This window comes from Bradyrhizobium sp. IC4060 (genome assembly GCF_020193715.1).
Lineage (GTDB): Bacteria > Pseudomonadota > Alphaproteobacteria > Rhizobiales > Xanthobacteraceae > Bradyrhizobium > Bradyrhizobium yuanmingense.
Map to the genome: position 1 here is coordinate 624,662 of NZ_JADYVJ010000003.1, position 111,858 is coordinate 736,519.

Annotated in this window: 106 protein-coding genes (1 of these 106 running past the window's edge); 38 read left to right on the top strand and 68 right to left on the bottom strand. The window is 64.7% G+C overall.

Annotation, left to right across the window (positions count from 1 at the left end):
- Positions 1-1,632 carry the 5' portion of an outer membrane beta-barrel protein gene (locus I6F16_RS14760; protein ID WP_225111632.1) on the bottom strand. It extends 111 nt beyond the left edge of the window, so the window shows 1,632 of its 1,743 coding nt (coding positions 1-1,632); it begins with the start codon at positions 1,630-1,632; its stop codon lies off the left edge, out of view.
- A 190-nt stretch (positions 1,633-1,822) separates the two neighbouring features.
- On the opposite strand from I6F16_RS14760, the gene I6F16_RS14765 reads away from it, so the two are divergent.
- Positions 1,823-2,830: a KpsF/GutQ family sugar-phosphate isomerase gene (locus tag I6F16_RS14765; RefSeq protein ID WP_036021423.1), complete on the top strand. Its 1,008-nt coding sequence runs from the start codon at positions 1,823-1,825 to the stop codon at positions 2,828-2,830.
- Between the two features lie 158 nt (positions 2,831-2,988).
- Here I6F16_RS14765 and I6F16_RS14770 read toward each other — a convergent pair whose 3' ends face one another.
- Entirely contained in the window at positions 2,989-3,546 is a 558-nt protein-coding gene (locus tag I6F16_RS14770) for a carboxymuconolactone decarboxylase family protein (protein WP_225111631.1), read from the bottom strand.
- 71 nt (positions 3,547-3,617) lie between these two features.
- Here I6F16_RS14770 and I6F16_RS14775 point away from each other — a divergent pair, with 71 nt between their 5' ends.
- Positions 3,618-3,944 carry a helix-turn-helix domain-containing protein gene (locus tag I6F16_RS14775; protein WP_035997791.1) on the top strand — a complete coding sequence of 109 codons (327 nt, stop codon included), beginning with the start codon at positions 3,618-3,620 and terminating at the stop codon, positions 3,942-3,944.
- A gap of 181 nt (positions 3,945-4,125) precedes the next feature.
- Here I6F16_RS14775 and I6F16_RS14780 read toward each other — a convergent pair whose 3' ends face one another.
- The 4 genes from I6F16_RS14780 to hemH all read right to left on the bottom strand — a co-directional run bounded on the left by I6F16_RS14780 (position 4,126) and on the right by hemH (position 7,953).
- Positions 4,126-4,569 (bottom strand): NfeD family protein, encoded by a 444-nt coding sequence (locus I6F16_RS14780; RefSeq protein WP_225111630.1) that lies wholly within the window; start codon positions 4,567-4,569, stop codon positions 4,126-4,128.
- Between the two features lie 25 nt (positions 4,570-4,594).
- On the bottom strand, positions 4,595-5,584 hold the full coding sequence (locus I6F16_RS14785) for an SPFH domain-containing protein (protein WP_036021375.1): 990 nt from the start codon (positions 5,582-5,584) through the stop codon (positions 4,595-4,597).
- Positions 5,585-5,927: 343 nt separating this feature from the next.
- Complete coding sequence (locus I6F16_RS14790; RefSeq protein ID WP_225173831.1) at positions 5,928-6,905, bottom strand: ABC transporter substrate-binding protein; 978 nt, start codon at positions 6,903-6,905, stop codon at positions 5,928-5,930.
- Between the two features lie 10 nt (positions 6,906-6,915).
- The gene (hemH, locus tag I6F16_RS14795) at positions 6,916-7,953 is read right to left on the bottom strand and encodes a ferrochelatase (RefSeq protein WP_109142384.1); all 1,038 of its coding nucleotides are present in this window, start codon (positions 7,951-7,953) and stop codon (positions 6,916-6,918) included.
- A gap of 83 nt (positions 7,954-8,036) precedes the next feature.
- Here hemH and I6F16_RS14800 point away from each other — a divergent pair, with 83 nt between their 5' ends.
- Positions 8,037-8,435 (top strand): MAPEG family protein, encoded by a 399-nt coding sequence (locus I6F16_RS14800; RefSeq protein WP_035997738.1) that lies wholly within the window; start codon positions 8,037-8,039, stop codon positions 8,433-8,435.
- 6 nt (positions 8,436-8,441) lie between these two features.
- On the opposite strand, the gene I6F16_RS14805 is transcribed toward I6F16_RS14800, so the two are convergent.
- Genes I6F16_RS14805 through I6F16_RS14820 form a run of 4 tightly spaced genes read right to left on the bottom strand, consistent with a single transcriptional unit; the run spans position 8,442 to position 12,719 of the window.
- Positions 8,442-8,879, bottom strand: a complete 438-nt coding sequence (locus I6F16_RS14805; RefSeq protein WP_225111628.1) for a thioesterase family protein — start codon at positions 8,877-8,879, stop codon at positions 8,442-8,444.
- A gap of 8 nt (positions 8,880-8,887) precedes the next feature.
- Complete coding sequence (locus I6F16_RS14810) at positions 8,888-10,003, bottom strand: nickel/cobalt transporter (protein WP_225111627.1); 1,116 nt, start codon at positions 10,001-10,003, stop codon at positions 8,888-8,890.
- Positions 10,000-10,638 carry a DUF1007 family protein gene (locus I6F16_RS14815; RefSeq protein ID WP_225111626.1) on the bottom strand — a complete coding sequence of 213 codons (639 nt, stop codon included), beginning with the start codon at positions 10,636-10,638 and terminating at the stop codon, positions 10,000-10,002. The genes I6F16_RS14810 and I6F16_RS14815 overlap by 4 nt, the downstream gene beginning before the upstream one ends.
- Positions 10,638-12,719 (bottom strand): M3 family metallopeptidase, encoded by a 2,082-nt coding sequence (locus I6F16_RS14820; protein ID WP_225111625.1) that lies wholly within the window; start codon positions 12,717-12,719, stop codon positions 10,638-10,640. Before I6F16_RS14820 ends, I6F16_RS14815 begins: the two co-directional genes overlap by 1 nt.
- A gap of 136 nt (positions 12,720-12,855) precedes the next feature.
- On the opposite strand from I6F16_RS14820, the gene I6F16_RS14825 reads away from it, so the two are divergent.
- The 5 genes from I6F16_RS14825 (at position 12,856) to I6F16_RS14845 (ending at position 17,687) form a co-directional block, all read left to right on the top strand.
- Positions 12,856-13,110 (top strand): hypothetical protein, encoded by a 255-nt coding sequence (locus tag I6F16_RS14825; RefSeq protein ID WP_225173832.1) that lies wholly within the window; start codon positions 12,856-12,858, stop codon positions 13,108-13,110.
- 673 nt (positions 13,111-13,783) lie between these two features.
- Complete coding sequence (locus I6F16_RS14830; protein ID WP_035997723.1) at positions 13,784-14,926, top strand: type III PLP-dependent enzyme; 1,143 nt, start codon at positions 13,784-13,786, stop codon at positions 14,924-14,926.
- Positions 14,927-15,060: 134 nt separating this feature from the next.
- Positions 15,061-15,648 carry an N-acetyltransferase gene (locus tag I6F16_RS14835; RefSeq protein ID WP_035997718.1) on the top strand — a complete coding sequence of 196 codons (588 nt, stop codon included), beginning with the start codon at positions 15,061-15,063 and terminating at the stop codon, positions 15,646-15,648.
- A 147-nt stretch (positions 15,649-15,795) separates the two neighbouring features.
- Positions 15,796-16,185 carry a RidA family protein gene (locus I6F16_RS14840; RefSeq protein ID WP_036036634.1) on the top strand — a complete coding sequence of 130 codons (390 nt, stop codon included), beginning with the start codon at positions 15,796-15,798 and terminating at the stop codon, positions 16,183-16,185.
- A gap of 59 nt (positions 16,186-16,244) precedes the next feature.
- Positions 16,245-17,687 (top strand): homospermidine synthase, encoded by a 1,443-nt coding sequence (locus tag I6F16_RS14845; RefSeq protein ID WP_035997714.1) that lies wholly within the window; start codon positions 16,245-16,247, stop codon positions 17,685-17,687.
- Positions 17,688-17,838: 151 nt separating this feature from the next.
- On the opposite strand, the gene I6F16_RS14850 is transcribed toward I6F16_RS14845, so the two are convergent.
- From I6F16_RS14850 to I6F16_RS14900, 11 genes are all read right to left on the bottom strand, one after another.
- Positions 17,839-18,177, bottom strand: coding sequence for a hypothetical protein (locus tag I6F16_RS14850; RefSeq protein ID WP_192893073.1), 339 nt, complete (start codon positions 18,175-18,177; stop codon positions 17,839-17,841).
- Positions 18,178-18,278: 101 nt separating this feature from the next.
- Positions 18,279-18,995 (bottom strand): MgtC/SapB family protein, encoded by a 717-nt coding sequence (locus I6F16_RS14855; RefSeq protein ID WP_036021362.1) that lies wholly within the window; start codon positions 18,993-18,995, stop codon positions 18,279-18,281.
- A gap of 30 nt (positions 18,996-19,025) precedes the next feature.
- Entirely contained in the window at positions 19,026-20,045 is a 1,020-nt protein-coding gene (locus tag I6F16_RS14860; protein ID WP_036021360.1) for a WD-repeat family protein, read from the bottom strand.
- On the bottom strand, positions 20,045-21,094 hold the full coding sequence (locus I6F16_RS14865) for a GTP-binding protein (RefSeq protein ID WP_036021358.1): 1,050 nt from the start codon (positions 21,092-21,094) through the stop codon (positions 20,045-20,047). The genes I6F16_RS14860 and I6F16_RS14865 overlap by 1 nt, the downstream gene beginning before the upstream one ends.
- Positions 21,095-21,150: 56 nt before the next feature.
- Positions 21,151-22,014 carry a metal ABC transporter substrate-binding protein gene (locus I6F16_RS14870; RefSeq protein WP_225111708.1) on the bottom strand — a complete coding sequence of 288 codons (864 nt, stop codon included), beginning with the start codon at positions 22,012-22,014 and terminating at the stop codon, positions 21,151-21,153.
- A 2-nt stretch (positions 22,015-22,016) separates the two neighbouring features.
- Positions 22,017-22,886, bottom strand: coding sequence for a metal ABC transporter permease (locus I6F16_RS14875; RefSeq protein ID WP_035997704.1), 870 nt, complete (start codon positions 22,884-22,886; stop codon positions 22,017-22,019).
- 6 nt (positions 22,887-22,892) lie between these two features.
- Positions 22,893-23,648, bottom strand: a complete 756-nt coding sequence (locus I6F16_RS14880; protein ID WP_225111624.1) for an ABC transporter ATP-binding protein — start codon at positions 23,646-23,648, stop codon at positions 22,893-22,895.
- 2 nt (positions 23,649-23,650) lie between these two features.
- Positions 23,651-23,893 carry a hypothetical protein gene (locus tag I6F16_RS14885; protein ID WP_225111623.1) on the bottom strand — a complete coding sequence of 81 codons (243 nt, stop codon included), beginning with the start codon at positions 23,891-23,893 and terminating at the stop codon, positions 23,651-23,653.
- Between the two features lie 56 nt (positions 23,894-23,949).
- Positions 23,950-24,450, bottom strand: coding sequence for a hypothetical protein (locus I6F16_RS14890; RefSeq protein ID WP_036036588.1), 501 nt, complete (start codon positions 24,448-24,450; stop codon positions 23,950-23,952).
- The gene (locus I6F16_RS14895) at positions 24,447-25,058 is read right to left on the bottom strand and encodes a permease (RefSeq protein ID WP_225111622.1); all 612 of its coding nucleotides are present in this window, start codon (positions 25,056-25,058) and stop codon (positions 24,447-24,449) included. The genes I6F16_RS14890 and I6F16_RS14895 overlap by 4 nt, the downstream gene beginning before the upstream one ends.
- Positions 25,059-25,315: 257 nt before the next feature.
- Positions 25,316-25,912, bottom strand: coding sequence for a superoxide dismutase (locus I6F16_RS14900; protein WP_027573470.1), 597 nt, complete (start codon positions 25,910-25,912; stop codon positions 25,316-25,318).
- Between the two features lie 245 nt (positions 25,913-26,157).
- Between I6F16_RS14900 and I6F16_RS14905 the strand changes: the two genes are divergently transcribed.
- The 3 genes from I6F16_RS14905 (at position 26,158) to I6F16_RS14915 (ending at position 28,697) form a co-directional block, all read left to right on the top strand.
- Positions 26,158-26,685, top strand: a complete 528-nt coding sequence (locus I6F16_RS14905; RefSeq protein WP_225111621.1) for a GNAT family N-acetyltransferase — start codon at positions 26,158-26,160, stop codon at positions 26,683-26,685.
- 82 nt (positions 26,686-26,767) lie between these two features.
- A complete protein-coding gene (locus I6F16_RS14910; protein ID WP_035997689.1) occupies positions 26,768-28,153 on the top strand; it encodes an MATE family efflux transporter in 1,386 nt (461 codons plus the stop codon).
- A gap of 109 nt (positions 28,154-28,262) precedes the next feature.
- The gene (locus I6F16_RS14915) at positions 28,263-28,697 is read left to right on the top strand and encodes a DUF2147 domain-containing protein (RefSeq protein WP_225111620.1); all 435 of its coding nucleotides are present in this window, start codon (positions 28,263-28,265) and stop codon (positions 28,695-28,697) included.
- Here the strand turns inward: I6F16_RS14915 and I6F16_RS14920 are convergent.
- Entirely contained in the window at positions 28,694-29,845 is a 1,152-nt protein-coding gene (locus tag I6F16_RS14920; protein WP_225173833.1) for a DUF3095 domain-containing protein, read from the bottom strand. The genes I6F16_RS14915 and I6F16_RS14920 overlap by 4 nt on opposite strands.
- A 221-nt stretch (positions 29,846-30,066) precedes the next feature.
- Between I6F16_RS14920 and I6F16_RS14925 the strand changes: the two genes are divergently transcribed.
- Positions 30,067-30,444, top strand: a complete 378-nt coding sequence (locus I6F16_RS14925; protein ID WP_051056810.1) for a hypothetical protein — start codon at positions 30,067-30,069, stop codon at positions 30,442-30,444.
- 4 nt (positions 30,445-30,448) lie between these two features.
- Here the strand turns inward: I6F16_RS14925 and I6F16_RS14930 are convergent, their stop codons facing one another.
- The 10 genes from I6F16_RS14930 to I6F16_RS14975 all read right to left on the bottom strand — a co-directional run bounded on the left by I6F16_RS14930 (position 30,449) and on the right by I6F16_RS14975 (position 39,954).
- Complete coding sequence (locus I6F16_RS14930) at positions 30,449-30,658, bottom strand: hypothetical protein (RefSeq protein ID WP_225111618.1); 210 nt, start codon at positions 30,656-30,658, stop codon at positions 30,449-30,451.
- A gap of 126 nt (positions 30,659-30,784) precedes the next feature.
- The gene (locus tag I6F16_RS14935) at positions 30,785-31,507 is read right to left on the bottom strand and encodes an SDR family NAD(P)-dependent oxidoreductase (RefSeq protein WP_225111617.1); all 723 of its coding nucleotides are present in this window, start codon (positions 31,505-31,507) and stop codon (positions 30,785-30,787) included.
- The gene (locus I6F16_RS14940; RefSeq protein WP_225111616.1) at positions 31,500-32,882 is read right to left on the bottom strand and encodes a fatty acid--CoA ligase family protein; all 1,383 of its coding nucleotides are present in this window, start codon (positions 32,880-32,882) and stop codon (positions 31,500-31,502) included. Before I6F16_RS14940 ends, I6F16_RS14935 begins: the two co-directional genes overlap by 8 nt.
- Positions 32,869-33,114: an acyl carrier protein gene (locus tag I6F16_RS14945; RefSeq protein ID WP_015688794.1), complete on the bottom strand. Its 246-nt coding sequence runs from the start codon at positions 33,112-33,114 to the stop codon at positions 32,869-32,871. The genes I6F16_RS14940 and I6F16_RS14945 overlap by 14 nt, the downstream gene beginning before the upstream one ends.
- A 143-nt stretch (positions 33,115-33,257) precedes the next feature.
- Positions 33,258-35,063 carry a long-chain-acyl-CoA synthetase gene (locus I6F16_RS14950; RefSeq protein ID WP_225111615.1) on the bottom strand — a complete coding sequence of 602 codons (1,806 nt, stop codon included), beginning with the start codon at positions 35,061-35,063 and terminating at the stop codon, positions 33,258-33,260.
- 211 nt (positions 35,064-35,274) lie between these two features.
- Positions 35,275-35,553 (bottom strand): DUF3551 domain-containing protein, encoded by a 279-nt coding sequence (locus I6F16_RS14955; RefSeq protein WP_035997672.1) that lies wholly within the window; start codon positions 35,551-35,553, stop codon positions 35,275-35,277.
- A 168-nt stretch (positions 35,554-35,721) separates the two neighbouring features.
- Positions 35,722-37,599: a molecular chaperone HtpG gene (gene htpG / locus I6F16_RS14960; RefSeq protein WP_225152918.1), complete on the bottom strand. Its 1,878-nt coding sequence runs from the start codon at positions 37,597-37,599 to the stop codon at positions 35,722-35,724.
- Between the two features lie 108 nt (positions 37,600-37,707).
- On the bottom strand, positions 37,708-38,130 hold the full coding sequence (locus tag I6F16_RS14965) for a hypothetical protein (RefSeq protein ID WP_109142370.1): 423 nt from the start codon (positions 38,128-38,130) through the stop codon (positions 37,708-37,710).
- A 248-nt stretch (positions 38,131-38,378) separates the two neighbouring features.
- Complete coding sequence (locus tag I6F16_RS14970; RefSeq protein ID WP_225173834.1) at positions 38,379-38,993, bottom strand: nuclear transport factor 2 family protein; 615 nt, start codon at positions 38,991-38,993, stop codon at positions 38,379-38,381.
- Between the two features lie 154 nt (positions 38,994-39,147).
- The gene (locus I6F16_RS14975) at positions 39,148-39,954 is read right to left on the bottom strand and encodes a response regulator (RefSeq protein ID WP_035997648.1); all 807 of its coding nucleotides are present in this window, start codon (positions 39,952-39,954) and stop codon (positions 39,148-39,150) included.
- Positions 39,955-40,185: 231 nt separating this feature from the next.
- Here I6F16_RS14975 and I6F16_RS14980 point away from each other — a divergent pair, with 231 nt between their 5' ends.
- Both I6F16_RS14980 and I6F16_RS14985 read left to right on the top strand, forming a co-directional pair.
- Positions 40,186-40,419: a NepR family anti-sigma factor gene (locus tag I6F16_RS14980; protein ID WP_025032292.1), complete on the top strand. Its 234-nt coding sequence runs from the start codon at positions 40,186-40,188 to the stop codon at positions 40,417-40,419.
- The gene (locus I6F16_RS14985; RefSeq protein WP_018316216.1) at positions 40,419-40,967 is read left to right on the top strand and encodes a sigma-70 family RNA polymerase sigma factor; all 549 of its coding nucleotides are present in this window, start codon (positions 40,419-40,421) and stop codon (positions 40,965-40,967) included. Before I6F16_RS14980 ends, I6F16_RS14985 begins: the two co-directional genes overlap by 1 nt.
- Before the next feature lie 87 nt (positions 40,968-41,054).
- On the opposite strand, the gene I6F16_RS14990 is transcribed toward I6F16_RS14985, so the two are convergent.
- From I6F16_RS14990 to I6F16_RS15000, 3 genes are all read right to left on the bottom strand, one after another.
- Positions 41,055-41,753 carry a nitroreductase gene (locus tag I6F16_RS14990; protein WP_035997645.1) on the bottom strand — a complete coding sequence of 233 codons (699 nt, stop codon included), beginning with the start codon at positions 41,751-41,753 and terminating at the stop codon, positions 41,055-41,057.
- Positions 41,754-41,889: 136 nt separating this feature from the next.
- On the bottom strand, positions 41,890-44,121 hold the full coding sequence (locus tag I6F16_RS14995) for an adenylate/guanylate cyclase domain-containing protein (RefSeq protein ID WP_225135473.1): 2,232 nt from the start codon (positions 44,119-44,121) through the stop codon (positions 41,890-41,892).
- Positions 44,122-44,263: 142 nt separating this feature from the next.
- On the bottom strand, positions 44,264-49,564 hold the full coding sequence (locus I6F16_RS15000) for a VCBS domain-containing protein (protein ID WP_225173835.1): 5,301 nt from the start codon (positions 49,562-49,564) through the stop codon (positions 44,264-44,266).
- 727 nt (positions 49,565-50,291) lie between these two features.
- Between I6F16_RS15000 and I6F16_RS15005 the strand changes: the two genes are divergently transcribed.
- Positions 50,292-51,023, top strand: a complete 732-nt coding sequence (locus tag I6F16_RS15005) for a transglutaminase-like cysteine peptidase (protein ID WP_225173836.1) — start codon at positions 50,292-50,294, stop codon at positions 51,021-51,023.
- Positions 51,024-51,200: 177 nt separating this feature from the next.
- Positions 51,201-52,316 carry a lysozyme inhibitor LprI family protein gene (locus I6F16_RS15010; RefSeq protein WP_225111610.1) on the top strand — a complete coding sequence of 372 codons (1,116 nt, stop codon included), beginning with the start codon at positions 51,201-51,203 and terminating at the stop codon, positions 52,314-52,316.
- 187 nt (positions 52,317-52,503) lie between these two features.
- Here the strand turns inward: I6F16_RS15010 and I6F16_RS15015 are convergent, their stop codons facing one another.
- From I6F16_RS15015 to I6F16_RS15040, 6 genes are all read right to left on the bottom strand, one after another.
- A complete protein-coding gene (locus I6F16_RS15015) occupies positions 52,504-53,703 on the bottom strand; it encodes an ABC transporter substrate-binding protein (RefSeq protein WP_035997612.1) in 1,200 nt (399 codons plus the stop codon).
- Between the two features lie 81 nt (positions 53,704-53,784).
- On the bottom strand, positions 53,785-55,623 hold the full coding sequence (locus I6F16_RS15020; RefSeq protein WP_109142366.1) for an AMP-dependent synthetase/ligase: 1,839 nt from the start codon (positions 55,621-55,623) through the stop codon (positions 53,785-53,787).
- 95 nt (positions 55,624-55,718) lie between these two features.
- Positions 55,719-56,507 (bottom strand): ABC transporter ATP-binding protein, encoded by a 789-nt coding sequence (locus I6F16_RS15025; protein WP_035997607.1) that lies wholly within the window; start codon positions 56,505-56,507, stop codon positions 55,719-55,721.
- A 3-nt stretch (positions 56,508-56,510) separates the two neighbouring features.
- The gene (locus I6F16_RS15030; protein WP_035997604.1) at positions 56,511-57,269 is read right to left on the bottom strand and encodes an ABC transporter ATP-binding protein; all 759 of its coding nucleotides are present in this window, start codon (positions 57,267-57,269) and stop codon (positions 56,511-56,513) included.
- Complete coding sequence (locus I6F16_RS15035; protein WP_035997601.1) at positions 57,266-58,417, bottom strand: branched-chain amino acid ABC transporter permease; 1,152 nt, start codon at positions 58,415-58,417, stop codon at positions 57,266-57,268. Before I6F16_RS15035 ends, I6F16_RS15030 begins: the two co-directional genes overlap by 4 nt.
- Before the next feature lie 5 nt (positions 58,418-58,422).
- A complete protein-coding gene (locus I6F16_RS15040) occupies positions 58,423-59,298 on the bottom strand; it encodes a branched-chain amino acid ABC transporter permease (protein WP_035997599.1) in 876 nt (291 codons plus the stop codon).
- A 274-nt stretch (positions 59,299-59,572) separates the two neighbouring features.
- Here I6F16_RS15040 and I6F16_RS15045 point away from each other — a divergent pair, with 274 nt between their 5' ends.
- From I6F16_RS15045 to I6F16_RS15070, 6 genes are all read left to right on the top strand, one after another.
- Positions 59,573-60,322: an ABC transporter ATP-binding protein gene (locus tag I6F16_RS15045; protein ID WP_109145618.1), complete on the top strand. Its 750-nt coding sequence runs from the start codon at positions 59,573-59,575 to the stop codon at positions 60,320-60,322.
- Positions 60,319-61,848, top strand: coding sequence for a permease (locus I6F16_RS15050; RefSeq protein WP_225111609.1), 1,530 nt, complete (start codon positions 60,319-60,321; stop codon positions 61,846-61,848). Before I6F16_RS15045 ends, I6F16_RS15050 begins: the two co-directional genes overlap by 4 nt.
- Before the next feature lie 91 nt (positions 61,849-61,939).
- Entirely contained in the window at positions 61,940-62,752 is an 813-nt protein-coding gene (locus tag I6F16_RS15055) for an MBL fold metallo-hydrolase (protein ID WP_225111608.1), read from the top strand.
- Positions 62,753-62,820: 68 nt separating this feature from the next.
- Entirely contained in the window at positions 62,821-63,765 is a 945-nt protein-coding gene (locus I6F16_RS15060) for an EamA family transporter (protein ID WP_225111607.1), read from the top strand.
- 71 nt (positions 63,766-63,836) lie between these two features.
- Positions 63,837-64,358 (top strand): hypothetical protein, encoded by a 522-nt coding sequence (locus I6F16_RS15065; protein WP_225111606.1) that lies wholly within the window; start codon positions 63,837-63,839, stop codon positions 64,356-64,358.
- 110 nt (positions 64,359-64,468) lie between these two features.
- Positions 64,469-65,521 (top strand): amidohydrolase family protein, encoded by a 1,053-nt coding sequence (locus tag I6F16_RS15070; protein WP_225111605.1) that lies wholly within the window; start codon positions 64,469-64,471, stop codon positions 65,519-65,521.
- An 81-nt stretch (positions 65,522-65,602) separates the two neighbouring features.
- Here I6F16_RS15070 and I6F16_RS15075 read toward each other — a convergent pair whose 3' ends face one another.
- Positions 65,603-66,058 (bottom strand): cupin domain-containing protein, encoded by a 456-nt coding sequence (locus I6F16_RS15075; RefSeq protein ID WP_035997581.1) that lies wholly within the window; start codon positions 66,056-66,058, stop codon positions 65,603-65,605.
- A 237-nt stretch (positions 66,059-66,295) separates the two neighbouring features.
- Here I6F16_RS15075 and I6F16_RS15080 point away from each other — a divergent pair, with 237 nt between their 5' ends.
- Positions 66,296-66,850 (top strand): hypothetical protein, encoded by a 555-nt coding sequence (locus I6F16_RS15080; protein ID WP_225111604.1) that lies wholly within the window; start codon positions 66,296-66,298, stop codon positions 66,848-66,850.
- A gap of 89 nt (positions 66,851-66,939) precedes the next feature.
- Here the strand turns inward: I6F16_RS15080 and I6F16_RS15085 are convergent, their stop codons facing one another.
- Entirely contained in the window at positions 66,940-68,199 is a 1,260-nt protein-coding gene (locus I6F16_RS15085) for an aminopeptidase (protein ID WP_225111603.1), read from the bottom strand.
- A gap of 113 nt (positions 68,200-68,312) precedes the next feature.
- Positions 68,313-69,674 (bottom strand): adenylosuccinate lyase family protein, encoded by a 1,362-nt coding sequence (locus I6F16_RS15090; RefSeq protein WP_225111602.1) that lies wholly within the window; start codon positions 69,672-69,674, stop codon positions 68,313-68,315.
- A gap of 369 nt (positions 69,675-70,043) precedes the next feature.
- On the opposite strand from I6F16_RS15090, the gene I6F16_RS15095 reads away from it, so the two are divergent.
- Positions 70,044-71,600 (top strand): winged helix-turn-helix domain-containing protein, encoded by a 1,557-nt coding sequence (locus I6F16_RS15095; protein WP_109142357.1) that lies wholly within the window; start codon positions 70,044-70,046, stop codon positions 71,598-71,600.
- Between the two features lie 43 nt (positions 71,601-71,643).
- On the opposite strand, the gene I6F16_RS15100 is transcribed toward I6F16_RS15095, so the two are convergent.
- The 4 genes from I6F16_RS15100 to I6F16_RS15115 all read right to left on the bottom strand — a co-directional run bounded on the left by I6F16_RS15100 (position 71,644) and on the right by I6F16_RS15115 (position 74,609).
- Positions 71,644-72,321 (bottom strand): hypothetical protein, encoded by a 678-nt coding sequence (locus I6F16_RS15100; protein WP_192893068.1) that lies wholly within the window; start codon positions 72,319-72,321, stop codon positions 71,644-71,646.
- Positions 72,322-72,411: 90 nt separating this feature from the next.
- A complete protein-coding gene (locus I6F16_RS15105) occupies positions 72,412-73,125 on the bottom strand; it encodes a hypothetical protein (protein ID WP_192893067.1) in 714 nt (237 codons plus the stop codon).
- A 133-nt stretch (positions 73,126-73,258) separates the two neighbouring features.
- Positions 73,259-73,507, bottom strand: a complete 249-nt coding sequence (locus tag I6F16_RS15110) for a hypothetical protein (RefSeq protein WP_035997560.1) — start codon at positions 73,505-73,507, stop codon at positions 73,259-73,261.
- Between the two features lie 136 nt (positions 73,508-73,643).
- A complete protein-coding gene (locus I6F16_RS15115; RefSeq protein ID WP_225111601.1) occupies positions 73,644-74,609 on the bottom strand; it encodes a nitronate monooxygenase in 966 nt (321 codons plus the stop codon).
- 108 nt (positions 74,610-74,717) lie between these two features.
- On the opposite strand from I6F16_RS15115, the gene I6F16_RS15120 reads away from it, so the two are divergent.
- Positions 74,718-76,280, top strand: a complete 1,563-nt coding sequence (locus I6F16_RS15120; RefSeq protein ID WP_225111600.1) for an AMP-binding protein — start codon at positions 74,718-74,720, stop codon at positions 76,278-76,280.
- A 374-nt stretch (positions 76,281-76,654) separates the two neighbouring features.
- On the opposite strand, the gene I6F16_RS15125 is transcribed toward I6F16_RS15120, so the two are convergent.
- The 7 genes from I6F16_RS15125 to I6F16_RS15155 form a co-directional block, all read right to left on the bottom strand.
- Positions 76,655-77,428 carry a thioesterase family protein gene (locus I6F16_RS15125; RefSeq protein WP_035997551.1) on the bottom strand — a complete coding sequence of 258 codons (774 nt, stop codon included), beginning with the start codon at positions 77,426-77,428 and terminating at the stop codon, positions 76,655-76,657.
- Between the two features lie 22 nt (positions 77,429-77,450).
- The gene (locus I6F16_RS15130; RefSeq protein ID WP_225111599.1) at positions 77,451-78,419 is read right to left on the bottom strand and encodes a nitronate monooxygenase family protein; all 969 of its coding nucleotides are present in this window, start codon (positions 78,417-78,419) and stop codon (positions 77,451-77,453) included.
- Positions 78,420-78,669: 250 nt separating this feature from the next.
- Positions 78,670-80,070, bottom strand: coding sequence for an aspartate ammonia-lyase (locus I6F16_RS15135; protein WP_225111598.1), 1,401 nt, complete (start codon positions 80,068-80,070; stop codon positions 78,670-78,672).
- 30 nt (positions 80,071-80,100) lie between these two features.
- Positions 80,101-80,640, bottom strand: coding sequence for a hypothetical protein (locus I6F16_RS15140; RefSeq protein WP_035997543.1), 540 nt, complete (start codon positions 80,638-80,640; stop codon positions 80,101-80,103).
- 47 nt (positions 80,641-80,687) lie between these two features.
- Positions 80,688-81,290: a YqaA family protein gene (locus I6F16_RS15145; protein ID WP_081492862.1), complete on the bottom strand. Its 603-nt coding sequence runs from the start codon at positions 81,288-81,290 to the stop codon at positions 80,688-80,690.
- Positions 81,291-81,336: 46 nt separating this feature from the next.
- On the bottom strand, positions 81,337-81,741 hold the full coding sequence (gene hisE, locus I6F16_RS15150) for a phosphoribosyl-ATP diphosphatase (protein WP_036021238.1): 405 nt from the start codon (positions 81,739-81,741) through the stop codon (positions 81,337-81,339).
- A gap of 117 nt (positions 81,742-81,858) precedes the next feature.
- Entirely contained in the window at positions 81,859-82,218 is a 360-nt protein-coding gene (locus tag I6F16_RS15155; RefSeq protein ID WP_225111597.1) for a hypothetical protein, read from the bottom strand.
- A gap of 227 nt (positions 82,219-82,445) precedes the next feature.
- Between I6F16_RS15155 and I6F16_RS15160 the strand changes: the two genes are divergently transcribed.
- From I6F16_RS15160 to I6F16_RS15185, 6 genes are all read left to right on the top strand, one after another.
- Positions 82,446-83,495: an ABC transporter substrate-binding protein gene (locus tag I6F16_RS15160; RefSeq protein WP_225111596.1), complete on the top strand. Its 1,050-nt coding sequence runs from the start codon at positions 82,446-82,448 to the stop codon at positions 83,493-83,495.
- 82 nt (positions 83,496-83,577) lie between these two features.
- Complete coding sequence (locus I6F16_RS15165; RefSeq protein WP_225111595.1) at positions 83,578-85,374, top strand: glucan ABC transporter ATP-binding protein/ permease; 1,797 nt, start codon at positions 83,578-83,580, stop codon at positions 85,372-85,374.
- A 189-nt stretch (positions 85,375-85,563) separates the two neighbouring features.
- A complete protein-coding gene (locus tag I6F16_RS15170; RefSeq protein WP_225111594.1) occupies positions 85,564-87,069 on the top strand; it encodes a serine hydrolase in 1,506 nt (501 codons plus the stop codon).
- Positions 87,070-87,259: 190 nt separating this feature from the next.
- Positions 87,260-88,945, top strand: a complete 1,686-nt coding sequence (locus tag I6F16_RS15175; protein ID WP_035997514.1) for a long-chain fatty acid--CoA ligase — start codon at positions 87,260-87,262, stop codon at positions 88,943-88,945.
- A 15-nt stretch (positions 88,946-88,960) separates the two neighbouring features.
- Positions 88,961-89,515 carry a DUF924 family protein gene (locus I6F16_RS15180; protein WP_036021216.1) on the top strand — a complete coding sequence of 185 codons (555 nt, stop codon included), beginning with the start codon at positions 88,961-88,963 and terminating at the stop codon, positions 89,513-89,515.
- A gap of 108 nt (positions 89,516-89,623) precedes the next feature.
- Entirely contained in the window at positions 89,624-90,109 is a 486-nt protein-coding gene (locus tag I6F16_RS15185) for a peroxiredoxin (RefSeq protein WP_028180275.1), read from the top strand.
- Between the two features lie 161 nt (positions 90,110-90,270).
- On the opposite strand, the gene rnhA is transcribed toward I6F16_RS15185, so the two are convergent.
- From rnhA to ispH, 3 genes are read right to left on the bottom strand one after another with little or no spacing between them, the layout of a single operon-like run.
- Entirely contained in the window at positions 90,271-90,735 is a 465-nt protein-coding gene (gene rnhA / locus I6F16_RS15190; protein ID WP_035997507.1) for a ribonuclease HI, read from the bottom strand.
- Entirely contained in the window at positions 90,732-91,715 is a 984-nt protein-coding gene (locus I6F16_RS15195; RefSeq protein ID WP_035997505.1) for a homoserine kinase, read from the bottom strand. Before I6F16_RS15195 ends, rnhA begins: the two co-directional genes overlap by 4 nt.
- A gap of 6 nt (positions 91,716-91,721) precedes the next feature.
- Positions 91,722-92,690 (bottom strand): 4-hydroxy-3-methylbut-2-enyl diphosphate reductase, encoded by a 969-nt coding sequence (ispH, locus tag I6F16_RS15200; protein WP_036036458.1) that lies wholly within the window; start codon positions 92,688-92,690, stop codon positions 91,722-91,724.
- 263 nt (positions 92,691-92,953) lie between these two features.
- Here ispH and I6F16_RS15205 point away from each other — a divergent pair, with 263 nt between their 5' ends.
- Positions 92,954-93,649: a cell cycle transcriptional regulator TrcR gene (locus I6F16_RS15205; RefSeq protein ID WP_035997500.1), complete on the top strand. Its 696-nt coding sequence runs from the start codon at positions 92,954-92,956 to the stop codon at positions 93,647-93,649.
- A gap of 83 nt (positions 93,650-93,732) precedes the next feature.
- On the opposite strand, the gene I6F16_RS15210 is transcribed toward I6F16_RS15205, so the two are convergent.
- The 5 genes from I6F16_RS15210 to I6F16_RS15230 form a co-directional block, all read right to left on the bottom strand.
- Positions 93,733-94,479, bottom strand: coding sequence for an OmpW family outer membrane protein (locus tag I6F16_RS15210; RefSeq protein ID WP_225111593.1), 747 nt, complete (start codon positions 94,477-94,479; stop codon positions 93,733-93,735).
- A gap of 192 nt (positions 94,480-94,671) precedes the next feature.
- Complete coding sequence (locus tag I6F16_RS15215) at positions 94,672-94,941, bottom strand: hypothetical protein (RefSeq protein WP_057028262.1); 270 nt, start codon at positions 94,939-94,941, stop codon at positions 94,672-94,674.
- 157 nt (positions 94,942-95,098) lie between these two features.
- Positions 95,099-97,009 (bottom strand): propionyl-CoA synthetase, encoded by a 1,911-nt coding sequence (locus I6F16_RS15220; RefSeq protein WP_225156677.1) that lies wholly within the window; start codon positions 97,007-97,009, stop codon positions 95,099-95,101.
- A gap of 337 nt (positions 97,010-97,346) precedes the next feature.
- Complete coding sequence (locus I6F16_RS15225) at positions 97,347-98,738, bottom strand: tetratricopeptide repeat protein (RefSeq protein ID WP_225111591.1); 1,392 nt, start codon at positions 98,736-98,738, stop codon at positions 97,347-97,349.
- 306 nt (positions 98,739-99,044) lie between these two features.
- Positions 99,045-99,803, bottom strand: a complete 759-nt coding sequence (locus tag I6F16_RS15230) for a tetratricopeptide repeat protein (protein WP_225111590.1) — start codon at positions 99,801-99,803, stop codon at positions 99,045-99,047.
- Between the two features lie 86 nt (positions 99,804-99,889).
- On the opposite strand from I6F16_RS15230, the gene I6F16_RS15235 reads away from it, so the two are divergent.
- Both I6F16_RS15235 and I6F16_RS15240 read left to right on the top strand, forming a co-directional pair.
- Complete coding sequence (locus I6F16_RS15235; RefSeq protein WP_225111589.1) at positions 99,890-101,467, top strand: sodium:proton antiporter; 1,578 nt, start codon at positions 99,890-99,892, stop codon at positions 101,465-101,467.
- Between the two features lie 111 nt (positions 101,468-101,578).
- Positions 101,579-102,349, top strand: coding sequence for a hypothetical protein (locus I6F16_RS15240; RefSeq protein WP_035997484.1), 771 nt, complete (start codon positions 101,579-101,581; stop codon positions 102,347-102,349).
- Between the two features lie 5 nt (positions 102,350-102,354).
- Here I6F16_RS15240 and I6F16_RS15245 read toward each other — a convergent pair whose 3' ends face one another.
- Positions 102,355-103,848: an FAD-linked oxidase C-terminal domain-containing protein gene (locus I6F16_RS15245; protein ID WP_225111588.1), complete on the bottom strand. Its 1,494-nt coding sequence runs from the start codon at positions 103,846-103,848 to the stop codon at positions 102,355-102,357.
- Positions 103,849-104,077: 229 nt separating this feature from the next.
- On the opposite strand from I6F16_RS15245, the gene cycA reads away from it, so the two are divergent.
- Complete coding sequence (cycA, locus tag I6F16_RS15250) at positions 104,078-104,473, top strand: cytochrome c-550 CycA (protein WP_035997470.1); 396 nt, start codon at positions 104,078-104,080, stop codon at positions 104,471-104,473.
- Positions 104,474-104,589: 116 nt separating this feature from the next.
- On the opposite strand, the gene I6F16_RS15255 is transcribed toward cycA, so the two are convergent.
- Entirely contained in the window at positions 104,590-105,546 is a 957-nt protein-coding gene (locus I6F16_RS15255) for an alpha/beta hydrolase (RefSeq protein ID WP_036021165.1), read from the bottom strand.
- A 328-nt stretch (positions 105,547-105,874) separates the two neighbouring features.
- Here I6F16_RS15255 and I6F16_RS15260 point away from each other — a divergent pair, with 328 nt between their 5' ends.
- Complete coding sequence (locus I6F16_RS15260; RefSeq protein ID WP_028180446.1) at positions 105,875-106,057, top strand: hypothetical protein; 183 nt, start codon at positions 105,875-105,877, stop codon at positions 106,055-106,057.
- 7 nt (positions 106,058-106,064) lie between these two features.
- Here the strand turns inward: I6F16_RS15260 and I6F16_RS15265 are convergent, their stop codons facing one another.
- From I6F16_RS15265 to ykgO, 3 genes are all read right to left on the bottom strand, one after another.
- A complete protein-coding gene (locus I6F16_RS15265) occupies positions 106,065-106,325 on the bottom strand; it encodes a hypothetical protein (RefSeq protein ID WP_035997474.1) in 261 nt (86 codons plus the stop codon).
- 124 nt (positions 106,326-106,449) lie between these two features.
- Entirely contained in the window at positions 106,450-107,085 is a 636-nt protein-coding gene (locus tag I6F16_RS15270; RefSeq protein ID WP_225111587.1) for a tetratricopeptide repeat protein, read from the bottom strand.
- A 119-nt stretch (positions 107,086-107,204) separates the two neighbouring features.
- Positions 107,205-107,330: a type B 50S ribosomal protein L36 gene (gene ykgO, locus I6F16_RS15275; RefSeq protein WP_006611362.1), complete on the bottom strand. Its 126-nt coding sequence runs from the start codon at positions 107,328-107,330 to the stop codon at positions 107,205-107,207.
- A gap of 342 nt (positions 107,331-107,672) precedes the next feature.
- Between ykgO and I6F16_RS15280 the strand changes: the two genes are divergently transcribed.
- Positions 107,673-108,557 (top strand): amidohydrolase family protein, encoded by an 885-nt coding sequence (locus I6F16_RS15280; RefSeq protein WP_036021159.1) that lies wholly within the window; start codon positions 107,673-107,675, stop codon positions 108,555-108,557.
- Between the two features lie 399 nt (positions 108,558-108,956).
- The gene (locus I6F16_RS15285) at positions 108,957-111,488 is read left to right on the top strand and encodes an NAD-dependent epimerase/dehydratase family protein (RefSeq protein ID WP_225111586.1); all 2,532 of its coding nucleotides are present in this window, start codon (positions 108,957-108,959) and stop codon (positions 111,486-111,488) included.
- Positions 111,489-111,858 lie beyond the last annotated feature (370 nt).

The window sequence follows — 111,858 nt, forward strand, 5'->3', positions numbered from 1 at the left end:
GTTGAGCTTGTAGATCAAATTGCTTTCGAACGAGTAGGTCTTGTCGTTGCGGTTCTGGCCCTGGTAGTCGAGCGTGCCGTAGGTGAACTTGCCGACCGCGGTGAGCCAGCGGCGGAAGTCGTGGTCGACTTGGGCGGAGTAAGTGCGCACCAGGACGCCGGATGAGCCGGGGACCGTGGTCTCCGATATCTGCGTGTCGGTGAAGAACTTTACCGTGGTGAGGCCGCTGGCGCTCCAGATCAGCGAGCCCGTGGTCAGAAACCCTGCGAGCTGGCTGAGGCGCGGATCGGTGTAGCTGCGCGCGGAATAGCCGACCGAGATCTCGCCGGTGAGGATGCGCGAGAACTCGAAGGACGAGCCGACCTTGGCATAGCCGCCGTTGGAATCGCGGAAATAGCCGTTGCGGTCGGAAGCCTGGTCGTGGACGCGGGTATCGCCCTGGATCTCGACGAAGGGTTTTAGGCCGGGCTTGAGGTCGTAGGAGAAGCGGCCGACGCCGCCATATTGGTTGAAGTTGCGGTCGTCGTTGCTGAAGGTCGAGCCGTCGGTGAGCTTGGAATCGGTGTAGGCGGTGCGATCGATGGTGGCGCCGGCCGCGACCTGGAAGCGGTTGAAGGTCTGGTCGAAGCCGAGCGTCGTGCCATAGGCGGCGTAGACCGGATATCTCTGCAGGCCGGCCTGCACGTTGGGGCTGCCGGGATTGTCGGTGGCGAGCCGCAGGCGCAGCTGCGAGGTCAGCTTGAAATCGCGGGTGACGTCGAGCCGGCCATCGACATGGCCGTTGAAATCGGGACGGTTGGCCTCGACCGGCGACGGCGAGGCCAAGCCGTTGATCGTCGCCGGCATGTCGTTGGTGTAGCCCGAGAACGAGCCGCGTAGATCGGCGACCAGCGCGTGGCGCTCCCAACCCGACACCACGAGCAGATCGGGCGCGATGACATAGGCGGGCGAACCGACCGGTCTGTTGAGGCGCGTCGGATTGCTGTCGTAGCCGGCGGAGAGCTCGAGCCCGCCCTTGATCAGGAAGCTGCCGGCGTAATCGCCGACCGCACCGAACGGATCCTCGTCGAGCTTGAGACGACGGCGCAGCGGCTGGCCGGGCACGTTGCCCGCCATCGCCGCCGGCACCGGGACCTTGTGCGCCGTCTCGGACGGCGGGGGCGCGATGCGCGGCGGGCCCAGCGTCGTGGCCGGCGTTGCCGGCGGCGGTGGCGAGCCGGGACCGGCGGCGCGCTTCGGCTTCGGCTGGCCCGGATAGAGCTTGGGCTGCTGGCGCTTGCGGTTGAGCGAGTCGTAGCCGGAGCCGCTCGCGCCGGTGGCGGCCGGCAGGCCGTAGGTCGGGACCTGACCGACACGCGAGCTCGCCGGCGCCTGCTGGCGCTGGCGCGGGTCGGCGTTGGGATCAGGCAGTTTCGGCAAGGCATCGGAGGGCGCCTGGGGTACGCCGGCGGTGCGGCGGGTCGGCAGCGTCTCGGGCGAGGCGAAGGCGCCGCGGTTGGGATTGAACAGGTCGGGCGTGAGCCCCTGGGCCGCCGCCGGGCCGCTTGCGAGGGTGGTCAGCGCGAGGCACGGCAAAGAGGCGCGCAGGAAATGCGCGACCTTGCTCCGGCCCCTGCCTGGAGACGACCCCACGATGGAATTACCCCAACGAAATCAAACACTTTCTCGATCATCCCCGCCGACTGGCGAGAACCATCGTTAATGGAGTTAAAACAATTATGGTTAATGACCGGTTGAGGGCATCCGGCCGCGCGTCGCCTCGCTGATCGGGGCGTGCTAAGCAGGCGCCAATGGGGAACGCCCCTCCTCCCTGGACCCGACCATGCCGAGCTCGAAACCGCTGATGACCCAATCATCCGGCTCCATTCCCGATAGCGTCGAATCCGCGCTCCGCACGCTGGAGACGGAGAGCGGCGGCATCAATGCGCTCGCTAGCGCGCTGCGCGGCCCGCTGGGCGAGCCGTTCGCCAAGGCGGTCGAGCTGATCCGCAATGCCAAGGGCCGCGTCATCGTCACCGGGCTCGGCAAGTCAGGCCATATGGGCCGCAAGATCGCCGCGACGCTGGCCTCGACCGGCACGCCTTCCTTCTTCGTGCACGCCGCCGAAGCCGGTCATGGCGACCTCGGCATGATCACGCCCGACGACGTCATCCTGGCGCTGTCCTGGTCCGGCGAGCAGCCGGAGATGAAGAACCTCGTGAACTATTCGGCGCGCTTTGCGATCCCGATGATCGCGGTGACCTCGAGCGCGTCGTCCTCGCTCGGCCAGGCCGCCGACCTCGTGATCGAGCTGCCCAAGGCGCGCGAGGCCTGCCCGCACAATCTGGCGCCGACCACCTCGACGCTGATGCAGGCCGCGATCGGCGACGCGCTCGCGATCGCGCTGCTGGAGGGACGCGGCTTCACCGCGCTGGAGTTCGCGCATTTCCACCCCGGCGGCAAGCTGGGCGCGATGCTGAAATTCGTCCGCGACTACATGCGCACGGGCGCTGAGATTCCGCTCAAGCCGCTCGGCACCGAGATGTCGGAAGCCGTGGTCGAGATGTCGGCGAAGGGGCTCGGCTGCGTCTGCATCGTCAACGATGCGGGCGAGGCCGTCGGCATCATCACCGACGGCGATCTGCGCCGCCACATGCGGCCCGATCTGCTGACGGTGACCGTCGACGAGATCATGACGAAGCAACCCAAGACCGTGCCGCCCTCGATGCTCGCGACCGAGATGATCGAGGTGCTGAACACCCGCAAGATCACCTCGCTGCTGGTGACGGAAGCGGGCAAGGTGGTCGGGATCGTGCACCTGCACGATCTGCTGCGCGCGGGCGTGGCGTAGGGCGCCCAGCCCGCTTCACCCGTCATTCCGGGGCGCGCCACTTGGCGCGAACCCGGAATCCATTTCACCCCGAGGTCGCTGCCCGATGGATTCCGGGCTCGCGCTTCGCGCGCCCCGGAATGACGGTGAGGATGAGACGCTCCTCGCAATGACGGCCGCTAGAGCGGCGCCGGAAACCGCGCCGCGTTCTCCTCCAGCGGCAAGCGCAGCCCGTTCGCCAGATACGACACCGTGCGATAGAAGCCGCACAGCAGCATGATCTCCAGGATCTGCGCCTCGTCGTAATGCGTCGACAGCGCGGCGAACTCCTCGTCCGCGAGTGTCGCGCGATGATGCAGCGCGTCGACGGCTGCGATCAGCGCCTGCTCGGCCGGCGACCAAAGGGCCGAATTCGTATCACCCAGCACCGTCGCACGCACCTCCTCCGCGGTGAGCTTCGCCGGCCCGGCGAAGATCGCGACATGCACGCCCCATTCGTATTCGCATCCGTTCAGCGCACAGGTGCGGTCGATGACGATCTCACGCTGGCGCAGCGAGAGCGGCCCCGGATCAAGCAGCCCGCCCGCGCGAAACTTGTCCCAGGCGCGGTCATGGCCCGCCATCACCCGGAACAGCACCAGCGGCGGCGCACCGCGCATGATGCGGTCGAACTGCGCCTGGATCTCCAGGGGATAAGGCGGCGAGAGCGGGGCGATGCGCGGTGAGGCCTGGGACATGAGCGATTTCCATTGCTACATTTACCGTAGCACTACGCTACATTATCCGTAGCATGACGCAAGAGGTGACCATGGCGAAACGGGCGACAACAGCAGAACGCCGCGTCCGCGGCTCGCGCACCGGACGGCCGATCATGGCTTTGCTCGACCTGCTCGGCCGGCGCTGGGCCTTGCGGATCTTGTGGGAGTTGCGCGGAGAGCCCCTCACCTCGCGCGCCCTGCGCAGCGCCTGCGACGAGGCCTCGCCCACGGTGCTGCAGGCCCGGCTGACCGAGCTGCGCGAGGCGGGCTTCGTGGAGCTGGGCGACGGCGGAGGTTACGGACTGACACCGCTGGGCCGGGAATTGTGCGAGACCTTCATGCCACTGCACAGGTTTGCGGAGCGATGGAGAAGGTGAGCATCACTCGTTGCCACGCGCTGGTGTTCCTTCTCCCCTTGCGGGAGAAGGTGGCGCGAAGCGCCGGATGAGGGGTCTCTCTCCACGAACTCAGCTTAGCTATCGCGGAGAGACACCCCTCACCCGTCTCGCCGCTTTGCGGCGAGCCACCCTCTCCCGCAAGGGGAGAGGGGAAAAGTCCTCACGCCGCGGCGACCGTCAGGTTGGCGCCGTCGACCTGTACCACCTTCACCCGCGTGCCGGCCGGCGTATCGGGCCCAGCCACGCGCCATACCGTGTCGCCGATCCGCACGGTGCCGGTGCCGTCGATGATCGGCTTCTCCAGCGTGAACTCGCGGCCGAGCAGGGCTTCGCTGCGCTTGTTGAGGAACGGACTGGCGCTGGCGTCCGGCTTCGGCTTGGCCAGACGGCGCCAGACCGGCACGGCGGCGGCGGCGAAGATCGCGAACATCACGAGCTGGATCTGCCAGGAGATCGCAGCCGCGAACGAGATCAGGCCGACCAGCAGCGCAGCGAGCCCAAGCCAGAACAGGAAGATGCCGGGCGCCAGCACCTCCAGGGCCATCAGGATGAAGCCGAGGATCAGCCAGTTCCAGTTGCCGAGCGATACGAACATGTCGGTCATGACACGACCTCTGTGAATAGTCCCGTTACTGCTGCGGCACGGACGGCGGTGTCGGGCCCGACGACGGTACCGAGCCGCCGCGGCGGGCCGCGGCCACCGCGCTCTCCCCGAACGTGGCCTTCGCAATTTCGCCGATGCCGGCGAGCGAGCCCAGCATGCTCATCGCTTCGACCGGAAGCATGATGACCTTCTGGTTCGGCGAATCGGCCAGTTGCCCGAATGCCTTGATATATTTATCGGCGATAAAATAGTTTAGCGCAGCGACATCGCCCTTGGCGATGGCCTCGCTGACCATTTGCGTGGCCTTGGCCTCGGCTTCCGCCGACCGCTCGCGCGCCTCGGCATCGCGGAAGGCGGCCTCGCGGCGGCCTTCCGCCTGGAGGATCTGGCCCTGCTTGGCGCCCTCGGCGCGCAGGATCTCGGACTGGCGTTGGCCTTCGGCCGCGAGAATGTCGGCGCGCTTGACCCGCTCGGCCTTCATCTGCCGCCCCATGGCTTCGACCAGGTCGGCGGGCGGCACGATGTCCTTGATCTCGATGCGGTTGACCTTGACGCCCCAGGGCGAGACCGCGGCGTCGACCACACGGAGCAGGCGCTCGTTGATTTCGTCGCGGTGCGACAGCACCTGGTCGAGGTCCATCGAGCCCATCACCGAGCGGATGTTGGTCATGGTCAGCACCGTGATCCCCTGGTTCAGGTTGGCGACCTCGTAGCTCGCCTTGGCGGCATCGAACACCTGATAGAAGGCGACGCCGTCCACCGTCACCGTGGCGTTGTCCTTGGTGATCACCTCCTGCTCGGGAATGTCGATCACCTGCTCCATCATGTTGATCTTGCGCCCGACGCGATCGAAATAGGGCACGATCAAATTGAGCCCGGGGCTCAGCGTCTGGGTGTATTTGCCGAACCGCTCGATGGTCCAGTCATAGCCCTGCGGCACCGTCTTCACGCCGGCGACCAGCGTGACGATGACGAGCAAAACCAGAACAATCGCGAAAATGTCGAAGCCGCTCATATCTCCTCCAAGCCGGGACAAGACGTCAGGAAAAAGCCCTTTCCGGCGCTGTCATTGGTCGGGATCACGATCCTACCGGTTCAGCGGTCGCAATTCACGTCGGTATCGGAGCAATTCCACACAAGACGTACAGCAAGAGAACGGTCGCGATATGTATTTGCGACAGGCTCTTGAAAGCGCACGGACGCAGGCCTAAAGCGCGATGCGATCAGGATGAATCGTCATCGCGCTTTAGGTCATTGTTTGAGCATGATCTTTTCGGAAAACCGCTTCACACTTTTCCGGATCATGCTCTAGCAGCGGAAATTAACGAATTCGGGCGAGGCGTCCGTCACGGACGGGTTCATTCGATCACGTCATTCGCAATTGCAAGCAGGCCCGGGGAAAGCGTGATGCCGAACGCTCTCGCCGCCTTCAGGTTGAGCGCGAGCTCAAACTTGGTGGGATTCTGCACCGGCAGGTCGGCCGGCCGTGCGCCCTTCAGGATCCGATCGATATAGTCCGCGGCGCGGCGAAGCTGCTCGACGCTGTCGGTGCTGTAGGACATCAGCCCACCTTCGTCGACGAAGGTACGGCTCCAGAACACCGCGGGCACACGCGCCTGTGCGATCGCCGAGAGCAGTTGCGCGCGGTTGGCCATGGTGAAGAAGTCCGGCAGGACCAGGATGGCGCCGTCTTGCCTGGAAGCCAGCGCCCCGATCGAGACGGCGTCACGGACGGGCGCGGGCTCGACCGTCAGGCGCAGCGTCCGTGCGGCGTCCTCGATGGTGCGCAGCATCAGGGGCGCAAACGGCGCGGTGGCGGGATTGAAGACGACCGCAACGCGGGACACCTTCGGCGTGACCTGCGTCAGCATCTCCAGCCATTTGCCGGCCAGCGGACCATCGTAATCGGTAAAGCCGGTGAGGTTGCCGCCGGGATGCGCGAGGTTTTCGACAAAGCCCTGGCTGACGGGATCGGTGACGACGGCGAACACGATCGGGATCGTCGTGGTGCGCCGGCGCAGCTCTTCGACCGAGGGTGTGCCGACCGCAAGCAGGATGTCGGGCTTGAGCGCGATCAGCTCGTCGGCGAGCTGCGCGATGCGGGCGCGCTCGCCGACGCCGTTGCGCCAATCGATCTTGAGATTGTCGCGCTCCTTCCAGCCTTGGCCGGCGAGCGCTTCGACCAGGGCCATGCTGCGCGTCTGGCCGATCGCATCATCAGCAGCCGTGACCGAGAGCACGCCGAGCCGCCGTGTCGCGTTCGGCTGCTGCGCCAGGGCCGGGGCCGGCAGCGCCGCGAGCATCCCCAGAAGCGCCAGGCACCGGCGGCGGTTCATGGGACGCCCATCAGATCCAGCCCTGGAGCTCGCGCAGCACCAGGGTGCGGATCACGTCCATGCCCGGTCCGCTGTCGTTGAGGCAGGGGATCGCGGAAAACTGCTCGCCGCCATTGTGCTTGAAGATCTCCGCGTTCTCCTGCGCGATCTCCTCTAGCGTCTCCAGGCAGTCGGCGGAAAAGCCCGGCGTCACCACTGCGATGCGGCGCACGCCCTCTTTGGCAAGCCGCTCCATGGTCTTGTCGGTATAGGGCTGCAGCCACTCGTCGTTGCCGAAGCGCGACTGGAAGGTCAGCAGCAGCTTGGTCTCGTCCATGCCGAGCCGGCGGCGCAGCGCCTCGGTCGTCGCGATGCAGTGCTGCTGATAGGGATCGCCCTTGTCGACATAGGCTTTCGGCATGCCGTGGAAGGATGCCACGATCAGCTCCGGCTTGAAGGACAGCGTCGCCAGATGGCCCTCGATCGAGGCGGCGAGCGCCTCGATATAGGCTTCGTCGTCATAGTAGGGCGGCGTCACCCGCAGAGTCGGCTGGTTCCGCAGCTGCGCGAGCACGCGGAAGACTTCGTCGCAGACGGTCGCCGAGGTCGAGGCCGAATATTGCGGATAGAGCGGCACGGCCAGGATACGCTCGCAGCCCTTCGCGATCAGCGCGTCGATGCCCGACTTGATCGACGGATTGCCGTAGCGCATCGCCCAATCCACGACGACGTTGTCGCGGTCCGACAATGCGGCCGCGAGCTTGTCGCTTTGCGAGCGCGTGATGGTTTTCAGCGGCGACTCGTTCCGCTCATTGTTCCAGATCTTCTGGTAGTCGAGCGCCTTGGTGCGCGGACGGCTGCGCAGAATGATCCCGTTCAGCACCAGTTTCCAGATCAGGCCCTGGTCCTCGATGACGCGGGCGTCGCTGAGGAACTCCTTGAGGTAGACCCGCACGCCCGGAGCATCGGCCGTATCGGGCGTTCCGAGATTGATCAGGAGCACGCCGACGCGCGGTAGGGCGGATCGGGTGGCCGGTTTCGCGGTCTCGAGGGGGAGGACGCTGTTCATGACTGGTTGGGTCGCGCGTTGGTCCGAACTTGTCAAGATGAGCCGGGGTTCGCTAGGGTCGCACCCAAGCGGGGGGAGGCAGGATGACACTCGCGGAATGGTGCGTCTTCGGGGCGCTGCTGCTCTATCTGTCGACGATCGTCACGGTCAAATGGATCAGGTTTCGCCGCTTCGACAATTCCCGGCCGCGCGACCCCGCCTTCTATGAGGACGCCCTGTCGCAACGGGCGCTCGGCGCGCACCAGAACGGCATCGAGACGTTTCCGTTCTTTGCGTTCGCGGTGCTGCTCGCCGAATACAGGGAAGCGCCGCAGCGGCTGATCGACGAGCTCGCGGCGCTGTTCCTGATCGTGCGGATTGCCTATGTGCTGACGTATCTCGGCAACCGCCCGACGCTGCGCTCGATCCTCTGGAGCATCGGCTTTGCGATCAATCTCGGCATCTTCTTCATGCCGGCATTGAAGCGGTTTCTGCCGGTGTGAGCGGCTTCACGCCGAAAGATGGCGTTCTCGCGTTGCGATCAGTGCCCGCATTGATGCCGGGATCGTGACCGGACGATGGGTCTTCTGGTCGGTGTAGACCCAGACGATCTCGCCGGTCACCAGCGCATCCGTGCCACCCTTCACGAAAATCGCGAGCTCGAACACGAGACTTGAATTGCCGATCCGCGCCACGCGCGCGCCAACGTCGAGCTCCCAGTCGAACCTAACAGGCGCCTTGTACTCGATCAGCGATTTGACGACGTGGAAATCGATGCCGCTCGCCTTTGCATCCGCATATTGGTCGAAGCCGAGCGCGCGGAAATATTCGGTGATGGTAGTGTCGAAATAGGTCAAATAATGCGCGTTGAAGACGACGCCCTGGCCGTCGATCTCGGAATAGCGCACCCGGAACGGGTGGAAGAACCAGAAGTGTTCGCGCGACATCTATCGCCTCAAAAACACGTGGTCCGTTCGGCGGCGATGTAGCCGAACAGGAGGCCGACGCCGAACAGCAGGACCAGACTCGCGGCGCCGAACTCGATGCCGCGCATAAACAGCGCGCCACCGCCGTCGCGTCCGGCGCTGAGGCGGGCGGCAATGTCCTTGGCGGAGACGGCGACGACAGCAATGGCCGCCACCGTGATCGCGGTGCCCAACCCCATCAGGAATGTCGCGGCGATCCCTGCCCAGAACAGGCCCTGCGCCAGCGCGAACACCAGGACCAGGATTGCGCCCGAGCAGGGGCGGATGCCGACGGTCAGGATCGCAGCGAAGCCGCGCCGCCAGCCGCCGGGGCCGGCGAGTTCGCTTGGCGTGGGTCCGTGGGAATGGCCGCAATGCTCGTCGTGGACGTGGTCGTGCCCGTGGTGATGGTGAGCGTGGCCGTGATGATCATGGCCGTGATCGTGGTGATGATGATCGTGCCTATCACGATGATGGTGATGATCGTGATCATGGTCGTGCGGCACGCCTGCGATCGCCGGCACCGGCTGGGTGGCCTGAAGTGCGCCGATGAAGGTGCGGCCCTTGACCCAGACCAGGCGCAGGCCGAACAGCGCGATCAGGGCGTAGCTCGCTATCTCGATCACGCCTTCCGCCTTGCACATCGTCTTGGCCGTCGCATTCAGCACCCAGGCCGAGATGCCGACGATGAGGATCGCGACCACCGACTGCATCAGGGCCGAGGCAAAGGACAGCGCGATGCCGCGCCGCGCAGTCTCGCGGTTGGCGACCAGATAAGACGCGATCACCGCCTTGCCGTGGCCGGGACCGGCGGCGTGGAAGATGCCATAGGCGAACGAGATGAACAGCAGCGTCCACACCGCCGAGCCATCGGACTTCGCGGCGCGGATCGTCGCCGACATCTGGCGATAGAATTCCGACTGCTTGGCGAGCAGCCAGCCGATGAGGCCGCTCGCTTCAGGCTCGGCCGCCTGCGCTGGTCGCGGCGCACCGAACGGGTTTTGCGCGAGAAGATCATGAAGCGCGGCATCAGTCACGGCCACGACCAGCAGCACAGCGGCAGTGGCGAGCAGCCCGCGCGCAAGCGGAGAGAGTTGCGGCTTCAAGGGCAATCCACCGTGATCTTGTTGGCGAACATCATGCCGAAATTCGAGTTCTCGCCGTTCAGGAAGGTCTGCTCGTTGAGCTTCTGGGCGCTCGCGGTGCCGTCGTTCGGCCGTTCCAGCTTCATCTGGCACCCCGCGGGCGCACCGACCAGCTTGACCGGACTGTCCTTGGCCATCTGGAAGTCGATGAAGAAGGAACGATCGAACACTTCGAGCACCAGCTGCCTGGGCTTGACCGGGTTCTTCAGCGGCAGCGTGAAGTGCAGGGTCAGCACCGTGTCCTTGTAGTCCAGGAAATAGTCGACCGGCTCCTGGAACCGCTCCTTCTTGCCGTCGGCCTTGGCGAAGGTGAAGTAGGCGTATTCCTTCAGCGACTCGACGTTGGTCTGCGCCAGGGGCTTCAGCTCCTCGCTTGTGTACGCGCCCTTGGTCTTGCTCTCGAGCCCCTGCACCGCATAGGCCGAGAATATGTCGTCGAAGGTCCAGGCGTGGCGCACGCCGGTGACGCTGCCGTCGGCAGCATAGAGCAATTCGCTGGTCGCGGTGATCCAGACATGGGGATGCGCGCTCGCCGCACCTGATACGAGCGTCATCGCGGCGGCGAGCAGGCATCCGAACAGGGCGCGCATGCTCATCAGGCCGCCTTGGCGTCTTCGAGCAGGCCGCGGCGGCGGAGCAGCGCATCCGGCTCCGGCGGGCGGCCGCGGAACGCCTCGTAGGCGGCTTCCGGATCGACCGATCCGCCCGACGAATAGATGTCGTCGTGCAGGCGCTTGGCCACGGCGGGATCGAAGATGTCGCCGGCCTCCTCGAACGCGCCGAAGGCGTCGGCGTCCATCACCTCCGACCACATGTAGCTGTAATAGCCGGCGGCGTAATGGTCGCCGGTGAAGATGTGGCCGAACTGCGTCGGCCGGTGACGCAGCGCGATCTCCTCGGGCATGCCGATCTTCTCCAGCTCGCGTTTCTCGAAGGCGCGGACATCCTGCGCGGCGGCGGCCGGCTGGGTGTGGAATTCCAGGTCGACCAGCGCCGAGGAGACGAACTCGACCGTGGCAAAGCCCTGGTTGAATTTTCGCGCGGCGAGGAAGCGTTGCAGCAGGTCGTCCGGCAGCGGCTCGCCGGTCTGGTAGTGGCGGGCGAACTTCTGCAGCACCTCGGGCCGCTCCTGCCAGTGCTCGTAGAGCTGTGACGGCAGCTCGACGAAGTCGGTGAACACGGAGGTGCCCGACAGCGAGGGATAGGTCACGTTGGAGAGCATGCCGTGCAGGCCGTGGCCGAACTCGTGGAACAGGGTGCGGGCATCGTCGGGCGACAGCAGCGACGGCTCGCCGCCGGCGCCCTTGGCGAAATTGCAGATGTTGAGAACCAGCGGCGCGACGTCGCCGTCGAGCTTCTGCTGGTCGCGCAGCGAGGTCATCCAGGCGCCGGAGCGCTTGGACGGCCGGGCGAAGTAGTCGCCATAGAACAGCGCCTTGTGCTTGCCGCCCCTGTCCTTCATCTCCCAGACCCGGACGTCCGGGTGCCAGACCGGAACGTCCTTGCGCTCCTCGAAGGTGACGCCGAACAGGCGCGTGGCGCAGTCGAAGGCGGCGGCGATCATGTTGTCGAGACCGAGATACGGCTTGATCGCGGAATCGTCGAAATTGGCGCGCTGCAGACGCAGCTTCTCGGCGTAGAAGCGCCAGTCCCAAGGGGCGAGCTTGAAATTGCCGCCCTCCTCCGTGATCAGCGCCTGCATCTCGTCGCGGTCGGCAAGCGCGCGGGCGCGGGCCGGCTTCCAGACCCGCTCCAACAGGCCGCGCACCGCGTCCGGCGTCTTGGCCATGGAGTCCTCGAGCCGGTAGGCGGCGTAGGTCGGATAGCCCAGGAGCCCGGCGCTCTCCTCGCGCAGCTTCAGGATCTCGACAATGGTCGCATTGTTGTCATTGGCGTTGCCGTTGTCGCCGCGCGCGATGAAGGCCTTGTAGACCTTCTCGCGGAGGTCACGCCGGGCGGAGCTCTTCAGGAACGTTTCGACCGAGGAGCGCGACAGCGTGACGATGGCCTTGCCTGCCATGCCGCGCTCTTCCGCCGCAGCCTTGGCGCTGGCGACGAAGCTCTCCGGCAGGCCCTGGCGGTCGGACTCCCCGAGCTCCAGGAACCAGTCTTGCTCGTCGCCGAGCAGATGGTGGCTGAAGCCGGTGCCGAGCTGGGCCAGCCGCTCGTTGATCTCGGCCATCCGCACCTTGGCTTCTTCGGAGAGGCCGGCGCCGGCGCGGTGGAAGCGGGTGTAGGTGCGCTCCAAGAGGCGGAGCTGCTCGGGCGTGAGACCGAGACCCGCGCGGTTCTCGTGCAGATGGGCGATGCGGCCGAACAGCACGGCGTTCATCATGATCGGATTCCAGTGCCGCGCCATCCGCAAGGAGACCTCCTTGTCGATCTCCAGGATGGCCGGGTTGGAATGCGCCGAGACGAGGTCGTAGAAGACCGCCGCGACCTTGCTCAGGAGCTTGCCCGAGCGCTCCAGCGCCGTGATGGTGTTGGCGAAGTCGGGCGCCGCGGGATCGTTGGTGATCGCCGCGATCTCGGCGGCGTGGTCGGCGAAGGCCTGCTCGAAGGCCGGCAGGAAATGCTCCGGCTTGATCTCGTCGAAGGGCGGGGTCGCGAACGGCGTCACCCAGGCCTTCAGCAGCGGATTGGTCTCGGCGTCCGTAGTTTGGCGGGGTTCTGACATCACAAGTCCCGGATTTCGTGGCTCGATTGTTGCGGCCAGCTATAGCACGCGTGGGGCTTTTTTGGGCCGTTTGCCCTTGCCCCCAGCCTCCTTTTCGGGGAGATTGCGGCCCTCGAAGCCAGGACTCTCTGAAACCATGAACGCGCCTTCTTCATCGTCCCGCCAGATCGTCTGGTCCAGCGTCATCACCGTCATCAGCGCCGCCATCCTGATCGGCGCGGAGGTGTTCGGCGCGGCGTTTGCCGGCGGCTGGGCGCTCGCGATCCTGTTCGGGCTCGGCGACCAGGGCGCCCATAGCCTGCAGGCCGTGCTGTTCGCACTCGGCGTGCTCGTGATGACCGCCTTCATCCGCGGCGCTCAGCGCATCGAGCCCTTCACCAAGCGCGGCTGACGCGTCTCGCGCGTGGGCAGCACGCGCTGCGCGGCGAAAACTTAACGCGCGTTCATCTTCCGCGTCGCTCGCGCAACAGTGCGCAAGCAGATGTTAGGCAATCCTGTCCGCAGCCTAAAAAAATTCTTGCGAACCAGAGTCAAAACGCTTATGTGCGGACTTGCCCAATTTCGCACGTGCCTGTGGTCGTGTGTCAGTCGGTAGGTATCCGGACAAGAGGCCGGACAGCCGCCAAGGGGTGAAGAAGCCGAGGGGCTCTTCGGAAGTGCGGAAGTCGAGACTGAAACGTCGAGCGACCGAAGCAAACCCGGAGCGCCCAGCATCTCTCTCAAAGAGATGCCATGTCGAAGGTAACTTCGCTCTTTGCAACCGTGACTGGCAGCCGGAGGCGAACCGGCGCACCCCGCTCTCAACGGGGGACGCGACTTAAAGCAACGACGGATCGGGCTTTTTTGGTCTCTACCGGCAGTCCAACGCCGGCGCGGGCTACTGAAAAGGCTTGTCCTTCATTGCCAGGTGAGCGGGCGGGAAACTCTCCCAACCAATCCACGGCAGCACAGTCTGGTTTGAGTTTTTTGGCCCCAGCGCGCCTCCATCGCGCGATGCGGCCGAAGCACTCTCATCAGACGTCACGTTGATACGGCTCCCGTCGCTGGGACCGTTGGAGAGTGCCATGACCGAACGTATCCAGGAATTCCTGCGCAACCGCCGCAACGAAGGCCTCGACACCGAGCCGTGCCTCGTCGTCGACCTCGAGGTCGTGCGCGACAATTACCAGAGCTTCGCCAAGGCGCTGCCCGACAGCCGCGTGTTCTATGCCGTCAAGGCGAACCCGGCGCCGGAAGTGCTGGCCTTGCTGGCGTCCATGGGCTCCTGCTTCGACACCGCCACGGTCGCCGAGATCGAGATGGCGCTGGCTGCGGGTGCGACGCCCGACCGCATCTCCTTCGGCAACACGATCAAGAAAGAGCGCGACATCGCTCGCGCCTTCGCGCTCGGCATTCGCCTGTTCGCGGTCGATTGCGCCGCCGAGGTCGAGAAGATCGCCCGCGCCGCTCCCGGTGCAAAGGTGTTCTGCCGCATCCTCTATGACTGCGCCGGCGCCGAGTGGCCGCTGTCGCGCAAGTTCGGCTGCGACCCGGAAATGGCGGTCGAGGTGCTCGACCTCGCCAAGCGCCTGGGCCTGGAGCCGTGCGGCATCTCCTTCCATGTCGGCTCGCAGCAGCGCAAGGTGAAGGCGTGGGACCGTGCACTGGCGATGGCCTCGCAGGTGTTCCGCGACTGCGCCGAACGCGGCATCAACCTGTCCATGGTCAACATGGGCGGCGGCTTCCCGACCAAGTACCTGAAGGACGTGCCGCCGGTCGTCACCTACGGCCGCTCGATCTTCCGCGCGCTGCGCAAGCACTTCGGCAACCAGATCCCGGAGACCATCATCGAGCCGGGCCGCGGCATGGTGGGCAACGCCGGCATCATCGAATCCGAGGTCGTGCTCATCTCGAAGAAGAGCGATGAGGACGAGGTGCGCTGGGTGTACCTGGACATCGGCAAGTTCGGCGGTCTCGCCGAGACCATGGACGAGTCGATCCGCTACGCCATCCGCACCCGTCACGACGGCGCGGACATGACCCCGTGCGTGCTCGCAGGTCCGACCTGCGACAGCGCCGATGTGCTGTACGAGAAGACCCCGTATCCGCTTCCGGTGACGCTCGAGATCGGCGACAAGGTGCTGATCGAAGGCACCGGGGCTTATACGTCGACCTACTCGTCGGTGGCGTTCAACGGCATTCCGCCGCTGCGGACGTACCACATCTGATCCGCCTCTCTTTTCCAGAGGCCTGACGAACCCGGGAGCCGGTCCGCCGGCTCCTCATCCAACATCTCGATTTCTGACGACGTCTTGGACAGGCGTGCTGTGCGCACGCCGGTTCAAGCGGGGACTGACGTGCCATGACTGCTCCTCGGAAGCCGCAAGTTGCCCTCACCTCGAAAGCCGCTCCGTTCGTGATCCGTGCGGAACGTGCTGGAGACGTCGCGACGCGTGAAGCGCTGCTCGATGCCTGCTTTGGCGAGAACCGCCATGGCCGCACCTGCCAGCGCCTGCGCGACGGACGCGCGCCCGCTGCAGGCCTTGCCCTGTCGGCGATGCGCGAGGGCAAGCTCGTGGGAACCGTGCGGCTGTGGCATGTCAGCGCCGGAGGCAGGCCCGCTCTGGTCCTCGGACCGCTGGCGGTCGACCCTGCCTGCCGCGAGCTCGGGATCGGCGCCGCGCTGATGCAACAAGCGCTGGCTGCCGCCCGGGCGCGCGGGCATGGCGCCGTGATCCTGCTCGGCGATGCCCCCTATTACGCCCGCTTCGGCTTCACAGCCGAGAAGACCGCCGAGCTGTCGCTGCCCGGCCCGTTCGAGCGCAACCGCCTGCTGGCGATCGAGTTCACTGATGGCGCGCTTGATGGCGCCGCCGGGATGATCGTCCCGACCGGCGCGGCCCTGCCCAAACGGAGGTCGGTTCGCGCGCCTGAGGCGCACGCGGCCTGAGGGATCGCTCGTGTAGCGACGACCGCAGCCGCATTGAGCGGCAACGCCCTGCCGCGCCTGCGCGAGGCCCGTTCCTTTGGGGTTGCGCAGGCGCCGGAAACGCCCTTTAACCCCGCGAAACACCCCCTTCAGTCGAGGCCCATGACCATGTCCCGTCGCCTGATCTCCACCGGCTCCCCGCTCGAGAAGTCCGTCGGCTACAGCCGTGCCGTGATCGACGGCGAGTTCGCCTTCGTCGCGGGAACGACCGGCTATGACTACACCACGATGACGATGCCATCAGATGTCACGAGCCAGTCACGCAACTGCTTCAAGACCATCGCCGCCGCCCTGAAGGAGGGCGGATTCGAGATGGCCGATATCGTCCGTGCGACCTATTACGTGACCGACGCCAGCTATATCGATGCCCACTTCGCCGTCTGCGGCGAGGTCCTCGGCGACATCAGGCCGGCGGCGACCTTGCTGGTCGTCTCTGCCCTGGCGAGGCCCGAGATGAAGGTCGAGATTGAAGTCACCGCCAAGCGCCGCAGCATCTGACAAGCCCTGCAGCGCCTGATCCATCCCTCACTGCCAGCACGTTCCGGAGAATCCATCCCATGAGCCCTCCCTCGCAGATCTACGCGAAGATCACCGGCCCCATCGTCATGGTCGGCTTCGGCTCCATCGGCAAAGGCACGCTGCCCCTGATCGAGCGGCATCTGGACTACGACAAGTCGCGCATCACCGTGCTCGATCCCAAGGACGAGGGCCGCAAGGCGCTTTGCGAGAAGCACAATGTCCGCTTCATCCAGAAGGGGCTGACCAAGGACAATTACCGCGAGGTGCTGACCCCACTGCTCACCGAGGGCGGCGGCCAGGGGTTCTGCGTCAATCTGTCGGTCGATACCGGCTCGACCGACATCATGGAGCTCTGCAACGAGCTCGGCGCGCTCTACATCGACACCGTCAACGAGCCCTGGCTTGGCTTCTATTTCGATTCCTCGAAGGGTCCGGAAGCGCGCTCCAATTACGCGCTACGCGAAACGACGCTGGCCGCCAAGAAGGCGCGCCCCGCCGGCTCGACCACAGCCATCTCCTGCTGCGGCGCCAATCCCGGCATGGTCTCCTTCTTCGTCAAGCAGGCGCTGCTCAATGTCGCCGCCGATCTGAAGCTCAATGCACCCAGGCCGAAGACCAAGGGCGAATGGGCGGATTTGATGCGGCAGGCCGGCATCAAGGGCATCCACATCGCCGAGCGCGACACCCAGCGCTCGAAGAAGCCGAAGGAGCCGGACGTCTTCGTCAACACCTGGTCGGTGGAAGGCTTCCTGTCGGAAGGCATGCAGCCATCCGAGCTCGGCTGGGGCACCCACGAGAAATGGATGCCCGAGAATGCGCACACCCATGAAGCCGGCTGCGGCGCTGCCATCTATCTGATGCAGCCCGGCGCCAACACGCGCGTGCGCACCTGGTGCCCGACCCGCGGCGCCCAGTATGGCTTCCTCGTCACCCACAACGAGTCGATCTCGATCGCCGATTACTTCACCGTGCGCGATGCGTCGGGCAAGGCGATCTACCGGCCGACCTGCCACTATGCCTACCATCCGGCCGACGATGCCGTGCTGTCGCTGCATGAAATGTTCGGCCGCGCCGGGAAGATGCAGGAGAAGCACCACATCCTCGACGAGAACGAGATCGTCGACGGCATCGACGAGCTTGGCGTGCTGCTGTTCGGCCACGACAAGAACGCCTATTGGTTCGGCTCGCAGCTCTCCATCGAAGAGACCCGCGAGCTCGCGCCCTACCAGAACGCCACCGGCCTGCAGGTGACCTCCGCCGTGCTCGGCGGCATGGTCTGGGCGCTGGAGAACCCGAACGAAGGCATCGTCGAGGCCGACGAGATGGATTTCGAGCGCCTGCTCGAAATTCAGCTGCCCTATCTCGGCCCGGTGAAGGGCTTTTATACCGACTGGACGCCGCTGACGGATCGTCCGGGACTGTTCCCGGAGGACATCGACACCAGCGATCCCTGGCAGTTCCGGAATATTCTGGTGCGGTGAGGCGGGCTCTCTCCGCCCGTCATTCCGGGGCGCGCCACTTGGCGCGAGCCCGGAATCCATCGGGCGGCAGACTCTGCAGGTAAATGGATTCTCCGGTGCGCAATTGCGCACCGTAGTTCGCGCTTCGCGCGCCCCGGAATGACCGGAAAAACTACTTCTTCTCCATCGGCGGCGCGATCTTCTCGGCCGGGGCCGGCGGCAGCGCCGGTTTGGCCGCACCAGCCGCGCCCTGAGTCTGCGGATCCGGCCGTGCCGGCTCGGGGGCCGGCGTGGTCGGGCGATCACCGCCGGGCTTCGCCTCCGCGGGCACCTTGCTCTGTTCGTCGGACGGGGTGCCCTGGAGCGGGGGCGTCGCCTGCGCCAGCTGCATGCGGCTTTCGGCGCGGATTTGCGCTAGGGACATCACCGACACCGCAACGCCTGCTGCGAACAGCGCACCGGCGATTGTCAGGTTGAGCTTCAGTCTACGTTTGTCATCTCGGCCGGGCATGTCGATCACCGCCTTTGTTCGCGGAATCAACGAAACTGGGGCGCGCCGGTTCCGGAACCTGAAAACGCGCGGAACCCACCCGCACGCGCCAAAACGCCGCGCTACTCCGTCGTGCTGACTTCCCATGTTGCATGCCGGACGCCTGGCAGATGCTGCAGATCGGTCGCGACCGCGTTCAGCTCGTTCGGGTCGACCGCGGTCGCAACCAGCTTGGCGGCGATCTCCAGAATGCCCTCGCTGATCTCGGCGACTTCGATATCGGCCACGGCATATTTCGCCGCTTCGAGCTTGTCGACGAGGCGGTCACGCATGTCGGGCAAGGCGTCGGCCGCAACTGCGAGCTTGAAATAGTAGGTCGCCTCCAGCGCCTTCTCGTTCAGCGGGATGCGGTTGATGGCGTTGACCAGCGGGCGCAGCATGGTGTTGCCGGCGATGACGAACACGGTCAGCGCGGCCGCCTGTGCGATCATGTCGGCGCCCGCACAGGAGCCGACCGCGGCCGAGGCCCACAGCGTCGCCGCGGTGTTGAGCCCGCGCACATCCATGCCCTGCTTCATGATGACGCCGGCTCCCAGGAAGCCGATGCCGGAGACGACATAGGCGATCACCCGGACCGCGCCGTCGGCGCCATCCAGCTGCATGGCGAGATCGACGAAGGCGGCAGCGCCCACCGCGACCAGCACGTTGGTGCGCAGCCCCGCGGTGCGCTGACGGTATTGCCGTTCGGCGCCGATCAGCGTGCCCAGCACGAAGGCCGTGATCAGGCTGACCAGGGTGTCGCCAAAGTCGGCAAGCTGGAAGGTCGTCAGAAATCGCATGGTTCCCTATACGGCGGGAACCATGACAGATTAAAGCTCGAGCAGACCGCCGTCCCCATTTTCGTCGGCAAAGGCCAGCAGCGTGCCTTTGGCGTTCCAGGCGATCGCGGCCACCGGCGGCGTGCCATTGCGGCGGACCAGGATCTCCGCGCCATCCTCCAGACGGACCATCAGCACGGTGCCATCGCTGTAACCGGCGGCGAGGATGTCGTTCTTGGGATGACAGGCGACCGCGGAGACGCGCGCCTGCAGCGGCGCGAGCATCGCGGGCTCCTTGCCCATCGGACCGTCCTTGCTGCCGAACGGCCAGATGATCACCGTGTCGGCGCCCGACGTCGCCAGCCCCTTGCCGCCGGCGCTCCACGACATCGAGCGGACGCGGCCGGGATAGCCGGTCATGCGCATGTGCCTGTTGTCGGCGAGCCGCCAGCCGTGCAGCGCCGGCTCGTGCATGGCGGTGACCAGGAATTTGTTGTCGGGGCTGAAGGTGACCGCGTGATGCGAGCCGGCCCAAGGCAGGAATTCGGCCGATCCCGCCATGTTCGGAAACCACAGCGTCACGCCGTTGTAATGCGCGATTGCGAGCCGCAGGCCCTTCGGCGCGAAGGCAAGGCCGCCGACCGTCGAGGGCACGTCGATCGACTTCTCCTCAGCCTTGCCGCTCTTGACGGTCGCGGTCTTGCCGGCCGACCAGGCGAACGCGCCGTCGGCGTGCAGCGCCACCGCGTCGATCCAGCGCCGCTTGGGATCGGTGGCGAGCAGCGTCACCTCGCCCTTGGCATCGATCGAGACGACCTTGCCGTCGTCGCCGCCCATGACGAGGCGCTTGCCGTCGGAGGCGGTCGAGAGAATGCCGCCGCTATGCACGGCAACCGTGGTGATCTCGCAATTGGCATCGACGAATGCGACGTTCTCCTCGCCGCCGACGAAGGCGGCGCGATCCTTCAGGAAATGCACCGAGGTCACGGCCATGCCGAGCGCAATCGGCTGGACGCGGTCGGTGACGGAAACGATCGAAGCGGACTCGGGCGCTGGCGTAAACTCTTTCATCACGAGACGATGCAGCTCTCGAAACCCTTGCGGATCGCCTCTTCGGGCAATTCGCGGCCGATGAAGACGAGGCGGCTCTCGCGCGGCTCGCCCTCCTTCCACTTCCGCTGGTGGTTGCCCTCCAGCATCATGTGGACGCCCTGGAAGACGTAGCGATCGTCGTCGTCGAGGAAGGCGAGGATGCCCTTGGAGCGCAGGATCTTGCCGCCCTCGACCTGCACCAGGTTCTGCAGCCAGGGCATGAACACGTTGGGATCTAGCGGCTTGTCGGTCTTGAGCGAGAGCGATTGCATCTCCTCGTCGTGATAGTGCTTCAGGCCGTGGCCGTGATCATGGTGATGGTGATCGTGGCCGTGATGGTGGTGATGATCATGATCGTGGTCATGATCGTCGGCCTCCAGGAAGTCAGGCTCGATGTCGAGGATGCGGTCGAGGTCGAATGCGCCGCGGTCGAGCACGTCGGCCAGCGCCACCGCGCAGCGCTCGGTGCGATGCAGCTTCGCATAGGGATTGATGCCGCGGATGCGGGCCTCGACCTCGGCGAGCTCGCCCTTGTTGACGAGGTCGGTCTTGTTCAGAACGATGACGTCGGCAAAGGCGATCTGGTTCTTGGCCTCTGGTGCATCCTTCAAACGGTCGGACAGCCATTTGGCGTCGGCGACCGTCACGACCGCATCGAGCCGGGCGTTCTTCTGCACGTCCTCATCGACGAAGAAAGTCTGCGCGACGGGGGCGGGATCGGCAAGACCGGTGGTCTCGACGATGATGGCGTCGAACTTGCCCTTGCGCTTCATCAGGCCGTCCATGATGCGGACGAGGTCGCCGCGCACGGTGCAGCAGATGCAGCCGTTGTTCATCTCGAACACTTCCTCATCGGCGCCGATGATGAGGTCGTTGTCGATCCCGATCTCGCCGAATTCGTTGACGATGACGGCGTATTTCTTGCCGTGGTTCTCCGACAGGATGCGGTTGAGCAGCGTGGTCTTGCCGGCGCCGAGATAGCCGGTCAGCACGGTCACGGGAATCTTCTGGGAGGTCGCGTCAGACATAACAACTCCGGACTTCAAGGCTTTTTCGCGCGACGCGAGGCGGGGTGGCCCCTGCCCTAATGGTCAAGCGCGCTGGTCAGGGCCTTTATATTGTGCCTGACCATGTCAATGTAAGTGGGTGCAGGGCCCTTTTCGCCGGTCAAACCGTCCGAAACCAGGGTGCCACCGACCTTGGCGCCGGTCTCGGCGGCGATCCGCCGGATCAGGCGATCGTCGCTGATATTTTCAAGGAACACGGCCGGGATTTTCTGGGCCTTGATCTGGCCGATGATGGCGGCGATATCTCGCGCGCTCGGCTCGCTCTCCGTGGAGACGCCCCGGGGGGCGATGAACCGGATACCGTATTCGCTGGAGAAATAGCCGAAGGCGTCATGGGTGGAGATCACCTTGCGCCGCTCCGGCGGGATTTTTGCGACAGCGTCGCGGACCTCGCGGTCGAGGGCTTCGAGCTTTTCCAGATAGGCCTTGGCCTGGGCGCGGAAGAACTCCGCATCGTCAGGAACGGCCGTGGCGAGCGCGCTCGCAATGTCGGTGACGTAGATCTTGGCGTTCAGGATGGACTGCCAGGCGTGGGGATCAGCGGCCGAGCCCAGCTTCAGCGGCGCGATGCCGGCGCTTGCGGTGATCACCTTGGCCTTGCTCCCTGCGGATTGCACGAGGCGCGGCAGCCAGCCCTCCAGCCCGAGCCCGTTGACGATGACGAGCTTCGCCGCCGCGACCCGCTTGGCATCGCTAGGGGCCGGCGTATAGACGTGGACGTCGCCGTCGGGCCCGACCAGCGTCGTCAGGTTGATGCGGTCGCCACCGACATTACGGACGAAATCGCCGAGGATCGAGAAACTCGCGACGACGTTGAGCCGCTCCGCGGCCTCAAGCGGCGAGGCGATCAGCAACAGCGCACAAACCAGGATGAGCCGCATCGTCATGCTTCCAGATGCCGGCCGGGAAACAGCTGCCGGACGATGCCGCCGACGCGGCCGAACAGGACGGAGACGATGTAGAGCACCGTCGCTACCAGAATGATCGCGGGACCCGAGGGCACGCGGGTCTGGAATGAGAGCACGAGGCCGGCATAGCCGGAGACCCCGGCAGCAATGACGGCGATGCAGATCATCGCGGTGAGATCGCGCGACCAGAACCTTGCGATGCCCGCAGGCAGGATCATCAGCCCCACCGCCAGCAGCGTGCCCAGCGCCTGAAAGCCGTTGACGAGGTTGATGACGACCAGCGCGAGGAAGGCGAGATGGGCGGGGCCACCGGCGCGGCTCACGGTGCGCAGGAACAGGGGATCGACGCTCTCGATCACCAGCGGGCGGTAGATCACCGCGAGCACCAGCAGCGTCACCGTGGCGTTGAAGGCGACCACCAACAGCGTCTGATCGTCCATTGCGAGGATGTTGCCGAACAGCACGTGCAGGAGATCGATGTTGGTGCCCTTGATCGAGACGATGGTGACGCCGAGCGCAAGCGAAGCGAGATAGAAGGTCGCGAGCGAGGCGTCCTCCTTCAGCCCGGTCGAGCGTGCGACCACGCCAGCGAGGATCGCGACGGCAAAGCCGGCGACCAGGCCGCCGGCCGTCATCGCGAACAGATTGAGGCCGGAGAGCAGGAAACCAACCGCCGCGCCAGGCAGGATCGCGTGCGCCATGGCGTCGCCGACGAGGCTCATCCGCCGCAGCATCAGGAACACGCCGATCGGCGCCCCCGCCAGCGCCAACGCGATCACCGCGGCGAGCGCGCGCCGCATGAACTCGAATTCGGTGAACGGACCGATCAGCGCGTCATAGAGCATCGGATATCAGGCCGCCCGCGAGCTGATATCATCGGCCGCGCAGGCCGCCGCGCTGTCGTCGAAGGCCTCGCACATTCGCATCGCGACCAGCAGATTTTCCGGCGTCAGCACCTCCGCCGTCGGGCCCCACGCGACCGGGCCGCGCGCCAGCACCAGCGTTTCGGCGAAGTGGTTGCGCACCATCTCCATGTCGTGCAGCGCGGCGAGCACGGTACGGCCCTCGCCGTGCCAGCGCTTCACCAGCGCGAGCAGATCGGCGGTGGTCTTGCTGTCGATGGCGTTGAAGGGCTCGTCGAGCACGATCAGGCTGGCATCCTGGAGCAGCACACGGGCGAACAGCACGCGCTGCATCTGACCGCCGGAGAGCGTGCCGATCGGGCGGTTCTCGAAACCGCTGAGGCCAACTGCTCCGATTGCCCGGAGAATCTTGTCGCGCGCGGCCTTGCCGATGCCGCCGAACAGGCCTGTGCCACGCCACAGCCCGGTGCCGATGAAATCGAACACCGAGATCGGGAAGCTGCGGTCGATCTCCGCGCTCTGCGGCAGATAGGCGATGTCGCGGGCGTCGAGCCCGCCGAGATGGATCGTCCCGTCGAGCGGCTTGAGGATGCCGACGATGCCGCGCAACAGCGTCGACTTGCCGGCGCCATTCGGGCCGATCACGGCGACCAGCGCGCCCGGCGCGACCTCGCCGCTGAGATGATGCACGGCGGGGTGCCGGTCATAGCCGAGCGTGACGTTGTGAAAGTGCAACGCTGCCATCGTCACCTCATCGCCAGCAAGACGATGCCCCACAGCACGGCACAGACCGCGAGCGCGGCCGCGAGACGGCCCGCCATGGTCATGCGCAGGATCGACCAAGGCGCGGTCTGGGTCGGATGCGGCGACGTCGCATCGTGGACATGGGCGTGGGCGTGATCGTGCCCGTGCGAATGTCCATGGCCGTGACCATGGGAATGGCCATGAGCATGGTCGTGCTGGTGGGCGTGGGACGCGGCGGGAGCCATTTGCGGACGTTATATTATAACATTACGCCTGTCCACGGCGGGACTGACATCGCGGCTCAGGGCTTGCCGATCACCATGGCGATGGCGGCTGCCACGAATGGGAACGGCACCGAGACGGCGCAGCGGAACCAGACGAAACGGGCGGGCATGAACGGGATCTCCCACAAGATCACCCGCTGGAAGGCGAACAGCGCCCAGGCGACGACATAGGCAACCACCTGCGGCACCCCGCCCCCCGACTTCAACGCCACGGTGCCGATGGAGAAGCCGACCACGGGACCGCCGGGCGTGGCGGCGCCGGCGACCACGGCGGTGGCAACCCCGAGCCAGCCGCTATCAGGGCCGAGCCAGCCGGTGATCACCTCTTGCGGGATGATAGCGGCGATGTAGCCGGAGCCGATCACGCCAAGCGCAATCCGCGGCACGATGTTGACGAAATCCATCGTGCCTTCGCGCAGCGAGGCCACGAACACCGGGCGCCCACGACGAAAGGCGATCAGCCCGACGCCGAGCACCGAGCCCCACAGCAGGATGTCGATCAGAAGCGCTGCGCTCAACTCTCGTCGTCCTTCGCGAGCGGCTTCGGATAGAGCCTGACATAGACGAAGCGGCCGAGGGCGCCGGCGAGCACCGGCAGCGGCAGCGAGATCACGATCCGCCACAGCGTGAAATCGGTGCCCATGATCGGGATTTCCCAGGCGACCGCCCGGCCATAACCGATCAGCGTCCAGCTCACGACCATGGCTATGGTGGCGCCGAAATCGGCGCCGACCGCGAGCAGTGCGCTCGCGACCGGATAGGCGGTGAAGGGACCGCCGGGCAGAATCGCGCCGAAGGCGGTGCCGATCAGCAGGCCCATCAGGCCGGATTTCGGCCCGAGCGAGCGCGAGACCTTCTCGTGCGGCAGGATTTCCGAGATAAAGGCGCCGAGCAGGCAGCCGGCGAGCACGCGCGGCAGGATGCCCGAGAACAGCGAGAGATCGTGGGTGAGGATGTCCAGAACGCCGTCAGTGCCGTCCCGCCGCCAGACCAGTGCAGCACTCACCGCCACCAGAGCTGCGATGATGACGGTCGACCAGCCGATCGGCTTGCGGACCCGGCCCGGCCGCGGCTCGGATTCCGCGTCGCCGCCAGGCACCGGATTGTTCGGGGAAGGTTCTGACAACGGGCTGGGTCGCTCGAGGGTGATGCCCGTTTTGATTAAGGGCGGTGTTCCCCCGATGCAAACGGTGTGACGACAGACCCATGCGCGCGCCACGCAGGGCAATTCCGCACAGCAAAAAGGCGGTCGCGCCTGCGACCGCCTTTGTTTCTGTCATTCCGGGGCGGCGCGTCAGCGCCGAACCCGGAATCCATCGGGCGTCACCCGAGCAGACAAATGGATTCCGGGCTCGCGCTTCCCGCGCCCCGGAATGACACCTGTCACGCCTTCTCGAACAGGGACTCCACGTATTCCCAGTTCACGAGGTTCTCGACGAACGCCTTGAGATAGTCGGGACGGCGATTGCGATAGTCGATGTAGTAAGAGTGCTCCCAGACGTCGCAGCCGAGGATCGGTGTGGCGCCGTGCACCAGCGGATTCTCGCCGTTCGGGGTCTTGGAGATCTCGAGCTTGCCGTTCTTGACCTGGAGCCAGCACCAGCCGGAGCCGAACTGGCCGACGCCGGCCGCCTGGAAGTCGGTCTTGAACTTCTCGAAGCCGCCGAGGTCCTCGTTGATCTTCTTCTCGAGCTTGCCCGGCAGCTTGGTGCCGCCGCCATTGGGCTTCATCCAGCTCCAGAAGTGGATGTGGTTGTAGTGCTGGCCGGCGTTGTTGAACACCGCGGGGTTCTTGCCGAACGAGCCCTTGACGATCTCTTCAAGGGACTTGCCTTCCCATTCGGTCCCCTTGAGCGCGTTGTTGCCGTTGGTGACGTAGGCCTGATGATGCTTGTCGTGGTGATATTCCAGCGTCTCCTTCGACATGTACTGGCCGAGGGCGTCATAGGCGTAAGGAAGTGGGGGCAGCGTAAAGGTCATGGCTTCTTGTCCGCAACTGGTGGGGAACGAGTTCTAACGGTCACCCCTTATAGAAGGTTCCGCGGCCATTAAATACCTCAGAATTTGCGAAAAGGCGTGACTTGGCGCGTCCTGCTTGAATGCACAAATTCGCCGCAACCCGGCCGCCGTGATCAGACCTGCGGTTCGCTGTAAAATATCATTGCCTTTGAGGCGCTTAAGACAGAACAAACGCGCGAAGAAGCGGAGCTGTGGAGGACGAGGCCATGAGCATCGAGATCGACATATTGAACGGCGACGCCTCGTGGCCGAGGGCCGAGCCGCTACTTCAGGCGGTCTGGGCACCGCAGTTGGTCGCAGGCAAGCCCTGGGCTCATGTCAAATGGGCCAATGCCGATCTCCGCGTGCTGGTCGAGACGCCCGAGGATGGTCTCGTGTGCCATGTCGGCATCTACTTCCGCACCATCACCTGGAATGGACAGAAGGTTCATATCGGCGGCATCGGCGGCGTCTCGACGCGCGAGGACCAGCGCGGCCGTGGCTATGCGACCGTGGCGATCGACGCGGCGGTGCATACCATGCGCGCCAACGAGGCGGTTCGGTTCGCCCTACTGGTCTGCGAGCCGCACAATTTCGCGTTCTACGAGGCCCGGAGCTGGCTGCCGTTCAAAGGCGAGGTCTATTGCGAACAGCCGAAAGGGCGGATTCGGTTCACCTACATGGCGCCCTATGTCTTCCACATCGTGCGCGCGCCGACGCTGGGCACCATCGACCTATGCGGCCTGCCGTGGTGAGCCCTGCGTGAGCCAGGGCTGCGCCGGCCGGCTCATTCTCTTATAATATGTCGGTCATCATTTAATTTTCCGCCCGGTGAACATGACGATCGACGCCCCCGCAGATGCCGTCCCGCCGGTTGCGCCGGTCGCCTCCCCCATCGCGAGCCTCCTGACCGCGCCGATCCTGCCGACGCTGCTGCGGCTCGCGATCCCCAACATGATCGCGATGGTCGGCAGCACGCTCGTCGCAGTGGCTGAGACCTCCTATATCGGCCGGCTCGGCACCATCCCGCTCGCCGCGATCGCGCTGGTGTTTCCGTTCGCGATGCTGACGCAGATGATGAGCGCGGGCGCGATGGGCGGCGGCGTCTCGTCCGCAATCAGCCGCGCCCTCGGCGCAGGGGATCGCGACCGCGCCGCCACGCTGGCGCTGCATGCCGCCATCATCGGCCTTTGCGGCGGGCTGTTCTTCACGGTGATGATGCTCGCCTTCGGCCGCTCCTTCTTCGCGCTGCTCGGCGGACGCGAGCGCGTGCTCGAGGAGGCCAGCGGCTATTCGCAGGTGCTGTTCTCCGGCGCGGTCGCGATCTGGCTCGTCAACACGCTGGCCTCGGTGATCCGCGGTACCGGCGACATGCGCCTGCCTTCGATGATTCTGATCGGCGCGAGCGCGCTGCAGATCGTGCTCGGCGGCACGCTGGGGCTCGGCCTGTTCGGAGTGCCGCAATTCGGCATGCCGGGCGTGGCGAGCGGGCAGCTGATCGCGTTCAGCTGCGCGGCGATCTTCTTCATCTGGTATCTGTTGTCGGGGCGCAGCCGGCTGCCGCTGGATGTCCGCGCCTTTCATTTCGAGCGCGCGATGTTCCTGGACATTCTCAAAGTCGGCGCGGTGGCCTGCCTGTCGCCGCTGCAGACCGTGCTCACCATTCTGATCTTCACGAAGATCCTCGCGACCTTCGGCACCGAGATGCTGGCCGGCTACGGCATCGGCTCGCGGCTGGAATTTCTGCTGATCCCGATCACCTTCGCCTTCGGCATCGCCTCGGTCCCGATGGTCGGCATGGCGATCGGCGCCGGGCATGTGAAGCGCGCGCGGCGTGTCGCCTGGACCGCGGCTGCCGCCTCGGGACTCACGGTGGGGCTGATCGGTCTCGTCGTTGCGCTCGCGCCGTCACTGTGGGTCGGGCTCTTCACCCGCGATCCCGGCGTCACCGCCGCAGCGCACAGCTATTTCCACTGGGCCGGTCCGGCCTTCGTGTTCTTCGGCATGGGCGTGTCGCTTTACTTCTCCTCGCAAGGCGCCGCACGCGTCGGCGGGCCCGTGCTCGCCTCGACGGCACGGCTTCTGATCGTCGCGATCGGCGGCATCGGACTGATGACCGCGCAGGCTCCGGCCTGGACCCTGTTCGCGCTGGTCGGGGGCGCCATGGTCGTGTTCGGGCTTTCGACCGCCGCCTCGGTCGCATTCGCGCGCTGGGGCAAATGATCGCAGGCAAATAAGCGCCGGCAGATAAGCTCAGAGATGTGATTCCCTCGGGCGTTGCGCGCGCTCGATTTGCTGCTATGGAGTCGCCTCCATTCCAGGGCTCCTCTCCATGACATTCAGATTCGTCGCTCTCACCGTCATTCTGGCTGCGCTGATCGGTGCGCCTTCCGCCCATGCGCAGAGCGCCGACGGGACTTGGCTCACCCAGGCGGGCGATGCGCGCGTCAAAATCAGCAAATGCGGCGGCGGCATCTGCGGCCACATCGTCTGGCTGCGCGAGCCCATGGACAGCGCGACCGGCCAGCCCGCCACCGACAGCAAGAATCCCAATCCCGCGCTCGCCAGGCGCCCGATGATCGGCCTGCCATTGTTCAGCGGCATGGAGCCGACGGGACCGAACAAATGGTCGGGCCAGATCTACAATGCGGACGACGGCAGCACCTATGCGAGCAACATCAGCCTGACTGGCGCGGACGCGCTGCGGGTCGAAGGCTGCGTCGGCGCGCTCTGCGGCGGTGAGACCTGGACGCGCGCGGGGCGCTAACCCGCTGCCATCATCGCCTTCAACGCCGTCGCCGCCGAGGCATAGCCGCCGCGCGCGCCGTCGATGAAATGGACGTGATCGCTGCGCAGCGCCGACGGCGCGAAGCAGGTCATCATCGCAGCGTCCTGCTGGTAGAGGCCGTAGCGCACGATGCCCTCGCGCGCAGCGGCTTTGAGACGATCGTTCAACGCGCGCTCGAGCTGCGGCGTGCAGTCCAGAATCATGCGCAGGCCGTCGTCGTATTTACGGAAGTCCGAGTTCTCGACCACCTGCCGCTTGTAGAGGCTGGGCACGAAACCGCCGATCTTGATGTCGAAGCGCATGATGAAATAGGCGAACAACGTATAGGCGAGTACGCTGGCTCTGCGCGCGAGCAGCGGACCCCCGCGCCTGGTTCGGGCCTCGAATTCCACGCCCTGCGGCGGCCATTTCAGCGGCAGCCCCTGCGGCGGCACCGGCCGGCCGCCCTCCGGGCTGCGCTCGACGAGATGAATGATGTCCTCGATCACCCTGCGGAAGGCCACCTGATCGACGCCGCGCGCCGGCATCACCAGCACCGACAGGATCAGGCCGCGCGCCGCCGGCATCACCTCGAAACGACACGACAGGCCCGAAAGGTCCGGCTGCGTGCCGGCGGGCGCCTCATCGACGGCAAACTCGCCGCGCTTCATCGCGGCGTCGGCCCAGGCGAGCCCGCCGCCCGAAAACATCGCATAGGACAGGTTGGCCGACGGCCCGAACCGGGCGACGCGCACATCGAGGCCGTGTGTGCGAATGACGCTGACCGGCACCAAGGCGACGCGCAGGGTCAGATCGAGGCCTTCGCGCACCCAGGTCGCGGTCGCAGCCAGCGCCTGGCGGGCAAGCTCGACGTCGTCTGGCGCCACCGCGAAGCTGGCGCCGTCGCCGCCGAACACGAAGGGAAATTCCCGCCCCTCCAGCGCATTGGTCACCGCCGCGATCACGGCGGCACCCGCCATGTTCACGGCCTTGTAGCGCTGCGCCGCGATCGCCTTGGTCGAATCGACGATATCGGCAACACCGATGCTCCAGTCGTCCGGCAGCGGCGCATAAAGCGCAGGATCCATCAGGCTGGTGAAGCCTCGGAAGACGGGAATGCCGCCATAGAAGGACTCGCCTGAGCTCATCGGGATTGCCGGACTGTTGGAATGCGAAGCAAGATACGTGGCAGGATCGATCCGGGTTCGCTGGCTCGCGCCCCCTTTCGATCATTGGCCGAAAGTGGCCCGGACAACAAGATGCGGCCGCCTTGCAATGCCTCGGCGGGATCATTGATCGGCATCAAACGGCCATCCGGGGAGAGCGGCTATCGTCGGTCGGCTCCAAGGGGTTGCATGGGAAAATCGAGGTGTCCGACTTCAGCAGCAAGGACTCCACCTCTCCGGTCCGCCGGCGCACGGGTGTCGACCCGATTAGCGCGGTGAAGATGCCGGAAAGATTGACGGAGGCGGTCGATGCCTGGGCTGAAGCTCACCGCCTGACCCGCTCGGATGCGATCTGCAAGCTGATCGAGCTGGGGCTGAAGTTGGCACTCCCCGTCTCCGCGCCCGCGCACCCGGTCGTATCGGACGCGACCAAGATCGAAGAGATCGCAGTGCATGAGATCGAGTTACTGCTCGATCCGGCATTGCCGCCAGACGAGCGCGAGCGCCGCATTCGCCGCCTCACCGAAGGGCCGCCGGAATTTTCACACGAACGATTCGACCTGCCGAAGCAGCGGCCGTGAGCGGCTAGTGCAGCTTCTCGTCCTGACGCTTGCGCAGCTGGGATGCAGGGACGTCGTGGCAGCCGATCAGGCGCACGAATTGCTGTGGATACGCCTCGTGGCCGTGATCGCCGGAATTCTGATGCGACATCGGCGGGCAGCGGACCCCATCCGACTTCACACGCACCGGCTCTTTCAGGGCCCGGCTTGAAGCGGTCATGTCTGAAGTGGCCATCGACTGCTCCCCTTCGTTTAGGGCAGATCGATTGACGTAAACCAATCGATTGCGGGGCATCTTACGACCAAATCCGGCTGGCTGTCATTGCGCACGATCAGCGCAATTGTGGCAGCCGGGTTCCGTCTACGTTGTGTTCCCGGCATCGATGGTGAACACGGTGCCGGTGACGTTGCGGCCGCCTTCGCCCAAAAGGTATTCCACCATGCGCGCGACGTCGTCCGTCTCCGGCAGCCGGCGCAGCGCGCTGCGGCCCGCAATGCGCTTGCGGCCTTCCTCAGACAGATTGTGGGTGAGCTCGGTGTCGATGAAGCCCGGCGCGATCGCGTTCACGGTGATGCCGAGCTTGCCGACCTCACGGGCCAGCGAGCGGGTGAAGCCGGTCGCGGCGGCCTTGGTCGCGCCGTAGACGGAGAGGCCGTTATAGCCTGTCGTCGCGATGATCGAGGAGATGTTGATGATGCGGCCGGCGCCGTCGGCCATCATCTGGCGCGCCACATATTTGGTGAGGATGATCGGCGACAGCACGTTGAGCTGCACCAGCGCCTCGATCTCGGAATTGTGCATGGTGGCCAGCAGGCCTTCGGTGCCGAGACCGGCATTGTTGACGAGGCCGTAGATCGGGCCGAATTCGTCGCGCACGAGCTTTGCGAAGGCCGGGATTGCATCGATCACGGCAAGATCGCAGGCACGGAAATGCAGGCGCCCGTCGGCGGCCGCGATGGCCGCCTTGAGCTCGTCGCTCTCGCGTCGCGCCGCCGCGATGACGTTGAAGCCGGCAGCAACCAAGCGCTTGCCGATCGCAAGCCCGATGCCGCGGCTGCCGCCGGTGACGAGAACGTTATGCATCGGTGCGCGCCAGTTTTCCGGCCGGGGTGACGTCGAGCGCCTCGACGAAGCGGAGGACCGCCGGCACCTTGTGGGATGCGAGCTGGGCGCGGCACAGATCCAGGATTTGGTCGCGGATCTCTTTCGCGCGCGCCGGATCGGTGCCCTCGGTGAGGATCACGTCCGCGACGACGATGCCGCCGGTGATCGGGCTCTTGCGCGACTTCGCGCGCGACATCCGCACATCCGGATGGCGGTTGATCACCGCCTCGATCTCCTCGGGGTGGACCTTCAGCCCGCCGATATTGATGATGCCGCCGCGACGACCGACGAAATAATAGCGGTCGCCGCGCAGCTCGACGATGTCGCCGCTGTCGACAAAGCCGTCGTCGTCGGTGAGCGACGCCGCATTGCGCCCGATATAGGCATGGGCCGTGCGCGTCGAGCGGATGCGCAGCGAGCCGTCGACGACCTTCATCTCGACGCCGTTGCGGTTGCCGAGATAGTCAGCTGGAAAGCCTTCCAGCCCGTCATTGACGGCGAACCCGACGCCGGCCTCGGTCGAGGCATAGGCATGGCCGACGGACGCATTGGGGAATGCCGCTTTCAGGCCGTCGAGCACGGCTTGGTCGGCGATCTCGCCGGAGAGACGGACGTAAGCCGGGGCGAACTGGGCGGCCGAGCCGCTCATCAGGAGCTTGCGCCAATGCGAAGGCGTGCCGGAGATATGCGAGACACCGCGCGCCTTCAGCCGCGCGACGTGATCGGCGAGCGCCTCATGGGGATCGGACAGCACCAACGAGCCGCCGGAGAGGATGGCACGGAGAAAGATTTGCAGGCCGCCATAGCGGCGGATGTCGTAGAACGTTGCCCAGACCGGTGCAGGTCCGCGCGATGGGCCTTCGGCGACGATCGCGCCGGTCAGCGCTTCCAGCGTATGGCCGGCGATCTTTGGCACCCCCGAGGTGCCCGAGGTGAGCATCAGCCATTCGGTGCCGCGCGCGGTCTTGGCCGGCGCGGCGGCTTGCGGCGGCAATTGCGCGGTGACGACCAGCGGCACGCCGGATGCCGCCCAGAGTTCGGGCTCGTCGGTGACGACGGCATCGATCCCGGCATCCGCGATCAACGCGTCGAGATGCGCCGGATTGAGGTCCGGCGGACACAACAGCATGCGGCGGGCGATGCCGTCGAGCTCGATCATGGCAAGGCCGGACCGGAGCTGGTCCGACAGCTTGAGCAGCACGGCACGGCCAGAGAGCTCGTGCAGCCGCCCGCCCAGAACAGTGTGCGACAGGATGCCCGTCAGCGATACGACATCATGCGCATCGGAGATGGTGCGGCCTTTCAGCTCCGCGCCAAGATGGTCGCGAAGTGCAAAGATCTCACGCGGGGACATTTTCGTAGGCCCGCACGAAATCGCCCACCGTGGCGGGGAACGCTGCGTCCTCGGAAATGGTGAAGGGATCGACGCCGGTCTCGTCCTCGAGGCGGGCGACCAGGATGGCGAAGGCGAGCGAGTCGAAGCCCGTCTCATGCAGGGACAGATCGTCCGAGAGGGCGGGAAGCGTGACGTGCTGCTCCTTGGCGATCTGCTGAATCGCTTCAATGACCTTTGACCTTACCGACATGGCTGGCTCGCTTTGTTATCGATCTCGTTGTTGCGGCGGCTCTTGCTGACCGCCTCCCCATCGCGGTCTGTTTACCCGACAGAAGTAAATGGCTTCTTGGACAATTCAGATAAAATTTGACCTATCTCTCGATTTTGGTTGCCCTACAGCCTGATCGTACCGCCCGAGACGGCCGCATATGTCTCCGCGTCCAGCGCGACGTAGACGCCGGATATCGGGTCGAGCATGAACAGCGGATCGGCGACCGCGGCCGGGTCAAATCCCTCGCGGGCGAGCTCGCCCTTCTTCTGCTTGAAGGTCTCGGTGGCGTCGAGCTCGCGCGAGATGCGGATGAAGAGCGGGCGGGCGTAGACCGGCAGGCGTTGCGCGAGATGGGCGGGCAGCGCGCTGATGTCAAAGCCCTCGTTCACGACGATCGCGCTCATCCCGGCCCGGCCGTCGGCGCCGGGAATGCTGACGCCATAGGTGGCGGCATCGACGACGCCAATGAAATCGCGCACGGCATCGTTCACCTCGGAGGTCGCGACATTCTCGCCCTTCCAGCGGAACGTGTCGCCGATACGGTCGACGAAATGGAAAAATCCCTTGTCGTCCATCCGCATCAGATCGCCGGTGCGGAACCAGGCATCGCCCTTGACGAAGACGTCACGCAAGACTTTTTTCTCGGTCTCACCGGCATCGGTGTAGCCCTCGAAGCGCCCACCGCCCTCGTCCGCGGTGCCGATGCGGCCGATCGCTTCGCCGGCCTCGCCGCGGCTGCAGGCGATGCAGAAGCCCTCTTCATTGCGCAGCGGCGCGCCGCTATCGGGGTCAAGCTTGACGAGCCTGGCAGGAAAGCGGTGCGCGAGCAGCGCCGGGACGCGGCCGATCGCACCCGGCTGGCCCTCGACGTTGAACAGCGAGAAATTGCCTTCGGTCGCGGCGTAGAATTCGAGGATGCGCGGAATGGCGAAACGCGCCTGGAAATCCTCCCAGATATCGCCGCGCAGCCCGTTGCCGCAGGCGAGCCGCAGGCGATGCCGATTCTCGTATTCCGAGGGCGCGGCCTTGAGTAGGTAACGGCAGAGCTCGCCGATATATTGAAACAGCGTGCAGTCGTGCCGGACGATGTCGGACCAGAAATGCGAGGCCGAGAATTTCTCGGCGATCACTACCGAACCGCCGGCGGCCAGAATGCTGCACGGCGCGACGATGCCGCCGACCGAATGGAACAGCGGCAGACAATCGTAGAGCCGATCCTGCGGCGTCGCGCCGGTGAGGCCAGCGAACCAAAACCCCCAATTCAGGATGCGGCGGTGGCTGATGCTGGCCGCTTTCGGCAGGCCGGTGGTGCCGGAGGTGTAGATCAGCAGCGCACGGTCGTCGATGGTGACCTCGCCATGCTCCTCCGGCGATAGCGGGCCGTCGTCGAGAACGGCAAGCGCGACGTCGATCGCACGTTCGCTGCGGCTATCGCCATGCGTCCAGACTTTTGCCGCCGTCTTCAGATGAGGTGCCGCGCTGTCCAGCATCCCCGCTAGCTCATGCGCAACGATGACATGCATCGGCTTCGCGACATCAAGGCAGTGCGCGAGCGATTGCCCGACGAGCTTGGTGTTGATCAGTGCGACCACGCCGCCGACGCGGCTGATGCCGAGCCAGGCCGCGATATAATCGATGCCGTTCGGCATGATCAGCGCAACGGTATCGCCCTTGGACAGGCCGAGCGAGCGCGCCCAGCGGGCGTAGCGATTGATCCTCTTCGAGAGGCCTTCGTAATCGAGGCTTGCCTCGTCCGCCACCAGAGCAACGCGGTTAGGCTGGCGCTGCGCCCAATCGTCGACGACGTCGGCGAACAGGCGGCCCGGCAGCGTTTCGATCCGCGCGGTGAGCTCGATCGCCCTCAACCAGATCTTGGAAGCCGACGGTGCGCGCGCGGCTTTCGGCTTCTCGATGACGCCGGTGGTCATATTGTTTACTCTTTCGGGCGGTCTGCGGTTTCCGGCAGTTTAGCCCGCGCGCCCTGACCCAGGCGTTAAGAGACAAGGTAAAACCCGGTTAGGGCGCGATTAACTGTCGGCAGCGCGCAGCCAAGGTCGCACCCGCCGGCAGCGCGCCGACGGGTGTGACCAGGTCGAAAGAGCGATGAATGCAGAATTCCCGGCCTTGGTCCCGTTCGCCTCAGTGCACCTTCTTGGGACGCCGGCGCGGCGGCGGCGATTCGTTGAAGGCGTAATAGGGATTGAGGTCGCAGGTCGCGGCAAGGCCCGACGCCGTGGCGCGGCACTGCTCCAACGAGGTGAACGAGCAGTCGAAATAGTCACTGCCTCCGCCACCAGGGCCGCCACCGACGTAGCGGTGCATGCAGACGGGATAGGCCGGATCGTATCGCTGCGCGCTGGCATCCGCTGCGCCCAGCAGCGTGAAGACCGCGGTAAGAGTGAGGAATGACAAGCGCATGGGAAATCCTCGAACTGGTGACGTCGCTTCATATGACACAACATCTCGCCGTCCGCGACTGTTCCTGAGACCTGATGACGTCAAGGTGAGTGAGACGCGCAGCGCCAGAGGCGTTGCGCGATGAGCGATCTGACAACCTGGCGGTCCGAATGATGCTGCGAGGCAGCGCTAGCCGCCGAGCCCCTGCAACACCAGCCGGTTCAGCCGTGCCGCGAACGCCGCCGGGTCTTCCGGCAATTCGCCGTCCAGGATCTGCGCCTGCTCGAGCAGAAGCAGGCTGATATCGTCGACGACTGTCGAGCCAGCCTGCGCCTTGGTGACCGCGGTGACCAGCGGATGGCGCAAATTGATCTCGAGGATCGGCTTGGTCTTCATGCCGCGGTTCTGCTGCGACAAGATGCGCTCGAGCTCGCGGCTCGGACCCTGGCTGTCGGCGACGAGGCAGGAGGCCGAGCTGGTCAGGCGCGTCGAGACCTTGACGTCGCTGACGCGCTCGCCCAGCGCGGCCTTGATCACGGCGATGGTGGCTGCTTCGTCCGCAGCCGGCTCGTCCTTCTTCGCCTCGTCCTTATCGTCGATACGCGGAATCAAATCGAGATTGAGATCGCCCTGGCTCAGCGACTTAAGCGGCTTGCCTTCGAAATCCGAGGGCATCGAGGTCCAGAAGGCATCGACGGGATCCGACAGCAGCAGCACCTCGATGCCGCGCGCGGTCGCAGCTTCCAGCCGCGGATTGGACTTCAGCCGCTCGATGCTGTCGCCGACGAGATAATAGATCTCGGTCTGGTTCGGCTTGAAATCGGCGATGATCTGCTTCAGCGACCGCTTCTCGCCCGACGTGGTGGTGAAGCGCGACAGCGACAACAGCTTTTCGCGCCGTTCGAAATCCTCGTAGATGCCTTCCTTCAGCACCGCGCCGAAGGCGTCCCAGATCTTGGCAAAGTTCTCCGGGTCCTTCTCGGCGAGGCTTTCGAGCTCGGACACCACCCGGGTCGCCACGGCTTTCCGGATCTGCGCCAGCTGCGGATTGTTCTGAAGCATCTCGCGCGAAATGTTGAGCGGTAGGTCCTCGCTGTCGACCACACCGCGGACGAAGCGCAAATAGCCCGGCAAGAGGTCAGCATCGTCGGTGATGAAGACGCGCCGCACGTAGAGCTTCACGCGGCCCTTGCGGTTCGGCTCGAACAGGTCGAACGGCTTGGTCGAGGGCGCGAACAGCAGCACGGCGTAGGAGTAACGTCCTTCCGCGCGGTAGTGCAGCGTCATCGCGGGATCGTCGAAGGCAGAGGCGATCTGCTGATAGGCCTTCTTGTAATCGTCAGCCGTCAGCTCGGACTTGGAGCGCTGCCACAACGCGCTCGCCGAGTTGATTTGGCGCGGCTCGCCTTCTTCGGGCACCAGCTCGATCGGAAACAGGATGTTGTCGGAATAGGAAGTGACGATGCGCTCGATCTCGTAGGTCTCGAGATATTTCTTGGCGTCGTCCTTCAGGTGCAGGACGATCTCGGTGCCGCGCGTCACGCGCGCCGCTTCCTCGTCGCTGGCACGGGCGATCTCGAAGCCGGAGCCGCCGGAGGACGTCCAGGTCCAGACATCGCTCTCGCCGGCACGGCGGCTGATCACCACGATCTTCTCGGCGACCATGAAGGCGGAATAGAAGCCGACGCCGAACTGGCCGATCAGGCCGAGCCCGTCCTTGGCCTCTTTCAATTTGGATACGAACGCCTTGGTGCCGGAGCGGGCGATGGTGCCGAGATGGTCGATCAGCTCCTGCCGCTCCATGCCGATGCCGTTGTCGGCGATCGTGAGCGTCTTGGCCGTCTTGTTCGGGATGATGCGGATCTTGAGTGCGTCGCCTTCGCCCAGCAGGGCGGGACTGGCGATGGCCTCGTAGCGCAGCTTGTCGCAGGCATCGGAGGCGTTGGAAATGAGCTCGCGGAGGAAGATGTCGGTTTCCGAATAGACGGAGTGCACCATCAGGTGCAGCAGTTCGGAAACTTCGGCCTGGAAAGGCTGCGTATGCACAGCCGTATCTGACGTCGTCATGCGCTTACCCGGTCAAACAAAAGGGAGGGAACCCGGATATAGCGCGAGGCAATGGCGGATCAAGAGGATGTGAAGTCTGGGTCCGCCACCCCCCTCGCGGAGAGGGGGTCAGGTCACGCAGCGGCCGGGCTGGAGCAGCCTTGCGACCTCGGTCAGGGAGCTGACCATCGGCTCACAGGCGATCGTCGGCTTGTTGCGAGGCTTCTTCTGGTTCTGGAGCAGCACCGGCGTCTTGGCATTGCCGGTCTCGATCACGGCGGGGACCCGCAGCAGCACCGACGTATCGGCGAGGTCGTTCAGCCGCATCGAGACGGTACGGGTGGGAACGGCTGCCGGCTTGATCTCGGCGAGCCGGTCTGTCTTGGCGACGCGGTTGACGTTATGGCCCACCGCGGCTGTGGAGCTATGGCTGGGGATGTCGGCGACCGCCTGCCAGCGGTCCGCAAGATCGTGGCCGGAGGCCAGTTGCACGGCACCGAGGGTGGCGACGACCGCAATTGCGCTCAAAAAAACCTTTTGAATCTGTGACATGGCTGCCGATCCCTCGCCCCATGGCGGGCACGGGAACAACGCCGCCGCAGGATCGGGGGTTCTCGACAGCTACGATCACTTAACCGTGTGCGAAAAATGCAGCAGACGGCAAAATATTTCGCGCGCCTTGGAACGACTTTCGCGCACAGGAGTCGTCTCAGCAGCCGGCTATTCCCCCCTGCCCCATAAGCCGGCGACGTAGGGCGCGACTGTGGTGATGCCAGTCGCGCCTTACTTTTATCTGGGGCCTACTTCGCCTTTCCTGCCAGCCACTCCCGGCCCTCGCCATAGAGCTTCTCGACCTCGGGGCCGATCAGGCCCGGCATGTCGCGCTTCACGTTGTAGCCGATCAGCTCCTGCATGTAGGCGAGGTGGCGGTAGCCCTCGGGGAGTGCAGCCAGCGCATCCTGGTCGAGCCGAAGCGTCGCGGCGGGATCGACCGGGTCGATGCGGTCCTTCTCGTAGATGGGCTGGCGGCGGACGATGCCCCATTTGCCGATACCTGATGGGTCGTCCCGCTTCTCCAGGAAATCATAGAAGCGTCCGGTGCAGACGACGTCGCAGAGCACGTCGTGCACGAGGCCGCGCTGCGAGATGGTCATCTTGGTCTGCGCGATCGCTCGCGCACCCGCAAGATCGATGCTGGTGCCGCCGAGGAAATGCAGGATGCGCACGCCCCTGGCAAAACCCTCCTGGCTGACTCGCATGAAATCCCGGGCCGGCCCCTGAAACCAGGTCGCGGACATCCTGCCTTCTTCGTGCCAAACCGTGGCAAAGCGCTCCCAGTCGCCGGCATCGCGCCACACCGCCCAGTTCTCGACGAGATCGCGGATGGCGAGACGATCGAGGAGTTGCTGGTCCATGGGCACGTCTCCGATTGGCGTGGTCGCACGCGCAGCTGCTACATGAGCTATGGGCGGCGAATTCAGCGCCCGTCAAGCGGGCCGGCGGCATGAAAAAATCCGGCGTGCCTTGGGCACGCCGGACTTCGCTATTGGGACGGCCGCAGGCGCCTTGTTACGCCGCAGGCGCTTTGGGCGTGCGATTGCGCGAGTTGCGCTGGAAGAACAGGGCCTGGCTCGCCACCGCCGATACCATCGCGGGCTGGAACGGCTTTGAGATCAGGAACGCCGGCTCGGGACGCTCGCCGGTGAGGAAGCGCTCCGGATAGGCGGTGATGAACACCACCGGCACCTCGAAGGTGCGCAGGAGCTCGTTGACGGCGTCCAGGCCGGACGAGCCGTCGGCAAGCTGGATATCGGCAAGGATCAGGCCGGGCCGCTTGTTCTTGGCCAGCGCCACCGCATCGGCATGGGTGCGCGCGACGCCGACGACGTTGTGGCCGAGATTCTTCACCAGGCTCTCGAGGTCCATGGCGATGAAGGTCTCGTCCTCGATGATCAGCACGTCGGTGGCGATCTCGGCGGCCATCTCGCGTCCGGCTGCGTCCGCAAGACGGCGCGTCTCGGCAACATCGGTGCCGAGAATGAAGGCGACTTCCTCTTCCGAAAAGCCCTCGAGCGAGAGCAGCAGGAAGGCTTGGCGCGGCAGCGGGGTGATGTTCGACAGCCGCCGTTCCGGCGGCATCGGCAAGGTCGTCACCTCGGCATCGTCGTTGATCGAGACTGAATTCCAGATCTGGGTGAAGAGCCGGAACAGGCCGGCCCGGGGCCCATGGTTCTCGTCGAGCACCGACGGATCGCCCAGCATGGCTTCCAACATGGCGGCGACATAGGCGTCACCAGAGGCCTGGCTGCCTGTCAGAGCCCGCGCGTACCTGCGCAACAACGGCAAGTGTTCAGCAACTACCTGTGAACGGGACATCCCCACTCCATTCGTCTTCGGGCCAACCTTGAGGTCCAATCCTGAGGTCAGGCATCACGCGGGGGGCCCAGGTTCCCCTGCTGGGCTGTCTACGCCTCACGACAACAAAAGTTCCGCCGAGCTGGGAACTTTTTGGCGCAGCTGGAATTGTGCCTATCCAGGGAACGGCTCCCGGTTGAGAAAACTTCTCGATTTTACAGTCACTTAACTCGGGGAAACGTGGAACAGGTCATGAAAGATCTCAAGTCTCAAGCCAGCAGAAGCACGACCCCCGGCAAGGGAGGCCTGACTCCGGAGATTCAATCCCGGATCGGGCACCAGTTGCGCGCCATGTACGACGATGTCGTGCGACAGGGGGTTCCGGATCGGTTCGCAGAACTGATCAAGAAGCTTGATGCGCCGGGAGCGTCACCCCACGTAGAAAATGAGGGCGGATCCAACGACAACAACAATGGGAGGGATTAATGCCTCTCACGGACTCCCTGCGTAACGACATCTTGGCGGCCGTGCCCAGTCTGCGCGCCTTCGCCATCTCGCTCAGCGGCAATGCGGACCGCGCCGACGATTTGGTCCAGGAGACGCTGCTGCGTGCGCTCGCCAACATCGACTCGTTCCAGCCCGGCTCCAACCTGCCGGCCTGGCTATTCACGATCCTGCGCAATTTGTTTCGGTCGGACTATCGCAAGCGGCGGCGCGAGGTCGAAGATGCCGAGGGCAATTACGCCAAGACGCTGAAGACCCAGCCCTCGCAGAATGCGCACCTCGAATTCGAGGAGTTTCGCACCGCGCTCGACAAGCTTCCGCAGGATCAGCGTGAAGCCTTGATCCTGGTCGGCGCGTCCGGCTTCTCCTATGAGGACGCGGCCTCGATCTGCGGCTGCGCAGTCGGCACCATCAAGAGCCGCGTGAACCGCGCCCGCTCGAAGCTCGCCGCGCTGCTCTATGTCGACGGCGCCGAGGATTTTGGGCCTGACGAGACCGTGCGGGCCGTGATCGGCGGCAGCGGCGGCTGACCGCCGCCGTCAATCGCACCGGAACGAGACGAAGACGGCCGCTTCCACGGCTGTCTTCGCGCGCGATGCGTCCGGCTCACGTCGCGATCACACATCCACGAAGGTTGCGGTCTCGGCCACGCTCGCCCGCGAGGTGCGGTAGCTGTTGACCTTGTGCGCATGGTCCGCATAGCCGAACGAGATGCCGCAGACGACGCGGCGGTCATCGGGCAGATCGAAGTGGCGGCGGATCAGGCCGGAATGCCGCGCCAGCGCGGCCTGCGGAATGGTGCCGAGCCCGAGCGCCTGCGCCGCCAGCACGAAGTTAGAGACATAGGCGCCGCAATCGATCGCACCGTAGATGCCGAGCGGCTCGTTGGTGTGGATGATGGCGACATGCGGTGCGCCGAAGAAATTGTAGTTCTCCAGCGCCTGCTTGGCATAGGCCGCCTTGTCGCCGCGGGCGATGCCGAGCGTGTTGTAGAGCTGGAAACCGCTCTCGCGGCGGCGATCGAGATAGACCCCGACATATTCGCGCGGTGGCGTGAAGTCGTAGTCATCGCCGAGGCCCTTCGAGGCCTCCGCGTAGATCGCCTTGCGAAAGCGCTCCTTGGCCTCGCCGCTGGCGATGATGACCTGCCAGGGCTGGCTGTTGCACCAGGACGCCGTGCGCTGCGCGGTCGCCAGCACATGCTCGATGGTGGCGCGATCGACCTCCTTGGGGAGAAATGCGCGAACGGAGTAGCGCTCGTTGAGGAGCTCTTCGAGCACCCCGATGCGGTCGTTCTGTCTGACTTGTGCGTCCATCACTCAGCTCGCCCTTTTTTCTTTTGGTTGGGCAGAGGCGCCAAGCGCCGTCCCACCACCATACTTACCTCGATGCACCTGCATATGGTAGGCATGCAATGTTTTGCCCACCCTGCACGAGCGGTGACCGTGACGACTACTTGGTCAGCAGGGCATAGGCGCCGGTCCAGCCCTCCGGCGGCGGATCGATCTGGAAATCCTTGATCCGCGCCTCGTAAAGCCTGAACAGCTTCTCCAGCGTGTCGGCGTCCTCGCTCTTGCGGCCGCGCTCGATGGCATCCAGGGCGCCCTGCCAGTCGCGGCTGCGGTAGCAGCCGAGCATCTCGATGGTGATGTTGCGCAGGCGCTGGAACGCGGCCGAATGCATCACGTCCTCGCGGCCGGCGATGGCGTAGATCACTTCCGGCTCGGTCTTGCCCTTGACCATGATGAAGTCGAGCTCGAGGATCGCGAATTTCTCCTTGGCAGCGAGTGCCGTGCGCGAGCCCACGATGATCGGAAATCCGTATGCCTTCGACTGGCCCTCGAGGCGCGAGGCCAGGTTCACGCTGTCGCCGAGCACCGAATAGTTCTTCTTCAGGTCGGACCCCATGTTGCCGACCACGCCGATGCCGGTGTTGAGACCGATGCCGACATTGAGCGGGATATAGACGTGGCCGCCGTCGGCGGCCTCCTGCTCGCGCTCCTTGTTGACCTCGTCGATCTGCTCGAGCATCTGGATCGCGGCTTCGCAGGCGTTGATCTCGTGCTCGGCGTCGTCGAGCGGCGCGTTCCAGAACGCCATGATGGCGTCGCCCATGTACTTGTCGATATAGCCCTTGCGGTCGATGATGACGTCGGTCAGCGGCGTCAGGAAGCGGTTCATCAGCTCGATCAGCCCCTGCGGATCGTGCTTGTAGCTCTCGGAGATCGTGGTGAAGCCGCGCACGTCGGAGAACATGATCGTCATCTCGCGTTCCTCGCCGCCGAGCACGAGCTTTTCCGGCGACTGCGCCAGCTGCTCGACCAGCACAGGCGACATGTATTGCGCGAATTGCCCGCGGATCTGCACGCGCTGACGCTGCTCGCGCACGAAGCTCGCAAAGATCAGCGTCAGGTAGACTGCGGTCGTCGACAGCAGCGGATAGGTGAAGTCGATGAGATAGCGGTGCTGCGTGTAGGAGAACCAGGACACGCCGATCAGGATGGCCGCGAAGGCCGCGCCCACCAGCACGAGGCGGACGGGGCCGAGATTCGGCGTGAAGATGATGACGAGCAGGCCGATGATCAGCGCCGCGATCAGCTCGACGCCCAGGGCATAGTTCGGCTGCGAGATCACCGCGCGGCTCAGCACGCCCTCCAGCACCTGGGCATGGATCTCGACACCCGGCATGGCCCGGGACACCGGCGTGGTCTTGATGTCGTTCAAGCCGCCCGCGGAAGTGCCGACCAGCACCAGCTTGCCGGCAAACCTCGTGGGCGGCACCGCATTGTCGAGCACGTCGACCGCGGAGACGTAGATCGAAGGATCCCGGCGGGCATAGTGCACCCAGAGCTGACCGTTCTTGTCGGTCGGAACCTCCAAACCCTTGAGGCGGATCGACTTGATGCCCGTCTTATCGGTACGGACCAGCAGGGTCGGCGTGCCCGTGACGACGCGCAGGATCTCGAGGCTGAGTGAGGGCATGATGTTGCCCTGGGCGCGCATGATCATCGGCACGCGGCGGATCAATCCGTCACGCTCGGTCCGGATCGAGAACAGGCCGCGGCCGGCCGCGGCCCTCTCGATGACCGGCACGTTGCGGAGCAAGCCGGGGAATTCGAACAGGAAACGCTCGGCCCCGTCCTCCCCCACCGTTGCAACCCCCGTGAACGGCAGCGACTTGTCGAGCTCGGACAAGACCTCCGGAAGCCCGGTCTCGCCCAGCACGACGTGCGAGCGCTTGATCGCGTCGGCGAGGATCTGATCGTTGCTCGGCAGCTCACGCAGCTTGGCGCGGGTCGCGTCGTCGAGATAGCGCATCTGGCTCGCGACCTGATCCGGGTTGAGCCGGTCGGCTTCGGAGAAGACCATGTCGAAGCCGATCGCCACCGCGCCGTTGTTGGTGAGGTTCTGGACCATGTCGGCGATGCGCGTGCGCGGCCACGGCCACTGTCCGAGTCTGGTGAGGCTCTTGTCGTCGATATCGACGATGACGACCGGCCGCGCCGCCTTCTCGCGCGGATCGATCAATTGAAACATGTCGAAGGTGCGCAGCCGCAATTCCTGGATCGGCGGCGGATCCCACAGGCGCGCGCCCGCGAACAAGACCAGCAGCGCAAGGCAGATCAGCCGCGCAAGGCCGAACTTCCGCGCAAACCACCGCCGCAGGATTTTGAAACGCTTCATGCCAGTCAGACTTCCTGACCCAGATCATGCCGGGCGCACCGATCATGAAGCGTCGGCGTGCGATTGGCTATTCCCCGAGTGCTGAGGATTATGGATTTTTTGCCGCGGTCGAGGTGCAAACCGGAAGCGCCGCCTGCTTCCACTAGCCGACGTGAGTGCCGAAGATGAAATCGCTGGACTGGAGATTCGCGACGGCGACACCCTTGAGCAGGATCGTCTCGTGGCTATCCAGCGTAAGCAACGTGCCGCCATCCTGCGCGGCGGTCGGGGCAAGGTCGTTCAAGGAGCTGATGCCGCTGAACTGCCGCAGGTCGAGCTTGTCGAGGCCGTACTCGAAATCATTCACGGTGTGCTGAACCGAATCCTGCGACGAGGCCGGTGCGAATACGAACTGATCCTTGGCACTGCCGCCGATCAGCGTATCACTCGACTCGGTCGCGAAAATGACGTCCTTGCCGGCGGTACCTTGCAGGGTCATGCCCTGGCTCTCGGCTCCTTCGACGAAGATGAAGTTCACCGTGTCCGAGCGGCCCGCCGAATCGGCAACGGTCAGCGTGATCTGATCGGTGGCGGGCAGTCCCGCCTCGGGATCAGCGCCGGTCGGCTCGTAGACGATGCCCGCGCCTTGCGCGAGGGCGGTGTTGATCTGCTCGAGCGTGCCGGTCGTCGGATAAACACTTGCGAGGCTGACGTCCGGATTCGCGGTCGACAGCGTGACCGTGAAAGTGTCCGTCGCAGCGCCGGGATCGGCGTCCATGACGACGAGGTCGGTAATGATCTCGTTGCTGTTCTCGGTGATGTGCTCGACCTGGAAGCTCTCGGTGTTGATGACCGGGCCCGCACCGTCGTCCGCACCGGTCACGTTCACCTTGAGCGTTGCCGTGTCGGTCGCACCATGGATATCCGTGGTCTGGACCGTGAACGTATCGACATACGATCCGTCCGCCAACGCATTGATCGCAGCATCATTCGGAACGTAGCTGTAGCTGCCGTTGGAATTGACCGTCAGCGAGCCGTAGAGTCCCGCGACCGTCGTGGCCGCCTGGTGATCTGAATTGAGGACGGCATAGGTCAGCGTCGCCGTCTCACCGCTGTCGGCGTCGGTCCCCGCCAGTTGCCCGGTGAGATTGGAGAAGCTGTCGTCGTCAGCGGTGTCCGTGAGCGGGCCGATGTGGAGATCGGACAGCGTCGGTGCGTCGTTCGTGCCGGTGATGTTGATGGTCACGACCGCGCTAGTTCCAAAGCCCTGAGCATCCGACGGAACGATGGTGTATTGCAGCGATAGCGTCTGACCGGCGGCGAGGAAGTCGAAGGCCTGGCCGGCCGAGTTGAATTGCCAGGTAAACTGGGCGTGGGTCGCCGTGCCGTTGAGAATGTCGCCGGACGGCACGGTCAGATAGTTCAGGAGATCGGCATGCGACAGCCCGCCGACGCTGCCCGTTTGCAACACGTTGTCGAGCTTAACCTGCACCGCATCGACCGATACCGTGACGTGATCGGTCGCGTCGACGTCGGAGACCGCCAGCACGCCATGCGAGAGCTGGCCGCCATTGGTCTCCATCAGATCGGCAAATGCGCCGCCCGGCCCGGAGGTCCCGCTGGCCCAATCCGCATCACCTTCAATGGCGAGGCTCTTGGTTGGGTTGACCGTGTTGGAGGCCGTGCTCCCGCTGCCGTCGCCAAGCGTATAATAGGCGGCCAGATTGGCCTCGTTGCCAGTGAGCGCGGTGAAGTCGTACGACTGGATTTGCGCCTGCGTGAGTGCGGTGGTCCAGACGCTGACATCGGCGATCGAGCCGGTGAAGCCTTGCGTACCGAAGCCCGGAGCGTACCTGCCGCTCGCCGCTCCGATCATCATGTAGGACGGCTCCTGAGCGCCAGCGATCGCGTTGACGCCGCCACTGTGGGAATAGACGGCGTTGCCATCGACATAAAGCGTGAAGATGCCGTCGTCACGCGTCAAGGCGAGGTTATGCCATTGCCCCGCAGTAAGCGCGAAGCCGGTATCCTGGATCTCGACGCCGCCCTCGAGAATCGCGATCTCCAGCTTGCCGCTGATGACGGTGCCCATGAGGCCGAAACCGGTGGTCGAGGTATTGCCATTGTAGAACAAGACCTGGCTGGCGGAGGCAGCGTCTCCGTTCCAGTTCACCCAGCCGTCCAGCGTCACGTCGTCGGTGGCGACCGTCGGTACGTCGCCGACCGCGATGGTCGCACCGTCGAAGTTCATGTAGTCGGACGTCACATAGGAGACGGTCGGCGCATCGTTGGTGCCGGTGATGGTGACGGTGACGTCTTGCGTGACAGTCGCGTTGTGATTGTCCTTGAAGGTGACGGTGTAGACCTGAGTTATGGTCTGCCCTTCCGCCAGCGACTGCAGCACGGGATCGTTGTTGTCGAGCGTGAAGTGCCAGTCGAGCGTCGCGCCGGTGCTGGTGTCGGCGTTGGATTCGGACACCGCGCCGATGGAGAAGGTGCCGATATTCGTGCTGTCGTCCTCGAATCCCGGCAGAGCCGAACTGACGGACGATGACTTGAACTGCACCTGCGCCGTATGGGTGTCGATCAGGTCAACGTCCTGGATCGCCAGCGTACCGCTGGTCGTCAGCGAGGCGCCGTCATCCTCGGTAACCGCACCCGTTGCCGCCTCGGGATCGCTCGTGATCGTCGGCGCGTCGTTGGCGCCGTTGATCGTGACAGTGACGTCCTGGGAGACCTGCGCACCGTGATCGTCAGTAAAGGTAACGGTGTAGACCTGGGTGATGGTCTGGCCATGCGCCAGCGATTGCAGCACCGCATTGTCGTTGTCGAGGCTGAAGTGCCAGCCCAGCGTCGCGCTGTTGTCGGTATCGGTGTTGAACTCCGCGACCTCGCAATCGATCGTGAAGGTGCCGAGCGGCGCATTACCATCGAAGCCCGGCAGATGCGCGTTCGACGTCGCCGACTTGAATGCGGCCTGCGCGGTGTGGGTGTCGATCAGATCGAGATCCTGAATCGCGAGCGTGCCCTCGATCGACAGCGTCGCGCAGGCATCCTCGGTGACGCTGCCCTTTGCAGCGTCTGCATCACTCGTGATGGTCGGCGTGTCATTGGTGCCGGTGATGGTGACCGTGACGTCCCGGGTGACGGTGCCACCGTGATGGTCGTCGACGGTCACGGTGTAGACTTGGGTGATGGTCTGGCCTTCGGCCAGCGACTGCAGCACCGGATCGTTGTCGTTGAGCGTGAAGGTCCAGCCCACTGATCCGCGCGTGCTGACACCCGGACTCTCGCTCACCGCGGTCAGCGCGAAGTTCCCGATATGCGAGGTGCCGTTGCCGAAGCCGGGCAGATGCGCGTTCGACGTCGTCGACTTCAGGACGTAACTGGCAGTGTGCGTATCCGTGAGATCGGGGTCGTTGAAGGCGACGGTGCCGTTCGCCGTCAGGGTTGCCGCCGTATCCTCTGTCACCGCTCCGGTGGGCGTCGTCGAGTCCTCGACGATCGTCGGCACGTCGTTGGTGCCCTCGACATTGACGTCCGCACCGTCGATGGACACGGTGATCGGCGTGCTGACGACGCCGCCGTGCCCGTCATCGACCTGCACCACGTAGTTGAGGATCAGCTTCTCGTCCTCGGCCAGGAAGTCGAAGAGATGGTCGGGAACGCTGTAGGTCCAGGTGGCCGTGCCGTTGTTGCTGTTTCCGGCACCCTGAACCACGGTCAGCGGCACTTTGACGGCAGCGATCGCCGCGAGTTGCTCCGGCGTCAGGGACGCGGTGATATCGTTGCCTTCGGCATCGAGATATTTGAACGGCTCGACGGATGAGAGCGCCGCGCTCACGATCGGCCGGTCCGTCAGATCGACGTCGGTGAAGGTGACCGTGCCCGTGATGATGTCCAGCGCCTCGTTGCCGGTCCCGACCTGTTCGATGACGGTGCCGCCTGACGTCGCAACGGTAGGCTTGTCGTTCGTTCCCGTGATCGTGATGGTGATCGGGATGAACCTGGACTCGGGGTTCACCGTGAAATTGGTGTCGACGCGGACCATGTAGGTCAGCGTCAGGGTTTCGCCGGCGGCGAGGAAGTCGAAGACGTGGTCGGGGATCGTGTAGGTCCAGACCGCCGAGCCGTTGTTGTTGTTGGCGGGGTCGGGGACGACGCTGATCTGGATCTGCGTCGCCGCGATGCCCTGCTTCTGGAGCTCCGAGAGGGAGCCGGTGACGTCGTTCTGGCCCGCAGTTTTGTAGACGTAGTTCGGCGCCTCGGCGAGGCTGATGCTCACCGTCGGCCGGTCGCCGAGGTTCTGATCGACGAACCTGATCACGCCGGAAATCGTGTCGGCGCGCGTGTCGCCGGTCGTGTCCGCACGCTCCGTCAACGCGAACGCCGTCTTCACGTTGCCGCTCGCGTCGAAGCTCTGCGCGATCGGCTGGCCGGGAATGCGTACGATGAGCGGCGTGGAGGTGGTGGGCGTCTCCGATCCCTGCGGATTGAGATTGACGAATGTTGCGGTGGCGCTAGGGCCGGACGACGATTTGAGTAACACCTCATAGCCGAACGGCGTGATCGTATCGGTGTAGTTCGTGGTCAGCTTGGTGTTGGTGTTGTTGTCGGTAAACTTCAGCGTGAACACGTCCGTGATCAGCTTCTGCACCTCCGGCGACATCAGTGCATTGGTGATCGAGACGTTGCCGCCGCTGATCTGGATCATCTGGCCGGCCTGGTTGACCGTCGCGATCGGCAGCAGCGTGACCTTGTCGAACAGGATGTAGGAGCCGGTCGTGCCGTTCGGCTCGACCAGCACCTGGAAGCTCGCCTGCGGCTGCGGATCGCCGCCGCCGGCGGGAACGACGAAGTTGATCTGGGTCAGCACCGCCGTGCCGCGGATGCCCATGGTGGCGACCGGCGTGTCGACCTTCATGTCGCCGCGCTTGGCGGTTTCGCCGGCGACGAAGGTGATGGTGCCCGCGACCAGGCTGAGCAGCGAGGAATTGTTCGACCCGTTGGGGTCGTAGACCATCTCGTTCAGCACCATCCGCGCGTTGGAGGACAGGCCGAACACGGTGCCGTCAATGAAGGTGATGCCGAGCGTCGAGTCGGCCCCGGTCGAGACCACGTCGCCCTTCTCGACGTTGTCGCCATTGTTCAGGATGACCGAGACGCCGTTGCGGATCGCGGTCGCGCTTCCCACGAGCTTGGTGACGTGACCGATGACCTGGCCCGCACCGGCACCGGGCGCGGCCTGGGCAACCTGGACATGGCCGGTGAGGGCGTTGACGACGTCGCCGCTGAGGTGGGCGCCGTCGGGCGAAGCGAGCGCGGCGCGCTTGTCGCCCCTGAAATAATCGTGAACGACGAACTCATGACCGTCGTGGGACAGCACAAGGTCGAGCCCGGCACGCTTGAACTCGCCGTTGAAGATCAGATTGGGGTCGGGAACGACGAACGCGCCGTCGGGCACGTGACCGTTCGCCTTTGCGGTAAAAGAATCGATATTTGCCCCGACGGGCGAGCGGGAACCCTGGCCGTCCAAAGAAATCGCGCCGTCAAATTGGCCAGCGTAATTCAACCGGGCACCGTATAAAGGGTTAAAATTTAAGTAAGTATCGACCGCCTAAGCTTGCATAGCATTAGCAAGTCCTTAGCGATACCATCTATTGCTTGTGTGATTTCGCATCACTTGCCCCCGGGAGGCCCCACGGCGTGGCGCCGCGACAGAGGAGTGAAAGTAATTCCTCAAATATTCGTATGTCGAATTCAGCCTGTTTCCACGCATTTCCAGTCATCCAAAGTAACCTGCTGTATAGTTAGGAAGCAGATACTTTCATCATCTTTCCTTCGCGAGCTCCCGCAGCATCCTGCGGCAAATATGGAGTTAAATCTGTGACCTATCTACAGAACCCCATGAAATGGGGGTTGTTAGCCATGGGACCCAGATTCGGCACTGCCACAACCTGTGTCTGCAATTGGCTCCATTTCGCGGCAACGCGACACCTCCTAGCCGGCGAATCGTAAAATTTTACGCAATTTGGGTAGGCCCATTTCAGCCTGTCACCCGGTTTTGGAACCCCTGCCGGGCGCGTTAAGCAGAACAAAACGGCCCGTCTCGCACTATCTCCGCGAAAGCAACAAAGCCCGGCACGTCGAGATCGAGGGGGATTTCGTGAAGCCTGGGAAGGGGATGTCAGATGGAGACCGCTGCTCGCTCGCGCGCCTGGCGCGCAATCCTTGTCATGTGCGGCTTGATCCTGCTCGGATCGGCCGCCGAGCTTCGCGCCGGCACGCTGCTGTCGCCCGGCGCCGGCGTCCTCGTGCGCAAATCCGCCGAACCGTTCGGCGTGTTCGCCTTCGCCATCTCGTCCGGTAGCCTGCAGCAGAGATGGTCCGCGCTGAAGGACAAGCTCGACGACGACATGGTGCAGCTCGCGCTGTGCGACGGCGACCGGAACAATTGCGCTTCACCGGCAGCGCTCGAGCTGCTCGCCATAGTCGACCACGCCCGCGCCCGCGACGGTCGCGCGCGGCTCGGCGAGGTCAACCGCGCCATCAATCTCGCCATCCATGCCGCCAATGATGGCACCGACGACGTCTGGAGCTCGCCGCTTTCGACCTTCGCGCGCGGGACCGGCGATTGCGAGGACTATGCCATCGCCAAGCTGGCCGCACTGCGGCTGGCGGGAATTGCCTCTGAGGACCTCCGCATCGTCGTGGTGCGAGACGTCAGGGCCGGCGAGGCGCACGCAATTGCCGCGGCAAAGCTCGACGGGCAATGGCTGATGCTGGACAATCGCCGCATGGCGATGGTCAAGGATGACGCGACGCGGAGCTATCAGCCACTGTTCGTGCTCCACCAGTCGGCCGTGCTGAAATATGTCGACGAGCCGGTGCAGGTCTCGATGGCGGCCGCCGAGGCACGTTGATTGCTCGTAGCCTGGATGGAGCGCAGCAAAATCCGGGACTCTTACCACTCGCACCGGCCCCGGATTAAGCTTGCACTCCATCCGGGCTACAGACCTTCCACTGCTCGTCCCCACAAACCCATTTCACCGCGCAAGACCAGACGCTAGCATGGCGCCTTCCGTGCGGGGCGACTTGGAATGCGATTCATCGTGCTGTCTGTGCTTGCGCTGCTGGCATTGCCGGCGGTGCCCGCGTCCGCGCAATCCGACCGCGCGATCGCCGACAGGCTGCCGCTGTTTGCCAGGAACAAGTGCCAGCCGATTCGCGACCCCGGCAACCAATTGTTCTGCGGTGATGCCGCGCTTGCCGCCGCCGCCGAGAAGCTGAGCATCGCGATCGAGGAGCGGCTCGCCCGCCTGCCGGATCGCCTGCCCGCTATCGAGGAGAATGCGATCTGGGTCCGCCAACGCAACCTCAGCTGCGGCATCGTCGGCCAGACCGCGATCCGCCCCGACCAATTCGAGACCGTCAAGGCGTGCCTGCTCAAGGTCACCGAGGAGCGCGCCGCGATCGTTCGCGATCCGGATTTCGACTGCCTTGCGGCCAACACTGCTGCGGGCGCGGTGATCTGCGCAGACCCCTCGCTGACGCTTGCCGAAACCGAGCTCAACGGCCAGGTGCTCGGCCTGATCGGCAAATTGGACCCGACTGCGGCACGCTTTGCCTTCGCCGAATATGGACGGTGGACGCGCGAGCGCGACCGCAAATGCAATCTGGTCGGCAAGGAGAACGTGCCGCTGCAGGAGCTGGAATCCGCGGAGGACTGTCTCGCCGACCATTTGAAGCGCAAGACAGATGAAATCCGCGCCGCGAAGGGCGATCCCAAAAAAGTGTTCGGCCGGCAGGTCGCGGCCCGCATTCCCGACGCCGACGCCGTCGATTTCTGCGCCGCGCGGATTCATGCGGCCAATTCCTGCGGCAACTTCCTGCGCATCAACCGCGTCTATGCGCTCGACAGCCAGGTGACCGACCAGGAGGCACAGGTCACGGGCGAAATCGAAATGGCCGTGCTCGCTCCCTTCACCGTGTGCAGCAGGATCGCCTCCATCTGCACCGGCACCTGCTGGGACGCCACGACGGGTCGGCCGCAGCAGGGAGCCGGCAACAAGACGCGCCCAGCAGACGTCTTCAACGTCACGCGCCGGCTGAGGGTCCAGCGAACCTTCGCCTTCGTTAAAGCCGCCGACGGCTGGCGCTGCCGGGAAGACGAGCTCGCCCCGGTGAATTCGGGCACCGCGGGCGGAGGATCGTAGGGTTCTCTCTTCCTTCTCCCCTTGTGGGAGAAAGTGGCGCGCGCAAGCGCGCCGGATGAGGGGTTCTCTCCGCACGCAAGACGTGCGTGAAGGATAGAGACCCCTCACCCGGCTCGCCGCTTCGCGGCGATCCACCCTCTCCCACAAGGGGAGAGGGTGCACTGAGCTCGACGCAAGAGAGCCCGCATCAGAACATCAGATTGTCCTTCACCAGGACCCAGCGGCCGCCCTTGACCTGCTGCACCTGGGTGATGGTGTTGGCGAGGTGGTCGGTCTTGGAGAACTTGGTGGGGGGCGAGTTGAAGATGTCGAGGAATTTCTCGCCCGACTCGAGCGCATCGAGCATCTTCTGCCCGGTGAGATCCTTGCCGGCCTTGTTGGCATAGAACGCAAACGTCATCATGGCATTGTAGCCGATGATGGCTTGCGTGTTGGCGTCGGCGTTGAACATCTTCTTGTAGTTGACGAGCCAATCCTTCACCTTGCCCTTGGCGGTGTCCTCATAAGGAATCTCGAAGCCGCTGGCAGCATAGAGACCCTCGACGGCGTCCTTACCCAGCGCAGGAACCTCCATCACGTTCGTGGGGGTGGCCCCGAGGAAGGTGACGTCCCAGCCGAGCTTCTTGGCTTCGGTCATCGCCCCAATGGTCTCGCGCAGCACGGTGCCGAGCACGACGAGGTCGCAGCCATCTGACTTCATCTTGGCGATCTGCGCGCTGAAATCGGAGGCGCCGCGCTTGTAGCTCGTGATCGAGGCCGGCTGCGCCTTCATGGCAGTGAGCTGCTGATTGAAGCCATCGAGCACGTTCTTACCGTACTCGTCGTCCTGATGCATGATGCAGGGCTTCTTGAAGCCCTTCCACTCGATCATGTATTTCACCGCAGCCCGCGTGCTCTCGACATAGGGCAGCAAATTGTTGAACTTCAGGCGCTCCTGCGGCTTGGCCGGATCGAACTTGAAGGTGAATTCGGCCGCCGTCAGCGGGAACAGCTGCAGGACACCGGCATCGAACAGGATGTCTTGCGCGGCGAGCACCGTCGGTGATCCCATCGGCCCCACCATCGCGAAGATCTTGTCGCGCTCGATCAGCTTTTGCGACGCGAGCACGGCCTTCTTCGGATCGTAGCCGCTGTCCTCGACGACCAGCCGGATCTTGCGGCCGTGAATTCCGCCGGCCGCATTGATCTCCTCGGCCGCCATCTTCATGCCGTTCGCGACCGGAACGCCCCACCCCTTGATCGGGCCTGACAGGTCCTGGTGGGTGCCGATGACGATCTCGGTTGCCGAGATGCCCTCGTTGGTGACCTTGGTTTGCGCTGCGGCCGGCAGACAGGTGAGCACCACGGCACCCACAGCAAGGCCGAATGCGCTGAACGATTTCGACATTGACGTCTCCTCTCCTAAAGGCCCGTATTGCACGAAGGGCGGGGCCACAGCTCCTTCGCTTTCTCGAAATGGACCGGCTCGTCACGCCACCGCGCGCTCGCGATACATCGCCTCGATCTCGGCGGCGTAGCGCTTGTTCACGAAGCCGCGCTTCAGCTTCATGGTCGGCGTCAGCTCCTCGTCCTCGGGCGTGAGCTGGCGCTCGATCAGGTAGAACCTCTTGATGGTCTCGACGCGGGCAAAATTGCCGTTGACATGCTCGATCTCGCGCCCGATCAGGTCCTGGATCTCCCTCGCCCGGCACAGGCTGGCATAATTGGTGAAGGGGATGTCGTGATCCTGGGCGAACTTCTCAACATTCTCCTGGTCGATCATCACGAGGCAGGTGAGATAGGGCCGCTTGTCGCCGATCACGACCGCGTCGGAGATGTAGGGCGAGAACTTGAGCTGGTTCTCGATCTCGGACGGCGTGATGTTCTTGCCGCCCGAGGTGATGATGATGTCCTTCATCCGGTCGGTGATGCGCACGAAGCCCTCATTGTCGATGGTGCCGACGTCACCGGTGTGCAGCCAGCCGCGGGAATCGATCGTCTCTGCGGTCTTCTCCGGCTGGTTCAAATAGCCCATGAACAGGAAGTCGCCCTTGATCAGGATCTCGCCGGCGGGCGACAGCGCGACCTCGCCCCAGGGCACCGCGGTGCCGACCGAGCCGAGCTTGATCTTGTCCGCGGGCATCATGGTTGCGACCCCGCAATTCTCGGTCTGACCGTAGACCTCGTGCATGTCGATGCCGAGCGCCAGATACCAGCGGATCAGCTCCGGTGCGATCGGGGCTGCGCCGGTGAACGCGATGCGGCAGCGGTCGAGTCCGATCATGCGGCGGATGTTGCGGAACGCGACCAGGTAGGCGATGCGGTTGGCGATGCGCAGCGATAGCGGCGGCGCCCTGCCCTCGAGCCGGCAATCGACCATGCGGTAGCCGATGCCGATGGCGCGGCGATAGACCCATTGCTGCAGCGGCGTTGCATCCTTCAGCGCGATGGTGATGGCGGAATAGAACTTCTCCCAGACGCGCGGCACGGCCAGAAAGGCGGTCGGCTGCACCTCGCGCAGATTGTCAGGCACGGTTTCCGGGCTCTCGGCAAAATTCATCACCGAGCCGAGCGCGACCGAGATGTAATAGCCGCCGATACGCTCTGCGACGTGGCAGAGCGGCAGGAAGACCAGCCGGTTCTCGTCCTCTCGCGCAGGTATGAAGTCGTTGGCGTGTCGCATCTGGTGGGTGACGCTGCGATTGGCGTGCATCGCGCCTTTCGGCGGGCCGGTCGTGCCGGACGTATAGACGAGGACCGCGAGATCGCCGGCGCTGCGGCTGTCGATCATCTCCTGCCACAGCGCTTCGCGGCCGACCATGTGGTTGCGGCCGAGCGCGCGAAACTCGTCCAGCGACATCACCATGTCGTCGGAGAAACCGCTGAGGCCCTCCATGTCGAACACGATGATCTTCTGCAAGCTGGGGCATCGCGCGCGGCAGGTGAGAATCTTGTCGAGCTGCTCCTCGTCCTCGGCGAAGATCACCTTCGTGGCGGAGTCGTTGACGAGATACTCGACCTGGGACGAAGAATCGGTCGGATAGATTCCGCTGGAGACGCCGCCGGCGCACAATATGCCCATGTCGGCATAAACCCATTCGGGCACGGCATTGGCGATGATGGAGGCGACCTCGCCGGGCATGAAGCCGACGGCGCGGAGCGCGTAGGCGATCTCTTTGGAGATCTCCAGCCATTCTAGCCAGCTCGTCGGCTGCCAGATGCCGAACTTCTTCTCGCGGATCGCCGGCCTGTCGCCCCGCGTCTCGGCGGCGCGCAAGAAGCTCTTCGCGATCGTATCAGCGACCGTCAGCACCGCCGGTCGGGCCATGCACCTCTCCTCCTTGTCGCCTTCCCTCCGCTGCCTGCCTTGCCGGCCGGTCTTTGCTCAACGTTGGGCAAGCTCATCTTACTGCCAGCTCGTCCTCACCGCCACGTCTTCTTCTTTTTCCAGCGCCGCTCGCCGCGCGCGCCGGCTTCCTTGGCGCCAAGGTAGAATTCCTGGATGTCCTGGGAATGCATCAAGCGGTCGCAGGTATCGTTCATCACGATACGGCCGATCTCCAGCACATAGCCGTAATGGGCGGTTTCCAGCGCCACCTTGGCGTTCTGCTCGACCAGCAGGATCGACATGCCCTGCTCCTCGTTGACCCGGCGGATGATGGTGAATATCTCCTTCACCAGCAGTGGCGACAGGCCGAGCGAGGGCTCGTCGAGCAAGAGCAGCGTCGGCCGGTTCATCAGCGCGCGCCCGATCGCGAGCATCTGCTGCTCGCCGCCGGAGAGCTGGCCCGCCGGCTGGTTGATGCGCTCCTTCAGGCGCGGGAAATAGCCGTAGACGCGCTCCATGTCCTCCGCGACGCCGTCCCGGTCCTTGCGCGGATAGGCACCCATCATCAGGTTCTCGCGCACCGAGAGGAACGGGAACACCTCGCGCCCCTCGGGCACGTGGCTGAGGCCGAGCCGCACGATGCGGTCGGCCTCCATGCGCTGGATCGGCTTGCCCATGAACTCGATCGCGCCCTTCTGCGGATCGAGGATGCCGGAGATGGTCTTCAGCACCGTGGTCTTGCCGGCCCCGTTGGCCCCGAGCAGCGTGACGATGCGCCCGCGCGGCACCTCCAGCGAGATGCCGCGGATCGCCATGATCGGCCCGTAATAGCTCTCGATGTTGGAGAGCTTGAGGATGATATCCTGGGGCGCAGCGGCATCCATCGGTCAGGCTCCCAGATACGCGGCGACGACGTCGGGGTGCTGCTGCACTTCAGCGGGCGAGCCCATCGCCAGCACCCTTCCGTAGTTCAGTGCGATGACGCGATCGGAGACCCGGTTGACCAGCGACATGTCGTGCTCGACCATCAGCACGGTGATACCGAGCTCGGTCCTCATGTCCCGAATCCAGAACGACATGTCGCCGGTCTCCTCCACGTTGAGACCCGAGGACGGCTCGTCCAGCAGGATCAGCTTCGGCTCCGAGCAGAGCGCTCGCGCCAGCTCGATCACCTTGCGCACGCCGTAAGGCAGGCCCGAGATCAGCTTGTCGCGATAGGGTTCGAGGTCGAGGAATTCGATGACCTGCTCGACCCGGCGGCGGTGAACCTTTTCGTTGGCCCGCACGCTCGGCAGGAATAAGAGCTCCTGCCACAGCTGCGTGGTCGAATGGCGGTGGCGGCCGACCAGAAGGTTCGACAGCACGGTCGCGTTCTCGAACAGCTCGATGTTCTGGAAGGTACGGGCGATGCCGAGCTTGGCGATGTCGTAGGGCGGCTGCTCGGTGATGTCCTGGTCCTCGAAGAAGATACGGCCCGAGGTCGGCCGGTAGATCCGCGAGATCAGGTTGAAGATCGAGCTCTTGCCGGCTCCGTTCGGCCCGATGATCGAGAGGATCTCGCCCTTCTCCACCGCGAACGAGACCGCATCGACCGCCTTGAGGCCGCCGAAATGCAGCGACAGGTTCTCGGCGCGGAAATAGCTCATCGATTGCGCTCCGACTTCACGTAGATCTTCTGCCGCTTGAAGGTGGCGCGCTTGTAGAGAGGGAACAGCTGGAAGAAGAGCTTGATCTTGAGCCAGCGGCCGTAGAGCCCGAGCGGCTCGAACAGCACGAACAGCACGATGATGATGCCGTAGATCGCGCCCTTCAGGCCGTTGAGCGAGGCGAAGGCCGCGACCTTCGCCTCGATATTGCCCGCAGTCGCCGCGCCGGCGCCGAATGTCGCGGCAATGCCGGCGATGATGCCGGGCATGTCGTCCTTGAGATAGGTGAGGAACGGGTCGATCATCACGATGAAGATCGCGCCGAGCACGGCGCCGTGCAGGCTGAAGGTGCCGCCGATCAGGATCACGATGATGAACTCGATCGAGAGCTGAAGCGTGAACATCTCCGGCGAGATGAAGGAGAGCTTGTGCGCGAACAGGACGCCGGCAAAGCCGGTGATCGCGGCCGAGATCGCGAACGACTTCACCTTGTAGAGCGCGACATTGACGCCCATGCTGCGCGCCGCCGTCTCGGAATCGCGGATCGCGACGAAGGCGCGGCCCGTCGGCGAACGCAGCAGATTGAGCGTGCCGACGATGGTCAGCACCAGCACGGCAAGGCAGAGGTAATAGAAGGTCGGGCTGTCGCGCGGCACGGCGACGCCGAGCAGCGACAGCGTCTTGACCCGCATGCCCTCGTTACCGTGGGTAACGCTTTCCCACCGCGCCAGGATCTCCTCCACGATCAGGGCAAACGAGATGGTGGCGATGACGAGATAGATGCCGGTGAGGCGCAGCGCCGGAAAGCCGACGATCGCGCCGATGATGCCGGTCAACAGCCCCGCCGCGAGGAAGTAGACGGGGAACGGCACGTTGTACTTCTGCAAGTACGCCGCCGTGTAGGCGCCGATCGCGAGGAACGCCGCGTGCCCAAGCGAGGCCTGGCCGGTGAAGCCGGTCAGAATCAGCAGTGCCACGCCGACGATCGCATAGATGCAGACGAAGACGAGCTGGCTCATCAGATAGCTGGAGAGCACGTGGGGCGCGATCAGCAGCAGCGCGAGCAGGACGCCGTAGGTGACGACGTAGCCCGAATGCGGGAACAGCTTGATGTCGTCCTCGTAGTCGGTCTTGAACAGGAAGCGCATGGCGTTCAGACCTTCTTGCGGACGTGGAGGCCGAACAGGCCCTCGGGCTTCAGCAGCAGCACGGTGAGCAGCACGATGTAAGGCGCGGCGTCCTTCCAGCCCTCGGGCAGGTAAAAGCCGGCCATGCTCTCGATCACGCCGATCAGGACGCCGCCGACCACCGCGCCCGGGATCGAGCCGAAGCCGCCGAGCACGGCGGCGGGAAACGCCTTCAGGCCGAGCACGAGGCCGACATTGGAGTGGATGAAGGTGATCGGCGCCAGCAGCACGCCGGCACAGGTCGCGACCGCAGCGCTGATCGCCCAGACGACCGACACCACGCGCTTGACCGGAATGCCCATGTAATAGGCTGCCAGCATATTTTCGGAGCTGGCGCGCATCGCGGTACCGAGCGTGGTCTTGTTGAAGAACAGCCAGAGCAGCGTGCACAGGATCATCGTCGCCGCGATCACCGAGAGCTTGTCGTAGGCGAGCACCAGCGAGCCCATGCGCAGCACGCCCTGGCTGAAAGGCGTCTCGATCTTCAGGTCGTCGGTGCCCCAGATCATGCCGGCGACCGAACGCAGGAAATAGCCGAGACCGATTGTGACCATGATGATGGAGAATTGCGGATAGCCGAGGATCGGCCGCACCACCACGCGCTCGGCCAGCATGCCGAACAGCGCCATGGCGGCGACCGCACCGGCGAAGCCGATCCAGTAGTTCAGGCCCATCATGCCGATGAAGGTGAAGGCGAAGAAACCGCCCAGCATCATCAGATCGCCCTGGGCGAAATTGACGACTTCGGTGGCCTTGTAGACGAGCACGAAGCCGAGCGCGATCAGGCCGTAGACGCAGCCGAGCGCAACACCGCTGACCAGCTGCTGAACGAAATCCAGCATTGACGCGCGTCCTCCCCGATGCAACCGGCGATCTTCGAGGCCGCCTTGCCGCATCTTGTGTCCAGTCGCTACGCAGTCGTTTCGCCGCGTTAGCGCCATTTGTCCGGAATCAATTCAGCCTGAACGCCCGCGCGCTGTCAACAAACGGTGACTTGTCGAGATACCTTGTCTTTAGTCCAATCCGGTTGGCGGAATTTGCGGCAGTGCGATTCACGGTGCCGAAACATCTTCGGGTCATGGTCGCGGGCGATGCAAACCGGATGGTGTGGCCGTCATGAAGCCGGACAACTCGGCCTTGGAAGTCCGAGGGTTAACGAAGCGTTTTGACCGTCTGGCGGTCGACAGCCTCGATCTCACCATTCACGCCGGCGAATTCTACGCCCTGGTCGGCCCCAATGGCGCCGGCAAGACCACCACTTTACGCATGGTTGCGGGCCTGCTCAGGCCCGATGCCGGCGCCGTTTCGATCTTCGGCATCGATGCGCTCCAAGACCCCGTCGCCGCCAAGCAGGTGATGGCCTGGGTCTCCGACGAGCCCATGATCTACGACAAGCTCACCCCGCTCGAATATCTCGAATTCGTCGCCGGCCTCTGGGGCATCGTGCCGTCGATCTCGCAACCGGCCGCCGAGGAACTGCTCGATTCGCTCGGCCTCGAGGCGCACCGCCACGAGCGCTGCGAGGGCTTTTCCAAGGGCATGCGCCAGAAGGTCGCTCTCGCAGGGGCGCTGGTGCACGATCCCCGCCTCATCATTCTCGATGAACCCTTGACGGGGCTCGATGCGGTTTCCGCCCGCCATGTGAAGGGCCTGCTCAGCGCGCGTGTCCGCGCCGGCTGCACCGTCATCATGACCACGCATATCCTCGAAGTCGCCGAGCGCATGGCCGACCGCATCGGCGTGATCGCCTCCGGCCGCCTGGTCGCGGAAGGCACGCTCACCGAGCTGCGCCACCAGAACGGCCATGCCGACACCAGCCTGGAAGACCTCTTCATCGCGCTGGTGACGCTTCAGGAAGCGGCATGAGCTCGGCCACCGCGCTGTCCTGGTTTGCCCGCCACGAGCTGCGGCTCGCCTGGCGCGAATGGCTCGCCATGATGACGGGCGGGCGGCGCAAACGGGCGCGCGCCGCAATCATCGGCCTCATGTGCTTCGCCGCGCTGCTCCACCTGCCGGCCTGGGCGGTGATCGGCCGTTTCGCCGACCTGCAGTTGCCGCTCGACAAATCCTCTCTGATCGTGATTTCGGCGACGATCTTTCTCGCCTGGACCTTGATGCTGTCGCAGGCGATCGAATCCGTGACGCGGGTATTCTACGCCCGCGCCGATCTCGACCTGATCATGTCCTCGCCGGCGCGGCTGGCCAATCTGTTCTCGGTCCGCATCGCCGCGATCGCGCTGACCGTCACCGTGCTGGCGCTGCTGTTCTCGACGCCCTTCATCGACGTTCTGGTGATCGGCGGCGGCGCGCGCTGGCTGGCGGCCTTCGGCGTCGTCATTGCGATGGGCCTGTCCGCGGCGGCGATCGCGATCGCCATCACCATTCTCCTGTTCCGGTTGATCGGCCCGGCGCGGACGCGCCTGATCGCACAGATCCTCGCCGCCATCATCGGTGCGGGTTTCGTGATCGCGCTTCAGGTCGCCGCGATCATGTCCTACGGCACGCTGTCGCGCTTCACTATCCTGACCTCGGGCAGCGTTGCCGCCTACGCCCCCGACGTCGACAGCATCTGGTGGTGGCCGGCGCGGGCAGCGATGGGCGACAGCGAGGCGCTGGCGCTGCTTCTCGCGCTCGCTCTGGTCATGCTCGGCGGCGTGATGGCGATCTTCTCGCACCGCTTTGCCGACACCGCGATCGATGCGGCGGCCTACGCCACGTCCGGCCGCGTCCGTGCCAAGGAGCGCCCGTTCCGCGGCGGATCGCGCCAGCAGGCGCTGCGTCGCAAGGAATTCATGCTGCTGTGGCGCGATCCATGGCTGATCTCGCAGACCTTGATGCAGCTGCTCTATCTGGTACCGCCGGCGCTGCTGCTCTGGCGTAATTTCGCCGACAGCTCCGCGGCGCTGACACTGATCACACCCGTCATCGTGATGGCGGCCGGACAGCTCGCCGGCGGGCTCGCCTGGCTGACGATCTCGGGCGAGGACGCGCCTGACTTGGTCGCGACCGCGCCCTTGATGCCGTCCGGCATCATCCGTGCCAAGATCGAGGTGGTGCTGATCGCGATTGCCGCAATCTTCGCTCCGCTGCTCGCGGCGCTGGCCTTTGCCTCGCCATCCCAGGCCGCAATCAGCGCGGGTGCGATCATCATCAGCGCGGCCTCGGCGACCGCGATCCAGCTCTGGTTCCGGGTGCAGGCAAGGCGCAGCCAATTCCGGCGCCGTCAGACGTCTTCGCGGCTTGCAACCTTCGCCGAGGCCTTTTCCTCGATCGGCTGGGCCGCCACCGCCGCACTGCTGCTCGCCCTTCCCCTGGCCGGCCTCATCAGCGGCCTGATTACCGCAGGCCTCGTCGCGGTCACCTGGAAGTTCAGCCCGAAGCGCGAGCAATAGGTGCGACACTGACGCGCTGTTGATCGCAGCCCATTGGCGATGCTCCGCATTGCACGCTAGACTTCGCTGTGAAGTCATCGGGGACGGATCCATGCGACGACTGGTTTTGGCGGCTATCGCGCTGTTCAGCGCATACCTGACCCCTGCCCTGGCCCAGCAACCACTGCGCAGCGAATGCCTGGCGATGGCCAACGCGGCGCCGCGGATCATGCCGGTCGTCTTCAGGCAGGCTGCAGCTGCGCCCGAGGTCGAGATCACCTATGCCGGCCATTCCACCTATTTCATCGACACGCCCGCCGGCTTGCGCATCGCCACCGATTATAGCGGCGCCTACCAGGTCGGGCGACTGCCCGATGTCGTCACCATGAACCGGGCGCACAGCACCCATTACACTCTCTTTCCGGACAAGCGCATTCCCCACGTGCTGCATGGCTGGAGCGAGGACGGCAAGCCGGCGATCGTGTCGCAGCGCATCAGCGACACCTTCATCCGCAACGTCACCACCGACATCCGCCGCTATTACGGCGACGATGCCGGCAGCGACATGATCCGCGACGGCAATTCCATCTTCATCTTCGAGGCAGCCGGCCTCTGCATCGGCCATCTCGGCCACCTCCATCACAAGCTCGACGACAGCCATTTCGCCCAGATCGGACGGCTCGACATCGTGATGGTGCCGATCGACGGCACCTATACCATGACGCTCGACGGCATCTCCGAGATCACCAAGCGGCTGCGCGCCTCGGTGGTGCTGCCGATGCACCGCTTCGCCACCCCGCTCGACGACTTCATGCGCCGGATCGGCCAGCAGTTCGAGATCGACCGGCGCGCCGAGCGCTCGTTCCGGATGTCACGGGATACGCTGCCGACGAAGCCGACGGTGATCATCCTCGACGGGGTCTGACTCAGAACCGGAACGCATCACCCGTCAACGACTTGGTTGCTCCAAGACCCACCTCAGTCGGAGCAATCATGAGCAGACGGTTCCTGGTCATCGGCTCGTTTGCGGCCATCTATCTACTGTGGGGTTCCACCTATTTCGCCATCACGCTTGGCTTGCAATCGATACCGCCGTTTCTGCTGATGGCAGTTCGATCGTTATGCGGCGGCATGATCTTGCTCGCCTTCAGCGGCAGGCATGTCGCGAATACCCAGGGCCGAACATGGTTGCAGGCAGGCCTTTGCGGGCTGCTTTTCTTCGTCGGCTGCCACGGCGTTCTCGCCTTCGCGCAACAATCGGTTCCGTCCGGCGTCGCCGCCATCGTGCTCGCCACGATTCCGTTCTGGATCCTGCTGGCGGACACGCTTTTTCCGGGCGATCAGCGCCCGCGGCCGATCGCGCTGCTCGCGCTCGTCCCCGGCTTCGTGGGCGTCGGGCTCGTAGCATGGCAGAACGCCGAGCAGGCCGGAATCAGCATGCTTCCAATCGTCTGGCTGCTCGCTGCGGCGCTGTCCTGGTCGATCGGCACCGTGCTGTCGCGCAGCATGTCGCATCAAGCATCCGCGATCGCGCTGTCGGGCATGCAGCTATCGATTGGGGGCGCCGTGTTGTTCGCGATCAGCTGGCTCACGGGCGAACTGGAGAGTTTTAGACCGAGCGAGGTCTCGATGACGTCCGTTGCAGCAGCTCTTTGGCTGATCGTCTCCGGCAGCGTCATCGGCTTCGCCGCCTACAATTGGCTGCTCGAGAATGTCTCGACCTCCCTGGTCTCGACCTACACATTCGTCAATCCGGTCATCGCGGTGCTGCTCGGCACCCTCGTGCTCGGAGAGCCGTTCTCTCGCATGATGCTCGTGGGCGCGAGTCTCGTCATTGTCGCCGTTGTCGCCATCTGGCGTGCTGAGAGCTCGAGCAATCGGTCGACGCAGGCGGAGGCCGATCGTCCCATGAGACATCTGTCGCTGCGCAAGACCTGACGACCGACGGCAATTTTCTCCAAGTCGCCCGCGGCTCATCCGTGCTGAATCCTCCGCAGCAGGAGAGCAACATGAACGACTTTGCGAGACTTCTTCACGCCAGCGCACCGCATCCCGAGCACGCGGCCGCGCTTCAGCTCTACGGCCGTTTCGTCGGCGACTGGGACGCTGAGATCGCCGCCTTTGGAGCGGACGGCAGAAGCCACACCGCGCCGGGCGAAATCCATTTCGGCTGGGTGCTGGAAGGCCGTGCGGTGCAGGACGTCTGGATCATTCCCCGGCCAGCGGGCAGCGCAGCCTTTCCGATTGCCGGCAATTGGTACGGCACCACGCTGCGCGTCTACGATCCGGCCATGGATGCGTGGCGGATTTCCTGGTTCGATCCGGGCCGCCGCGTGTTCCGGCAGCAGATCGGCCGTCCCCGCGGCGAGGACATCGTGCAGGAAGGCACGACCGAATCCGGCGAGCTGACGCGCTGGAGCTTTACTGAGATTACCTGGGACTCCTTCCGTTGGCGTGGGGAGGTCAAGCCGGCCACGGCAGTGGACTGGCGGCTGATGGTCGAAGTAAGAGCAAGACGGCGGACGGGCTGACGAGCATACCGCATTGCTCGTGATGATGGGTGCGGTTGCGCAAGGCGCGCTGCTGCATGCGGAAATGAGGTGCTAGGCTCCCGACACAAAACATCAGGGAGCGAAGGCCGATGGCAGCAAGCGGTGTGCCCGCCAACACGAGCGGGCTGTTCGTCGATCCGCGTGAGGACTGGCTCGCGCTGCATCGGGAGGAGATCATCGATCCCTTGCGGCCGATCGTCGATCCCCATCATCATCTGTGGGATCGCGGGCACCGCTATCTGATCGAGGAGATGGCCGCCGACATCGCCTCCGGTCACAACGTCATCGCCACCGTCTATGTCGACTGCCGTTCGATGTACCGCGCGCATGGACCCGAGGCGTTCCGGCCCGTTGGCGAGGTCGAGTTCGCCAACGGCGTCGCCGCCATGAGTGCGAGCGGCGGCTTCGGTAAGGCCGCGATCTGCGCCGGCATCGTCAGCCATGCCAATCTGCTGCTCGGCGACGCTGCAAAGGGCGTGCTGGAAGCCGAGATCGCCGCAGGCAACGGCCGCTTTCGCGGCATCAGGCATTCCTCAGCCTGGGATGAAGATCCTGTCGTCGCCGGCATGTATGCGAACAGGCCGAAGGGATTGTTGCAGGACCCGACCTTCCGCAAAGGCTTTGCCTGCCTCGCCCCCCTCAAGCTCAGCTTCGATGCATGGCTGTTCCATCCGCAGATCGGCGAGCTCACGGCGCTGGCGCGCGCCTTCCCCGACACCAGGATTGTGCTCGACCATTGCGGCGGCCCGGTCGGAACCGGCCGCTTCGCGGGCCGGCGCGAGGAGGTGTTTGCGCAATGGCGCGCCTCGATCCGGGAGATCGCGACATGCGAAAATGTGGTGGTGAAGCTCGGTGGTCTCGCGATGTGCCTGCTTGGCTACGACTTCCATTTGCGCGAGAGGCCGCCGACATCCGAGGAGCTTGCCGCGGCCTGGCGGCCCTATGTCGAGACCTGCATCGAGGCGTTCGGCCCGAAGCGCGCGATGTTCGAAAGCAATTTCCCCCCGGACAAGGGCCAGTGCAGCTACCAGGTGATCTTCAACGCCTTCAAGCGTATCACCTCAAAGGTGAGCGAGGCCGACAAGACGGCGTTGTTCTCGCAGACCGCGATCGACGTCTACCGGCTCGAGCTGCCGTCATGATGAAAAGAGGGGCCGGGACCTTGATCCCGACCCCTCTTCGTCGTGGCCGCTGGGAAGCGTCCTTGAAACCCTGGTGTCCGCTTAGCCGGCGCCCATCAGCGAGGCCGGACGGCGCTCGCCGGTGGAGGCGAACATCTTCTTCAGCTTGTTGATGACGCGGATCAGGAAACCGATCATCACCGGATTGGTCTTGCGGCAGAAGGCGATCTTCTTGACGTGGCCTTCGACATGCCATTTGGCATGCGCGCCGTCGCGGAAGAAAATGACGTCGCCGGGTCCGTAGCGCTTGGGCGGCATGCCGTCGCTCTCGAGCACGATCGATCCTTCCATGATCATGATCGTCTCGTCGATGTCGTAGTACCAGTTGAAGCGGCCTTCGGTGCAGTGCCAGATGATCGTCTGCGCGGTGCCGTCGGCGCTGGTCGACAAGACGCGGGAGCGGGATACCGGATTGCCCTCGATGATCCAGGACGGCTCAATCGGCCGCAGCTCGAGATCCACATTGCAACTACCGATTTCAATCAATGTGCGCGACATCTGCTTCCCCAGAAGATATAAATATGAATGGCCGGGTCTCGGCCCGGATTGCTTCGAAAGAAGTTGGGACGCTAGTAGGCTGCTTTTAATTCTTTCTTACATGGCACTCGACAATCAGCCCCGAGTTGCGGGTGCGACACGGTTAACGTCACGATTTCCTCTGCGAATTCGCACATATGAACCTAGCTTGTCCGGGGTGCGACAAAGTGCGCGAAGTCTTGGGAAGGAGCCGCACCGATGCCCCTCACGCCGGAGATTCTGACAGCCAACAGCGAGGTCGTCGCCAGGCTCCGCAGTCTCGACGTCTCCTTCGAACCGGACGAGGAACCCTGGTTCACGATCGACGGCGTCGAAAGCCCGCGGCACATCGGCAGTGACGGCTCCGGCAGCGCGTTCGTGCTGCTGCCGTCGCAGAATGTGCTCTATGTCTCGTCAGAGGGCCGCGCGGGCATCATCGCGGAAAGTTTCGATGCATTGATCCAGCTTGTCGTTGCCCGTCCCTACTGGCGCGACATCCTCAAATTCTCCGGGGGCGGCGACCTTGCAGAGATGCGCCGCGCGGCGGATGCGCTGGAGGCAAGGCTCCAAGACGAGGATGACGTCAGCGAGGCCCGCGAACAGATCCGCGGCGCGCTCGCGCTGGCGGACGCGGACGATCCGGTTGGCGCGCTCTACGAGGCGGTGGCGGCGTCCGACGTGATCGTGCGGGCCACCGACGGCAGCCCGTTCACGACGCTGTTCAACCGCTTCAGCATCGACAACAGCCCGACCCTGCGCAACGCGGCGGCGTGAGGGGGAAGACTGACGCGAGGACGTTCACCTCTCCCCAGCGGGGAGAGGTTGACCACGTCCTAGCCTGCCTATTTGGACCAAAATCTAGATTACGACTTCGCCCATTCGCCCTTGCGGAAGACGGGCACCTTGCTGCCGTCGGCCAAGATGCCGTCGATGTCGGTCTCGGCCGAGCCGATCATCCAATCAATATGGATCAGGCTCTGGTTGCCGCCTTGCGCCGCGATCTGCTGCGGCGTGAGCTGGGCACCGTTGACGAAGCATTTCGAATAGCACTGGCCGAGCGCGATGTGCGAGGCCGCGTTCTCGTCGAACAGCGTGTTGTAGAACAACAGCCCGCTCTGCGAGATCGGCGAGGAATGCGGCACCAAGGCCACCTCGCCGAGGCGCCGCGCGCCCTCGTCGGTATCGAGCACCTTGTTCAGCACCTCGGCGCCGCGCGAGGCCTTGGCGTCGACGATCTTGCCGTCCTCGAACCGCACCGCGATGTTGTCGATCAGCGTGCCCTGATAGGACAGCGGCTTCGAGCTCACGACGTGGCCGTAGACGCGGCGGCAATGCGGCGTGGTGAAGACCTCTTCGGTCGGGATATTGGCGTTGCAGCTGATGCCGTTCTTGGACAGCGAGGCGCCGCCTTCCCATTCGTGGCCGTCGGCAAGGCCGATGGTGAGATCGGTGCCGGGACCCGAGTACTGAAGCGCGCGGAAACGCTGGCCGTTGAGCCAGTTGGTGCGCTCGCGCAGCACCGCATTGTGGCTCGCCCAATTGTTGATCGCGTCCTCGCGATCGACACGGGACGCGGCGAAAATCGCGTCTGCGAGCTTGCCGACCGCAACGTCCTCGGGATCGTTCGGGAACACCAGCTTCGCCCAGGACGCGCTCGGATAGGCGATGATATTCCAGTTGGTGTCGAAATTGACGATCTTTTCCAGCGCCGGCTGGTAGGCCATCGAATTGGCCTTGCTAGCGCGCGCCACCTTGGAAGGATCTTCGCCCGACAGCAACATCGGGTTGTCGCCGACGATGGCGAGCCGTGCGGTGTTGTCGGAGAACGCCTTGGCCATGCCCTCGTAGAGCCAGCCGGCGGCACGATCGAAACTGTTGTCGTGGCCGTGGCGGTAGCGCGCCAGCGTCATCTCCTCGTCCGACAGGATCGGCGTCACGAGGCCGGCGCCGGCCTTGTAGGCATGCACGGCGATCCGCCGCACCAGCGGCAGCGCGATCGCGGGCGCCGTCAGAAGCAGATCCTGTCCCGACCGCAAGCCCAGGCCCACTTTCACCGCCACCTCGGCCAGTCGGTCGAGCTTCGCCGGATCGATGGGAGTGGAAGGATTGCGTTGATCAGTCATGCCGGGCCCTCTGCCGAAAGTCGCTCACTCAATTTAAGTCTAGCATCGCGGGGCACAAGTATGCGAGCGTCTTGCGCCCTTGGAAAGATACGCAGTTTCACGCATTTTGGTTTTCAACGCGTTGCCGATGCCAGCACCCGGTCGACCATGGCGGGCGCAAGGCCGAGGTAATTTTTCGGTGAAGTGAGCGCCTCGATTGTGGCACGATCGATGTGGCTCGATATCCGTGAATCTGCGGATAGCGCGTCAGCAAGGGTCATTCCCTTCTCGTTGGCCTGACGGCAGGCGTCATAGACGACGTCGTGCGCCTCCTGCCGGCCGATCTGCGGGGCGAGGCCCATCATGACCGCTTCGGCCACAATCAGGCCGCGGCTGATGGCGAGATTGTCGTTCATCTTCGCCTCGTCTACGATGAGGCCCGCGAGCGCGAACTTCGCCTGGTGCAGCGCGCCGGCGGCCAGCACGAAGCTTTCGGGAATCGCCATCCATTCCGCGTGCCAGGGGCCGGTGGCACGCTCGAAATCCTGCACCATGGCGTCGAGCATCAGGCCGGCGTGCTGGCGCACCGCCTTGGAGGCCGCAAGCATCAATTCCGAGGAGATCGGGTTGCGCTTCTGCGGCATGGTCGAGGAGGCGCCGCGCCCCTTGACGAAGGGCTCGTAGACCTCGGCGAATTCGGTCGAGGCCATGATCATGATGTCGAGCGCGATCTTGCCGAGAGAGCCGGTGACGAGAGCAAGGAAGTTCACGGCTTCGGCGAAGCCGTCGCGCGCTACGTGCCAGGTCGAGGCGGGAACGCCGAGCTTCAGCTCGTTGCAGAGCGCCTCCTGCACCTCGAACCCCCTGTCGCCGAGCGACGCCAGCGTACCGGCCGCGCCGGCGAACTGACCGACCAGCACGCGCGGCTTCAGCTGCGCCAGCCGCTCGGCGTGGCGGTCGAACATCGCGAGCCAGATCGCGCTCTTGTAGCCCAAGGTCACCGGCAGCGCCTGTTGCAGATGGGTGCGGCCCGCCATCGCCGTGTCGCGATGGCGCTTCGACAGATCGGCGAGGATCTTGCGCAGCTCGGCGATGTCACGTTCGACGATCTCGAGCGCGGCGCGCAGTTGCAGCACCACGGCGGTGTCCATAATGTCCTGCGTGGTGGCGCCCCAATGCACGTAGCGGCCTGCCTCGCCGCATTGCTTCACCATTTGATGCACCAAAGGCAGGATCGGGTAGCCGACGACATCGGTCTCCTGCCTGAGCAGATCGAAGTCGAGCGCGCCGATGTCGGTCCGCGCCGCGATCGCTGCGGCCGCCTCGTGTGGGATCACACCGCACTTCGCCTCCGCCTTCGCCAGCGCCACCTCGACCTCGGCATAGCGTGCGACCGTCGCGACGTCCGAGAACACCTCGCGCATCTCAGGCGTACCGAAGGCGTCGCGAAACAGCAGGGAGTCGAGCACAGTGGTGGCGGCGGGGAAAGCAGGCATGGACACTTCTTCTGGGTTGGTGTTTTCTGTCGGTGTACCTTACGTACGCAGGGCAGATCGGCAAAGGGCATTCCCCGTTGTGCGCGCCACTAAAACGGCATTCCCGCGCAATGGCGAAGCCGTTGTCGCTAGAGGGCCTGCGCTACGCTCCCGCGCTCCAGGATGACGGTGCTGGAGGGGCGCCTGATCTCGTCGCCAGATTTACACCGCAACATTCTAGCTGCGGATGTATTCCCCTCGGAAAACCACATGGCTGCCATCACGCGATTGCGATGAACCAAACGCCCCCTTCGGCAGACACACGATCTTTCGACCCAAATTTCATTTTGTTTGTTTGCCCGATTTCGCAATGAGGCCCGAGTTTTCGACGTGCAGTTTCTGTTCCGGGACCACCTTCTCGATACCGACCGGCGCGAGCTGAGCCGCGAGCAGGTTCCCATTGCCGTGGAGCCGCAGGTTTTCGACCTCGTCGTCCACCTCATGCAGAACCGCGACCGGGTCGTCAGCAAGGACGAGCTGATCGACAAGATCTGGCACGGGCGCAGCGTCTCCGAATCCACCCTGACCAGCCGGATCAACGCGGCGCGCAAGGCGATCGGCGACGATGGCGCGAGCCAGTCGCTGATCCGCACCATCACCCGCAAGGGTTTTCGCTTCGTCGGCGACGTCCAGACGCAAATCGGCGCGGTCGCGCCGGAGCCGGTCCGGATCGCCCCGTCCCAGGCCACCTTCGCTCTGCCGGAGCGGCCCGCGATCGCTGTGCTGCCCTTCACCAATATGAGCGGCGAGGTCCAGCAGGATTATTTCTCCGACGGTATCAGCGAGGACATCATCACGGCGCTGTCGAAGCTGCGCTGGTTCTTCGTCATCGCGCGCAACTCCTCCTTCGTCTACAAGGGCCGCGCCGTGCACATCCACGAGGTCGCGCGGGAGCTCGGGGTGCGCTACGTGGTCGAGGGCAGCGTGCGGCGGAGCGGCGAACGGGTGCGCATCTCGGCCCAGCTCAACGACGTCTCGACCGGCAGCCATCTCTGGGCCGAACGCTACGACCGGGAGCTCGCCGACATCTTCGCCGTGCAGGACGAGATCACGGAAGCGATCGTCGCCGCCATCGAGCCGCAGCTCTATGCTGCCGAAAGCTTCCGGGCCCAACAGAAGCCGCCGGGCAGCCTGGATGCATGGGACCTCGTGATGCGCGCGCTGTCGCATTATTGGCGCATCACCCGCGAGGACAATGCCGCCGCGCAGAAGCTGCTGGAAGAAGCGGTGGCGGTCGATCCCGCCTATGGCAAGGCGCTCGGCCTGCTCGCCACCAGCCATATCTTCGGCGCGCATATGGGCTGGGCCGACATGGCTGCCACCATGCCGGTCGCCGAGCGTGCGGCGCTCGCGGCGGTGGAGGCCGACCGCGAGGATGCCTGGGCCCATCACGGCCTTGCTTACACCTACCTGTTCCGCCGCCGCTTCGACGACGCGCTGGCTGAATTCGAGCTGGCCTTGCGGCTCAATCCGAATTTCGCGATGGCGCATGCCTTCCACGGCGTGACGCTGTGCTATGCCGGACGTTGGCAGGACGGCGATGCCGCCGCCCGCCGCGCGCTGCGGCTGAGCCCGCGCGACCCGCTCGCGGCGATCTATTGCGGGGTTGCGGCCTATGCCCGGTTCGTCGGCCGCGACTACGCGGGCGCCGTGCAGATGGCTCGGGAATCGATGCGCCAGCGCGGGGATTTCGTCGGCGCCCACCGCGTGCTGACGGCCGCCGCCGGCATGCTCGGCGATCCCGCCCTCGCGGCATCCGCCCTGGAAGGCCTGCGCCGCACCCAGCCCGAGGTCTCGCTGGCCTGGATCACGCGCGAGCTGCCGATGCTGCGGGAAGAGGATCGTACGCACTATCTCGAGGGGTTGCGGCGCGCCGGAATGACGTGACGGTCGCTGGCGCGACCGCTCCGCTTGATCCCCGTGTCAGGTGCTAATCGTCGTCAGGCCCGAACAGCCTGATCTGCGGGAAGCCGCTGCGCGACCGCCCCGCGTAATCGCGCGCATCGGAATCCTCGCGGATGTTGCGCGCGACGTCATCCCAATCGGTGCGGTCGCGCAGGCCGCGCGGCTCGCGGGACTCGTAATAATAGCGGCGCTCGGCCCAGCGCTCGCGACGCTCGGCTCGGCGCCGTTCGGACGCGGCGCGCTTCACATCGGAATCCCTTGCCTTGGCATAGGCGTTATTCGGTAAGGACGACGGCTCGGTCGAGGCCTGCTGCTCGGCAGGCCTTGCGGCCTGTGGCGCAGCGGCGGGCTTCGGCGGCTCGACTGCAGCGGCTTGCGAGGGTTGCGGCGCCGGTGCGACATTCGCCTGCGTGGTTGGCGTGTCGGGTTTTGCGGGTTCAGACTTTGCTTCGGCCTGTGCGGGCGCGGCGATCATCGCACCGAAGGCTTGCGAGCCGGTGAGATAGTTCACGCGCTCGGAGGGAGCGTTGGTGCTGACCGGCGTGGGACTTGCCGCGCGCTGCGCCATCTTGCTGGTGTCCGGCCCCTGTTTTGACGCAACCGGATTCATGATGTTGCCGGCGACGATGCCGCCACCGAGACCAATGGCGATGGCCGCGACGATGGTTCCGGCACCGACAAAATAGGCTGTCGAGGCGCGCATTTGTCCACTCCCTCTTTCGGAGCGGGCAACGCGTGGGGATTGCCAGATGTTCCTGATAAGCCGCGGCTCCTCGACGAGGAACCGCGTGCGTCAGATCTGCTGCGCGACCTTCTCAAGCCCGATGAGGCGAGCGAGCTTGCGCACTTCTTCCTTCTGGTCGTCGCGAAGCTGGAACAACAGCGGCATCGCGGCCGACTTCAGCTGCTGCACCTCGTCGCAATTCGGATCGATCTGTGCGCTGGGCGGTGCATTCGGATTCGACAGCCTGTTCGCCTGGATCTTGCGCGCGACGTTGCGCAGCGCGGTCTCGACCGAGGGCCAGTAATATTCCTGAGACGAGGAGAGTTTCAGGCGATCCCTGATGCCTGCGATCTGCACGTCGGACAGCAGCGAGTAGGATTTTTGCGGCTGCGGCTTGGCGACGACTTTCGGCTTGGCCGGAACTTCGACGGCCGGAACCTCGGTCGCGGCGGGCGCCTCGTGCGCGCTCGGCTTCGGCATCGGAAAATCGGAGGGGGTGGCGGCGGCGAAGGCCTGACGCAGCGGCTCGGTCAGGACCGGTGCCTGCGCCAGCTTGTCGGCGGCAACCTGGACCGGCTCAATCGCGGCCGAGGCCAGCGCGAGCGTCGGAACCAGACGGTCGGCCTTGGCGGCGCGGTTGGTTGCGAGCGGCTTGGCTGGGGGCGTCTCGGCGATCATCGCGGCGCTGACGCTGGGAACGCTGTCGCGGCCGAGGATGGCGGTGGTGGCGGCGCCGAGGACGAGGAAACAGGTCAGCGCGACGATGGTGATGGCTTTGGACAAACGTCTCTCCGCGTCCGACTTCAAGTCCACGTGATCACTGCCCGGAAACTGGGCGATAATTAAGGCTGAACCGTGCTATTGCGGCGGCAATCGCGCGGACTAAGGCGACATCGCCCGGAAACCCCCAACGAAATCAGGCTGCTGCCGCAAGGTCATAGGCATCCTGGATGTCGGCGACGATCTCCGAGGCTTCCCAGACCGCGCGCGGCTCGACCGATTGCAGCGTCACCGTCCAATTGCCGCCGCGGCGGGTCCGGGGGATGCTGACGATGTCAAACCGGACGTTGCGGCACAGCGGGTGGCGGGCCAGCGCATGGGCGACGCGGACGCGGATCTCGTCCAGGGTCGCGGCCGTTTTGCCGTTGAGATAATTGAAGTCCATCGCCTGTCCCTCTCGTCCTGATTGGCGGCCACAAGAGGGATTCTTGGCTGGCGATGGTTAATCCGCCGTTAAGTGGGATGGGCCGGAGGCATACGGGATTAACCCTGCCCGATCCGCTGTGGGAGAGGCGACGACGCTACCGCCCACCCGCTTCCCGATATTCGGCGATCGTCTGCGTAACGAGATCCTCGACCGCGAGCACATCGGTGACACCCGAGGTCGAATGCCCGCCGCTCCAGATATCGCGCCAGCGCTTGGGGCGGCTGTCGCGGGCGGCGACGTCGATATCCTCAGTGATATTGATCGCGCCGCGCGCCGGCAGATTGTCGGGATCGAGCCCGGCGGCCGCGATCGATGGCCTCAGCATGCTGGTCTGCAAGCCCGTGAACGCGGTGGTGAGCAAGATGTCGTCGGCGCTGCTCTCGACCAGCATCTGCTTGTGACGCTCGTCCGCCATGCTCTCACGCGTCGCGATGAACTTCGTGCCCATATAGGCGAGATCGCAGCCGAGCACTTCGGCGGCACGCAGCGCGCGACCGTCGCTGATTCCGCCCGCGAGCACGATGATGCCGTCGTAGAATGCGCGCACCGCACGGACGAAGGCGAACGGGTTGAGCCAGCCGGTCTGGCCGCCGGCACCGGCAGTGAGCAGGACCAGCCCGTCCGCCCCCGCTTCCGCGGCGCGTTCGGCATGGCGGATCGAGGCCACGTCCGCCAGCACCAGCGCACCGGCGTCGTGCAGCGGCTTCAAGACTGGCGCGGGCGAGCCGACCGACGTGATGACGATCTCCGGCTTGTGCCGCAGCAGCACGGCGAGATCCTGCTCCAGCCGCGCGTTTGAGCGGTGCACGATCAGGTTCGGACAAAGCGGCGCGGCCCGGCGGCCGGCCTGATCTTCGTGCCATCGCAAACGCGTCTCGATCTCGGTGAGCCATTCATCGAGCTGTTCCGCGCCACGGCAATTCGCGGTGGGAAAGCTGCCGATCACCCCGTTGCGGCAGGCCGCGACCATGAGCTCGACGCCCGATACCAGAAACATCGGCGCCGCGATCAGCGGCAGAGCAAGACGATCGCGGAAGCGCTGCAGTCGATCCGATGGCATGCATGCCTCCCTCGCGCGGGCTTTGTGGTTTCCTCCCGCAGTCTCTGTGCTAGCGTCGTCAGCAACATTGGCACGCCATAAGCCGGTGACAAAGCAACGAGGAAACATATGCCTGATCCGCTCCACGCATCATCCCCGGCTTGTGCGCAGACGCTACGGGCGCTGTCGCGCTATCCCGACCGCATTGCTTTCGCCTGGCCCGAGGGATCGCTGAGCTATCGGGGTGCCATCGACCTGATCGGACGGATCCAGGGCGTGTTCATGCGGCTCGGCTTGGAGCCCGGCGCCCGCGTAGCCTTCCTCACCGCGAACCGCGCCGACAGCTGGTGCGCCGGCGTCGCCGCCCAATTGGCCCGCCTCTGCATCACCTGGCTCCACCCTCTGGGCTCGCTGGAGGACCAGCTGTTTCAGCTCGAGGATTCCGAAGCCGAGATGCTGGTGGTGGATGCGGCCGCCTTCCGCGACCGCGGCGGCGATCTCGCCGCGAAGGCCGGCCGGCTCAAGGCGGTCTTCACCATGGGACCGGCCGGCTACGGCGTCGATCTGCTGGCGGCGATCGAGAGTGCGGGGCACGCCAGCGCACAGTGCCTCGCCGGCTCCGACGATCTCGCCACACTGAACTACACCGGCGGCACCACCGGAAAATCCAAGGGCGCGCTGCGCTATCACCGCGAAAATGCCGGCGCCGCCGGCGCGATCCTGGCCGACTTCGAGATCCCCGAGGCTGCGCGCTACCTCACGGTCGCGCCGATCAGCCATGTCGCGGGCACGAAGGTGCTGCCGACCCTGATGCGCGGCGGCACCGTGCACATGCTGAAAGGCTTCGATCCCGAAGCCGTGCTGTCAACGATCGCACGCGAGCGCATCAACTTCACGCTGTTCGTTCCGACCATGATCTATGTGCTGCTCGATCAGCCCGCGCTCGGCAAGACCGACCTCTCCTCGCTCGAGCTCGTGCTCTATGGCGCCTCCGCGATGTCGCCGAGCCGACTGCTGGAGGGCATCGAACGCATCGGCCCTGTGTTCTCGCAGCTCTACGGGCAGACCGAATGCTATCCCGTCTCGGTGCTGCGCAAGGCCGACCACGATCCCCAGCGGCCGGAGCTGTTCCTGTCCTGCGGCTTCCCGATCGCGGCCTGCGAGGTCAAGATCCTCGACGACAACGACCAGGAGGTGAAGACGGGCGAGGCCGGCGAGATCTGCGTGCGCGCGCCGCATGTGATGGCGGAGTACTGGAAGCGGCCCGATATCACCGCCGAGACGCTGAAGAACGGCTGGGTCCACACCGGCGACATCGCACGTCAGGACGAGCGCGGCTACATGTTCATCCTCGACCGCAAGAAGGACATGATCGTCACAGGCGGCTTCAACATCTTCCCCCGCGAGGTCGAGGACGTCCTGTCGCAGCACGCGGACGTGGCGATGGTCGCGGTCGTCGGCATTCCCGACGAGAAATGGGGCGAAGCCGTCACCGCCATCGTCGTCCCGCGCGAAGGGACGAACCCCAATCCGGACGAGCTGATCAACCTGGTCAAGACCCGGAAGGGCTCGGCGCATGCGCCCAAGCAGATCCAGTTCGTCAAGCAGTTGCCGATGACCGGCGTCGGCAAGGTCGACAAGAAGGTGCTGCGCGCGGGCTTTTGGAGCGGGCGAGACCGGATGGTGGGGTAAATACTCCGGAATTCTACGGTGTCGCTGTTGCTTCGGCACCACAGCCCGCAACGGAGTCTGCGACGGCGATGCCCGCGCAATTGCCGGCGAATCAGGGAATCAACTAGACCGCTGACGGGGCTGGGAAGCGGAGAGTGAAATGAGAGTCGCTTCCCTGGAAAGTGCAGTCGCCGCGATCACGTTGATCACGGCCATCATCGTGGTGCTGTGGGGGATCAAGATCTTCTACGGTGTGTGAACTGGCAGGATGCCCTGGTCGAACACGACCTTGCATCCCTTCCGCGGCGGCGGAAGTCTGCCGTTCAATCCCGCGATGCGCGAGATAGCTCTCACACGATCGGTGTCATCGCCCGGCTGATCGCACATAGCGCCTCTCACCGCTTCTCGATCACGAGGCTCTGCACCGCGCGGCCGAAATAGCCCTGGCGGTCGGCGAGGCGTGACATCGCAAGGCCCGCGCCGTCGGGGCCGATCCAGGAATCGCCGTCGAGCAAAATCCACTCGCCGACCGGCTGGCGCGCAAAGCTCACGGTGAGGTCGGCGTTGATGTAGGTCCAGGCGCGGAAATCGAGCGTCGAGGCGGTGCCGTTGGAGAAGTCGGCGGCGACCACGGCGCGCATCGCCTGCGAGACGGCCTCGCCTTCGATCAGCGGATGGTCGACACGAAACCAGATCGCGCCGGCGCCGGCCTGGCCGAAGCGGCCGCGCGCGGCGCGCATCGAGACCGATCGCACGAACGGGCTGGTGGCGGCGTGACCGTCCTCGACCAATGAATCCTCCGGCGACGGCAACGTGACCGGAAGTTCCTCGACCTCGTCGGGCAGCGTCAGCGCCTGGCGCCTGATCTTGAGCACGGTGGCGCCGACCACCTGCACGCCGTCGGCGAGCAGCTTGATCCCGCAGAGCTGGATCTTGCGGCCCTCGCGCAAGATTTCGGTGGCGATCGTGAGCGGCGCCACCGGTACCGGGCGCATCAGATCGATGGTCACGCGCGCGACATCCATCGGCACCGCCGCAGGGATGCGCTCAGCCGCCCATGTCACCAGCGATGCCGGTGCCGAGCCGTGCTGCATGCGCCGGTCCCAGGGGCCGGCTGCATCGGGGCTGGTGACGACGTCGTTGCCGTCGACGCGGTAAATGGGGGGCATGCAGCACTCGATCTGGGTGCGATCACAACGGCGGATCGATCGCTTCGTCGTATTCCTTCTTGAAGCGCGCGATCAGCTCGGCCGCCGGCACGACCTTGTCGATGCTGCCGATGCCCTGGCCGCTTCCCCAGATCTCCTTCCAGGCCTTCGGCTTGGCGCGCTCGCCGGAGGCGTCGGTGCCGAAGTTCATCTTGGAGGGATCGGACGTCGGCAGATTTTCGGGGTCCATGCCCGCCGCCAGGATCGAGGGCTTCAGATAATTGCCGTGCACGCCGGTGAAGAGATTGGAATAGACGATGTCGTCGGCGCTCGAGCCCGCGATCATCTCCTTGTACTTCTCGACCGCATTGGCCTCCTTGGTCGCGATGAAGGCCGAACCGATATAGGCGAAGTCGGCCCCCAGGATGCGCGCGGCGCGGATCGCCTTGCCGTTGCCGATCGCACCCGACAGCGCGATCGGACCGCCGAACCATTTTCGTGTCTCGGCCACGAAGGCCAGCGGCGAGATGGTGCCGGCATGGCCGCCGGCGCCGGCCGCGACCAGGATCAGGCCGTCGGCGCCCTTCTCGATCGCCTTGTGCGCGAATTTCTGGTTGATCACGTCGTGGAAGACGATGCCGCCCCAGCCGTGCACGGCCTGGTTCAGCTCCTCGCGGGCGCCGAGCGACGAGATGATCATCGGCACCTTGTACTTGGCGCAGAGCTGCATGTCGTGGTCGAGCCGGTTGTTCGACTTGTGCACGATCTGGTTGACCGCGAACGGCGCCGACGGCCTGTCGGGATGGGCGCGGTCATAGGCCGCGAGCTCTTCGGTGATCCGCGCCAGCCATTCGTCCAGCAGCTCCGGCGGCCGCGCATTCAGCGCCGGAAACGAGCCGACCACACCCGCCTTGCACTGCGCGATCACGAGATCGGGCACCGAGATGATGAAGAGCGGCGAGCCGATCACGGGGATCGACAGGCGGCCCTTGAACAAGGCAGGCATGGACATTGCGGTACGATCCTCTCAGCCGGTCAAATTGAAGTTGGGAGCCATCTGTCAAGTATTGCGTTTTGGCGCCGCAGCGGAGGCCATTGCCGCAATTCCAAGCAGCGGAATTCCTTCACCCCTTATTCCGGGGCGAGGCGGAGCATCGAGCTATGATGCGCGATTGCGCATCAGAGAATCCATCGGGCGTCAGCACGCGTGGCGAAATGGATTCCGGGCTCGCGCTTCGCGCGCCCGGAATGACAGCGACCGCCTACCCGATCAAATCCGGGTTGATCAGCCGCTCGAACGAGAACATCTCGTCCCACTTCTCCTGCGTCAGCAGCTTGCGTTCGGTCACGACGATCTGGTGCAGCGACTTGCCACTCTTGTAGCCTTCGCGCGCGATCTCGGCGCATTGCTTGTAGCCGAGCAGCGGCTTCAGCACCGTGACGATGCCGAGCGAGTTCAGCACCATGTTGCGGGTGTGCTCCTCGTTGGCGGTGATGCCGACGACGCAATTCTCGCGCAGGCTGTTGACCGCGCGCTCCATGGTGCGGATCGAGAAGAACAGCGCGAACGAGATCACCGGCTCCATCACGTTGAGCTGGAGCTGGCCGGCGCTTGCCGCCAGCGTCACCGTGGTATCGAGGCCGATGACGAGGAAGCTGGTCTGGTTGACGACTTCGGGAATGACCGGATTGACCTTGCCGGGCATGATCGAGGAGCCCGGCTGAAGCTGCGGCAGGTTGATCTCGTTCAAGCCCGCGCGCGGACCGGAAGCGAGCAGACGGATGTCGTTGCAGATTTTCGTCAGCTTGCTGGCCGTGCGCTTGAGAACGCCGGAGAGCTGCACATAGGCGCCGGTGTCCGAGGTCGCCTCGACGAGATCGCCGGCGAGGATGAAATCGACGCCTGTGAGCGCGCTGAGGTGCCGGACGGCGAGCTTGGGATAACCGACCGCCGCCGTGACGGAGGTGCCGATCGCGGTGGCGCCGAGATTGATCTCGCGCAGCAGCGCGCGCGCTTCCGAGATGCGGTCGACCTCCTCGCCGATCGTGGTGCCCCAGCCCCGGAATTCCGCGCCGAGCGACATCGGCACCGCGTCCTGCAGATGCGTGCGGCCCATCTTCAGCACCCGCTCGAACTCGCGTCCCTTGGCGAAGAAGGCTTCCTGGAGCTGACGCAACGCCGTCATGTAGCTCTCGAGCCGCAGGATCAGGGCCAGCCGAAAGGCGGTCGGATAGGTGTCGTTGGTGGACTGGCCGTAATTGACGTGATCGTTCGGACTGACGTGCTGGTAGTCGCCCTTGGCAAAGCCGAGCGATTCCAGCGCGAGGTTCGCGATCACCTCGTTGGCGTTCATGTTGGTCGACGTGCCGGCACCGCCCTGGATGAAATCGGTGACGAACTGATCCATCATGTCGCCCGCGATGACGCGGTCGCAGCCGAGGATGATGGCGTCCGCGACCTTGGCGTCGATCGCGCCGAGGTCGCGATTGGCCATCGCGGCGGCCTTCTTGACGTAACCGAGCGCCTTCACGAAGTAAGGCTCCTGGTTCATCGGAATGCCGGTGATGTGGAAGTTCTCCTTACCCCGGATGGTCTGGACGCCGTAATAGATGTCGTCGGCGATCTCACGCTGTCCGAGGAAGTCCTGCTCCGTGCGGCTCATGGGCGCTCCTTGGTTCTCGCGCGCCGGCCTTCAGTTCTGGCACAGCGCGCTAGTCACGAAAGTGTCGGTGCGGCAGTCGTCCGGTTTACGTTGCCGGCCCGGGATCAGGACCTTGGCCGAGCATTTTTCCGCGGAGTCGGCGTTCAGGCTCTTGCCTTCCTTGTAGCCCTTGCCCTGGCAGAGCTGGTCGGCCGCCTGCTTGCAGTCGGGCGCGCCGTTCGCAGAGACCGGGCAGATCACGCGCCCCGACACCATGGTCGAAGGCTTGGCCAGCCGCGACAGGTCGTCCATGGTTTCACTGGGGCTTTTGATCGGCGGCAGGATCGAAGGCAGCTTGTCGAACAGCTTGCCCATTTCGTTGATCAGCCCGGGATTCTCCTCGCGCGCCGGCGGCGCCGAGGGAGCGGGCGTCGATGGCGACGGGCCGGCCTGCGCTCCCTGCTGCTGAAGGCCGAGCGCCGGCGGGGCGGATTGCGGCCGGGCCGTCCCTCCGGCAGCGAGCAGCAGCAGCAGCGCTGTCGACATCAGCGTCCCATGCCGTGCCGCCGGATTGCCGGATCGAACCATCATGACGACAACCGTAGCCGAAGCCGGCGCGGCGGCAAAGCGCCGCGGCTCTAGATCAGCTTGATGGCGATAACGAAGCCGAGCACCAGCACGATCGCGCCGAGCGCGACCCACAATCCGAGATGCCGCTCGATCCTGACCCGGATCCAGTCACCGTAGCGGTTGAGCAGGATCGCGACGACGAAGAAGCGTCCGCCGCGCGCGACGATCGAGCACAGGACGAACAGGAGGATGTTGTAACCGGCAAAGCCCGAGGTGATGGTGACGAGCTTGTAGGGGATCGGCGTCAGTCCTTTGAGCAGGATGATGACCGCACCCCATTCCGCATAGGAGGCGCGGAAGGCGTCAACCTTGTCGGCGAGGCCGTAGACCTGGATCAGCCACTGGCCGACCGAGTCGAACAGCAGCGCGCCGATGGCGTAGCCGACGACGCCGCCGAGCACCGAGGTCACGGTGCAGATCGCGGCATAGAACCAGGCGCGCTGCGGCCGCGCCAGGGACATCGGAATCAGCATCACATCCGGCGGGACCGGAAAGAAGGAGCTTTCGGCGAAGGACACGATGCCCATGATCCAGAGCGCATAGGGCTTGTGGGCGGCGTCGATGCACCAGTCGTACATTCGTTTCAGCATGGCGCCGCGATGAAGCACCATGGGACGGATTTGTCCATCGCCAGTTTTTGAGCGATTTGTGACGTTTCTAGTGGCGCTTGCGCGCGGCACGGCCGTCGAGCGCGACAATAGGCCGCCGCGAGGCTATGCGCGGTGACGCGACTTTGGGCAATTTCGGCGGCGACTTCGGCAGTTTCTCGGCAATTCCGAGCATGTCCTCCCGCCGCGTCATTTCCCGCCAGACGTCCTCGGGGCGCACTCCGGCCGCAGCCCACAGCACGGTGAGATTGTAGAGCAGGTCGGCGCTTTCCCGGATCACGGCCTCGCTATCGCCATTGACCGCATCGATGACGACTTCGATGGCCTCTTCGGCGAGCTTCTTTGCCATTTTTGAGGGCCCACGCTGAAACAGCCGGGCCGTGCGCGATGTTGCCGGATCAAGGTCTCTGGCCGCGAGCACAGCCAGATATAGCCGCTCAAGCGAATCACTCATGGTACGCAAAACTACTCGAAACAAATGGCCGGCGTGTTAACACGCGGCAATGTAAGCAAAAAACAGGCCGCCGCGGCAAGCGCGACGGCCTGTTCGTCGATCAGAATGGCCGATCCGTCAATAGCAGCTGTAGCCGGAATAGCCGTGGGCGCAGGGGTTCTTGTAGCCGCCATAGGTGTAGCGGCGGCCCGAGTCGTAATAATAAGAACCATAGCCGGGGCCGCTGTAATAGGCCGGGCCGCCCTCGTAATAGTAAACCGGACCCGGATCATAGGCGTAGGCATTGCGGCTGGCTGCGATCGCGAGGCCGGTCGCGGCGAGGCCGAACATCGCGGCAGCAGCGGCGCCGCCACCACCGCCATGCCAATGACGACCGCCCGCGTAAGAGGCGGTGGGTGCAGCGGCAGTCAGGGCCACCATGGCGGCCGTGGCCAGAACGGCCTTGCGGCCGACGAACTTCGAAAGGCTGTCAAACATGATCTGGACCCTCCTTGGGACCTCGGATTGTGCCTGACGACAGGCTGATGTCAGTCAAACACTCACCACCTAAGTAGGTTCCCCAACCCCAACACAAGCTGAACGGGGTTGCGTAACGATGCCGCAAGCCCGCTCATCCGCCGTTCATGTTCGCGCGCGCACGTTCGTCGCGGGCCGGCGCTTGCCAAGCGTCACGAAACCATAACATTGCGGGGCCGGCGCGACCGATGTCCGGATTCAAGACGATCGCCCTTCAATACCTTTTGGCCCTTGCAATCGCGTTCACCGCATCGACGGTGCGCGAATGCATTGCGGCCGAGAGCGGCACTCCCTCGACCGCCATCCATTTCACCTTCGACCGTCCTATCGATGCGAGCATGGCGCCATTCTTCCTTGCGGCGAAGGACGGCAGGTTCGGCGCCGAGCATCTCAACGTGTCGTTCAACAGCGCGAGCGGATCGCCAGAGGCGCTCGCACGGCTCGCCAAAGGCGACAGCGAGCTCGCGCTCGTCGACATCAACGAGCTGATACGCTTTCGTGACAAGGACGACGCGGCGCCGGTCAAGGCCGTGTTCGTGCTGTTCGACCGCGCGCCTTACGCGATCGTCGCGCGCAAAAGCCGCGGCATCCGTCTCCTGCCCGACCTCGACGGCAAGACCGTCGGCGTTGCCGACGGCGATCTGTCGATGCGGCTGTGGCCGGCGCTGGCGCAGCAGAACGGCATCAAGGCATCGCACGTCAAATTCCACAAGATCAGTGCCGCGGTGCGCGAGCCGATCCTGTCCGCAGGACAGGTCGATGCCGTCGCCGGGTTCAGCTATCTCTCGGCGGTGAACCTGCGTGATCGCGGCGTACCCGAAGCCGATCTCGTCGTGCTGCGCTATGCGGACTACGGCTGTGAGGCCTACGGCTTTGCCGTGGTCGCCAACACCGCCTTCGCCGCAGCGAAGCCGGATGCCGTGAAAGGCTTCGTCCGCGCCTTGATCGCGGGCATCACCGCGACGGCCAGGGAGCCGGCGCGTGCGGCGGAGGAGGCCGCGAGCCGCATCGAGGACGGCGACCGCAATTTGGAGCTGAAGCGCCTGCATGCGGTCCTTGCCGACAATATCCTGACCGACGAGGTCAAGCGCTACGGCCTCGGCGGCGTCGAGCCGGCGCGCCTGGAACGTTCGATCGATCAGATCGCGCGGGACTTCAAATTCCGCAAAAGGCCGACGGCTCGCGACGTCTTCGACGGCCAGTTCCTGCCGCCGCGGGCAGAGCGGCTGATCAACTGAGCAAAACTGAAAGCTTGCGCTGTATCTCGCGGCGGTCCCTGCTTAGAATGTGGGCTCCCTCGTCGCCGAGTCCCTCGCCCACATGTCCATCCTCCGTCTCTACACCCGCGTTCTCGAGCTGCTCGGCAAGGAGGCGCGGCTGGGCTGGCTGCTCGCGGTCGCCAACCTCCTGCTGGCGGGATCGCAGTTCGCCGAGCCCGTGCTGTTCGGCCGGATCGTCGACGTGCTCTCGGGCAAGACCGTGGCCGGCTCGAGCTCGGCCTGGCCGTTCCTGGTCGCCTGGGTCGCGTTCGGACTGTTCACCATCGTCTGCAGCGCGCTGGTGGCCTTGCAGGCCGACCGGCTCTCGCATCGCCAGCGCCAGGCGGTGCTGACCGACTATTTCGAGCACATCCTGCAGCTGCCCTTGACCTTCCACTCCGGCACCCATTCCGGCCGGCTGATGAAGGTCATGCTCAACGGCACGGACGCGCTGTGGCGGCTGTGGCTCGGCTTTTTCCGCGAGCATTTTGCCGCGATCCTTTCGGTCCTGGTGCTGCTGCCATTGTCGCTCTACCTGAACTGGCGGCTGGCGATCCTCTTGTTCGTGCTCTGCATCGTCTTCACGGCGCTGACCACCTTCGTGGTGCGCAGGACCTTCGGCATGCAGATGGCGGTCGAGGAGCACTACAGCGAGCTCTCCGCGCGCGCGTCTGATGCGCTCGGCAACGTCGCGCTGGTGCAGAGCTTCGTGCGCGTCGAATCCGAGGTCAAGGGGCTGCGCTCGGTCGCCGACGAGCTGCTGGCCGCGCAGATGCCGGTGTTGTCGTGGTGGGCGCTGGTCACGGTGATCACGCGCGCCTCCACCACCATCACGGTGCTCGCGATCTTCACCCTCGGCATCGCGTTGCACGACCAGGGCCTGACCTCGATCGGCGAGATCGTGATGTTCGTGAGCTTCGCGACGCTGCTGATCCAGAAGCTCGAGCAGGTGGTCAGCTTCATCAACAACGTGTTCATGGAAGCTCCGCGGCTGCGCGAGTTCTTCAATGTGCTCGACGCCGTGCCCGCGGTGCACGACCGGCCCGACGCAATCGATGCCGGCAGGCTGTCGGGCCTCGTCGAGTTCAACGACGTCACGTTCTCCTATGACGGCAAGCGGCCGGCGATCGAGGACCTCACCTTCACCGCGCTGCCGGGCCAGACCATTGCGCTGGTCGGCCCGACCGGGGCCGGCAAATCCACCGCGATTGCGCTCCTGCACCGGGCCTTCGATCCGCAATCCGGCGTCATCAAGATCGACGGCATGGACGTGCGCGGCGTCACGTTGACCTCGCTGCGGCGGAACATCGGTGTCGTGTTCCAGGAAGCGCTGCTGTTCAACCGCTCGATCGCGGAGAACTTGCGCGTCGGCAAGCCGGATGCGACCGAGGCCGAGATGCGTAAGGCGGCGGAGCGCGCGCAGGCGCTGGAATTCATCGAACGCAGCGGCGGCTTCGAGACCAATGCCGGCGAGCGCGGCCGCATGCTCTCCGGCGGCGAACGGCAGCGGCTCTCGATCGCCCGCGCCCTGCTGAAGGACCCGCCGATCCTGATCCTGGACGAGGCGACCTCCGCGCTCGACGCGGTCACCGAGGTCAAGGTGAACGCCGCTCTCGACGAAGTGATGAGGGGCCGCACCACCTTCGTGATCGCCCATCGCCTCTCCACCATCCGAAACGCCACGCGGATCCTGGTGTTCGAGAATGGGCGGGTGATCGAAACCGGAACTTTCGATGAACTCGTGGCCAAAGGCGGCCATTTTGCCGAGATGGCCAAGGCCCAGTTCATGGTGCAGGAGAACGCACGGGCCAGCGTGACGGCCGCCGAGGCTGCCGCGACAGCTGTCAAATCCCCCTAGCAAGTCCCGAGAGGACCGTCGAAATTCGGCCTACTTCGTTGCGGAATACCGCGCCGATCCCCCTATTCTCGACGCACCAGCCGGTATAGGTTTGCGACGCCGCAAGCGGCGGCGCTGGATTTCAGAACCGACAATCAGATCACGAGAACCGGCCGTATCAGGCGGATCTCCAAGGACCGGAATCGGATAGTGCACGCCCTTCGCCCGCTGCTTCGCAAATCCCTGTTCAACCTGTTCGCTGCGATGCTCGCCTGTGCCGCGATGCTCGCGCCGCGCACGGCGAGCGCCGAAGCGCTCCTGCTGATCGAGGCCGACAGCGGCAAGGTGTTGCAGGCCGAAAACGCGACCCTTCCCTGGTACCCGGCCTCCGTCACCAAGATCATGACCGCCTATGTGACGCTGAAGGCGGTCAAGGACGGCAGGCTGACGCTCGACACGCTGCTCACGGTATCGCCGACCGCGGCCTCGCAATCGCCATCGAAGATGGGGTTCCGCCCGGGAACCCAAGTCACCGTCGACAACGCGCTGAAGATGATGATGGTCAAGTCGGCGAACGACATGGCCGTGGTGCTCGCCGAAGGCGTCAGCGGCTCGGTCGACGGCTTCTCCGCGGTGATGAACGACACCGCGAGGAAGCTCGGCATGGCGCAGACGAGCTATGTCAATCCAAACGGCCTGCCCGCCGAAGGCCAGATCACCTCTGCGCGCGACCTCGGCATCTTGGCGCGGTCTTTCCTGCGCGACCTGCCGGAATACGAGTACTACATGCATATCCCGGCGATCCGCTTCGGCAAGCGCGTCACCGGCAATTTCAACAAGCTGATCGGCCGCTATCCCGGCGCCGACGGGTTCAAGACCGGCTTCATCTGCGCCTCCGGCTACAACCTCGTCGCCTCGGCCACGCGCAACGGCCGCCGGCTGATCGCGGTGGTGCTCGGTGCAAACTCCGGCACGGCACGCGCGGTGAAGGCGGCGCAGCTGCTGGAGCGTGGCTTCGCTCCGGACAACCTCACCTGGCTGCGCCCCTCGCTCGGCACGGTCGACAATCTCGTGCCGGTCGATGCCACGCCGCCGAACCTGCGCGACGAGATGTGCGGACCCAACCGCAAGCGGCCGGCCAGCGACGACGACGATGCGCTGATTGCGGCCAGTGGCGGCGCGACCGGATCGGGCTCCGCCACCGGCGGCGCGGCCCAGTTCACCTTCTTCACGGCAGGCCTGCAGCCGCCGCTGATGAAAGCTTCCGAGCTGATGGCCTCGGCTGCGGCTCCGACCGAGCCCGTGCTGGTCTATACCGGCCCGACCCGCACCGGCACCGCCCTGATTGCCGCTGTGGCAGCCGATGCCGACCAGCAGGCCGCGTCCAAGCCGCGCGCCAAGAAGCCGCGCGTCGCCAAGAAGCCAGACGCCGCCGACAAGCCGGCCGATAAGCCCAAGGACACCAAGACCGCGGCGGCCAAGCCTGATGCCAAGCCGACTGACGGCAAGGCGGCCAAGCCGGCCACGCCCCAACCGGCCGCAACCAAGCCGGCTGGCGCCAAGCATGCCGCGACCAAGCCGGATGCGGTGGCGAAGCCCGCCGAGAAGCCTTCGGCCGGCGGCGATCAGGCGGCGAAGCCCGCCAAGCCCAAGGCAGCGACGACCCCCGCTGCGACGAAGCCTCCCGCCGCGGCCAAGCCGGCCAACAACAGTTAACGCCGCTCGGCACTAAACCGCAGCCCCGCTTCGCACCTGCGGCAGCACCGTTTTGCGACGATTCCAGTAGCGACGGCCCGACCTTTGCCCTAAGCCACGACGGCTTGCCACCCGTTCCGGCAAGCTGGATACTGGCGACAACGAGGCAAGCCCGAGAACAACGGGCCCTGGTCAATGAGGGGAGTCTTCCATGGAGCGCATCTGGCTCAAGCAATATCCGCCCGGCGTGCCTGCCGATATCGAGCCGACGCAATACGCATCGCTGGTCGACCTGCTGGAGGAGAGCTTCACCAAGTTCGCCGACCGCAAGGCATTCATCTGCATGGACAAGTCGATCAGCTATCGCGACCTCGACCAGATGTCGGTCGCGCTTGCCGCTTACTTGCAGGGCCGCGGGCTGCAGCGCGGCGCGCGTATCGCCATCATGATGCCGAACGTGCTGCAATACCCGGTCGCGACGGCCGCCGTGCTGCGCGCCGGTTTCGCGGTGGTCAACGTCAACCCGCTCTATACGCCGCGCGAGCTCGAGCACCAGCTGAAGGATTCGGGCGCCGAAGCGATCATCGTGCTGGAGAACTTCGCCCACACCGTCGAGCAGGTGATCGCGAAGACGCAGGTGAAGCACGTCATCGTCGCCAGCATGGGAGACCTGCTCGGCTTCAAGGGCGTGATCGTCAACCTCGTCGTCCGCCGGGTCAAAAAGATGGTACCGGCCTGGTCGTTGCCGGGCTCGGTCTCCTTCAACGACGCGCTGTCCGCCGGCCGCGGCATGACGTTCAACAAGCCGAAGCTGTCGCCCGGTGACGTCGCCTTCCTGCAATATACCGGCGGCACCACCGGCGTCTCCAAGGGCGCCACGTTGCTTCATCGCAACATCGTCGCCAACGTCTTGCAGAACGATGCCTGGCTGCAGCCGGCGCTCGCTTCGCCGCCGCATGTCGAGCAGCTCATGATCGTCTGCGCGCTGCCGCTCTATCACATCTTCGCGCTGACGGCCTGTTATCTGCTGGCTGTGCGCGCCGGCGGCTGCAACCTGCTGATCCCGAACCCGCGCGACATACCCGGCTTTATCAAGGAGCTGGCGAAATACCAGGTCAACACCTTCCCGGCCGTGAACACGCTCTACAACGCCTTGATGAACCATCCCGACTTCAAGAAGCTCGACTTCTCCAAGCTGAAGATCTCGAACGGCGGCGGCATGGCGGTGCAGCGCCCCGTTGCCGAGCAATGGAAGAACATCACAGGCTGCAGCATCGCCGAGGGCTACGGCCTGTCGGAGACGTCGCCTGTCCTGACCTGCAATCCGCCCACGGCGACCGAGTTCGCCGGCTCGATCGGCATCCCCGTGCCGTCGACTTACATCTCGATCCGGGACGACGAGGGCAACGAGGTCCCGCTCGGCCAGGCGGGCGAGATCTGCGCCAAGGGTCCGCAGGTGATGTCGGGCTACTGGAACAGGCCGGAGGAGACCGCCAAGGTGATGACCGCGGACGGCTATTTCCGCACCGGCGACATCGGCGTGATGGACGAGAGGGGCTACATCAAGATCGTCGACCGCAAGAAGGACATGATCCTGGTCTCCGGCTTCAACGTCTATCCGAACGAGGTCGAGGAAGTCATCGCGAGCCATCCAGGCGTGCTCGAATGCGCCGTGATCGGCATCCCCGATTCCAAGTCGGGCGAAGCGGTGAAGGCCTTCGTGGTGAAGAAGGACCCGAACCTCACGGCGGATGCCGTGATCAAGTTCTGTCACGACCAGCTCACCGGCTACAAGGTGCCCAAGCACGTCGAATTCCGCAATGACCTGCCGAAGACCAATGTCGGCAAGATCCTGCGTCGGCAGCTGCGCGACGAGAAGAAGGCGGAGGCGGCGTAAGGCGCGCCTCCGTTCATGGCTGACGCCCGCGACATCACGCCATCAGGCGTTCTCGCCTTCTGGCGAGAGGCCGGGCGCCAACGCTGGTACGAGCGCAGCGATGATTTCGATGCGGAGATACGACGCCGCTTTCTCTCGCTGTGGCAGAAGGCAGCCGCCGGCGAGCTTGCCTCATGGGAGACAAGCGACGACGGCGTGCTGGCACTCGTCATCGTGCTCGACCAGTTTCCCCGCAACATGTTTCGCGGCACGCCGCAGGCCTTTGCCAGCGACGCACAGGCGCGCGACGTCGCCCGCCGCGCCATCGCGCGCGGCGTCGATCGCAGGGTCGATCCCCTCCTGCTGGAATTCCTCTATTTGCCCTTCATGCATTCCGAGCACCTGGCCGACCAGTTGCATTGCGTCGCGCTGTTTCGAAACACCGACAATACCGAAAGCCTGAAATACGCGCGCGACCACGCCGATATCATCGCGCGGTTCGGCCGCTTTCCCCACCGCAACCGTCTCCTCGGCCGCGACACCACCGAGGAGGAGCAGGCCTTCCTCGACGGCGGCGGTTTTGCCGGCTGATGACATCACGGTGAACGGCCGCCATCCTCGCCGCTTCCGCCACTGGCAATATTGTGCAGGCCCGCCGCCCGGTCTAAAAAGCGGGACCGATTTTCAGGGAGACTGACGATGGCGATCCAGATTGGCGACAAGCTGCCCGAGGCGAAATTCCGCGTGATGACGGCGGAAGGCCCGCAGGTGAAGACCACCGACGACATCTTCAAGGGCAAGAAGGTGGCGCTGTTCGCGGTCCCCGGCGCCTATACCGGCACCTGCCACAAGATGCATCTGCCGAGCATCTTCCTCAACGCCTATGCCATGAAGGACAAGGGTGTCGACACCATCGCCATCGTCTCCGTCAACGACGCCTTCGTCATGAACGCCTGGAAGCGCGACACCGACCAGCGCGACGAGGCCGTCTTCCTCGCCGACGGCAATGCCGACTTCACCAAGGCGATCGGCATGGAGCTGGACGCCTCCGCCAACGGCCTCGGCATCCGCTCCAAGCGCTATTCGATGCTGATCGAGGACGGCGTGGTCAAGAAGCTGAACCTCGAGGCGATGCCCGGCAAGGTCGAGGTCTCCGGCGGCGATACGCTGCTCGGGCAGCTGTGAGGCGCCACCGGTCTTAGCCACACATGACGCTGTCATGCCCCGCGAAGGCGGGGCATCCAGTACGCCGAGGCTTCTCGGTTGAATCAGAAACGTATCGGAGTACTGGATCGCCCGGTCAAGCCGGGCGATGACAGTGGTGAATGAGGCGACGATGGCGCCCCCTACTCCCTCACCCGCTGCTGCAACCGCGCCATGACGATGCCGTCGCGCGCCAGCTGGTCGGCGCGCTCGTTCTCGGGGTGGCCGGCGTGGCCCTTGACCCAGTGCCAGCGGACCTCGTGCTGCTTCAGCGCTGCGTCGAGGCGCTGCCATAGCTCGACATTCTTCACCGGCTTCTTGTCGGCGGTGCGCCAGCCGTTGCGCTTCCAGCCGAAGATCCAGCCGGTGATGCCCTGCCGGACATACTGGCTGTCGGTGTAGAGGTCGACCGTGCACGGCCGCTTCAGCGCTTCGAGCGCCGAAATCGCCGCCATCAATTCCATCTGGTTGTTGGTGGTGTGCGGCTGGCCGCCGTTCAGCTCCTTTTCCTTGTCGCCGAACTTCAGGATCGCGCCCCAGCCGCCCGGCCCGGGATTTCCCGAGCAGGCGCCGTCGGTATAGATCGTGACATTGGGTAGCTCGCTCACGCCACCAGCCCCGACGGCATCAGCCCATAATCGCGCACGCTCGTCACGCTCTGATGGAAGCGCAGCTTGCGGACATACTCGAGCGGATCCTTCGGCTTGACCAGCGCGCCTGCGGGCACGTTGAGCCAGTCGACCAGCCGCGTCAGCAGGAAGCGGATCGCCGCGCCCCGCGCCAGCAGCGGCAGCGCGGCCTCTTCGGCTTCGCTCAGCTTGCGCACCCGGCCATAGGCGTTGAGGAAGGCACGCGCCTTGGTGACGTTGAAGGAATGATCCGGCTCGAAGCACCAGGCGTTGAGGCAGATCGCGACGTCATAGGCCAGCATGTCGTTGCAGGCGAAGGTGAAGTCGATGATCCCCGAGAGCTTGTCGCCGAGGAAAAAGACGTTGTCGTTGAAAAGGTCGGCGTGGATCACGCCTTCGGGCAGGTTGCTCGGCCAGACGCCGCTCGAGAGATAATCAAGTTCGGCGGCAAGAAAATCGCGCAGACCGGGCTGCACCTCGTCGGCGCGGCTTGAAGCTGCGTCGAACAGCGGTCGCCAGCCGGAAACCGAGAGCGCATTGGTGCGCTTGATCGCAAAATTCGCGCCTGCCAGATGCATCTTCGCCAGCCCCTCGCCGACCCCGGCGCAATGGGTCGCGTTCGGCTTGCGCGGCCAGACGCCTTCGAGGAAGGTGATGATCGCTGCGGGCCGGCCTGCCAGCTCGCGCAGCGCCTCGCCGTCTCTTGCCTTCACAGGCAGCGGACAATTGACGCCGTGCTCGGCCAGATGCGTCATCAGCGCGAGAAAGAACGGCAGATCGTTCCTTGCCACGCGCTTTTCGTACAGCGTGAGGATGAACGAGCCTTTGCTTGTGTGCAGCAGGAAGTTGGAATTTTCGACGCCCTCGGCGATGCCCTTGTAGGAGAGCAATTCGCCGAGATCGTATTGCTTCAGGAAATCCGCAAGCTCGTCGGCGGCGACGTCGGTGTAGACCGCCATCAAGGTCTACTCGGCGGCAGCTTCGGGGCGCACCTGACGCGGCAACGGGAAGAACTCGTTCTCTTCCGCGGCCGAGACCGTCTCCACGTGCAGCGTGTAGCGCTCGGCGAAGGCGTCCATGATCTCCTCGACGATCACCTCAGGCGCGGACGCGCCAGCGGTGATGCCAAGGCTCTTGATGTTGCCGAACCTGCTCCAGTCGAGGTCCGCGGCGCGCTGCGCCAGCACCGCGATCTTGCAGCCCTCGCGCTCGGCAACCTCGCGCAGGCGCTGCGAGTTCGACGAGTTGGGAGCACCGACCACGATGAGCGCGTCCACCACCGGCGCCACCTTCTTCACCGCGAGCTGGCGGTTGGTGGTGGCGTAGCAGATGTCTTCCTTGTGCGGCCCGTTGATGTTGGGGAAGCGTTCCTTGAGCAACGCAACGATCTCCGCGGTGTCGTCGATCGACAGTGTGGTCTGCGTCACGAAGGCGAGGTTGTTGGGGTCCTTCGGCGTGATGGTCTTGGCATCCTCGGCGGTCTCGATCAGGGTCACTGCGCCGGGCGGCAGCTGGCCGAGCGTGCCGACTACCTCGGGATGGTGGGAATGGCCGATCAGGAAGATCTCGCGGCCGCGCTTGAAATGGATCGCGGCCTCGCGATGCACCTTGGTCACCAGCGGGCAAGTCGCATCCAGCGAGAACAGGTTGCGGGACTGGGCGTCGGCCGGAACCGATTTCGGTACGCCATGGGCCGAGAACACCACCGGGGCGGTGGTATTCTCGGGGATTTCGGCGAGCTCCTCGACGAAGATGGCGCCCTTCTTCTTCAACCCATCGACGACGTACTTGTTGTGCACAATCTCGTGGCGAACATAGACGGGGGCGCCGTACTTATCGAGCGCCCGTTCCACGGTGTCGATCGCCCGGACCACCCCGGCACAGAAGCCGCGGGGAGAACAAAGCACGATCTTGAGGTCTGGTTTGGCTGACATTGAGCGATCTCGGGACCGAATCACCCGATCGCGTTCTGCCGGGGCGGTCGATGGATGGGAATTTGGCTTAAAACTGTCGGCTTGAACCTTACAGCGGTTCAAAGGGAATTGGGCCCCCTTTCGGGCGGTGTCAAGGCACTATCTATAGCAGAACCATTGCATGGCTACCCCCTCCGGGCTTATATAGCGCGAATTCCCTGTCATCGCTGATGACCACCGGTTTCGCCTCCAGAGGGGTGGGCGAAGCACAAAGGAGATTTGCCATGAGCAACGCACCTCTGATGCCCAAGGCGACCGCCGTTTGGCTGCTCGACAACACCGCGCTGACCTTCGACCAGGTCGCCGATTTCACCAAGATGCATCCCCTCGAGGTGCGCGCCATCGCCGACGGCGACGCCGCCCAGGGCATCAAGGGCATGGATCCCCTCTCCAATGGCCAGCTGACCCGCGAGGAAATCGAGAAGGGCGAGAAGAACCCGGACTACCGGCTCCGCCTCCAGGAGAGCAAGGTGGTGCTGCCGCCCCAGCCCAAGCGCAAGGGCCCGCGTTATACCCCGGTCTCGCGCCGCCATGAGCGCCCGAGCGCCATCCTCTGGCTGCTGCGCAACCATGCGGAGCTCAAGGACGCCCAGATCATGCGCCTGGTCGGCACCACCAAGAGCACGATCGCGAGCGTGCGCGACCGTACCCACTGGAACACCTCGGCGCTGACCCCGATCGACCCGGTCACGCTCGGCCTGTGCTCGCAGATCGAGCTCGATTTCGAGGTGCAGCGCGCGGCGAAGGAGAAGCCGATCGACGCAGCCTATGGCGGCGCCACCCTGCTGCCGGCCTCCGAGACCACCCGCAAGGACGAGTACGAGCCCGCGGAGAAGTCCAGCGACGACCTCAACGTCGACGCCGTGTTTGCCAAGCTGAAGACGCTCGGCGGCAAGAAGCACGAGGACGAGGAGGAGTAATTCCTCCCGTTCATCCACCATCAACGCGAACGCGGCAGGAAAACCTGCCGCGTTTTGTTTGTACGCCCGAGCTGGGCTTCAGGTCAGAACTTGTAGGTCACACCCGCGCCGACCAGCCACGGATCGATATGCGCGGTGCCGGTGACCGGCAGGCCGGAGACGATGGCGCTGTAGTTCGGGCGCAGCCAGAGCTTCTTGACGTCGACGTTGAGACCCCAGTGCCGGTCGATCATGTAGTCGAAGCCGAACTGGACGGCGCCGCCCCAGGTGTTGCTGACGTGCAGGTTGGTGGTGGTGGCGACGATCGCGGGCGGACCGGCGATCGCGGAAGGCGCATTGGCCGCGGAATTGTTGAAGAACACGGTGTAGTTCACGCCCGCGCCGACATACGGCTTGAACGCGCCGAACTGGTCGAAGTGATATTGCAGCGTCAGCGTCGGCGGCAGCAGCGTGGTCTTGCCGATCGGCAGATTCGCGAGCGAGCCGGTGCCGCTGATCGAATGCCTGGTCACGCCCAGGATCAATTCGGCAGCGATGTTCTTGGTGAAGAAATAGCTGATGTCGAGCTCGGGGACGACCTGGTCGCTGATCGACAGGCCTGAATTCGGCGACGACAGCGAAGGCACGCCCGCGACATTGACGGTGCTCCCGCCCGCATCCGGCAATACGCCGAGCACCCGCAGGCGGATCATCCACGGATTGAACGCCTCCACCGGCACCGGCGCCTTCTTGTAGACCGGCAGATCTGCCGCCTGCACTGATGCAAAAGTGCCCACGAGCATCGCGCCGAGCGTCGCGACCCGCGCCAAGTTTCTTATCGTTCCATCCATTTTCAATCCCCTTCAACCATGTCGACGCGTCGTTGCGCGACATCAGCGTCAGAGCAGAAAGAGAATGGTGAAGGATTTGATGCCGATCAAACCAGGACTATCGCGACGCTATTTGGCCCCGGCGTTGCAGATGTGTCACGGAAACCGCGAATGCAAAGCGGGTGGCGCGGCAGCATAGTGCCGCAGCTCACATCACGGGCGCACGGGGTTGTTCAGCATGTACTCGCCGAGATCGCGCTGGCGGCGGTCGGCGCGCGCGGTGGCCGCGTTGCGCTGGACGTCGCGGTCCTTGCGGCAAGCCACGTAATCCGGCGAGCCCTGCGCATAGCCGCGGCTCTGGCAGACGGCGTCGTCATCATCGCCGCTCGCCGCCACCGGATTCTGGTAGCGTGCCGAGCAGGCGGAGAGAGCGACGGCGAGAGCTAAGGCGGTCAGCAGGCGTGGCGCGGCGGCAAGTGGCATACGAGGTTCCCTATCGGCCGGCCCTGTTTAGCGCGGAATGCGGAGATTGTAAGTCCCTGGACGCCGTTCCACGCTCGCTGTCGTTCCCCGCACAGGCGGGCGATGACAGTGGAGAGCGGTGAGCAACGCCCTTCCCGCCCCGGGATGACGCTTCGCCTCACATCCGTCCCTTCAGCGCCTCGCCGATCTCCTCGAGTGCCTTGGGATCCTCGATCGTCGCCGGCATGGTCCAGGATTCTCCGTCGGCGATCTTCTTGATGGTGCCGCGCAGGATCTTTCCGGAGCGCGTCTTGGGCAGGCGGCCGACGGTGATGGCGAGCTTGAACGCGGCGACCGGGCCGAGCTTGTCGCGCACCAGCGCGACGATCTCCTTCTCGATCTCGGCCGGCGGGCGCTTCACGCCCGCTTTCAGCACCAGGAAGCCGCAGGGCACCTCGCCCTTGATCGCATCCTTGACGCCGAGCACGGCGCATTCGGCGACATCGGGATGCGAGGCCAGGATCTCCTCCATGCCGCCGGTGGAGAGGCGATGCCCGGCGACGTTGATGATGTCGTCGGTGCGGCCCATCACGAAGATATAGCCGTCCTCGTCCTTGTAGCCGGCGTCGGAGGTTTTGTAATAGCCGGGGAATTCGCTCAGGTAAGCCTCCTTGAAGCGCGCGTCCTGATTCCACAGCGTCGGCAGGCAGCCCGGCGGCATCGGCAGCCTGATGACGATCGAGCCCATGGTGTTGGGGCCGACCGGCTTTGCCGCTTCGTCGACGACATCGACCTGATAGCCCGGCATCGGCACCGTCGGCGAGCCGTGCTTCACCGGCAGCATGCCGAGGCCGACCGGATTGCCGGCGATGCACCATCCGGTCTCGGTCTGCCACCAATGGTCGATCACCGGTACCTTCAGCTGCTGCTCCGCCCATTCCACGGTCGGCGGATCGGCGCGCTCGCCGGCGAGGAACAGGGTACGGAATTTCGAGAGGTCGTACTGCCGGATGAATTTCCCTTCCGGGTCTTCCTTGCGGATGGCGCGGAAGGCCGTCGGCGCGGTGAAGAAGGCCACCGCCTTGTGCTCGGAGATCACGCGCCAGAACGCGCCGGCGTCGGGCGTGCCGACCGGCTTGCCCTCGTACATGATCGTGGTCGCGCCATGCAGCAGCGGGCCGTAGACGATGTAGCTGTGGCCGACCACCCAGCCGATGTCGGAGCCGCACCACCAGACCTCGCCCGGCTTGACGCCGTAGAGGTTGAACATCGACCATTTCACCGCGACGAGATGCCCGCCATTGTCGCGCACGACGCCCTTCGGCACGCCTGTTGTGCCCGAGGTATAGAGGATGTAGAGCGGGTCTGTCGCGGCGACAGGCACGCACGCCGCGCGCTTGCCGTCGTTCAGCGCCTTGCGCCGCAGGCTGGCCCAGTCGTAATCGCGGCTCGGCGTCATCTCGCAGGTGAGCTGCGGACGCTGCAGCACGATGCAGGCCTTCGGCTTGCTGCTGGCAAGCTTGATCGCCTCGTCGAGCAGCGGCTTGTACTGCACGATGCGGCCGGGCTCGATGCCGCAGCTGGCGGACAGGATCAGCTTGGGCTGCGCATCGTCGATGCGGGTGGCAAGCTCCTTCGCGGCAAAGCCGCCGAACACCACCGAGTGCACCGCACCGAGCCGCGCGCAGGCGAGCATCGCGACCACCGCCTCCGGCACCATCGGCATATAGAGGATGACACGATCGCCTTTGGCGACACCGAAATCCTGCATGATTGCGGCGAGCGCCTGGACCTCGTTCAGCAGTTCGGCATAGGTGAACTTGGTGACCGAGCCCGTCAGCGGCGAATCATGGATCAGCGCGACCTGGTCGGCGCGCCCCCGTTCGACGTGGCGGTCGAGGGCGTTGTAGCAGGTGTTGACGACGCCGCCGGCGAACCAGCGGCCGTAGGTTCCTTGCGAGGGATCGAAGACCTTGGTCGCAGGCTCGATCCAGTCGATCTCCTTCGCCGCCTCGGCCCAGAAGCCCTCGGGATCGGCCAGCGAGCGCGCATGGACTTCATGATAGCTGCTTTTGCCCTGGATATTCATTCCCGCGCTCCCGTTCCCTTTATTCACCTGGCTTGAACCTCGTGGCAGGACAGGCGCCCCGCCATGACCAGGATCAATTGCCGGCCTTGTTTGGAGCCATTTTCCCGGGAACGGGCCGCGGTTCAAGCTGAAAAGGATAGGTTTTTTGGCGGAGGCGCGCGGCTGCGGCACGGGCGGTGCGCTCCCTCTCCCCGTTCTTACGGGGAGAGGGTTGGGGTGAGGGGCTGCATCCGCAATCATCGTGCAAATTGGACTCGCAGAGAGTCCCCTCACCCGGAATTTGCTGACGCAAATTCCGGCCTCTCCCCGCAGGCGGGGAGAGGCGAAGAAGAGCCTCTCAGCTCTCCATCGCGTTCAGCCGCTGCAAGCGGTCCTGCATGATCCTCTTCAGATCGTATCCGGGGCGGCGGAAGCTCGCATTGCGCGTCGTGAGGAACTCGCGCTGGGTCTTGCGCAGGTCGCTAGCGGAACGTCCTTTGGAAGCCCTCAGCACGCGTTCATAGGTCTCGGCGATCTGACGGTCGAGCACGCCGAGCTGCGGATCGGCGCAGATCACTTTCTCGACCTCACGCTTGGCGGTGGCGCACTTGAAGGACGGACCGCTATCGTCGGCCGAGCGCGCATGCATTGGGCCCGGCGACGCCGCGCCGAACCTGGCGATCTCGGCAATCATGCTGCGGCGGCCGTTCGCTGCATTCTCGTTGCCGGGATCCAGCTTCAGCGCCGTCTCATAATCGGCAAGCGCCTTCTTGCGCTCGCCCATCTTCTTGTAGAGCACCGCGCGGTTGTTGTAGGTCTTCGCGAAATTCGGATCGAGCTTCAGCGCAGCCTCGTAGTCGCTCAGCGCCGCCCCGAGCTCGCCCTTGAACTGGTAGGAGTCGCCGCGGTTGGTCAGGAAGTTGGCGCGCTGTTCCCGCCGGATCGCCTGGTCGTAATCGGCAATCGCCTTGTCGTACTCGCCCATCGCAGCATAGGTCAGGCCGCGGTTGTCGTAATATTCCGGCACCTTCGGGTCGAGCCTGATCGCCTCGCCGTCGTCGGCGACCGCCTTTTCGAGCTGGCCGAGCTTCTTGTAGGCCGCGCCGCGGTTGGTGTAGGTGCGCGCGCGGTCGGGATCGAGCCGCAGCGCCTCGTCGAAATTTCTGATCGCCTTCTCGTTGTCGCCGCCGAGATAATAGGCCACACCACGGTCGGACCAGGCTTGCGCATCGTCCGGCTTCAGCTTGATCGCCTGGTCGTAATCGGCGAGTGCGCGGTCGAGGCGGCGCTGATTGGTGTAGACGACGCCGCGCAGCTCGTAAGCTTCGGCATCCTGCGGGTCGAGCTCGATCGCCTTGGTCAGATCCGCTGCGGCCCGATTGAGATCGCCGCCGGCCTCGCGCAGGAGATCGCCGCGCACGCGCCAAGCCTTCGCGTTCTTGCCGTCGAGCGCGATGGCGCGGTCGAGATCCCGCAGCGCCTGTGACTGGCCTCCAAGGGTCTGCGCATTGGCTTCGGCGCGGACGACGAGGGCCGCGCTGCGTTCGGCGGCCGAATTGGCGGTCTGGTCGATGATGGCGCTGCACGCGGAGATCAACTCGACCGGGGCGGCCTTGCTTCCCAGCACGCACTCGGTGCTCGCCGCGGCGGGAGCCGCGAGAACGAAACTCATGGCCGCGCCGAGAAAGAGGGCGCGAAGCGAGATTTTGGCAGGCGAAAGCGCTTGCGCGGAGGCGTGAGTGCCGCACATGACATAGGGCTCCGTGACGTCGGGTTCTCACCGTTGTCGCAGCTGGCAAGCGATGGGTTCAAACCGGGCCTGGGAGGGACGGAGCGCTGCCGGCTCTCCCTCGCCCTGCTTGGGCAGGACTATCGCATATGAGATGTGGCTATGGGCACCGGCTGTCTCCACAGCGTCATGGCCGGGCTCGTCCCGGCCATCCACGTCTTTTCACACGGCACAAAGAACGTGGATGCCCGGTACAAGCCCGGGCATGACGACCCCTGCAATATTCAAATGCGATTGCCCTGCCGCTTGCGGGGAAAGGCGAAAATCTCAATATCCATCCACACCGTTCAGCCGCTGCAAGCGCTGCTGCATCGCCTTCTTCAGGTCGTATCCCGGCCGGCCGAAATCGGCATTGCGGCGCGCGATGAACTCGACCTGCTCGCGCTGGAGCGCTTTGGCCTCGGCCGCATTGCGCGCCTCCCGGATCGCACGGGCATTGGAGGCAAAGACCTCGCGATCGAGATCGGCGAGCTCGCGATTGCCGCAGATCGCCCGTTCCACCGCCCGACGCGCTCGCCCGCAATTGAAGCTGGGCTTGCCGGCGACCGCCATCTGCGCGCCGATCCGCTCGATCTCGCGCGCCATCGCCTTGTGATTGGCTTTGGCCTTCTCGTGGTTCGGATCGATCCTGAGCGCTGCGCCGAAATCCTGCACCGCCTTCGGCTTGTCACCCTTCTTCAGCCAGAGTTCGCCGCGCGCATTGAAGACGTCGGCAAGGCCGGGATCGAGCAGAAGAGCACGGCTGTCGTCGGCGATGGCATGGTCCACCTGATTGTGCCGCGCATAGAGCGCACCGCGCGCGATCAGAGCCTTGATCAGATCGGCCTTCGTCGTCTTCTCGTTGTCGATCACTTCGGCGCAGGCCGTGGCGGCCTTGTCCATGTCATCGGCTGCGGCCGCGGCGAGGCAGGGCGCGACATCGACCTGCGTCACAGCCACCGGCCCGCCGCCGGTCGCGGCATCGGCCGGGGCGAACGATAGCGCATAGAGCAGTCCGGCGCCGATCAGCTGAATGAGAAAACGCATGCGTTGCAGTCGAAGCCTTGTCGTCGATGTTAAGCTCTTGCCTTGAAGCCGCACTATCCATCATACGGCCGGATTGGTGCTAGCTTGTGGCGCCGCTGAAATCGGCTTCGGGGATCATCGTGTCGACATTCGAATGGATCATTGTGTTGCTGCTCGGCGCGGTTGGCTTATCGGCGCTGGCGCGGCGGATCAAGGTGCCCTACCCGACCTTTCTCGCCATCGGCGGCGCGCTGATCGCCTTCGTGCCGTCGAGCCCGTCCTGGACGCTGGAGCCGGACCTCGCCCTTGCCCTTTTTGTCGCGCCGGTCCTGCTCGATGCCGCCTTCGACACGTCGCTGCGCGACCTTCGCAAGAACTGGGTTCCGGTCTCGACCCTGGTGGTGGCCGCGGTCGGCCTCACCACGGCCGCCGTGGCCTATGTCGCGCACCGGCTGATGCCCGACATGCCCTGGGCCGCCGCGGTCGCGCTCGGCGCCATCGTGGCGCCGCCGGATGCGGCCGCTGCGGTTGCGATCCTGAGCCAGGTCAAGCTGCCCCACCGCATGGTCAAGGTGCTGGAGGGCGAAAGCCTGCTCAACGATGCCAGCGCGCTGCTGATCTATCGCATCGCCGTCGGCGCGGTCGCCACCGAGCATCTGACCTGGAGCCAGGTCGCCCCGACCATGGCGCTGGCGCTGGTCGGCAGCGTCATCGCGGGTCTGGCCGCAGGCCGCATCATTCCGCTGTTCATGGAGCGGGTGACGGAGGCGCCGAGCGCCATCATCGTGCAGTTCGCCACCACCTTCATGGTCTGGATCGCCGCCGAGCATCTCGGTCTCTCCGGCATCCTCACCATCGTGGTCTACGCCATCACGGTCGCACGCACCGCACCGGCGCGCATCCCGGCGCGGCTGCGGGTGCCGTCCTATGCGGTGTGGGAGACGACCGTGTTCGTGCTCAACGTGCTCGCCTTCATGCTGATCGGCATGCAGATGCGGCCGATCTGGACGCGGCTGGATGCGGACGTGCGCTGGGAATATTGCGTGGCCGCCGCCTGGATCCTGCTTACGGTGATCCTGGTACGCCTGTTCTGGGTGACGTTCTATCGCACGAGCCTGCGGGTGCTGATCGCGCAGGGGCTCTATCATCCCAAGGATCCGCAGCAGGTGGCCTCGCCCAAGGGCGGGCTCATCATCTCCTGGTGCGGCATGCGCGGCCTCGTCACGCTCGCCACCGCCTTTGCCCTGCCGGAAAACTTTCCCTATCGTGACTTCATCGTCTTCATCGCGTTTGCGGTGGTGCTGGGATCGCTGGTGATCCAGGGCCTGACGCTGCGGCCGCTGATCCTCGCTTTCAACCTCAAGGACGACGATCCCGTCGGCATCGAGGTCGCCCGCGGCCGCGCCGTGGCCTATCGCGCCGCGCTCGATGCGATCGAGAGCGATCCGTCGGAGGAGGCGGAAATCCTGCGGCTCGAATATCGCGCCATCCTGATGCAGGCCGAGACCGATCCCAACGGCGGCATCAGCAAGGGCGAACTGCCCGCCGATCCCCTGCGCCGCGGCGCTATCGAGGCCGCGCGCAAGGCGATCTTCGACCTGCGCGCCACCGAGGTGATCGGCGACGATGCGTTTCATCGGCTCGAGGAGGAGCTCGATCGCGCAGAATTGAGCGCGGGCGGATGATGTCTCTCCGCTGTCGTCCCGACAAGAGTTTGGGCGCTCTGCAATGTGCGCCGAGTCACACACAGCATCCCGCAGCTTGAACCAAACCCCGCCTCTCCAGACTCACCCCTGATGACGACCCTGATTGACGACCGTCGTGTACGCGCGCGTGATGCGTCGCCTGCACGATATTTTTATCTCCACATGGCGCTCGCCTGCGCCGCCACTGCCTTTCTCGGCTTCGCACCGACCTATTGGGTGCCGCTCGCTCACCGGACATTGTCCGCAAGCCCGGTGATCCATTTTCACGGACTCTTGTTCTTCACCTGGTCGCTTTATTTCGTGCTCCAGACCTGGCTCGCGGCCTCCGGCCGCGTGGTCAATCACCGCTCGTTCGGCATCGTCGGCGTCTCGCTTGCGACCGCGATGGTCATTTCTGGCTTCTTCGCGTCCGTGACCTCGATGAAGAACGCCGCGGCGCTCGGACAGGCCGATGCAGGCATCGCCTTCTCGATCGTGCCGCTGAGCGGCATCACATTCTTTGCCGTGGTGTTCGCGCTCGCCATCATGAACACGCGCAGGCTCGAGGTTCACAAGCGCCTGATGCTGCTCGCGGCGGTCTCGATCCTCGACGCCGCGATCGCGCGCTGGTTCCTGACCTTCCTCGCACCATCAGGACCGTCCGGCCCGCCGCCGGTGCCCGTGACGATCGCGCCTGCTGTGGTCGCCTCCATTCTGCTTGTCGTCGCCATGGTGCGCGACTGGCGCGCCGAGGGCCGCGTGCATCCGGTATACATCACGGGCACGCTCGCGCTTCTGGCGGTGAAGGTGCTCAACTGGCCGGTCAGCGAAACGGCGGCGTGGCACGCATTTGCCGGCGGCATCCTGGCTCTGGCGCAGTAGGCGACCTAGAACCGCGGCAAATCCGGGAACGCCAGCTTGCCCGCGTGGACGTGCATGCGGCCGAGCTCGGCGCAGCGGTGCAGGGTCGGAAATACTTTTCCGGGATTGAGCAGGCCCTGCGCGTCGAAGGCGCATTTCAGGCGCTGCTGCTGGTTGAGGTCGATCTCGCTGAACATGTCGGGCATGAGGTCGCGCTTCTCGATGCCGACGCCGTGCTCGCCGGTGAGCACGCCGCCGAACTCGACGCAGGCGCGCAGGATATCGGCGCCGAAGGCTTCGGCGCGCTCGATCTCGCCGGGCTTGTTGGCATCGTAGAGGATCAGGGGGTGCAGATTGCCGTCGCCGGCGTGGAACACGTTGGCGCAGCCGAGCTGGTACTTTTCCGAGAGCTCGCGGATGCGCGCCAGCGCCTTCGGCAGCGCGCCGCGCGGGATGGTGCCGTCCATGCAGAGATAATCGGGTGAGATGCGGCCCACGGCGGGGAACGCGGCCTTGCGGCCGGCCCAGAACAGGTTGCGCTCGGCCTCCGAAGTCGAGATCTGGCAGGTGGTCGAGCCGCAGGCGTTCGCAATGGCCTCGACGCGCGTGATCAGCTCGTCGACCTCGATCTTGGGCCCGTCGAGCTCGATGATGAGCAGCGCTTCGACATCGAGCGGGTAGCCGGCATGGACGAAGGCCTCCGCGGCGTGGATCGCGGGCTTGTCCATCATCTCCATGCCGCCGGGGATGATGCCGGCGCCGATGATGCGGGCCACGCATTCGCCGGCCGCCTCGACTTGCGCAAAGCCGACCATCAGCGCGCGCGCCGTTTCCGGCTTCTGCAGGATGCGCACCGTGATCTCCGTGATGACGCCGAGCAGGCCTTCCGAACCGGTGATGACGCCCATCAGGTCATAGCCGGGATTCTCGCAGCCCTTGCCGCCGATGCGCAGGATCTCGCCGCTCATCAGCACGATCTCGCAGCCGAGCACGTTGTTGGTGGTCATGCCGTATTTCAAGCAGTGCACGCCGCCGGAATTTTCCGCCACGTTGCCGCCGATCGAGCAGGCGATCTGCGAGGACGGATCGGGCGCGTAATAGAAGCCGGCATGGGCGACCGCCTGGCTGATTGCGAGGTTGGTGACGCCGGGCTCGGTGACGACGACGCGGTTGTCGAAATCGATCTCGCGGATGCGCTTGAACTTGCCGAGGCCGAGCAGCACGCCGTCCTCGAGGGGCAGCGCGCCACCGGACAGCGAGGTGCCGGAGCCGCGCGGAACCACCTTGACGCCTTGCGCGGCACAATATTTCAGGACGAGCGAGACCTGCTCGGTCGTATCGGGCAGCACCACGACCATCGGCGGCTGCCGATAGGCGGTCAGCCCGTCGGATTCATAGGCCCGCATCTCGGCGAGGCTGTCGATCACGCCCTCGCCCGGCACGATTGCGCGCAAGGCGGCGACGATTTCGCTGCGACGCGCCAGCACGGCCTGGTCGCTTGCGGGCATCATGATGGCCATTTTAAGAAGCCTTCGTCCGACGGATGGAATTATCTCGGCAAATCAATCATGTCTTGCGGACTTTGGGTAGGTCCTCCGAAGGTCGCATTGCTTTGTTGCAGCGCAAGTTCTCTCTGGGGCAAGTCTGCTAGCAGGAAACCTGTCAGAGTTTCGCGGCTTGTCCACTTGCACCGGACCTGCCAAAACCACGACCCTCCATCTGACCCGGGAAGAGACGAAGAGCACACTTATGACAAAACTGACTTTCGGCGCGGTGACAATCCTCACCGTCATTGCCACCGCACCCGCCGCGATGGCGCAGGATGTCGCGGCCGGCAAGACATCGTTCAACAAGTGCCTGGCCTGCCACGCGATCGGCGAAGGCGCCAAGAACAAGGTTGGCCCGGAGCTCAACGGCCTCAACGGCCGCAAGTCGGGCGCGGTTGAGGGCTATAGCTACACGGACGCCAACAAGAATTCCGGCATCACCTGGGACGAGGCCACGTTCAAGGAATACATCAAGGATCCCAAGGCCAAGATCCCCGGCACCAAGATGGCGTTCGCCGGCATCAAGAACGAGACCGAGATCAACAATCTCTGGGCCTTCCTTGCCCAATACGACAAGGACGGGAAGATCAAGCAGTAAGCGCACGAGGCGGACGCTAGAGCTTCGGTTCTGATCGGACCAGAATCGAAGCTCTGGCTTTCTTGTTCTGACACGTTTTTTCGCGCGAACCGGTTTCCACTTCGCTCGAAAACGCTTTAGTCGGCGACCGCCTGCGCCGGGGCGATGTTTCCGATCATCGTCTCGATCTCCGCCTTCACGAGATCCGGCACGGCGTTCTGCACCATGTGGCCGAGATCGGGCAGCACGATCAGCTTTGCATTCGACACCGCCGCGGCGAACGGACGCGCGTGGATATTGGTTCTCACCGTCTTGTCGGGCTCGCCGGCGATGATCGTAACAGGCGCCGTGATCGCGCCATAGCGCGCGACTTGCGCGGCGACCGACTCCTTCAGCGTCACCAGATCATAGGCATTGGCGATGAACTCGCGCGGGCGCAGCAAGAGCGGTGTCGCGGAGTCCTGCACGAAACCATCCGGCATGATCTGCGGCAGGAACACGTTGCGGGCCCCGGCTTCGGTGATGAAATAGCCGAGCGGCAGCGTGATGGTGTAGGCGAGCAGCGGGCCGATCACGGGCGTTGCGATGATCTCGTTGTAGCGCCCGACACCGCCGCGCCAGGGATGCGTGACGGGCGCGAGCATCACGAGACCTGCCACGCGGCGCGGGTGATCGAGCGCGATCCGCGCGCCGAGGGCGCCGCTCCAGGAATGCACCACGAAGACCGCGCGATCGATCCCGAGCTTGCCGAGCGCCTCGTCGATCATGCGCGCCTGAATCTGCGGCGTCGAATCCTGCCGGCTTGCGCGCGTGCTCCAGCCATGGCCGGGGCGGTCGATCAGAATCACGCGATGATCCCGGGCGAGGAGATCGCCGAGCGGCCGCCGCATCGCTTCGAGGTTGGAGCTCGCGCCGTGCAGCATCACGATCGGCGGGGCGGCCTCGCGCGGGCCGATCTCGACGACGTGAAGCGCGGCGCCCTCGACCTCGACCATGCGCCCCTGCGGCGGAAAGGCCCGCTGCACGGCGACGATTCCGGCCTGCGTGAGCAGCGCCAGCAGGACCAGCGCCGTCACGACTGACATCACGATCATGGAGAGAATCCGGGTGATCCTGGGCACGGGGCAGTTACGGGTCTGCTCGGCCGGCAGTTTCGCCGCCGGCGGTGCGCGCTTCCACTGAAAATGCAGGGGCTGTGGATATGTGCATAATTGCCGATCGAGAAAACTCAATGAAATCAGGGCTATTCAAAGCCGCACGCAAGCTTCGGACCAGCTTCATGCGGGCGTCATCGCAGCTTCCATATAATCGCCATGGTCGGTTCCGCCATCTAGGCGCGGGTGGGCGCCGATCCTCCTCGCAACATCAGGGGATGCGGGAAAGACCGGCAGGATTGTCCTGGTTTGAACCGGAGAATTTTCGATGAGCTTCAGATCGAACGATACTGCAATCGACGAAATCGTCGCGAGCTGCAACGGCGACCTGCGCGGTGCGGTGCGGGCGCTGCTCCTGATCAACGAGCATCTCGAGACCGAGCTGGCAAAGGCCTACGCCGCAGCCGCCGACCGCGGCCTGGTCGAGCGCGGCAGCAGCGTGCTGCATTAAGCGCAGCCTAGTTCGCCCCCTCCTCCTGCTTTTCTTCCTCGGGCGTGACCGGGGGACAGACGCGAATCGTCGAGCGCGCAAGCTTGGCATCGGCCCTGGACTTGTAGGGACCGTCGCCGAACCAGATGTCGCCAATGATGACTGGATTGCTGGTCACGATGGCGCATTTGCCGGTGGCACGGTTGCCGACCACCCAGAACAGTCCGTCGGCGAAGCTCACCGTCCCCGACGCGAGCAGCAACGTCGCTGCGACCATCAAATGCTTCATGGCTTTCGCTCCTGCCATGCAGGTAGGCCTGCAACAGGCCTTGCAATAGTCCTTGCAACGTCCCGGCTCGGATCGTGGTTAATCCGCGGCGGCCGCGATCGCTCAAGATATGATCGAGTTATAGCTAGATGTCGCGGCCTTCGACCTTTTCGGTCAGCGCCTTGACCTGGTCGGGGATCTTTTCCAGGTGCGGATTGACGGCGAGCGCCTTGCGGTAGGCCTCGAGCGCGCGCCTCTCGTCCCCGACCTCCTGCATGATCATGCCGAGGCCGGCGAGCGCGCCGAAATGGCGGGGCTCCCGGATCAGCACTTGCTGAATGTCCGCGAGCGAGCGGCCATAATCGTTCTGCATGTAATAGAGCGTCGCACGCCGGTTCCAGGCTTCGATGTAATCGGGCCTGAGCTTGATGATCGAATCCAGGAGCTTGATCGCGACGTCGATCTTCTTCGCATCGACGGCGGTCTTGGCGCGCGACATCAGGAGCGCGGCGGTGTCGCTCGGGGTCTGCAGCCAGATCGCCCAGATCCGCGCCTCGACATGCTTGGCGCTGGCCTCGTCGGGCGCCGCCTTCAGCGCGCCGAACAGGAAATCGAGATTCTTGCTGCGGTCGACCTTCGGCAGCTTCGACGGCGCCTCGGGCAGTTTCTTCTGCTTGCCGGGCGGCTCGACCTGCTGGGCCAAGGCGGCCGGCGCAAGGCCGGCGGTTCCCAGCACGAGGGCCAGGCACAGGGTGTGCGCGAAACGGAATCTCACTGCCATGGTGGAAGTCTAAACGCGCAAAGCCGCCCTTGCAAAGCAAAGGCGGCGTCAAACTCGTGTGAGACCGGATCTTGCGGGGCGCGCGAAGGCTCCCGGCAGGGCGTGATCAGCCGCTCAGATCAGCCCTGGCGCGCCTTGAAGCGGCGCTGCACCTTGTTAATCACATAGACCCGGCCCTTGCGGCGGACCAGGCGGTTGGCGCGATGGCGACCGCGCAGCGATTTCAGCGAGTTACGGACCTTCATGGCAGAATCCTGAACGTTCGAAAGGCCGTGTTCGGCACTACCGTTTCGGCACGCGCGAATGTGGCAAAATGAGATTTTTCCCGCTGGCGGACCGACCGCCCGGGACGGAGCGGTTCTTAAGGCATGGCGGGAGGTCATGTCAATGTTAACTGCCCGGCTCCCAACGAGCAAAACCGTGAAAACAACCCCATGCACAGTAGAAGCGGCCGGATCGGCCCGATCCGGCGCATGGGAGGTCAGGCTCGGCAAAGACTTTTGCCGCCTGCGCTTTCGCCGCCACCAGCGCCTTGCCAAATTCGTTATATCCTATAATCAATTCGGCAACCCGTCGGGAGGACACCCATGCCGAAGCTGAAGCTGCCTGATATCGACAAAGTCGTCGCCATCGACATCCACACCCATGCCGAGGAGCCCTGCGGCACCCATCCCGACGACGGCTACGACGATTTCCAGGCGCAGATGGCGGAGTATTTCAAGTCGCCGCACAAGCATCCGCCGACCGTGCCGGAGACCGCGGCCTATTACCGCTCCAAGAACATCGCTGCGGTGATCTTCCCTGTTGATGCCGAGCGCGAGACCGGCTTCCGCCGCTACAAGAACGAGGAGATGCTGGAGATCGCCTCCGAGCATCTCGACGTGCTCATCCCCTTCGTCTCGATCGACCCGCACAAGGGCAAGCTCGGGGCCCGCGAGGCGCGCAAGCTGATCGAGGAATATGGCGTGCGCGGCTTCAAATTCCATCCGACCATGCAGGGCTTCTACGCCAATGACCGCATGGCCTATCCGCTCTATGAGGAGATCAACAATGGCGGCGCGATCGCGCTGTTCCACACCGGCCAGACCGGCGTCGGCTCCGGCATGCCCGGCGGCATGGGCATGCGGCTGAAATATTCCAACCCGATGTACATGGACGACGTCGCGGCCGATTTCCCCGACCTCAAGATCATCCTCGCCCATCCCTCCTTCCCCTGGCAGGAAGAGGCGCTCTCGGTCGCGACCCACAAGCCGAACGTCTACATCGACCTGTCGGGCTGGTCGCCAAAGTATTTCCCGCCGATCCTGGTGCGCTACATCAACTCGATTCTCCAGGACAAGATGCTGTTCGGCTCGGACTGGCCGGTGATCACGCCGGACCGCTGGCTGTCCGATTTCGCCAAGATCGAGATCCGCGACGAAATCCGGCCGAAGGTGTTGAAGGCGAACGCGCGCAAGCTGCTGGGGATCTAGACGATCCGCTTCCATGAAACCGGCATGCAACTAGGTTTGGCCACGGGGTACATCTCGGCTGGCGTAGCCTAGCGTATCCCTTCCATCTCTGGTCCGGATTCGGACGGCGCGTAGAGTACCTCGAACACGACGCGCGCCGCCTGCTCCGGATCCTCTGGGTACGTCAGAGCGACCGACATCGTACCCACGTTCTTTCAGGCTGGCGGCCGGGCCGCGGTCCACATCGACCTCACGACGTTGTGTGATTCCACCCGATTCAAGCTTGGGCTGCTCACCAGCGGCGTCGAAGTAGGTGGATGGGGCGCGTGATACTCCGGCGATCCAGGACGCAAAAGCAGGTTGGAGGGAAACTTTCGGGTACCCGGGTCGTTCGCTAAGACACGTTGAGCAGCGAATGCCATGTCTCGCCCCACCGTCCTGATCACCGGCAGCAGCGGCTTTCTCGGCCAGGCGATCGCGCGCGGCTTGATGGATCGTTACCAGGTCATCGGCCTCGATGTCAGCCGCCCTAAGAAGCCGTTGTCCGGCATCGAGACGATTGAGATCGACCTCACCTCGGATGCAATCGTGGCGAAGGCGCTGGACCAGGTTCGTGCGCGAACAGGCCGTCGGATCGCCTCGGTCATTCACCTTGCCGCCTATTACGACACGACCGGCGAGGACAACCCGAGATACGATGCCGTCACCGTTCAGGGAACGCGCCGACTGCTGGCGGCCCTTCAGGCATTCGACACGGAGCAGTTCGTCTTCTCGAGCACGCTGCTCGTGCATGCTCCTAGCTCGGCAAAGGGAAGAAAGATCGATGAAGATTCGCCGATCGAACCAGCTTGGGCCTATCCGCAGTCAAAGGCGAAGACCGAGACCCTGATCCTGAACGAGCATGGCAACATCAAGGTCGCGATCCTGAGGCTTGCAGGTGTCTATGACGAGGATTGCCGTGCGGCATTCATCGCGCAGCAGATCGCCCGCATCTTCGAGCGCTTGCCGACCGCTTATCTCTTCACCGGCGACATCACCACTGGCCAGCCCTATCTCCACAAGAACGACCTCGTCGAGGCCGTGGTACGCGTGGTCGATCGACGCAATGATCTTGCTGATGAAACGACACTGCTCATTGGCGAAGAGGAAACGCCGAGTTACGACGAGATGCAGAGGCGGATTGGCCAGCTTGTGCATGGGGAGAGATGGCGGACGATGTCCCTCCCGAAAGAGATGACGAAGCTCGGCACTTGGATGCAGGAGAAGGTTCTCGATCAGGATACCGACATCAAGTCGTGGATGATCGAGAATGCCGACGACCATTATGAGATCGATACTTCGCGAGCGAGGAGCCTCTTGGGGTGGAAACCCCGACACAGTCTGACCGCCACGCTGCCCGAAATGATCCGGCGGCTTAAGGTCGACCCGACGGACTGGTACGAGACGAACAAACTTCATCCTGCGACGGTCGCCGCTTCCGAACCCGAGCTCGACCAGGCCGCGGAGAGACTGCGGCAATCGGTGGAGCCTTCGAAAGATGAGGTTGAGGCCGAGACGGAACGGCATCGGGCGCGCACGCTCTGGGCGCCGCTGACCAATGCAGCGATTGGACTGTGGCTCGTCGCCTCGCCTGTCACGCTTGGTCTCTTCGATCCATCCGCGGCGCCAATTCCACCGGCGCTGGGACATGAGATCGCTTCGCCCGAGACACGTGACGGCAGGCTCGGCATCAGCGAGATCGTGTCCGGCATTCTTGTCGTCGCGTTCGCACTCATCGGCATGCGTCGGCGCTGGCGCTGGTTGCAGTGGCTCACCGCTGCCGTCGGCATATGGGTCATGTTCGCACCTCTCGTGTTCTGGACCACGAGCGCTGGAGCCTACGCCACCGATACGCTTGCTGGCATGCTGATCGTGACGCTCGCGGTGATGGTTCCTCCAACACCGGGCATCAGCCGCCAAGCCCTCGCCGCCGACGATGATCGCCCCCTCGGCTGGACCTACTCGCCATCCACATTCAGCCAGCGCCTCCACATCATTGCTCTGGCCTTTGTCGGCCTGTTCGTCTCGCGCTATCTCGCCGCCTATCAACTCGGTCATATCGACGGCTTGTGGGATCCTTTCTTCGGCCCAGGTGATGCAGCGGTCGCCAATGGCAGCGAGGCGGTGGTGACCTCCTGGGTCTCGAAGGGCTTTCCGGTCGCCGATGCCGGGTTTGGCGCCTTCGCCTACGCGCTAGATGCCCTGGCAGGCGCGATCGGCGACCGTCGCCGCTGGCGCACAATGCCATGGATGGTGATTCTGTTCGGCCTACTGGTTATCCCGCTCGGGCTCGTGAGCGTCAGCTTCATCATTATCCAGCCCCCTTTGATCGGTGCACTGTGTACGCTCTGCATCATCCAGGCCGCGATCACGATAGTGCTCATCCCCTATTCGATAGATGAGGTACTGGCGAGCTGTCAGTATCTTTGGGGCGCGAAGCAGGCGGGCCAGCCGTTCTGGCGCACTTTCTGGCGCGGTGGCCCGGCGCTCTCCGAGAAGCAGGCGCCGACGCCCGATCTCGACCGCCCGTTATCGGCGGTGCTGCGCGACATAGTCACCGGCGGCGTCAATTTTCCCTGGACGCTGGTCGCGAGCTCTTTCCTTGGAATGCTGCTGATGATCACGCCGCTTGCCTTCGGCACGAGCCCGATCCTCTACTTCAGCGACCATATCACCGGCTGCCTTGTCATCCTCGTCGCCGTTACGGCGATGGCGGAGGTGGCGCGTGCCGCGCGGTTCGCCAACGTCGCGCTCGGAGCATGGGTGGCAATCTCCCCCTTTGTCCTCGACGGCGCCACGACAACGGCGACGATAGCCAACGTTGCAACCGGTGTCCTCCTCATCGGGCTGAGCCTGCCACGCGGCACCCGTAGCGCCGCCCATTACGGCGGATGGGACCACGCAATAGTATGATGCAACGGCGGGCTCTGCGTGGGCGCCACCGAAGATGATGCGGGGAGCTTTCTCATGACGCATCTGATCGGACAGCGGCATCACGTATGGCTCGCCGAGTGCTTGATCGCTGCAACAACAGAGGTGCCCTCTCTCCCGCAGGCTTGCGGGAGCGAGTCGGGAGAGGGTGCTTCCGCAATGGGACAATCCCCAAGAGGACAAAGCCCTCACCCGGCGCCATAGCCGATGCGAAGCATCGGCGTCTTAGAGAACGGCGGCCAGAGGCCGCCTATGCCTCTCCGCAAGCGGGAGAGGTGAACGAGCCCCACCGATCAATTCAACCTAAAGCCATTTCGCTCTAATCGTATCCTCATCGCAGCGCATGAGGGCT

What these genes read in the sequence shown, in the direction of transcription:
- I6F16_RS14765 (WP_036021423.1), top strand. Translation starts at nt 1,823, where the DNA reads ATGCCGAGCTCGAAACCGCTGATGACCCAATCATCCGGCTCCATTCCC.
- I6F16_RS14770 (WP_225111631.1), bottom strand. Translation starts at nt 3,546, where the DNA reads ATGTCCCAGGCCTCACCGCGCATCGCCCCGCTCTCGCCGCCTTATCCC.
- I6F16_RS14775 (WP_035997791.1), top strand. Translation starts at nt 3,618, where the DNA reads ATGGCGAAACGGGCGACAACAGCAGAACGCCGCGTCCGCGGCTCGCGC.
- I6F16_RS14780 (WP_225111630.1), bottom strand. Translation starts at nt 4,569, where the DNA reads ATGACCGACATGTTCGTATCGCTCGGCAACTGGAACTGGCTGATCCTC.
- I6F16_RS14785 (WP_036021375.1), bottom strand. Translation starts at nt 5,584, where the DNA reads ATGAGCGGCTTCGACATTTTCGCGATTGTTCTGGTTTTGCTCGTCATC.
- I6F16_RS14790 (WP_225173831.1), bottom strand. Translation starts at nt 6,905, where the DNA reads ATGAACCGCCGCCGGTGCCTGGCGCTTCTGGGGATGCTCGCGGCGCTG.
- hemH (WP_109142384.1), bottom strand. Translation starts at nt 7,953, where the DNA reads ATGAACAGCGTCCTCCCCCTCGAGACCGCGAAACCGGCCACCCGATCC.
- I6F16_RS14800 (WP_035997738.1), top strand. Translation starts at nt 8,037, where the DNA reads ATGACACTCGCGGAATGGTGCGTCTTCGGGGCGCTGCTGCTCTATCTG.
- I6F16_RS14805 (WP_225111628.1), bottom strand. Translation starts at nt 8,879, where the DNA reads ATGTCGCGCGAACACTTCTGGTTCTTCCACCCGTTCCGGGTGCGCTAT.
- I6F16_RS14815 (WP_225111626.1), bottom strand. Translation starts at nt 10,638, where the DNA reads ATGAGCATGCGCGCCCTGTTCGGATGCCTGCTCGCCGCCGCGATGACG.
- I6F16_RS14820 (WP_225111625.1), bottom strand. Translation starts at nt 12,719, where the DNA reads ATGTCAGAACCCCGCCAAACTACGGACGCCGAGACCAATCCGCTGCTG.
- I6F16_RS14825 (WP_225173832.1), top strand. Translation starts at nt 12,856, where the DNA reads ATGAACGCGCCTTCTTCATCGTCCCGCCAGATCGTCTGGTCCAGCGTC.
- I6F16_RS14830 (WP_035997723.1), top strand. Translation starts at nt 13,784, where the DNA reads ATGACCGAACGTATCCAGGAATTCCTGCGCAACCGCCGCAACGAAGGC.
- I6F16_RS14835 (WP_035997718.1), top strand. Translation starts at nt 15,061, where the DNA reads ATGACTGCTCCTCGGAAGCCGCAAGTTGCCCTCACCTCGAAAGCCGCT.
- I6F16_RS14840 (WP_036036634.1), top strand. Translation starts at nt 15,796, where the DNA reads ATGTCCCGTCGCCTGATCTCCACCGGCTCCCCGCTCGAGAAGTCCGTC.
- I6F16_RS14845 (WP_035997714.1), top strand. Translation starts at nt 16,245, where the DNA reads ATGAGCCCTCCCTCGCAGATCTACGCGAAGATCACCGGCCCCATCGTC.
- I6F16_RS14850 (WP_192893073.1), bottom strand. Translation starts at nt 18,177, where the DNA reads ATGCCCGGCCGAGATGACAAACGTAGACTGAAGCTCAACCTGACAATC.
- I6F16_RS14855 (WP_036021362.1), bottom strand. Translation starts at nt 18,995, where the DNA reads ATGCGATTTCTGACGACCTTCCAGCTTGCCGACTTTGGCGACACCCTG.
- I6F16_RS14860 (WP_036021360.1), bottom strand. Translation starts at nt 20,045, where the DNA reads ATGAAAGAGTTTACGCCAGCGCCCGAGTCCGCTTCGATCGTTTCCGTC.
- I6F16_RS14865 (WP_036021358.1), bottom strand. Translation starts at nt 21,094, where the DNA reads ATGTCTGACGCGACCTCCCAGAAGATTCCCGTGACCGTGCTGACCGGC.
- I6F16_RS14870 (WP_225111708.1), bottom strand. Translation starts at nt 22,014, where the DNA reads ATGCGGCTCATCCTGGTTTGTGCGCTGTTGCTGATCGCCTCGCCGCTT.
- I6F16_RS14875 (WP_035997704.1), bottom strand. Translation starts at nt 22,886, where the DNA reads ATGCTCTATGACGCGCTGATCGGTCCGTTCACCGAATTCGAGTTCATG.
- I6F16_RS14880 (WP_225111624.1), bottom strand. Translation starts at nt 23,648, where the DNA reads ATGGCAGCGTTGCACTTTCACAACGTCACGCTCGGCTATGACCGGCAC.
- I6F16_RS14885 (WP_225111623.1), bottom strand. Translation starts at nt 23,893, where the DNA reads ATGGCTCCCGCCGCGTCCCACGCCCACCAGCACGACCATGCTCATGGC.
- I6F16_RS14900 (WP_027573470.1), bottom strand. Translation starts at nt 25,912, where the DNA reads ATGACCTTTACGCTGCCCCCACTTCCTTACGCCTATGACGCCCTCGGC.
- I6F16_RS14905 (WP_225111621.1), top strand. Translation starts at nt 26,158, where the DNA reads ATGAGCATCGAGATCGACATATTGAACGGCGACGCCTCGTGGCCGAGG.
- I6F16_RS14910 (WP_035997689.1), top strand. Translation starts at nt 26,768, where the DNA reads ATGACGATCGACGCCCCCGCAGATGCCGTCCCGCCGGTTGCGCCGGTC.
- I6F16_RS14915 (WP_225111620.1), top strand. Translation starts at nt 28,263, where the DNA reads ATGACATTCAGATTCGTCGCTCTCACCGTCATTCTGGCTGCGCTGATC.
- I6F16_RS14920 (WP_225173833.1), bottom strand. Translation starts at nt 29,845, where the DNA reads ATGAGCTCAGGCGAGTCCTTCTATGGCGGCATTCCCGTCTTCCGAGGC.
- I6F16_RS14930 (WP_225111618.1), bottom strand. Translation starts at nt 30,658, where the DNA reads ATGGCCACTTCAGACATGACCGCTTCAAGCCGGGCCCTGAAAGAGCCG.
- I6F16_RS14935 (WP_225111617.1), bottom strand. Translation starts at nt 31,507, where the DNA reads ATGCATAACGTTCTCGTCACCGGCGGCAGCCGCGGCATCGGGCTTGCG.
- I6F16_RS14940 (WP_225111616.1), bottom strand. Translation starts at nt 32,882, where the DNA reads ATGTCCCCGCGTGAGATCTTTGCACTTCGCGACCATCTTGGCGCGGAG.
- I6F16_RS14945 (WP_015688794.1), bottom strand. Translation starts at nt 33,114, where the DNA reads ATGTCGGTAAGGTCAAAGGTCATTGAAGCGATTCAGCAGATCGCCAAG.
- I6F16_RS14950 (WP_225111615.1), bottom strand. Translation starts at nt 35,063, where the DNA reads ATGACCACCGGCGTCATCGAGAAGCCGAAAGCCGCGCGCGCACCGTCG.
- I6F16_RS14955 (WP_035997672.1), bottom strand. Translation starts at nt 35,553, where the DNA reads ATGCGCTTGTCATTCCTCACTCTTACCGCGGTCTTCACGCTGCTGGGC.
- htpG (WP_225152918.1), bottom strand. Translation starts at nt 37,599, where the DNA reads ATGACGACGTCAGATACGGCTGTGCATACGCAGCCTTTCCAGGCCGAA.
- I6F16_RS14965 (WP_109142370.1), bottom strand. Translation starts at nt 38,130, where the DNA reads ATGTCACAGATTCAAAAGGTTTTTTTGAGCGCAATTGCGGTCGTCGCC.
- I6F16_RS14970 (WP_225173834.1), bottom strand. Translation starts at nt 38,993, where the DNA reads ATGGACCAGCAACTCCTCGATCGTCTCGCCATCCGCGATCTCGTCGAG.
- I6F16_RS14975 (WP_035997648.1), bottom strand. Translation starts at nt 39,954, where the DNA reads ATGTCCCGTTCACAGGTAGTTGCTGAACACTTGCCGTTGTTGCGCAGG.
- I6F16_RS14980 (WP_025032292.1), top strand. Translation starts at nt 40,186, where the DNA reads ATGAAAGATCTCAAGTCTCAAGCCAGCAGAAGCACGACCCCCGGCAAG.
- I6F16_RS14985 (WP_018316216.1), top strand. Translation starts at nt 40,419, where the DNA reads ATGCCTCTCACGGACTCCCTGCGTAACGACATCTTGGCGGCCGTGCCC.
- I6F16_RS14990 (WP_035997645.1), bottom strand. Translation starts at nt 41,753, where the DNA reads ATGGACGCACAAGTCAGACAGAACGACCGCATCGGGGTGCTCGAAGAG.
- I6F16_RS14995 (WP_225135473.1), bottom strand. Translation starts at nt 44,121, where the DNA reads ATGAAGCGTTTCAAAATCCTGCGGCGGTGGTTTGCGCGGAAGTTCGGC.
- I6F16_RS15005 (WP_225173836.1), top strand. Translation starts at nt 50,292, where the DNA reads ATGGAGACCGCTGCTCGCTCGCGCGCCTGGCGCGCAATCCTTGTCATG.
- I6F16_RS15010 (WP_225111610.1), top strand. Translation starts at nt 51,201, where the DNA reads ATGCGATTCATCGTGCTGTCTGTGCTTGCGCTGCTGGCATTGCCGGCG.
- I6F16_RS15015 (WP_035997612.1), bottom strand. Translation starts at nt 53,703, where the DNA reads ATGTCGAAATCGTTCAGCGCATTCGGCCTTGCTGTGGGTGCCGTGGTG.
- I6F16_RS15020 (WP_109142366.1), bottom strand. Translation starts at nt 55,623, where the DNA reads ATGGCCCGACCGGCGGTGCTGACGGTCGCTGATACGATCGCGAAGAGC.
- I6F16_RS15025 (WP_035997607.1), bottom strand. Translation starts at nt 56,507, where the DNA reads ATGGATGCCGCTGCGCCCCAGGATATCATCCTCAAGCTCTCCAACATC.
- I6F16_RS15030 (WP_035997604.1), bottom strand. Translation starts at nt 57,269, where the DNA reads ATGAGCTATTTCCGCGCCGAGAACCTGTCGCTGCATTTCGGCGGCCTC.
- I6F16_RS15035 (WP_035997601.1), bottom strand. Translation starts at nt 58,417, where the DNA reads ATGCGCTTCCTGTTCAAGACCGACTACGAGGACGACATCAAGCTGTTC.
- I6F16_RS15040 (WP_035997599.1), bottom strand. Translation starts at nt 59,298, where the DNA reads ATGCTGGATTTCGTTCAGCAGCTGGTCAGCGGTGTTGCGCTCGGCTGC.
- I6F16_RS15045 (WP_109145618.1), top strand. Translation starts at nt 59,573, where the DNA reads ATGAAGCCGGACAACTCGGCCTTGGAAGTCCGAGGGTTAACGAAGCGT.
- I6F16_RS15050 (WP_225111609.1), top strand. Translation starts at nt 60,319, where the DNA reads ATGAGCTCGGCCACCGCGCTGTCCTGGTTTGCCCGCCACGAGCTGCGG.
- I6F16_RS15055 (WP_225111608.1), top strand. Translation starts at nt 61,940, where the DNA reads ATGCGACGACTGGTTTTGGCGGCTATCGCGCTGTTCAGCGCATACCTG.
- I6F16_RS15060 (WP_225111607.1), top strand. Translation starts at nt 62,821, where the DNA reads ATGAGCAGACGGTTCCTGGTCATCGGCTCGTTTGCGGCCATCTATCTA.
- I6F16_RS15065 (WP_225111606.1), top strand. Translation starts at nt 63,837, where the DNA reads ATGAACGACTTTGCGAGACTTCTTCACGCCAGCGCACCGCATCCCGAG.
- I6F16_RS15070 (WP_225111605.1), top strand. Translation starts at nt 64,469, where the DNA reads ATGGCAGCAAGCGGTGTGCCCGCCAACACGAGCGGGCTGTTCGTCGAT.
- I6F16_RS15075 (WP_035997581.1), bottom strand. Translation starts at nt 66,058, where the DNA reads ATGTCGCGCACATTGATTGAAATCGGTAGTTGCAATGTGGATCTCGAG.
- I6F16_RS15080 (WP_225111604.1), top strand. Translation starts at nt 66,296, where the DNA reads ATGCCCCTCACGCCGGAGATTCTGACAGCCAACAGCGAGGTCGTCGCC.
- I6F16_RS15085 (WP_225111603.1), bottom strand. Translation starts at nt 68,199, where the DNA reads ATGACTGATCAACGCAATCCTTCCACTCCCATCGATCCGGCGAAGCTC.
- I6F16_RS15090 (WP_225111602.1), bottom strand. Translation starts at nt 69,674, where the DNA reads ATGCCTGCTTTCCCCGCCGCCACCACTGTGCTCGACTCCCTGCTGTTT.
- I6F16_RS15100 (WP_192893068.1), bottom strand. Translation starts at nt 72,321, where the DNA reads ATGCGCGCCTCGACAGCCTATTTTGTCGGTGCCGGAACCATCGTCGCG.
- I6F16_RS15110 (WP_035997560.1), bottom strand. Translation starts at nt 73,507, where the DNA reads ATGGACTTCAATTATCTCAACGGCAAAACGGCCGCGACCCTGGACGAG.
- I6F16_RS15115 (WP_225111601.1), bottom strand. Translation starts at nt 74,609, where the DNA reads ATGCCATCGGATCGACTGCAGCGCTTCCGCGATCGTCTTGCTCTGCCG.
- I6F16_RS15120 (WP_225111600.1), top strand. Translation starts at nt 74,718, where the DNA reads ATGCCTGATCCGCTCCACGCATCATCCCCGGCTTGTGCGCAGACGCTA.
- I6F16_RS15125 (WP_035997551.1), bottom strand. Translation starts at nt 77,428, where the DNA reads ATGCCCCCCATTTACCGCGTCGACGGCAACGACGTCGTCACCAGCCCC.
- I6F16_RS15130 (WP_225111599.1), bottom strand. Translation starts at nt 78,419, where the DNA reads ATGTCCATGCCTGCCTTGTTCAAGGGCCGCCTGTCGATCCCCGTGATC.
- I6F16_RS15135 (WP_225111598.1), bottom strand. Translation starts at nt 80,070, where the DNA reads ATGAGCCGCACGGAGCAGGACTTCCTCGGACAGCGTGAGATCGCCGAC.
- I6F16_RS15140 (WP_035997543.1), bottom strand. Translation starts at nt 80,640, where the DNA reads ATGATGGTTCGATCCGGCAATCCGGCGGCACGGCATGGGACGCTGATG.
- I6F16_RS15145 (WP_081492862.1), bottom strand. Translation starts at nt 81,290, where the DNA reads ATGGTGCTTCATCGCGGCGCCATGCTGAAACGAATGTACGACTGGTGC.
- hisE (WP_036021238.1), bottom strand. Translation starts at nt 81,741, where the DNA reads ATGAGTGATTCGCTTGAGCGGCTATATCTGGCTGTGCTCGCGGCCAGA.
- I6F16_RS15155 (WP_225111597.1), bottom strand. Translation starts at nt 82,218, where the DNA reads ATGTTTGACAGCCTTTCGAAGTTCGTCGGCCGCAAGGCCGTTCTGGCC.
- I6F16_RS15160 (WP_225111596.1), top strand. Translation starts at nt 82,446, where the DNA reads ATGTCCGGATTCAAGACGATCGCCCTTCAATACCTTTTGGCCCTTGCA.
- I6F16_RS15165 (WP_225111595.1), top strand. Translation starts at nt 83,578, where the DNA reads ATGTCCATCCTCCGTCTCTACACCCGCGTTCTCGAGCTGCTCGGCAAG.
- I6F16_RS15175 (WP_035997514.1), top strand. Translation starts at nt 87,260, where the DNA reads ATGGAGCGCATCTGGCTCAAGCAATATCCGCCCGGCGTGCCTGCCGAT.
- I6F16_RS15180 (WP_036021216.1), top strand. Translation starts at nt 88,961, where the DNA reads ATGGCTGACGCCCGCGACATCACGCCATCAGGCGTTCTCGCCTTCTGG.
- I6F16_RS15185 (WP_028180275.1), top strand. Translation starts at nt 89,624, where the DNA reads ATGGCGATCCAGATTGGCGACAAGCTGCCCGAGGCGAAATTCCGCGTG.
- I6F16_RS15195 (WP_035997505.1), bottom strand. Translation starts at nt 91,715, where the DNA reads ATGGCGGTCTACACCGACGTCGCCGCCGACGAGCTTGCGGATTTCCTG.
- ispH (WP_036036458.1), bottom strand. Translation starts at nt 92,690, where the DNA reads ATGTCAGCCAAACCAGACCTCAAGATCGTGCTTTGTTCTCCCCGCGGC.
- I6F16_RS15205 (WP_035997500.1), top strand. Translation starts at nt 92,954, where the DNA reads ATGAGCAACGCACCTCTGATGCCCAAGGCGACCGCCGTTTGGCTGCTC.
- I6F16_RS15210 (WP_225111593.1), bottom strand. Translation starts at nt 94,479, where the DNA reads ATGGATGGAACGATAAGAAACTTGGCGCGGGTCGCGACGCTCGGCGCG.
- I6F16_RS15215 (WP_057028262.1), bottom strand. Translation starts at nt 94,941, where the DNA reads ATGCCACTTGCCGCCGCGCCACGCCTGCTGACCGCCTTAGCTCTCGCC.
- I6F16_RS15220 (WP_225156677.1), bottom strand. Translation starts at nt 97,009, where the DNA reads ATGAATATCCAGGGCAAAAGCAGCTATCATGAAGTCCATGCGCGCTCG.
- I6F16_RS15225 (WP_225111591.1), bottom strand. Translation starts at nt 98,738, where the DNA reads ATGTGCGGCACTCACGCCTCCGCGCAAGCGCTTTCGCCTGCCAAAATC.
- I6F16_RS15230 (WP_225111590.1), bottom strand. Translation starts at nt 99,803, where the DNA reads ATGCGTTTTCTCATTCAGCTGATCGGCGCCGGACTGCTCTATGCGCTA.
- I6F16_RS15240 (WP_035997484.1), top strand. Translation starts at nt 101,579, where the DNA reads ATGACGACCCTGATTGACGACCGTCGTGTACGCGCGCGTGATGCGTCG.
- I6F16_RS15245 (WP_225111588.1), bottom strand. Translation starts at nt 103,848, where the DNA reads ATGGCCATCATGATGCCCGCAAGCGACCAGGCCGTGCTGGCGCGTCGC.
- cycA (WP_035997470.1), top strand. Translation starts at nt 104,078, where the DNA reads ATGACAAAACTGACTTTCGGCGCGGTGACAATCCTCACCGTCATTGCC.
- I6F16_RS15255 (WP_036021165.1), bottom strand. Translation starts at nt 105,546, where the DNA reads ATGATCGTGATGTCAGTCGTGACGGCGCTGGTCCTGCTGGCGCTGCTC.
- I6F16_RS15260 (WP_028180446.1), top strand. Translation starts at nt 105,875, where the DNA reads ATGAGCTTCAGATCGAACGATACTGCAATCGACGAAATCGTCGCGAGC.
- I6F16_RS15265 (WP_035997474.1), bottom strand. Translation starts at nt 106,325, where the DNA reads ATGAAGCATTTGATGGTCGCAGCGACGTTGCTGCTCGCGTCGGGGACG.
- I6F16_RS15270 (WP_225111587.1), bottom strand. Translation starts at nt 107,085, where the DNA reads ATGGCAGTGAGATTCCGTTTCGCGCACACCCTGTGCCTGGCCCTCGTG.
- ykgO (WP_006611362.1), bottom strand. Translation starts at nt 107,330, where the DNA reads ATGAAGGTCCGTAACTCGCTGAAATCGCTGCGCGGTCGCCATCGCGCC.
- I6F16_RS15280 (WP_036021159.1), top strand. Translation starts at nt 107,673, where the DNA reads ATGCCGAAGCTGAAGCTGCCTGATATCGACAAAGTCGTCGCCATCGAC.
- I6F16_RS15285 (WP_225111586.1), top strand. Translation starts at nt 108,957, where the DNA reads ATGTCTCGCCCCACCGTCCTGATCACCGGCAGCAGCGGCTTTCTCGGC.